Below are 115,343 nucleotides of genomic sequence, written 5' to 3' on the forward strand. Positions count from 1 at the left end.
GGCAGGCGGCGGCCGTCCTTGCCGATCACCAGGCGCTGGCTGATCACCGCCTTGAGGTTCAGCGCCAGGTTCATCAGCACGTTCTTGTGCGCCGACTCGGGGAAGAAGTTGAGGATGCGCTCCAGCGTCTGGTCGGCGTTGTTGGAATGCAGCGTGGCCAGGCACAGGTGGCCGGTCTCGGAGAAGGCGATCGCCGCCTCCATCGTGTCGGTGTCGCGGATCTCGCCGATCATGATCACGTCCGGCGCTTCGCGCATCGCGTTCTTCAGCGCCTCGTGGTAACTGTGCGTGTCCAGCCCCACCTCGCGCTGGTTGACGATCGACTTCTTGTGCCGGTGCAGGTACTCGATCGGGTCCTCGATGGTGAGGATGTGGCCGGAGGAGTTGGAATTGCGGTGGTCGAGCATCGCCGCCAGCGTGGTGGACTTGCCCGAGCCGGTGGCGCCCACCACCAGGATCAGTCCGCGCGGCTCCATGATCAGGTCGCGGAAGATCGACGGCAGCTGCAGCTGGTCGATCGAGGGGATCTCGCTCTTGATCGCGCGGATCACCATGCCCACTTCGCCGCGCTGCTTGAACACGTTGATGCGGAAACGGCCGGCTTCCTTCACCGCCAGCGCCATGTTCAGCTCCAGGTCGCGCTCGAACTGCGGCACCTGGCCCTCGTCCATCAGCGAGTAGGCGATCTTCTTCACCATGCCGCCGGGCAGGCCGGTGTTGCCCAGCGGGTAGAGCTTGCCCTCGACCTTGATGTTCACCGGGGCGCCGGTGGACAGGAACATGTCCGACGCGCCCTTGTCTACCATCAGCTTGAGGAAATAACCGATATCCACCTGTGACCCCTGTCGGATGCGCGCTCCGGCGCGCGTTGCAATCGGCGATTATGCCTGCCCACAATATGCCGCGACACGTCCCGAGGACTGAGTGATGGCCCACAGATTTCCCCCGTTGCCCGGGGCCGGATGCCGCCGGCCCGTCCGGGCGGCGGGAACGCTTACGACGCTGGCCCTGGTGCTGGCCCTGGCCGGTTGCGCCAGCGTGCCGCCGCCCGACGCCTCCATGAACCAGGCGCAGGCGCAGATCCAGTCCGCCCGCGAGGCGGGCGCGGCCGACTACGACCCGGTCGACTTCGGCTTCGCCCAGGACAAGTTCCAGCAGGCGCAGGCGGCGATGTCCAACCGCAAGTACGCCGACGCCGCGAACCTGGCGGAAGAGTCGATGGCCGACGCCTCGCTGGCGCGCACCAAGGCGCTGCTCGGCGCCGCGCGGGCGCAGATCCAGCAGAAGGTGCAGGCGAACGGCGCACTGCGCGCGCAGAACGAGGAAGCCAGGGCCGAGAACGCCCAGCACGAGGCGCAGCAGCGCGCGCAGCTGGCGCAGCAGCAGGCCGCGGCGGCCGCCCCGGCGGAGGGCGGCAGCGCCGCCGCACCCGCGCAACCGGCCTCGGTCGCGCCTGCGCTGCCCGCGCAGGCGCCGATCCAGCAGGACATGCCGGCACCGTCGTCGTCGGTGCTCTCCGCGCCGCAGGACGGCGGCTTCCAGACCGTGCCCGACAACCGCGGCACGCCCGCCTCCGGCGCGTCGACCCAGGGGGGCCAGCCATGAAACGCCACATCCGTCTTCTCGCCGCCGTGCTGCTGGCGCTGGGCGCCGTCGGCGCGGTGCAGGCGCGCAAGGACGACATGGACATCGTGCGGCTGAGCCACAGCCTCGACCAGCTGTCCAGCGATCCCACCCTGGGCGTGTATGCCCAGGCCGAGCAGGCGCTGGCCCGCAACGCCGTGGCGCGGCTGGCCGACGCCAGTTCGCGCGAGCGGCCGCACGCGCTGTACGTGGCCGAGCGCCGCGTGGACCAGGCGCGGGCCGCGGCGCAGCTGGAGGACGCCCGCGCGCGCCTGGCCCAGCTGGCGCGCGAGCACGACCAGCTGCTGCTGCAGCGCAGCCAGATCGACGCCGACGCGGCGCGGCGGGAGCTGGAGTTCCAGCGCATGCAGTACCAGATCGCCCAGGAAGAGGCTGCCCGCCTGCAGCAGCAGGGCGCAGAGGCCGCCAGCCAGGCCGAGGCCGCCAAGGCCGAGGCGGACCGGGCGCGCCGGCTGGCCGCCGCCCAGAGCCGGGTGGCGCGGGCCGCCAAGCACGAGGCCGCGCTGGCCGCCGAGGCGGCGCGCGCGATGCGCTCGCAGCTGCAGCAGGACGATACGTCCGCGCCGGCATCGTCGGACAGCGCCGGCCAGCACACCGGCGGCAAGAAGCACGGCAAGCCTTGAGCGGGGTCTGCGCGCCGTCCACGCTCCGCGGCGGCGCGCGCTCTGCGGCGCACCGCCAGGCCAGCACCGGACGCGTGCTTGGCCGTGTATGCAAGTGTCCGTTTTTACGGGATTTTTACCTCGAATCGCATGCCCTCGCGGGTTGCCGCGGGGCGCTTGCGCAGGGTGCGGACGGGGAGTAGGGTCGAAGTCCCATGGGGCATTCGCGCCGCATGGGTCTACTGACCCGAATCATGCGCCCAGCCGTTCTTCCATGTCGTCACTGCGGTCCGCCAGGACCCCGCGGTGCGTGGCCGTGCGCGCGGTTCATGTGGTTCCGGGGCGCACCGGTCAGGCGCCCGCCGTCCCATCGCGAGGAGGTCGGATCATGTTTGAAAGCCAGCAGCGTGACGATGTCGAGGCATTGATGAAGGCCGATGCGGAGTTCCGCCGGCTCTACCAGCACCACAAGGAACTCGACAGCAAGGTCCACGACGCCGAGATCGGCGTGCTTCCCATCGACGATGTCACCCTGGTGGGCATGAAGAAAGAGAAGCTGCTGGCCAAGGAACGATTGCAGCGCATGTGGAACGACCGGGCGCACCGGGTGAACTGAAACCCAACGCCCGCACCGCGACCCCGGTTTCCGGCCACGGAAACCGGGGTCGCGTCGTCTGGGGGCCCTACCTGCCGGGGTATCATGCGCGTTCCCGCAGGGCGGCGCGCCGCTCCGCGCCACCGGCCCACGGAGCGTCCATGACCGTCAACGCAAGCGTCCTCGAACTGATCGGCAATACCCCGATGGTGCGCGCCCAGCGCCTGGACGCGGGACGCTGCGAGCTGTTCCTCAAGCTGGAGAGCGCCAACCCCGGCGGCTCGATCAAGGACCGCATCGGCCTGTCGATGATCGAGGGCGCGGAAAAGGCCGGCCGGATCCAGCCCGGCGCCACCCTGGTCGAGGGCACCGCCGGCAACACCGGCCTGGGCCTGGCGCTGGTGGCGCAGGCCAAGGGCTACCGCCTGATCCTGGTGGTGCCGGACAAGATGAGCCGGGAGAAGATCTTCAACCTCAAGGCGATGGGCGCCGAGGTGGTGCTGACCCGCTCCGACGTGGCCAAGGGCCACCCCGAGTACTACCAGGACATGGCCGAGCGCATCGCCCGCGAGACGCCCGGCGCCTACTTCATCAACCAGTTCGGCAACCCCGACAACCCCCGCGCGCACTACGAGACCACCGGGCCCGAGATCCTGGAGCAGATGGACGGCCGGGTCGACGCGGTGGTGGTGGGCTGCGGTTCGTCCGGCACCCTGACCGGGCTGTCGCGGTTCTTCGCCGAGCATTCGCCGCAGACCGAGATCGTGCTGGCCGACCCGGTGGGTTCGATCCTGGCGCAGTACATCAACGAGGGCACGCTCTCCACCAAGTCGGCGAGCTGGATGGTGGAGGGCATCGGCGAGGACTTCCTGCCCAGCATCAGCGACTTCTCGCGCGTGAAGAAGGCCTACGCCATCTCCGACAAGGAAAGCTTCCTCGCCGCCCGCGAGCTGCTGGCGAAGGAAGGCGTGCTGGGCGGCTCGTCCACCGGCACGCTGCTGGCGGCGACGCTGAAGTACTGCCGCGAGCAGCCCGCGCCGAAGCGCGTGGTGACCCTGGTATGCGATACCGGTAACAAGTACCTGTCGAAGCTGTACAACGACTACTGGATGCTGGACAACGGCTTCATCGAGCGCGAGCAGCACGGCGACCTGCGCGACCTGCTGCTGCGCCCGTTCGCGCGGCGCGACACCATCGTGGTCGGCCCCAATGAGCTGCTGATGACCGCCTACACGCGCATGAAGCTGTACGACGTGTCGCAGCTGCCGGTGATGGACGGCGCGCGCATCGTCGGCATCCTCGACGAATCCGACGTGCTGATGCACGTGCACGCCGACGAGGCACGCTTCCGCGATCCGGTCTCGGTGGCGATGATCTCGGACCTGCGCATGCTCGACGTGCGCTCGCCGATCGAGTCGCTGCTGCCGGTGTTCGAGCGCGGCCACGTGGCCATCGTGATGGACGGCGAGCAGTTCATGGGCCTGATCACCCGCATCGACCTGCTCAACTACCTGCGTCGCAAGGTGCACTGAGCGGATCGCCCTGTTGAAAGCCGGCTGAAATGGCCGCGCGGCAAAGTCGCCGCCTGGCCGCCTGCCGGCACGGACCTCATCCAAGGAGTTGCAGCCATGTGTGGAATCGTCGCCGCCGTCGCCCAGCGCGACGTCGCCCCCCTGCTGATCGCGGGCCTGAAGGCGCTGGAATACCGCGGTTACGATTCGGCCGGCCTGGCCGTGCTGGAGGACGGGCAGATCCGCCGCGTGCGCGCCAAGGGCAAGGTACGCGAGATGGAATCGCAGTATCTGGCCGACCCGTTCCCCGGCGGCACCGGCATCGCGCATACGCGCTGGGCCACCCACGGCGTGCCGAACGAGGCCAATGCGCACCCGCACGTGGCCGGCCGCGTCGCCATCGTGCACAACGGCATCATCGAGAACTACGCCAGCCTGCGCGAGGAACTGGAAGCGCGCGGCCACGTGTTCGGTTCCGAGACCGACACCGAGGTGATCGCGGCGCTGGTCGACGAGCGCCTGGCCGCGGGCCTGCCGCTGCGCGAGGCGGTGCTGGCCGTGGTGCGCGGGCTGGAAGGCGCCTACGCCATCGCGGTGATCGACTGCGACGCGCCCGAGCGCGTGGTCGGCGCGCGCCGCGGCGCGCCGCTGCTGGTGGGCGTGGGCATCGGCGAGCACTTCCTGGGCTCGGACGCGCAGGCGCTGATCCAGGTCACCAACAAGATGATCTACCTCGACGAGGACGACGTCGTCGAGATCACCCGCGACGGCGTGCGCGTGTACGGCCTGGACGGTGCGCCGGTGGAGCGCGCGCTGCACGAGAGCGAGCTGTCCGCCGACGCGGTGGAGCGCGGCGAGTACCGCCACTACATGCAGAAGGAGATCTTCGAGCAGCCGCGCGCGGTGGCCGACACGCTGGAATCGCGGCTCGGCCCGCACGGCGTGCTGCCCAACGTGTTCGGCGTGGGCGGCGACGAGCTGCTGGCGAAGGTGCGCGGCCTGCACATCATCGCCTGCGGCACCAGCTACCACGCCGGCATGGTGGCGAAGTACTGGATCGAGGACTACGCGCGCCTGCCGGTCAGCGTGGAAGTGGCCAGCGAATACCGCTACCGCGAGGCGGTGGTGCCGGACGGCACGCTGTTCGTGGCCATCTCGCAGTCCGGCGAAACCGCCGACACGCTGGCGGCGATGCGCGAGTCGCGTCGTCGCGGTTACCTGGGCACGCTGGCGATCTGCAACGTGCCGGAATCCTCGGTGGTGCGCGAGGCCGACCTCAAGCTGATGACCCGTGCCGGCCCCGAGATCGGCGTGGCCTCGACCAAGGCCTTCACCACCCAGCTCGCGGCGTTGGCCTTGCTGGCGCTGGGACTGGCGAAGCCGCGCGGCCTGGACGAGAGCCGCTACCTCGAACTGTGCGGCCAGCTGCAGACCCTGCCGCGCATGATCGAGCAGGCGCTGGCGCTGGAACCGGAGATCGTGGAACTGGCCGAGCATTTCATCCCGCGCCATCACGCGCTGTTCCTGGGCCGCGGCGCGCAGTTCCCGGTGGCGCTGGAAGGCTCGCTCAAGCTCAAGGAAATCTCCTACATCCACGCCGAGGCCTACCCGGCCGGCGAGCTGAAGCACGGCCCGCTGGCGCTGGTGGACGAGGACATGCCGGTGGTGGCGGTGGCGCCGAACGGCCCGCTGCTGGACAAGCTGAAGTCCAACCTGCAGGAAGTGCGCGCCCGCGGCGGCGAGCTGATCGTGTTCGCCGACCGCGCCGCGCCGATGGACGGCAACCCGGCCCGCGGCCGCGTGCTGCGCATCGATGCCGGCGGCGAATTCATCGCCCCGGCGGTGTTCACCGTGCCGCTGCAGCTGCTGGCCTACCACGTGGCCGTGCTGCGCGGCACCGACGTGGACCAGCCGCGCAACCTGGCCAAGTCGGTGACGGTGGAGTAGGCCGGTAGCGCACCCTGTTGCGGGAAACGAAAAAGCCGGCCAACGCCGGCTTTTTCGTGAAAAACGCAGCTGCCCGGGCTGTCACTTCGACTGGTACGGGTGCTGCATCGGCATGGGCATCATGTTCGCGTTCTCGTTGTACATCACCCAGATCGACGCGCCCAGCACAATCACCACCAGCACCACGGTGAAGATGAAGGCCATCAGGTTCCAGCCGCCCTCCGAGTGCGCGTCGAGGTGCAGGAAGTAGATGATGTGCACCAGGATCTGCACCACGGCCAGGGCCAGCACGATGGAGATGGTCAGCCAGCGGTTGTCCAGCACGTGCCCCATCACCAGCCAGAACGGGATGATGGTCAGGATCGCCGCCAGCACGAAACCGGTCAGGTAGCCGCGCAGGGTGCCGTGGTGCACGGCGTCGTCGCCGTGGCCCGCCGGGGCGGCGTGGCCGGGTGGGGTGGGATGGCTCATCGCAGCACTCCTGCCAGATAGACGTAGCTGAAGACACCGACCCACACCAGGTCGAGGAAGTGCCAGAACATGCTCAGGCACTGCAGGCGCCGGATGTTGGCCTCGGTGAGGCCGAACTTGCCCAGCTGGACCATCAGCACGACCAGCCAGAGGATGCCGACGCTGACGTGCAGGCCGTGCGTGCCGACCAGGGTGAAGAACGAGGACAGGAAGGCGCTGCGGCCGGGGCCGGCGCCTTCGGCGATCATGCCGGCGAACTCGTGGATTTCCAGCGTCACGAAGCCCACGGCCAGCAGGCCGGCCACGGCCAGCCAGGCCAGCATGGCGCCCTTGTTCCGCCGCGCCATTTCCAGCATGGCGAAGCCGAAGGTCACCGACGACACCAGCAGCAGGGCCGTGTTCACCGCCAGGCCGGGCAGGTCGAGCACCTCGGCGGCCGAGGGGCCGCCGGCGGTACTGGTGCCGAGCACCGCGTAGCAGGCGAACAGCGAGGCGAAGATGAAGCAATCGCTCATCAGGTAGATCCAGAACCCGAGCAGGGTCCCGTTGTGAGCGGGTGGTTCCTCGTGGCAGAGGAAGCGCGAGGGCGCGTTGCCGGCGTTGTCGACAGCCGTGGTGTTCATGCGTTCGCCCCCTGGGCTTCAGGCTGCCAGTTGCCGGTGTGTTCGAACGTCCGTACTTCGTCCGCACCGATGTGGAAATCGCGGCGGTAGTTGAAGGTATGCGTGATGGACGCGGCGACGACACCCACGAACGACGCCACGGCCAGCCACCAGATGTACCAGACCAGGGCGAAGCAGCAGATGAAGGACAGCGCGCCGATGACCGCGCCGGCGGCGGTGTTCTTCGGCATGTGGATCGGGTGGAAGCCTTCCAGCGGGCGCCGGAAGCCGTGCTTCTTCATGTCCGTCCAGGCGTCGCGCTCGTGCACGTTGGGGACGAACGCGTAGTTGTAGGCTGGCGGCGGCGAGGAGGTGGACCACTCCAGGGTGCGGGCGTTCCATGGATCGCCGCCCACGGCGTAGGCCTTGCGCCGCATGATGCTGACGCCGATCTGGATGATGAAGGCGAGGATGCCCAGTGCGATCAGCAGGGCGCCGAACGCGGCGACGATGAAGTACGGCTGCAGTGCCGGGTTGTCGAAGTGGCTGAGGCGGCGGGTCACGCCCATCAGGCCCATGATGTACAGCGGCGTGAACGCCACCCAGAAGCCGACCAGCCAGCACCAGAAGCTGGCCTTGCCCCAGAACTCGTCGAGCCTGAAGCCGAACGCCTTGGGGAACCAGTAGTTGACCGCCGCGAACACGCCGAACACCACGCCGCCGATGATCACGTTGTGGAAGTGCGCGATCAGGAACAGGCTGTTGTGCAGCAGGAAGTCGGCCGGCGCCACCGACAGCATCACGCCGGTCATGCCGCCGATGGTGAAGGTGAACAGGAAGCCCATCGTCCACAGCATCGGCACGGTGAAGCGCACGCGGCCCCGGTACATGGTGAACAGCCAGTTGAAGATCTTCACCCCGGTGGGGATGGAGATCATCATGGTGGTCAGCGAGAAGAACGAGTTGACGTCGGCGCCCGAGCCCATCGTGAAGAAGTGGTGCAGCCACACCAGGTACGACAGGATCATGATCGCGGCGGTGGCGTAGACCATCGACGAGTAGCCGAACAGCGGCTTGCCCGAGAAGGTGGGCACGATCTCCGAGTACACGCCGAAGATCGGCAGGATCAGGATGTACACCTCCGGGTGGCCCCACACCCAGATCAGGTTGATGTACATCATCACGTTGCCGCCGAAGCCGGTGGTGAAGAAGTGGGTGCCCAGGTAGCGGTCAAGCGAGAGCAGGAACAGCGTGGCGGTGAGCACGGGGAAGGTCGCGATGATCAACCCGCTGGTGCACAGCGTGGTCCAGCTGAACACCGGCATCTTCATCATCGACATGCCGGGCGCGCGCATCTTCAGGATGGTAGTGACGAAGTTGACGCCGGTCAGCAGCGTGCCCACGCCGGACAGCTGCAGGCCCCAGATGTAGTAGTCCACACCGGGGCCCTGCTGCAGTTCCGACACGGGCGGGTAGCCCAGCCAGCCGGCGGTCGAGAAGTCGCCCACGAACAGCGACACCATGAACAGGATCGCGCCCCAGAAGGTGAACCAGAAGCTCAGGTTGTTGAGGAACGGGAACGCCACGTCGCGCGCGCCGATCTGCAGCGGCATCACGTAGTTCATCAGCCCCACGATGTAGGCCATGGCGACGAAGAAGATCATGATCGCGCCGTGCGCGGTGAAGATCTGGTCGTAGTGTTCCGGCGGCAGGTAGCCCATGTGCGGGCCGAAGGCGTAGGCCTGCTGGGCGCGCATCATGATCGCGTCGGAGAAGCCGCGCAGCAGCATCACCGTGCCCAGGATCATGTACATGATGCCGAGCTTCTTGTGGTCCACGCTGGTGAACCACTCGCGCCACAGGTAGCCCCACAGGCGCTTCTTCGTGACCAGGCCGAGTATCGCCACGCCGAGCAGCAGCACCACCACCAGGGTGGCGAGGACGATGCGGCCCTCGAGGTCGGGCTTCAGGAAAGGCAGGGAGTCGAGCGTTAGGCGTCCGAACAGGACATCCCAGACGTGGGCGCGGTGAGGCGTGGCTTCGGGCATGGCTTGAATCTCCGCAAGCGGGTCAGTGCGCCGGCGCGGCTTGCGCGGGAACCGGGGTCCGGTCGTCGGCGAGGGCGCCGGTGGCGGCATGCATGCCATGGCCCTGCATGCCCGGCATGGCGTCTCCGGCGTGGGCGTCGGACATCGTCGCGCTCATGCAGGTTTCGCCCGGGTCGACGCAGCGTTCGAGGATGCGCGTGTACAGGCCGGGTTCGAAGCGGGCGAAGTACTGTACCGGCACGTCGCGTTCGGGCTGGCGCAGGCGGTCGTAGACCTTGAGGTCGAGCCCGGTGCCCGCGTCGCGCGCCTTGGCGATCCAGCGGTCGAAGTCCTGCCGGTTCATGCCCTCGAACTTGAAGCGCATGTCGGTGAAGCCGACGCCGCTGTAGTTGGCCGAGAAGCCGGGATAGGTGCCGGGCTTGTTGATGACCGCATGCAGCACCGTCTGCATGCCGGGCATCGTGTAGACCTGTCCCACCAGCGCCGGCACGAAGAACGAGTCCATCATTTCGTCCGAGGTGAGCCGGAAGCGGATCGGCACGTCCACCGGCGCCGCCAACTGGTTCACCGTGGCGATGCCGTACTGTGGATAGAAGAACAGCCACTTCCAGCGCAACGACACCACGTCGACCTCGAGCGGCTTGACGCCTGCCGCCACGGGCTGGCCTGGCGCCACCCGGTCGAGCGGCCGGTAGGGGTCGAGCTGGTGGGTGCCGATCCAGCTGATCGCGCCGACGGCGATGATGATCAGCAGCGGCGCGGCCCATACCACCAGTTCCAGCTGCGGCGAATGGTCCCAGTCGGGATCGTAGGTGGCCTGCTTGTTGGAGGCCCGGTAGCGCCACGCGACCACGCCGATCGCGATCATCACCGGCACGATGATCAGCGCGATGATGATCGTGGTGACGATCATGATGTCGCTCTGCTGGCGCGCCACATCGCCGGGCGGATCGAGCAGCACCAGGTGGCAACCGCCCAGCAGCAGCGCAAGGGGAAGCAGCAGCAAGCCGCGAAGACGTTTCACTGTCATGGGCGCGTGTGCATCGGCAACGAGGTGGTGCTTACACTACTCTCGAAAGGCAGGTCTATACTACTCCCGCAAACGGCATGACCCGATGGGACGGGTTCGTGGGAACCCGCTTCCGGGCTGCGAATGGACGGCGTGAAGGCCACGTGCGTCCGATCGTCGCAGCAAGCGGCCGAAGCCGATTTATCCAGCAACCTCTTGCACGATCGTCGCCAGGGAATTGCCATGTCTACCAGCCACACCCAATCGGTTCCCGGTCCGGTCGTCCATGCGCAAGGCGGAGGCTCCCACCCGGAACAGTTGGCGCCGGGCGACCTCGCCGTCGGCGTGCTGGTGGGGCGCGTCAGCCAGTCGTTCGACTTCTTCGTGTTCGGCATCGGCTGCGTGCTGGCCTTCCCGGCGGTGTTCTTCCCGTTCGCCAGCCAGATCGACGGCGTCTTCTATTCCTTCGCGATCTTCGCGCTGGCGTTTGTCGCGCGCCCGCTGGGCTCGATGTTCTTCCTGGTGCTGCAGCGCCATTTCGGCCTTCCCGCCAAGCTGACCATCGCGCTGTTCCTGCTCGGCATGGCGACGGCCGGCACGGCCTTCCTGCCCGGCTACGGCACGCTGGGGTGGGCCGCGATCCTGGCGCTGGCGGTGCTGCGCTTCGGCCAGGGCTTCGCGATGGGCGGCAGCTGGAACGGGCTGGCTTCGCTGATGGCGCTGAAGGCGCCGAAGGACCGGCGCGGCTGGTACGCCATGCTGCCGCAGCTGAGCGAGCCGATCGGTTTCATCATCGCGGCGGCCCTGTTCGCCTACATCTGGTCGAGCCTTTCCCACCGGGAATTCATCGAGTGGGGCTGGCGCTATCCCTTCTTCGCGGCGTTTGCCATCAACGTGGTGGCCCTGTTCGCCCGGCTGCGCATGGTGGTCGCGCCGCGTTACGCGGAACAGCTCAAGGAGCGCGACCTCGAACCCTCGTCGATGCGCGAGCTGGTGCGCTCGCAGGGCAACAACATCGCGCTGGGCGCCTTCGCGCCGCTGGCCAGCTATGCGATGTTCCACCTGGTGACCATCTTCGCGCTGTCGTGGGCGCTGCTCTTCACGCAGCAGCAGGTGCCTGACTTCCTCATGGTGCAGATCCTCGGCGCCTTCGTGGCCTTGCCCTGCATGCTGCTGTCCGGCGTGGTGGCGGACCGCTTCGGCCGCCGCACCACCCTGGCCATCGGCGGTGCGCTGATCGCGGTCTACAGCGGCTGGACCGCGCTGCTGCTCTCGGGCGGCACGGTGAACAGCTATCTGTTCATCATCTTCGGCTACGCCCTGCTGGGCTTCACGCACGCGCAGGCGGCCGGCGCGGTGAGCTCGAACTTCCGGCCGGAGTTCCGCTTCTGCGGCGCCATGATCACCTCGGACCTGGGCTGGCTGATCGGCGCGGGCTTTGCGCCGCTGGTGGCGCTGGCGCTGGCCCGGTACGCAGGCGTGCCGTACGTGGGCCTGTACCTGCTCTCGGGCGCGGTCGGCACGATCGGCGCCTTGTGGATCAGCCGCCGTTCCGGCGGCCTGCCGGACGACTGACGGCCTGGCGTGGCGCGCACCGCGGCAACACGCCGCGGCGCGCGCTTACTGTGCAGGATGCGATCATGGGCGGCCATGCCTGACATCCCCACCCCAACCGGCGAGAACGAGCGCGACGTGCGTGGGCCGCTCGCGCTGACCCTGCTGGCCCTGTTCGGCCTGGCGCTGTTCGCCGGCTTCGTGGCGCTGGGCACCTGGCAGGTGCACCGGCTGGCGTGGAAGAAGGCGTTGATCGCGCACACCGACGAACGCGTGCATGCCGCGCCGGTGGCGGCGCCGGGGCCGGCGGACTGGGCCGCGCTCACCGCGGCCAACGCCGAATACCGCCATGTGCGGCTCAGCGGCCGCTGGCTCGGCGACCGCCAGACGCGGGTGTGGACCGCCACCGACAAGGGCAGCGGCTACTGGATCCTCACCCCGCTGCGCCGCGACGACGGCAGCATCGTGCTGGTGAACCGCGGCTTCGCGCCGGAAGGCTGGTGCGACCTCGAGGGGCATTGCCCGGCCGCGCCGGCGGGCGAGGTCACGGTGACCGGCCTGCTGCGCATCAGCGAGCCTTCCGGCCTGTTCCGCCGCAACCAGCCGGCCAGCGACACCTGGTACACCCGCGACGTGGCGGCGATCGCCAGGGCGCGCGGCCTGCACGACGTGGCGCCGTACTTCGTCGATGCGGACGCCCACCCCAACGCGGGCGGCAAGCCCTGGCCCGAGGGCGGCATGACGGTGGTGCATTTCCCCAACCACCACCTCAACTACCTCATGACCTGGTACATCCTGGCGCTGATGGTGCTGGGGGCGGCGGGCTACGTGGCGCGCGACGAGTACCGTCTGCGCAGGCGATCGCGTTCGCAGTAGCCGGCCTCTCTTCTTCTGCGTGCAGGGGAATTCTCCTGCGTGCGAGGGCAGGTGATGCGGGCTGGCCGTGGTTTCGCTCCTCCCCCTGCGTGCAGGGGGAGCCCGGGAGAGGGTAGGGGCGGGCTGGCCGCGAGGTTGGTTGACCCGCTTCGGCCCTCCCCTGCACGCAGGGGGAGGGGCATGCCTACGCGCGGCCGTACACGTCGTCGTAGCGCACGATGTCGTCTTCGCCGAGGTAGCTGCCGGACTGCACCTCGATCAGCTCCAGCGGCACCTTGCCGGGGTTGCGCAGGCGGTGCTTGCTGCCGAGCGGGATGTAGGTGCTCTGGTTCTCGCCGAGCAGGAACACCTGGTCGTCGCAGGTGACCTCGGCGGTGCCGGAGACCACGATCCAGTGCTCGGCGCGGTGGTGGTGCTTCTGCAGGCTGAGGCTGGCGCCGGGCTTCACCACGATGCGTTTCACCTGGAAGCGCTCGCCCGCTTCCAGCGAGTCGTAGCTGCCCCAGGGGCGATGCACCACGCGATGGAAGGAATGCTCGCTGCGGCCGGCGGCCTTCAGCTGCTCCACGATCTTCTTCACGTCCTGCGCCGCGTCGCGATGCGCGACGAGCGTGGCGTCGGGCGTGGTCACCACGACCAGGTCGTCCACGCCCACGGTGGCGAGCAGGTGACGGTCGTGCGAGCGCAGCAGCGAATTGCGCGTGGCCACGGCGAGTGTGTCGCCCTCGCGCAGGTTGCCGTCGGCGTCGCGCTCGCCGGCCAGCCACAGGGCCGACCAGGAACCGATGTCGCTCCAGCCGCAGGCGACGGGGATGACGGCCGCGCGCGCGGTTTTCTCCATCACCGCATAGTCGATGGAATCCTCCGGCACCTTGGCGAAGAGTTCCTTGTCCACGCGCACGAAGTCGAGGTCGGCGTGGGCGGCGGCGTGCGCGGCGCGCACCGCAGTCAGCATCGCCGGCGCATGCTGGCCCAGCTCGTCCAGGTAGCGGTCGGCGCGGAACAGGAACATGCCGGAGTTCCAGTCGTAGCCGCCATCGGCGAGGTAGCCCCCGGCGGTGGCGAGGTCGGGCTTCTCCACGAAGCGCTCGACGCGGAACGCGCCGCTGCCCAGCGGCTCGCCGCGGCGGATGTAGCCGAAGCCGGTCTCGGCGCGGTCCGGGCGGATGCCGAAGGTGGCCAGCCAGCCCTCTCGTGCCGCCGGCAGCGCCTGCCCCACGGCGGCGACGAAGGCGGCGGTGTCGCCGATCAGGTGGTCGGCCGGCAGCACCAGCAGCAGCGCCTCGGGATCGCGCTTCAATGCTTCAAGCGCGCCCAGCGCGATCGCCGGGGCGGTGTTGCGCGCCAGCGGCTCCAGCATCACGGCGCCGCCGTCGACGCCGGCCTCGCGCAACTGCTCGGCGGCGAGGAAGCGATGGTCCTCGCTGGCCACCACGATGGGCGCGGCCACGCCGGGCAGCTGGCGCGTGCGCGCCACGGTCTGCTGGAACAGCGTGCCGTGGCCGGCCAGCGAGAGGAACTGCTTGGGCAGGTTCCGGCGCGAGACGGGCCACAGCCGGGTGCCGCTGCCGCCGCTGAGGATCAGGGGAATGAGCATGGTGGATCAGCCTGTGCGGTTTGCCTGCGGTATCCCGGCCCGCCTGCAGGAGCGCATCCTATGCGCTCCTGCAGGCGGTCAGGCGTGCTGGTGCGCGAGCGCGTCCAGCACGCCGTCCAGGCCGGTCTGCCAATCGGGCAAAGCATAGCCGAAGCATTGCCGGAAGCCCGTGTTGTCCAGCACCGACCAGGCCGGGCGCCGCGCGGGCGTGGGGTAGTCGGCGGTGGCGATCGCCGCCACGCGCGGCTTGCGCGCCAGCAGGCCACGAGCGTGGGCCGCGTCGAAGATCGCGTCGGCGAAGCCGTGCCAGCTGGTGTGACCGCTGGCGACCAGGTGGTGGGTGCCCTCCAGCGCGCGGTGTTGCGCGGGGCCGGCGGCCAGCCAGGCATCCAGCGCGGCCAGGGTGCCGGCCACGATCAGCGCGGTGGACGTGGGTGCGCCGACCTGGTCGGCCACCACGCGCAGTTCCTCGCGCTCGGCGCCCAGGCGCAGCATGGTGCGCAGGAAGTTGTGGCCGTGCGGCGCGTATACCCAGGCGGTGCGGAAGATGAAGTGCGCCGCGCCGCTGGCGCGCAGCGCGGCCTCGCCGGCCAGCTTGCTGCGCCCGTAGGCGCCCAGCGGCGCGGTGGGCGCATCGACCGGGTAGGGCGCAGCGGCGACGCCGTCGAACACGTAGTCGGTGGAGTAGTGCACCACCAGCGCGCCGTGCGCGGCGGCCCACCGGCCGATCGCCTCCACGGCTTCGCCGTTGACGCGGGTGGCCAGCGCCTCTTCCTGCTCGGCGCGGTCCACTGCGGTGTAGGCGGCGGTGTTGACGATCACGTCCGGTTGCACGCGGTCGAGCAGGGCGGGCAGGGTATCGGGCGCGGCAAGGTCGACGGCCTCGATGGCGGCGCCGTCGAAGCGCTTCCCGTCGCGACTGGCCGCGACCAGTTCGCCGCGTTTCGCCAGGCCGCCGTCCTCGATGAAGCTGCGGCCGAGTTGGCCGTTGGCGCCGAGCAGCAGGGTCTTCATGCAGCGGTATAGGTCGGCAAACGCTCGGCGGGCACTTCGGCGAGCAGCGGCGCCTTGCCGTCCTTGTCCGACAGCAGCGGTTCCGCCACCGGCCAGTCGATAGCCAATGCAGCGTCGTTCCAGCGGATGCCGGCGTCGGCCCTGGGGTCGTACAGCGCGGTGCACTGGTAGGCGAAGGTGGCGAACTCGGACACCACGCAGAAGCCGTGCGCGAAGCCCTCGGGGATCCAGAAGTGACGGTGGTTCTCCGCGGTGAGCATCGCCGCGGCCCACCGGCCGAAGGTGGGCGAGCCGTGGCGGATGTCCACCGCCACGTCGTACACCTCGCCTTCCAGCACGCTGACCAGCTTGCCCTGCGGGTTCGGCCACTGGTAATGCAGGCCGCGCAGCACGCCGCACGCGGAGCGCGAGACGTTGGACTGCACGAAGCGGCGGTCGATGCCGGCCTCGCAATACTTCGCCTCGTTGTAGCTCTCGTAGAAGAAGCCGCGCGCATCGCCGAACACCTGCGGTTCGATCACCACGACGCCGGGCAGGCGGGTTTCGATCACCTTCATCGCACCGGCCCCTGCGAGACCAGTCGCTGCAAATAGTGGCCGTAGCCGGTCTTGGCCAGCGGCGCGGCCAGGCGCAGCAGCTGCTCGGCGTCGATCCAGCCGTTGAGGTAGGCGATCTCTTCCGGGCAGCACACCTTCAGGCCCTGGCGGTTCTCGATGGTCTGGATGTAGTTGCCTGCCTCCATCAGCGATTCGTGCGTGCCGGTGTCCAGCCAGGCGAAGCCGCGGCCCAGCTGTTCCAGGTGCAGCGAGTGGTCGTCGAGGTAGCAGCGGTTGAGGTCGGTGATCTCCAGCTCGCCGCGCGGCGAGGGTCTCAGCGCGGCGGCATAGTCGCAGGCGCGGTTGTCGTAGAAGTACAGGCCGGTGACCGCGTAGTGCGACTTCGGCTGCGCGGGCTTTTCCTCCAGCCCGACCACCTTGCCGGTGGCGTCGAACTCGGCCACGCCGTAGCGTTCCGGATCGCGTACCCAGTAGCCGAACACGGTGGCGCCGTGGTCGCGGGAGGCGGCCCGTTTCAGCCGTTCGGTGAGGCCGTGGCCGTAGAAGATGTTGTCGCCCAGCACCAGGCAGCTGGGCTGGCCGGCGATGAAGTCGCGGCCGATGGTGAAGGCTTGCGCCAGGCCGTCGGGCGAGGGTTGCACCGCGTAGCGGATGTCCAGGCCCCATTGCGAGCCGTCGCCCAGCAGCCGCTGGAACAGCGCCTGCTCGTGCGGGGTGTTGATCACCAGCACCTCGCGGATGCCGGCCAGCATCAGGGTGGCCAGCGGGTAGAAGATCATCGGCTTGTCGTACACCGGCAGCAGCTGCTTGCTCACCGCCTGGGTGATCGGGTACAGCCGGGTGCCGGAACCGCCGGCGAGGATGAGGCCCTTGCGTGCCGTGGTCATTGGCCGAGCCTCTCCATCCGATAGCTGCCGTCCAGCACGCGCCGTACCCACGGCTGGTGGGCGAGGTACCAGTCCACCGTGGCGGCGATGCCGCTCTCGAAGGTCTGCGAGGGTTTCCAGCCCAGTTCGCGCTGCAGCTTGCCGGAATCGATGGCGTAGCGGCGGTCGTGGCCGGGGCGGTCCCTGACGTAGGTGATCAGCGATTCGCGGGCGCGGCCGTCGGCCAGCGGGCGGCGCTGGTCCAGCAGCGCGCAGATGGTCTTCACCACCGTGATGTTGGTGCGTTCGGCGTTGCCGCCCACGTTGTAGGTCTCGCCCACCCGGCCGGCCTCCAGCACGCGGCGGATGGCCGAGCAGTGGTCGCCCACGAACAGCCAGTCGCGGATGTTCAGGCCGTCGCCGTACACCGGCAGCGCCTCGCCGGCCAGCGCCTTGGCGGTGACCAGGGGGATCAGCTTCTCGGGGAACTGGTACGGTCCGTAGTTGTTCGAGCAGTTGGTGGTGAGCGTGGGCAGGCCGTAGGTGTGGTGGAACGCGCGCACCAGGTGGTCGGAGGCGGCCTTCGAGGCGGAGTACGGCGAGTTCGGCGCGTACGGCGTGGTCTCGGTGAACAGGCCGGTCTCGCCCAGCGAGCCGTAGACCTCGTCGGTGGAGACGTGCAGGAAGCGGAATGCGTCGCGCGCGGGACCTTCCAGGCCGCGCCAGTAATCGCGGGCGCACTCCAGCAGGCCCAGAGTGCCGACCACGTTGGTCTGCACGAACTCGGCGGGGCCATCGATGGAGCGGTCCACGTGCGATTCGGCGGCGAAGTTCACGATCGCGTCGGGCCGGTGCTCGGCCAGCAGCTTCGCCACCAGCGCGCGGTCGCCGATGTCGCCCTGCACGAACACGTGGCGGGGATTGCCGTCCAGCGAGGCCAGGGTGTCGAGGTTACCGGCATAGGTCAGCTTGTCGAGGTTGACCACGGTAAGGCCATCGGCCACGGCCTGCAGCACGAAATTGGCGCCGATGAAGCCGGCGCCGCCAGTGACGAGGAGGGTGGGCATCGTGGGGCACGTTCCGGTGTGGCGATCTTGCCATTGTGGCATGACGTGCCAGGACGACCAATCGGAAATGAAACGGCATTCATGTTCAGAAAGGGTGGGGGTTAAGGCTGGACAAGGTTTCAGGGTTAGAATGGCCGGTCCTCCATGCGGCCGGATTCCTGCCGCACAGCATCGGTATTGCCATGAGCAGAAAGCCCTCCACGCCCCATCTCGGTCTAGGCACCCGCGCCATCCATGCCGGCCAGCATCCCGATCCGGCCACCGGCGCGATCATGACGCCGATCTACGCCACCTCGACGTACGTGCAGGAAAGCCCCGGCAAGCACAAGGGCTACGAATACTCGCGCACGCAAAATCCTACGCGCATGGCCTACGAGCGCTGCGTGGCGGACCTGGAGGGCGGCGTGGCCGGCTTCGCCTTCGCCTCGGGCCTGGCGGCGGCGGCCACGGTGCTGGATCTGCTCGACTCGGGCAGCCACGTGATCGCGATGGACGACCTGTACGGCGGCAGCTATCGCCTGTTCGAACGCGTGCGGCGCCGTTCGGCGGGGCTGGACTTCAGCTTCATCGACCTCAACGACGGCAAGGCGCTGAAAGCCGCGCTGAAGCCGAACACGCGGATGATTTGGGCCGAGACGCCCACCAATCCGATGCTCAAGCTGGTGGACCTGGCCAAGGTCGCCGCCTTCGCGAAGAAGCACGGACTGATCCTGGTGGTGGACAACACCTTCTGCTCGCCGATGGTGCAGCGTCCGCTGGAGTTCGGCGCCGACCTGGTGCTGCACTCGGCCACCAAGTACATCAACGGCCACTCGGACATGGTCGGCGGCATCGTGGTGGCGGGCAGTGCCGAATTGGCCGAGCGCATGGCTTTCCTGCAGAACTCGGTGGGCGCCGTCGCTGGTCCGTTCGACGCCTTCCTCGCCATGCGCGGCCTGAAGACCCTGCACCTGCGCATGCGCCAGCATTGCGCAGGCGCGCTGGAGCTGGCCGGCTGGCTGGAGAAGCACCCCGCGGTCGAGCGGGTGATCTACCCGGGCCTCAGGAGCCATCCGCAGCATGCGTTGGCGAAGCGCCAGATGCATGGCTTCGGAGGTATTGTCACGCTTGAGGTGAAGGGTGGCCTGCGCAAGGCGCGCCGCATGCTGGAACGTTGCGAACTGTTCTCGCTGGCCGAATCGCTCGGCGGCGTGGAAAGCCTGATCGAGCACCCGGCCATCATGACCCATGCCTCGGTGCCGCCGGCCAACCGCAAGCGCTTGGGCATCAGCGATGCCTTGGTCAGGCTGTCGGTGGGCGTGGAGGACATCGAGGATCTGCGTGCGGAATTGGCCGCGGCGCTGGCCTGATAGAAATATGGAACACATGCATGGTTTGCGGGCGTCCGGGCGCCTGCCTGACGTACCGGCGGGAATGCCATGATCACGAAGTATCGCCTGCGTGACCCGCTGTCGCCCTACCGTTCGCTGCTGCGTCACCTGCCGCTCGTCGTGCAGATGGCGAAGCGCGACGTGGTGGGGCGTTATCGCGGATCGTTCATCGGCATGCTCTGGGCGTTCTTCAATCCGCTGCTCATGCTGGGTGTCTACACCTTCGTCTTCGGCGTGCTTTTCAAATCGCGCTGGGGAGGCGTGGCTACCGGGCACTTCGACTATGCCATCGTCCTGTTCGCCGGCCTGAACATCAACACGCTGTTCGCCGAATGCGCCAATCGTGCCCCGTCGCTGATCGTGGACAACGCCAATTTCGTCAAGAAGGTGGTGTTTCCGCTGGACGTGTTGCCCTGGACCCTGCTCGGCTCGGCGCTCTTTCATCTTCTTATCTCGACGATCGTGCTTCTGTTGTTCGTGGTCATTGCGCATGGAGCGGTCCCGTGGACGGCCGTGCTTTTCCCCGTGGTGGTGGCGGCCTTCATGCCCTTCATGGTCGGGCTGTGCTGGCTGCTCGGGTCGTTGGGCGTATTCCTTCGGGACCTGAAGCAGGCCATGATGGTAATTACGCCCATGCTGCTGTTCCTGGCGCCGGTCTTCTATTCCAAGGAGCTGATTCCGGAAGCCTATCGTCGGCTGCTTTACCTGAATCCGCTGACCCTGATCGTCGAAGCGTCGCGCGACGTGCTGATCTGGGGGCGCATGCCGTCGTGGCCGGCGCTGGGGATCTATGTACTGGTGTCCTGCCTGTTTGCATGGGCGGCCTTCGGCTGGTTCGAACGGTCGCGCAGGGGGTTCGCCGATGTCCTCTGACGCGCTGACCATCTCCGTCGAATCGCTCGGCAAGCGTTACGACATCTACGCAAGCCCGGCTGACCGGCTGAAGCAGATGCTGCTGCCCCGCCTGGCCCGCCTGGCGGGGCGTACGGGCGGGATGTACTACGAGGAATTCTGGGCGCTGCGCGACGTGAGTTTCAGCGTGCGCCGCGGCGAGACCGTGGGCATCGTGGGGCGCAACGGTTCGGGGAAGTCGACGCTGCTGCAGATGATTTGCGGAACCTTGCATCCCACCGAGGGAGCGGTGAGCACCCATGGGCGCGTAGCCGCACTCCTGGAACTCGGCGCAGGGTTCAACCCGGAGTTCACGGGCGAAGAGAACGTCTATCTGAGCGGCCTGCTCTACGGCATTCCGGAAAAGGAGTTGCGCAAGCGCTTCGATTCCATCGTGGCCTTCGCGGAGATCGGCGAATTCATCCACCAGCCGGTCAAGACCTATTCGAGCGGCATGTACGTGCGGCTGGCTTTTGCCGTGGCGGCGCACGTGGATGCGGATGTACTGATCATCGACGAGGCACTCAGCGTCGGCGACGTGAGGTTCACGCAAAAATGCATGAGGTTCCTGCGCGATTTCCAGCAGCGCGGCACCTTGCTGTTTGTCAGCCACGACACGAGCGCCGTCACCAACCTGTGCAGCCGTGCCGTCTGGCTGGACGCCGGGCGCCTGGTCATGGATGGCGCGGCGGGCCAGGTGGTCGAGGAGTATCTGGCCGCCCAGCATGCCGCTGATCGCGCGCTGGCGGGCGACGTGGTGCGGTTGCGGCGTTCCGGCGCGACCGATGGGGCCAGTGCGCAGGCAGCCAGCCGCCCGCCGTCGTCCGCGACGCCGCCCGTCGCGCTCGAAGACGTCCGCGACAGCCGGCAGGATCTCCTGAATGGCACGGGTTCGCGGAACCTCGTCGCCATATTCGAATTCGATGCTTCCAGGGTGGACCGGGAATTCGGCGCAGGCGCCGCGCGCATAGTCGATGTCCGCCTGTCGAGTCTGGATCGTGGCGACATCGCCATGGTGCAGGGAGGCGAGATCGTCGAGCTGGTCATCAAGGCGGTGGCCGAGCAGGCGATCGCGTCGCCGATATTCGGCTTTCACGTGAAGGATCGCCTGGGCCAGCAACTGTTCGGCGACAATACTTACCTGAGCTATCACGACAACGTCCTGAAATTCGCTGCCGGCCAGACCATGCGGGCCCGCTTCCGCTTCCGCATGCCCGTATTGCCCAATGGCGACTACTCGGTCGACGTGGCTCTGGCTACGGGATCGCAGGAAGAGCATACCCAGCAGCACTGGATCCACGACGCGCTGCAATTCAAATCCAGCGTGAGCACCATGCGCCACGGCTTGGTGGGAATTCCCATGCATTCGATCGACATAGTCCAGGGGGGGGGCTGAACCATGGAGTTCACGGGCGAGCGTTACCTACCCAGCGAATCCGGCCAGATCAGGCACGAGCACATGCATAGGTATGCGTGGTGCCGTCCCCTGGCGTCGGGGCGTGTCGTTCTGGACATTGCATGCGGCGAGGGTTATGGCAGCGCCATGCTGGCAGCGCATGCGGCCCGGGTAGTCGGTGTCGATATTTCACCCGAGGCGGTGGAACATGCCAGGCGCACCTATGCGCATGGCGACAACCTGGAATACCTGCAGGGCGATGCTGCTGCCATTCCGTTGCCGGATGCCAGCGTGGACATGGTGGTTTCGTTCGAGACGATCGAGCACCACGACCGGCATGAGGAGATGATGTGCGAGATCCGTCGCGTCCTCCGGCCTGATGGGATCCTGGTCATGTCGTCGCCGAACCGCGTGGTGTATTCGGAAAAGGCGGGCTACCACAACGAATTCCACGTCAAGGAGCTCGACTTCCACGAATTCGACGTGCTGTTGCGCAGGCACTTTGGCAGTATCCGCTATTACGGGCAGCGGCTGGCCGTCGGGTCTGCGCTATTTGCCCTGACACCGGGGCCGGAAAGCGCAGCGGTGGTTGCGTTTACCGATACAGGCGCAACGATCGAGGAGCGCACTACGCGCCTGATCGATCCGGTGTACTTCATCGCGGTGGCCACGGCCGAGCATTCCGACCTGCCTTCCACGACCTCCTCCGTGTTGTTCTCAGAAGACGAGGATCTCTACAACCACCACATTGAGGTGGCCGCCTGGGCCCAGCGGCTCAGTTCCGAGCACGCGGTGGCGCTTGATCGGGTCGAGGACCTGACGGCCGACATGCAGGCGCTGGAACAGGCGATCGAGGTCAAGCAAGGCGCATTGGCCTCCCTGGAATCCGATCTGGTCGACTTGCGCGGTGAACTGGCGAAGCGCAACGCGCGCATTCGCACGCTCGAACAGGTCCGCCAGGAGCTGGAACAGATCAAAGCCAGCCGTTCCTGGCGCTGGATGCGCCCGATGCGCTTCGCGATGCGACTGCTGCGCAACGGCGGGCGTCTCGGCGATGCCGATAGGGAGCAGGTGCGGCGGCGGCTCCGGCATGCCAGCGCACCGGCTTGCGTGCCTGATGAGACTGCGGCGCCATCCGTGCCTGCCATGAAGCCGGACGCCAGGCTTGCACCGCCGTCCAGCGATCGCCGGGACGTGTTCGTGTGGGCCGTGATCGACTGGCACTTCCGTATCCAGAGGCCGCAGCACCTGGCGCGGGAGCTGGCTCGTGCCGGCCATCGGGTGTTCTACATTTCCAACGACTTCATTGACCGGGAGGAGCCCGGCTTCGCGGTCGAGCCGCTGCACGACAATGGGCGACTGTTCCGCATCCAGCTGCACCTGAAGGGTAGTCCGGCGATCTACCATGCGGTGCCGACGCCCGACGCACAGCAGCAGCTGCGAGCCGGCGTGGGGCAACTGCTGGCCTGGGTGCGCAGCCGCAGCTGCCTGTCGCTGGTGCAGCACCCGTATTGGCTGGAAACTGCCCGCCTGCTGCCAAACCATCGGCTTGCCTACGATTGCATGGACCACCACGGCGGCTTCGCCGACAACAGTCCTGGTGTGCTGGCGCGCGAAAACGATCTGATGCGCACGGCCGACCTCCTGGTGGTCACCTCAGATTGGCTGCGCGAGGAAGCAGGCAAGCACAACCCGTCGTGCCTCATGGTGCGAAACGCCTGCCAGTACGAGCATTTCGCCGTGCGCCCCGAACGGGTCTTCCGCGACAAGTCAGGGCGCAAGGTGATCGGCTACTACGGGGCCATCGCCGAATGGTTCGATCTCGACCTCGTGGAAAAGATGGCGCGGCGTTTCGCCGATCACCTCGTGCTGCTAGTTGGAGGCGATACTGCGGGTGCACGCCAGCGGCTGGGCGGATTGCCCAATGTCGAGCTTGTCGGTGAGGTGCCATACACCGAATTGCCTTACTACCTGCATGGCTTCGACGTGTGCCTGCTGCCGTTCCAGGTGATTCCACTGACCTTGGCCACCAATCCGGTCAAGGTCTACGAGTATCTGAGTGCGGGGAAGGACGTGGTGTCGGTTGCTTTGCCGGAAATCCGACAGTTCGGGGAACTGGTGCGCACGGGTTCCGATCACGCCTCGTTCCTGTCCGAACTGGAGGCGGCCCTGGCAGCTCCGCCGGACGCCTCGGCGGTGGAGCGGCGGCAGCGCTTTGCCGCGAACCAGACCTGGAGACACCGCGCGCAGGACCTCATGCAGGGCGTATCCCTGCTGCCTGAGCCTCGGGTCAGCGTGATCGTGGTCACCTACAACAATCTCGAGCTTACCAAGGCCTGCCTGCGCAGCGTGGAGCTGTACAGCGACTACGGCAATCTCGAGATCATCGTGGTCGACAATGCATCGGCCGATGGAACGCCCGACTACCTCAGGGAATGGGCTGCGGCTGGCGAGGGCCGTCATCTCATCCTCAATTCCGACAACCGTGGCTTCGCTGCCGCCAACAACCAGGGTCTTGCCGCGGCGAACGGCGATTATCTCGTGCTGCTCAACAACGACACGCACGTGACGCCAGGCTGGATCGCCACGCTGATTGCCCATCTGCGCTACTCGAAATCGCTCGGCATGATCGGGCCGGTGACCAACAACATCGGCAACGAGGCGCGTATCGACATCAGCTATGACGACATGGATGGCATGCTGCATGCGGCGGCGGGCTATACCGCTCGCCACGCAGGGCAGCTGACGCCGTTGCGCACCGCCGCGTTCTTCTGCGTGATGATGCCGCGCGAAGTCTATGCCAAGGTGGGCCCGCTGGACGAGGCGTTCGGGATCGGCTTCTTCGAGGACGATGACTACTGTCGCCGGGTGGAGCAGGCGGGTTGGAGCATCGCTTGTGCCGAGGATGTCTTCGTGCACCATCACTTGTCCGCATCCTTCAACAAGCTGAAGCAGGAAAAGCGGCAGGCGCTGTTCGAGCAGAACAAGGCGATCTACGAGGCGAAGTGGGGAGCCTGGTCGCCGCACAAATACCGGGCGGGCTGAGCGGGCAGAGTTGGGCGCGGCAGATTCGAGGTAAACGGGCGGAGGGTGTTCATGGCCCTCGTCTGGTGGGGATTATGGCCGTTTGATGTCAGGGAGAGCTGGTGTGCTGAGTCGCCCTCGTGTTGCGGGTTGGATCCTGTTCTGGGCCGGTTTTGCGCTCGTGGGAACAGGCTTCGTCGTCGAATCCATGTGGACAGGCATGCCCTGGGGGCCGCTGGCCACGCTGGCCAAGGTGGCCCTTGTGGCATGGATCCTGACGTACGGGCTTCGGCGCCTGTTCCGCTGCCACGTGGCCACGGCGGCAGCGGGCGTCTGGCTGGCGGCACTGGCTTACTACGGGGGGCTTGCCCCGATGCTCGCGGTGCTGCTGGTGGCTGCGGCAGCCATGGCGCTGGGCAGCCTCATAGTGCCGAAGGCGTGGGAAGGACGCGCGCCGTTGTCGGTTCTCGCCGGTCTGGCGCTGATCAGCGGCATCATCGGCTGGTTGCTGCCGTACCAGGTCCATGGGCATGCGGTCTATCTCCTGGCGCTATTGCTCATCTGTGTCGTGCGCTGGCGCGCCATGGCCGATATCTTGCGGCCGCTGCCACGGGCGTGGAGCGATGTGGTAGGCGGGGCGCCACGGATGGCCTTGCTGGCCGTGATGGTGGTCGGGGTCGTTTCGACCTGCGCCTGGGTGCCGACAATCCATTACGACGATCTGGCCTATCACCTCGGGCTGCCCTACCAGCTCGATACGCTCGGCTACTATCGAATGGACGTTGGCTCGCGGCTGTGGGCAGTTTCAGCGTGGGCCGGCGACATCGTTCAGGGGATGGCCTTCGTGACGGCAGGCGCGGACGCGCGCGGTGCGGTCGATGCGTTGTGGCTGGTGCTTGCCGTGGCCGGGATGTGGAAGCTGTGCGAGGTGCTGGAACTCAATCCAGGCATGCGCTGGCTGGCCGTGGCGATCTACGCCAGCATGCCGCTGACGGCAGGCACGCTTACCGGCATGCAGACTGAAGGGCCGACTGCCGCCGTGGCAGTGGGAGCGGCCTTGCTGATTGCGCAGACCAGTGTGCCGGACCGGCGGCGCCTGCTGACGACTGCGCTGCTGTTCGGATTGCTGCTCGGGCTGAAGGTGAGCAACCTGATGACCATCGGCCCGCTCGGACTGTGGATGCTCTTGCGATGGTGGCGCGATCTGCCGTGGCGGTTCGCGCCGGTGGCTGCGGTCTGTGCGCTGGCCATTGCGGGATCGAGCTATTTCTATGCATACATTCTTACCGGCAATCCGACCCTGCCGATATTCAATGGCTATTTCCATTCGACCTACTATGCGTTCGCCAATTTCCATGACGATCGCTGGGATACCGGGTTGCCATGGAACATCCTGTGGAAGCTGGTGTTCGACGCGTCGGATTACGCCGAGGCCAGCAGCGGCGTGGCCGGATTCACCCTGCTTGCGCTCCTCGGCAGCCTGCTGGTGGCGATCACGAATCGCCGGGCCCGTCCCCTGGCCCTGGTCGCTGCGCTCGCATTCGCCTTGCCGTTGACCCAGATCCAGTACCTGCGCTATGCGCACCCGGCCATGGTGCTTCTGGTGCCGGCCATGCTTCGCGGCGTGCCAGCCGGAGCGGGCGAATGGCGTTATCCACGAGCCGCAATGGTGGCGTTGGTGCTCCTGGTGCTCGGCAATCTCGCGTTCGTGCCCAACGGGGACTGGCAGCTGCGCCAGGGTGTGCTCAGGCAACTGACGGACAAGGGCGCCACGTCGGTGATCGATACCTACGCGCCGACCCGGCACCTGGCGGAGATCATCCGCCGGCATTACGGAGACCAGGCGAGGACCCTGCTGGTGGGCGACGATTATCCGTTCGCCGCGGAGCTGGCGGGCAATGCGTTTGTCGTCAACTGGTACGATCAGCAGCTTGCGGTGCAGGTAGACAAGGCGCGCGTCGATGCCAGTGGCAAGACATGGCTGGCGTTGTTCGAGCGGACCGGGGTGAATCTGCTCATCTTGCGCGACACGGATCTCACGCCCGCTCTGGATGCGGCGATCAGGCAGGACCGGGGTGTACGTGTCTACAAGGATGGCGCCTTCGAACTCTGGAAGCTGAACCCTGGAATCGACGGCAATGCAGAGCCTGCTCCTGCGAACGCGGTCATCATCGGGTTCGATATGGCGTCAGCGCCGCCGCACGCCACGCTCGTGCACGCGGACGTGCGATTGCATTGCAAGGTGACGGACATACCCATCGTGATCGGTTGGAACCTGGCGCAAGCGGGCGGCAAGTCCTGGACGCGCTACGAGTGGGCGAAATGCCTGCCCACCGGCATGGCAGAGGCGTCGCTCGATGTGGCGCTTCCCGGCAGGGTGACGGGTTTTGTCGTGAAAGCCGCGCCAGCCAGGCCGGCGGATCTCGGCCTGCAGCTGGCCTCCGCCAAGGCGTCGCTCCGCCGCGACTTTGCCGCCGAGCGTGACCTTGCGAAGCGGTTTGGAAACCCGGTCGACATGGTGAAGGAATGGAATCATGCCCGACTGCTGGCGAGAAGGGCCAAGCGATGAGCCTCGTACGGCAAGGGGCCAGTTTCCTGCTCGTCGGCGGGTGCCTGGTGCTCGTCGATTGGGCCGTGTTCGTGCTGCTGACGGCACTGGGAGTCAATGCCGCGGCCGCGAACGTGGCCGGGCGGGTAGTGGGCGCATTGCTGGGGTTCCTGGCGAACGGCCGCATTACCTTCGGCTCGGCGGAAACCTCGCGCATCAGCCGCCATCATTTCGCCCGATTCGCCGTACTGTGGTCGACGCTGACCTTGCTCAGCACCTATCTGGTCGGCGAGGTCGCCACGCATCTCAGTCTGCGGATGGCTTGGCTGGGCAAGCCGTTGGTCGAAGCCGCGCTTGCCGTGGTCAGCTTCATCGTTTCAAGACATTGGGTCTATCGCTGATATGGCTTCAACATCGAACCCCCGCATCGCTGTCGTCATCCCGTGTTACCGAGTGAGTGCCCACGTGCTCGACCTGATCAGCCGGATCGGTCCCGAAGTGGGCTGGATCATCGCCGTCGATGATGCCTGCCCCGAGCACAGTGGCGAATTGATCAGGCAGCATTGCAAGGATCCGCGGGTAACGGTGCTGCGGCATCCGGAGAACCTCGGTGTGGGCGGCGCCGTGATGACCGGCTACAAGGCGGCACGCGATCTGCCGGCAATGGCGGTGATCAAGCTCGACGGGGACGGCCAGATGGACCCGGCGCTGATTCCCAAGCTCGCAGGGCCGCTGCTGGCCGGGCGCGCCGACTACGCCAAGGGCAACCGGTTCTACCGCGTGGGCGACGTTTCGCACATGCCCAAGGTGCGCCTGTTCGGCAACACGGTGCTTTCGTTCATGACCAAGCTTTCGTCCGGATACTGGCAGCTGTTCGACCCGACCAACGGCTATACGGCCATTCATCGCGCCCTTTTGGACGAATTGGATTTCGACCACATCGCCAGGCGGTATTTCTTCGAATCGGACCTGCTGTACAACCTTAATCAGCTGCGTGCGGTCGTCGTGGAAATGCCGATGAGCGCGGTATATGCGAACGAGTCGTCGAGCCTGCGCCCGATGCGGATGATAGGCCCCTTCCTCCGTGGGCATCTGCGCAATTTCTCGCGTCGGTTGCTTTACAGCTATTTCCTGCGCGGGTTTTCCGCGGCTTCGGTAGAGCTGGTCGTCGGGTTCCCGCTGTTGCTGTTCGGGATCGTATTTGGCATCTGGCGCTGGTGGGCTTCGATGGCCGGCCACATGCCTGCCACGGCCGGCACGGTCATGCTGGCCGCGCTGCCGATCATTCTGGGCACCCAGTTCCTGCTTTCGTGGTTGAACTTCGACGTGGCGGCCGAGCCGAGGCAGCCGATCAGCGTCGTGCTGGGAGGACACGCGCAGGGCGACATGGGTGCCGACCCGGGAGCAACCGAATAGTGGGACAGCAGGCAGGAAATTCGACCATGAGGAATCGCAAGCACGTCTTATGCATTGTCGGCACGCGTCCGGAAGGCATCAAGATGGCGCCGTTGATCAAGGTGCTCAAGCGCGAGCCGTGGGCACGGGTAACGGTGCTGGCCACGGCACAGCACCGCGACCTGCTCGACCAGGTGCTGGCCCTGTTCGACATCGAGCCGGATGTGGACCTGGACATCATGAAGCCCAACCAGTCGTTGCCTGAGCTCACGGCGCGACTGATCACTGCGCTGGATGGGACTTTCGCCGAATTGATGCCCGATATCGTGCTGGCTCAAGGCGATACCACCACCGTGATGACGGCCGCCCTCGTGGCATTCTATCGGAACATCCCGTTCGGACATGTGGAGGCCGGGCTTCGCACGCACGATCTCGGCAATCCTTTTCCGGAAGAAATGAACCGCATGGTGGCGGGCCACCTGTCCCGGTGGCACTTCGTGCCGACTGAACGTTCGCGAGGCAACCTGCTGCGCGAGGGTATTTCCGACAGCGCAATCCACGTCACCGGCAATACGGTGATCGATGCATTGCTGGAAGTCGCAGAGCGCGAGCTGCCGCTGGATGTTCCGCTCGATCCATCGCGCCGGCTCGTGCTGGTGACCGCCCATCGTCGCGAGAACTTTGGCGAGCCGTTTCGTGCGGTGTGCCGCGCGATCCGCCAATTGGCAGATCGCTACGAAGATATCGAGGTGCTCTATCCCGTGCATCCGAATCCGAACGTCCGAGCGACTGCACACGAACTGCTTGGCGATCATCCCCGCATCCGCCTGTGTCGTCCGCTCGACTATGCGCCGTTCGTGGAGGCGCAGAAGCGCGCGTACCTGATCCTCACCGATTCGGGTGGCGTCCAGGAAGAAGCGCCTGCGTTGGGCAAGCCCGTGCTGGTGCTGCGTGCCGAGACCGAACGTCCTGAAGCGGTGGATGAGGGAGTGGTGCGTCTGGTTGGTACTGATGAAGCGCGGATCGTGACCGAGGCTTCGCGCCTGCTCGATGATGCAGCTGCCTATCGTTCGATGGCGCGTGGCGTCTCGCCTTACGGCGATGGGCTGGCGGCACGGCGCATCGTGGCTGTGTTGCGCGATGCCATGCAGCCCGAAGCAAATGCAGGTCTGTCCTGACTCCCGCGGGCGCTACCTGATTCGCGAACACCTGCGTCGGGCCTTATTGTAAGCTCGGCGCAAGCATCGAGTCGGGGAGCAGGATGACATTACGGCATTTCGGCATCGTGAGTGCCCGGCAGGGTGCGGTCGCCGCAATAGCAATAGGCATCATGGCGCTGGCAAGTCTCACCTTGGTGTGGTGGCTGGACCAGGCATTACGTGTGATCCCTCTTGAGATCGGTTTGCTGTGGCGCAATGCGTTTCCGGTCTTCCTGCTCATGCTGCTGGTCTACGGCCTGAGTGGCCGCCCGCTTTTCACCCTGGTACTCACCGGCGGTCTCGTCCGGCTCGTATACGAAGTGAATGCCGTCAAGGAGCTCAATCTCAACGAGCCCCTGATGCCCGGCGACCTGGTGCTGTGGCGTCAGGTCCTGCACAACATGGGCTTCTTCGCGCACTACGCCGGCCATCGCCTCGTGCTTCTGCTGCTCGTGCTGCTCGCGTTCGTCGCGGTGCTTTGGGTGGTCTGGCGGATGGAGCGTCATTGGCCGAGGTTGCGCTGGGCCGGTCGCACGGCATGGGCAGCGTTGTCGCTGATCGTCCTCGTCTTCCTGTTCCAGGGGCGATACCCCTGGGCCTCCGCCTATGCGGACGGGTCGCTGCCCGGCTTCCAGCTGTGGGATCCGATCGACAGCGTGCAGCATGTCGGCTTCATGGCGGGCCTGGTCCGTATGTCGCAAGGGATGCGCATCGTGACCCCCCAGGGCGATGAGGCGCTGGTCGCCCGGTTCGCGGCTCGGCACGCTGACGATCTGAAGTCGCGCATGATGCGTCAGGTGCCGGCCGAATTGCCGGATATCGTGGTGGTGCAGAGCGAGGCGTTCTTCGATCCAGGCGTGATGAAGGGCATCGATTACGGCGAGTTCACACCGAACTTCGAACGACTCGCGGCTACCGGCATCACCGGTAGTCTCACCACGCCGACGTACGGTGGCGGCACTATCCGCACGGAATTCGAAACACTCACCGGTTATCCGATCCAGGCGTTTCCGTCGGTGGTGTATCCCTACTACGGACTGGCTGCCGCCTGGATGCCAAGTGTTCCCCGGCGGTTGGCGGCGCTGGGTTACTCGACTGTCTTATTTCACCCGTTCCGGGGCAGCTTCTGGAACCGCCGCCAGGTAATGCCGGAGCTTGGTTTCCAGCACGCCTACTACTTGCGCTCCTTCGCCGGCGCCGCACATGCCGGCGAGTTTGTCTCCGACCATGCGTTGTTCGATCATGTGCTGGCGCACCTGGATGATGCCGGGCGGGGACCGCACTATGCGATGGTGATCACGATGGAGAACCACGGGCCGTGGGACTCCGACCCCGGCACGCTGGCGAACGTGCTGGGCGCCCACCCGCTGCCGCGCGGCTTATCGGCAGCCGGCACCGAGGAACTGACCTACTACCTCACGCACCTAGTCAATGGCGATGACGCACTGAAGGACTTCGCCGAACGCCTGCTCGCTCGCCCCCGTTGGACGGTGCTTTTGTTCTATGGCGACCATCTGCCGGCATTGCCGCATGCGTTTGCCGATCTCGGCTTCGACGACAATGGCACGAATGTGACGCAACACACCCGTTACCTGCTGGTGTCCAACCGCCCGCTCACTCCGCGCAAGTTAAACCTCAGCGCCTACGAGCTGCCGGCCTTGCTATTCGATACGATCGGTTTTCCGGAGGACGGCTATCTATCACTCGACTCGGTCGTGCGCCAGGTCTGGGCTGAGGATCACTACCGGCACGGCGCTGATTACGGTCAGATACAGTTCAATGCGGCGCAGCTGGAAGTAGCTTGTCGACACAAGCTGGATGCCGCCGGAAAATGCGCGGACAGCCCTGACTGAGGGCGCGCGCTTTTTCGTCATCGCGAGAACTGCCAACAGGCTATTTGAGGCAACTGGCGCTTCCGATGTGCAACTCGGCCAGTTCGCGCTTGCCGCTTTCATCGGTCAGGATGATCGCCGTGCCCGGCACGACCCAGTTTCCGGTCATGGCGGAGCCGGTCGGGCCTTGTTCGGTCCACAGCGTGGTATGGTCCTCGCCCTCGCCAAAGGAATCCGGATTGCGCACCCACAGTTTGATCGGCTTGCCTGCGGTGGCCTTGTAGGCGTCCCACTTCACGGTGACGGTGGCAGGGTGGTTCACGCCGGCACATCGTTGAACCTCGGCAGGCACTGCACTCAGTTCGGCGCGGCCGCAGCCTACAAGTGTCAGCGCGAAGGCGGAAAGGGCAAGCGATCGGTACATGGTCTGGTTCCGGTGCATTCAGTGCAATTCATGCAATTGACCGAAGATCCACGCGTAGTAGGATTCGGTCAGTGTATGGTCCGCGCAATCCTCGTACAGCCCATGGCAGCGGTCACGGAAGCTGGTCAGCGCGGAGAAATAGGGATCCTTGGGCAGACTTGCGGCTTCCAGCACCATGCTCGGCAGATAGGCGATGTCGAGCATGGGATAGCTTGGCAGCGGTGGCGTGGCGAAGTTGGTCTTGACCATGTAGTAGGTGAGGTTGCTCTTGTAAGGCTCCAGGCCTGTGGGCAGGGAGCGCTTCATCTGTCGGATCAGGCCGCTGAATGAAGGCTGGTGGTCGCCGAAATGCAGCAGTACGGTGGGGTCCGGGCGATCCAGGAAGTCGTGCTCCAGCTGCCGCATGCCTTCATCCGAGTCGTGCAGGCGCGAGAGGTAGGTGTCCAGGTTCAGCGCCTGGTCGGCAGGCAAACCATGGATCAGACCCTGGTTGAAGGGCGCGGGCAGTGACGACAGGGGCTTGGTGTCATGCGGGCCGTGCTGTTCAAGGGTCAGTACCATGATGAATACGGGTTGGCCCGGCTTGTGCACTTTGTCATAGACACGCTTTGCCGCGGCAAACAGCTGCGCATCGCTGGTATGCCACATCTGCAGGCCCAGGTCGTGGACGTCGTAGAACTGGTCGAAGCCGTATGACTGGTAGGCGTTGCGCGCATTGATGAAGTTGCCGCCAGTCGGATAGATAACCACCGTGAGATAGCCGAGTCGGCGCAGCAGCATCGGCAGGGTATCGTGCGTGCGCGGAGCCAGCACGTAAGGGGCGTACATGCCGGCAGGCCCGAAAATGTCCTGTGGCATGCCGGTCAGCGCCGCGAATTCGCTGACCCAGGTGCCTCCGCCGAAGGTATGCGTACGCAGGAAGCCATGCCCGCGGGTCCGTGCATCCGGCTCGAACATCGCCACGCGACATTGCGGGATGTCGCACCCGGCGAAGATCGACGGATCGAAGGTGCTTTCTTCCAGCACCTGCACGATGTCGGGGTAAGGCCCCCGCGTCCCGCCGGTCGAGCGCGCGCTGGCGGCCCAGTTCCGTTCGGCGGTGGCGGCATCGCTCATCGGCGGCATATGGATCGCCGAATCACGGATCGTGATGAAGAAATTCGTCAGGTGTGCCTGGTCGGAAAGCTTGTTCCAAAGGCCTTTTTCGTAGATGGCCTTGAACGGGCCGCCTGGCAGCAGGCAGATCCAGAAGGCCAGTGCGCATGCCACGGCGCCGGCCACGCGCAAGCTTGTGCGCGACCAGCCGCGTAGGCGCGGAAACAGGGAATAATCGGCCCGCCAGACGAACACCACCAGCAGCGGCACAAGAATGCACGCCGCCACACCCAGCCGCAGCAGATGGGGGTAATGTTCCAGCGTCTCCATCAGGCTGGTGCGCGCGAAGTAGACGAAGTCGGCCGGCATCAGCGGCGATTCGAGGTAGCGCAACTTGGTGGACGAAATGAACTTCAGCAGCAGGAACGAGCCGCCACCCAGCAGCAGCGCCGTGGCCGGTCGCCCGAGGGCGAACAGCAGCAGCCCGGTGATGCAGGCGAGCAGGGTGAAGACAAAACCCTTTTCCAGGGCTTCCGGTTCTCGCAGTGCGGCGACGGCGACGGCACAAATGAATACAAGGATGGCGCAGGACAACAGGGCAGCACGACCAAGGACGCGATACAGGTGCGATTTCATGGATCCTTCCGGGGTTGCGAACAGCATCGGGGCTCGGGAAGCAGCGTCATGCGGCCCCGATGTGTGCCTTGGCCCTCGTCCGACCCGCCCCCTACAGGCTTGGATCCATCGCGATCCGGTCCGATTTAGACTTGCAGCAGCATGGCGCGGTGGAGTTTATGCCACTATTCCTTGTCGAAAGCCAGATCCACCCACCGCAGAGATATGCCGGAGAATTGATCATGGGTGATATCGAGCTGGGGCAGGCCTTGCCCTCGCAGACGCAATGGTTCACATTCTTCCTGCAATGGTTGAGGCACCCGCGCAGCATGGCGTCGGTGGCACCTTCCGGCCGCCAATTGGGCGAGCTGATGGCGAGGGCGCTACCCGATCGTGCGAGGTATGTCGTCGAGCTGGGAGCCGGTACCGGGGCGATCACCGAAGCATTGATGCGGCATGGCATCTCGCCCCGGCATTTGATGGCCGTGGAGATGAACCCGGTATTGCATGGCTGTCTGGCGCGTCGCTTTCCCGAGTTGCATCTGGTCCGCGGCGACGCGCGCGATCTGGTCGGACTGATTGCGGAAAGCGAGGTGTTTGCCGGTGGGAAGGTGGATGCCGTGCTGAGCAGCCTGGGTTTGTTGACCATGTCGGCGGAACTGCAACAGGATATTCTCGCCGCGGCCTTCGACGTGCTGCACCCGAATGGTGTCTTCGTGCAATACACCTATGGGTGGCGCAATCCCTTGAAAAAGCATGTGCGCCACCAATTGGGCTTGCGCTGCGTATTCGCCGGCATGGCTTGGCGAAACCTGCCGCCAGCGCGGATGTTCGTTTATTGCAGGGGCGGCGGTGACACGCGCGAGATGTAGCCGCCACGGCCCGGCATGAATGGCCATGGCGGCATTTCCCGATGAAACGATTTCGAACATGGTGCGACCGGCCCCGGACGGGTCGGGCTGCATCCGGCGTCAGCCATGGCACGCAGACAAGCGGCGCAATGGCTGCAGTATGCGGCAGGCAACGGAATGGCCAGTCCGGAATGGAGCAATAGCGTGCGTATACTGTTGATCGCCTACGACTATCCGCCGTTGGCCTCGCCGCAATCGATACGCTGGCATTACCTCACGCGCGAACTGGCGCGGCAGGGGGCCGAAGTACATGTGCTCGCGCCAGCGCTGCCGGATTCCGGTACCGCGCTTGCCGTACCAGCAGGGGTATCGGTCCATCGTTGCTCCGCCGGTGGATTGGCCGGCTGGCTGGCACGCCGCAGGCGCGCGCGCTCCATGCTTCGGCCTGACGCGACTGCCACGGGAGCGGTCATGCCGCCCGCTCGGCCGGTGCCCTCGCTGAACTGGAAAGGGCGCCTGCACCAGCGGCTGAACACATTGATCGGGCTGTGGTGCTATCCGGACAGCCGCGGGCAATGGCGCCGGCCGGCCCGGGCCGCGCTGCGGACACTACTGGAACGGCTTCGACCAGACGTGGTGATCGGTTCCCACGAGCCGGCAGTGAGCCTGGAACTGGGGCTTGAAGCATCCGGCGGGGCCGTCTGGTTCGCGGACCTGGGCGATCCGGTGCTTGCGCCCTATACGCCGTGGCGTTGGCGTCGGCGTGCCGGGAAGCTTGAGGCGGAAGTCTGCGCGAGTGCCGCGGCAATCAGCGTGACGACGGCTCAGACACGCGAATTGTTGATCGCACGGCACGGCATTGCCCCGGAGCGCATCTTCGTGCTTCCGCAGGGTTATGACGATCGTGTCACTCATGCTGCGTGGAACCCGGGCCTTCCTGCTCTGGAACTGGGCGGTGAACTGAACCTGCTGTACACGGGACGCTTCTATCCGTTCCGTCGCCCGCTGGCCCTGCTTGAGGCCGTGCTGGCACAACCGCGAGTACGACTTGCAGTGGCCGCTCCCGAAGTGGCGCCTGAATATCTGGCATTCGCCGACCGAAGCGGTGGTCGCATCGTCTTTCTTGGCGAGCAGCCCCATGAATACGTGCTGGAGCTGCAGCGGCGATGCGATGTGCTGGTGAACATCGGGAACGCACTGGCGGCGCAGACCCCGGGCAAGCTGTTCGAATATCTGGGCAGTGGCAAGCCGATCCTGCACTGCTATTCGGAGGAAAGCGATCCGGCGAATGCGCTCGTCCGGACTTGGGGGCGTGGGTGGGTGTGCCGCAACGACCGTGCAGACATCGAGGCGTTTCTGGCCTCATTGCTGGCATCGCCGCGAGAGCGCTGCGCGGAACTGTCGCGTGACGGTGATGCGGCGGCGGAGTATGGCTGGTCGATGCTTGCGTGGCGACTGCTGCAACGGTGCGGTCAATGGGTCGGAGACCGCCATCGCGCCTGACGTCCCGGCACCTGGAATGGTTGCCTGACGACAAGAGGCCGCGCCGTTGAACGGCCCCTTGGTCGTCGTGGCGCAGGCACTCAGTCCAGCGCCTGCTCCAGCTCCGGAATCAGCTTGAACAGGTCGCCCACCAGCCCGAAGTCCGCCACCTCGAAGATCGGCGCTTCACTATCCTTGTTGATCGCGACGATGGTGCCGGCGTCCTTGATGCCGGTGAGGTGCTGGATGGCGCCGGAGATGCCGATGGCCATGTACAGCTCCGGCGCGATGATCTTGCCGGTCTGGCCTACCTGCAGGTCGCTGGGCACGTAGCCGGCGTCCACCGCGGCGCGCGAGGCGCCCACGGCCGCGCCGAGCTTGTCGGCCAGCTTGAAGATGATGTCGAAGTTCTCCTTCGAGCCCACGCCGCGGCCGCCGGAGACCACCTTGCCGGCGCTCTGCAGGTCAGGGCGGTCGCTCTTGCCCGACTGCAGGCCGACGTAGCGGGTATGCGCGGGCAGCGCCACGTCTAGCGAAAGCGCCTCGATCGGCGCGTTGTTGTCGCCGCTGGCGGCGGCCGGCCACGAGGCGGTGCGCACGGTGGCGACCACGGTGTGCGTCGGCTCGGCCTCGACGGTGACGATGGCGTTGCCGGCGTAGATCGGCCGCTTGAAGGTATGCGTGCCTTCCACGCTCATCACGTCGCTGACCTGGGCCACGCCGAGCAGGGCGGCGACGCGCGGCATCACGTCCTTGCCGAAGGTGGTGGAGGGCGCGAACACGTGGCTGTAGCCGGCGGCGGCCCTAGCGACCTGCGGCGCCAGCACGGCGGCCAGCGGATGCGCGTTCTCGGCGCGCTCGACGGTGAGCACGCGGTTCACGCCTTCGATCTTCGCGGCCTCGGTGGCCAGGGCGCCGGTGTAGGCGGCCAGCACCAGCACGTCGATGGATTCCGGCTTGACGGCGGCGGCCGCGCTCACGGCGCGCGCGGTGGAAGGGTTCAGCGTGCCGTCCAGGTGTTCGGCGATGACGAGGATCTTGCTCATGGCATGGTTCCTTGGTGTCCTGCGCTTGCAGGGGCGGCTCCAGTCGCGATGCTCTTGGCGTTGGCCGCGGTTGGAGCCGCTGCTGCGGGAAATGTGGGTTACAACAGGCCCTTCTGCCTGAGGGCGGCGACCAGCTCGGCTGCGTCCTTCACCATCACGCCCTTGCTGCGCTTGGGCGGCGCGGCGTAATGCGTGGTCTTGAGGTGGTCGCCGCTGTCGACGCCCAGCGAGGCGAGCTCGACCACGTCGATCGGCTTGGACTTGGCCTTCATGATGTCCGGCAGCTTGATGAAGCGCGGCTCGTTGAGGCGCAGGTCGGTGGTGACGACCGCGGGCAGCTCCACCTCGATGGTTTCCAGGCCGGCGTCCACCTCGCGCGTCACCGTGGCCTTGCCGTCGGCGATCTCGACCTTGCTGGCGAAGGTGGCCTGCGGGCGGTCCCACAGCGCGGCCAGCATCTGGCCGGTCTGGTTGGCGTCGTCGTCGATCGCCTGCTTGCCCAGGATCACCAGGCCGGGCTGTTCCTTCTCCACCAGCTTCTGCAGCACGCGGGCCGCGGTGAGCGGCTGCACCGCGTCGGCCGTGCTGACGTGGATGGCACGGTTGGCGCCCATCGCCAGGCCGTTGCGCAGGTGCGCGGTGAGGTCGGCGGGGCCGATGCCCACCACCACCACTTCCTCGGCGAGACCTTTCTCGCGCAGGCGCAGGGCCTCTTCCAGCGCGATGTCGTCGAACGGGTTGGCGGAGAGCTTCACGCCGTCGGTCACCACGCCGGTGCCGTCGGGCTTGACCTGGATGCGCACGTTGTAGTCCACGACGCGCTTGTAGCCGACCAGAATCTTCATCAGCGGTTCCTTCGAGTTGCCGGGCGCCGGAGGCGCAGTAGAACCGCGATTCTAACCCGAGACGCCGCTCCATGCGGTTGCGTATGGGGTGACGCCTGCCGCCCCCGCGACCTGGTGGTGCTTATCAGCCGGGGCCTGCGTCCGGTGCGGGTGGCAAAGCCCGGAGCAGGGCCGCCCGTGCGGCCTCGAAGGAAAAGTGCCGCCGCACGTTGTCCAGCCCGGCATCGGAAAGCCGCAGCCAGAGCGCCTCGTCGTCGTAGAGCCCGAGCACGGCATCCGCGAAGCGACGGGCGTCGTCGGCGAGCAGCACGTCGTGCCCGTCTTCCAGCTGCATGCCTTCCGCGGCCAGCGTGGTGGCCACCACGGGCAGGCCGTAGCTCATCGCCATGTTGACCTTGCCCTTCACGCCGGCGCCGAAGCGCAGCGGTGCGAGCGCGATGCGGCAGCCGTCCATCCACGGCTCGAGTCCGGGTACCCGGCCGTGGACATGCACGCCGGGTCCGGCGAGGGCGGCACGTTGCGCGTCGGGAATGTCGCCGACCAGGTGCAGCGGGATGTCCGGGCGCCGCGCCCGGATCAGCGGGTAGATCTCCTCCACCAGCCAGCGCACGGCGTCGACGTTGGGCGGATGGCCGAAGCCGCCGACGAAGATCAGGCCCGAACGCGGGGCGAAGCCCGCGCGCCGGCCGAAGACCTCGTGCACGTTCGAGAGCAGCTCGATGCGGGCATCGGGGACGTCCGCGGCGAGCAGCGAGCATTCGGCCGGACTGACCACGAAGCTGACGTCGCAGGCGCGTATCAGCGCGAGCTCGCGTCGCTTCGACGCCTCGGCCTGGCGCAGCAGGGCGGCGTTGCCGGCGTGCTCGGCAGCGCGTCGCTCGCGCAGGAAGTGCAGGTCCACCGTGTCGAACAGCACCCTGGCCCGCGGCGCCAGCCGCCGCACCAGCTCCAGGTGCGGGTGGGCCACGTAGTGGCGGCACAGCATCACCGCATCGAGCAAGGCGCCTTCGCGCTTCAGCCAGGCCGCCAGCGGGGGCGACCAGGGTTTGCACAGCACCCGCACGCCGAGCGCGCCGAGCAGGGCGATCCCGTGCGCGTCGGCGCGCCGGTTGTCGGCCATGAAGGTGACGCGCCAGCCCAGTTCACGCAGCAGCCGCATGATGTTGACCAGGCGCAGCGAACCGGAGTCGCGCGCCGGGTCCGGCGTCAGTGCGTCGACGATCAGGATGTGGCGGCGACCGTCATGGTGGACGGCCTGGGCCACCGGCGTGCGCGGCGCGGGTTGCCGCTGCAGGGCCGCGTGCCACTTTTCGACGAACTTGGCCCGGTTGATGGCCTGGTACTGCTTGACGCCGGCGAACGGGTCCAGCCCGGAGCTGACACCTTCGCAATGCACCACCAGGCTGGCGGGCTGGTAGATCACACGGCGGCCGGCGGCGCGCACGGCGAAGGCGAGGTCCATGTCCTCGCAGTAGGCGGGCGCGTAGCGCGTGTCGAAGCCGCCGACCTGCCGGAACAATGCCGCCTCGATCATCATCGAGGCGCCGGAGACGTAGTCCGCGTCGCGCCGGTAGAGGAACAGCGGGTCGTCGCGGTCCTCGAAGCGGCCGTAGTTCCAGGCCCCGCCGTCGGCGTAGACGATGCCGCCGGCTTCCTGCAGGCGGCCGTCGGGGTAGGCCAGCCGGCTGCCCGCCAGGCCGCAGCCGGGCTCCTCGGCGAAGCAGTCGAGCAGGCGGTCCAGCCAGCCCGGCATCACCTGGGTGTCGTTGTTGAGGAACAGCAGGAAGTCGCCGCGGGCCGCCGCGGCTCCCGCGTTGCAGCTGCCGACAAAGCCGAGATTGCGTTCGTTGCGCAGCAGGCGCAGGCCGTCGATCCGCGCCAACGCGGTGGCGCTGTCGTCCGGCGAGGCGTCGTCCACCACGATCACCTCGAACGGCGCCTGCGCGCCATGGCGCGCGATCGAGCGGAGGCAGGCCAGGGTGTAGGGCAGCTTGCCGTGGACGGGGATGATCACCGAGACGCGCGGTTGCCCGGCACCGGGCAGGGCGAAGGGCACGAAGGGGGCGTCCAGCGGTTCCAGACGCCATGTGGCGTCGACGGGAGGGCGGGGCCGGAGCTCCTGCGCGACCCGCGAAACCGTGCCGCGCAGGCCGCGCTGGGCCACGCTGCCGGACAGCCGCTGCAGCAGGAAGTGCAGGCGTTTCAGGTGCCAGCGCATCGTCACGGGGAACGTGCTTCGACTTCAGTGGACGCCGCGGCGGGCCATGCCTCCACCGCGGGGAACGGACCGTGCTTCACAGGTTCTGGTAGTTCGGCCCCGAGCCGCCTTCCGGCGTGACCCAGGTGATGATCTCGTACGGGTCCTTGATGTCGCAGGTCTTGCAGTGCACGCAGTTGGCGGCGTTGATCTGCAGGCGCCTGCCGCCCTCGTCCTCGACCATCTCGTACACGTTGGCGGGGCAGAAGCGGGTGCAGGGATTGCCGTATTCCTTCGTGCAGCGGTCGACGCAGATGCTGGTGTCGGCCACGTGCAGGTGGATGGGCTGGTCCTCGTCGTGCTCGGTGGCGGCGAAGTAGACGCCGGCGAGGCGGTCGCGCGGCGGCAGTTCGCGCGGCGCGTAGTCGCGCTTCGGTTCCTCGCATTCGCCCAGCTTGTGCAGGCTGGACCAGTCGGGCTTGTTCTTCAGCGTCCACGGCGAGCGGCCGCCGGTGACGGTTTCCCAGGCGGCGTTGAGCAGGCCGAACCACAGGCCCTTCTTGAAGGCGGGCTTGATGTTGCGCACCTTCTTCAGTTCGGCCATCGCCTCGGAGCCGCGCAGCTTGGCGTCGAAACCGGCGGGATCCAGGCCGGCGGCGGCGAGGTGCTCGGCGGCGAGCATGCCGCTGCGGATCGCCTGGTGCGTGCCCTTGACCTTGGGCACGTTGAGCAGGCCGGCGGTGTCGCCGATCAGGATCGCGCCGGGCATCTCGCACTTCGGCAGCGACTGCCAGCCGCCGGTGACGATGGCGCGCGCGCCGGCGGAGAGGATGTTGCCGCCTTCCAGCAATGGCTTCACGTGCGGGTGGTTCTTCCACTGCTGGAAGGCCTCCCACGGCTGGTAGTTCGGGTCGCTGTAGTCGAGGCCGCTGACGTAGCCGAGCGCGATGCGGTCCTTGTCCAGGTGGTAGAGGAAGCTGCCGCCGTAGGTATGGCTGTCGGCGGGCCAGCCGAAGCTGTGCACGATCCTGCCGGGCACGACGCGGCCGGCGGGCACCTGCCACAGCTCCTTGATGCCGATGGAGTAGCCCTGCGGGTCGGCGTTCTTCGCCAGGTCGAAGCGCTTGATCAGCTGCTTGGTGAGGCTGCCGCGCGCGCCTTCGGCCAGCACGGTGACCTTGGCCTTGATGTCGATGCCCTGGGTGTAGCCCGGCTTGTGCGTGCCGTCCTTCGCCACGCCCATGTCGCCGATGCGCACGCCGGCGACCGATCCGTCCTCGCCGTAGACGACGTCGGCGGCGGCGAAGCCCGGGAACACGTCCACGCCCAGCGCCTCGGCCTGCGGCGCCAGCCAGGCGCACAGCGCGCCCAGCGAGACGATGAAGTTGCCGTGGTTGCGCATGCCCGGCGGCACCGGCAGCCGGCGGCCACCGGTCTTCGACAGCAGCCAGAACTCGTCCTCGCCGGCCGGCACGCAGACCGGCGGCGGGTGGTCGCGCCAGCCGGGCAGCAGCGCGTCCAGCGGGCCGGGTTCGATCACCGCGCCGGAGAGGATCTGCGCCCCGATGGTGGAGGCCTTCTCGATCACGCACACCGTGGTCTCGGGCTGCAGCTGCTTCAGGCGGATCGCGAACGACAGCCCGGCCGGGCCGGCGCCGACCACGACGACGTCGTATTCCATGGTTTCGCGTTCGCTCATCGCGGACTCCCGGTGCGGTGGGCCGGCACGAGGCCGGCACGGCGGTCGATCAGACCGCCCATTGTCCGGGTTCGCGCCCCGCGCGGCAACGCGTGCTGCGACACCGCTTGCAATCGCGCGACGCGCCGTGGCGATAATCGGCGCACGCCACGGGAGCCCGCATGAATGCCTTGCCGCCGATCGCCGACCTCGACCTGCGTCGCGCCACCGTCTGCCAGCTGCTGCACTGGCTGGCCTCCGACCGGGTACAGCCGCGCGTACTGGCCGACGTCTACCAGGAGGCGATCGAGCGCATCAATCCGCAGCTGAACGCCTACGTGGGGCTGAGCCCGGGCCTGCTGCAGGAGCAGGCGCGCACCGCGGGGCACCGCCGCCGCGACGGCGTGATCGGCCGGCTCGACGGCATCCCCATCGCGCTGAAGGACAATTTCGACATCGCCGGTTGGCCCACCCGCGCCGGCCTGCCCGGCCGCGAGCAGCCGGCCGAGCACGACGCGCACGTGGTGGCGCGCCTGCGCGCCGCCGGCGCGGTGCTGGTGGGCAAGACCAACATGGACGAGGGCGCGCTGGGCGCGGCCACCGACAACCCGCACTACGGCCCCACCCACAACCCGTGGAAGCACGGCTACAGCGCCGGCGGCTCGTCGGGCGGCGCCGCGGCGGCCGTGGCGGCGGGCCTGGCCGCGGCGGCGGTGGGGTCGGACAGCCTGGGCTCGATCCGCATCCCGGCCAGCTATTGCGGCCTGTTCGCGCTGAAACCCACGCACGGGGAGATTTCCGCCCGCGGCATGGTGCCGGCGGCGCGGCGGCTCGACGCGGTGGGCCTGCTGGCGCGCAGCGTAGCCGACCTCACCGTGCTGCTGCAGGTGCTGGCCGGCTACGACGCCGACGACGCGCGCTCGCGCCGCCGTCGCGTGGCGCTGGCGCCGCCGGACTGGGAGCCGGGCAAGCTGCGCTGCGGCCTGCTGCCCGACCTGGCCGCGGTGGGCGTGCAGCCCGGGGTGGCCGCGCTGTTCGAGGACGCGCTGGCCCGGCTGCCGCGCGAGCTGGGCGAACGCCGCACCGTGGATTTCGACGACTGGCCGTTCGCGCGTACCCGTCGCGCCGGCCTGCTGCTGATGGAGGCGGAAATGCTCGGCACCTTCGCCGACGACCTGGCCGACACGGCGCACCCGGTGTCCGGCCGCTTCCGCGGCATGCTCGACTACGCCGCGCGCAAGAGCGCCGCCGACTACGCGATGGCCGACCGCGTGCTGGATGCCGCCACCCTGAAGATGCGCCGCCTGTTCGCCCAGGTCGACGTGCTGGTGCTGCCCACCACGCCGCAGGGCGCCTTCCCGCTGGGCGGCCCGGTGCCTGACTCGCAGGCCGACCTGACCAGCTTCGCCAGCCTCGCCGGCTGTCCCGCGGTGAGCATCCCGATGGGGCGCCTGCCCGACGGCCTGCCGGTCGGATTGCAGTTCGTGGGCGCGCGCGGCTCGGACCTGCGCCTGCTGGAGCTGGCCGCCGTGTGCGCCGCCACGCTGGATGCGGAGCCGGCCTACCCGGCGCTGGCCTGAGGCGGCGCCGGGCACGGTCGGACGCGATATGCCAGCGTGTCATCTGCCGATGGCCGCTGGTCGTTTCTGGATGCTGCGACACCTCGCTAGCATGGCTGGACGGCCTGGCGTCAGCGTGGTCGCGCACCACTTCCGGATTCCCGCACCATGAGCCAGCCCGCCAGCCTCCAGCGCAGCCACCTCGACCAGCTCGAGGCCGAGAGCATCCACATCTTCCGCGAGGTGGCGGCCAGCTTCCAGCGGCCGGTGATGCTGTATTCAATCGGCAAGGATTCCTCCGTGCTGCTGCACCTGCTGCGCAAGGCGTTCTACCCGGCGAAGCCGCCGCTGCCGCTGCTGCACGTGGACACCACCTGGAAGTTCCGCGAGATGATCGCCTTCCGCGACCGGGTGGCCGCGGAAGGCGATGTCGAGGTGCTGGTGCACATCAACCAGGACGGCGTGCGCCAGGGCATCTCGCCGCTCACCCATGGCGCCACCGTGCACACCGACGTGATGAAGACCCAGGCGCTGAAGCAGGCGCTGGACAAGTACAAGTTCGATGCGGCCATCGGCGGTGCCCGCCGCGACGAGGAGAAGTCGCGCGCCAAGGAGCGCGTGTTCTCCTTCCGCAACGCGCAGCACCGCTGGGACCCGAAGCAGCAGCGGCCCGAGCTGTGGCAGCTGTACAACACGCACATCCACCAGGGCGAGAGCGTGCGCGCGTTCCCGCTGTCGAACTGGACCGAGATGGACGTCTGGCAGTACATCCGACGGGAGTCGATCCCGGTGGTTCCGCTGTATTTCGCCAAGCCGCGCCCGGTGGTGGCGCGCGACGGTGCGCTGATCATGGTGGACGACGAGCGCTTCGTTTTGCGTGAAGGCGAGCAGGTCGAGACGCGCACGGTGCGCTTCCGCACGCTGGGCTGCTATCCGCTCACCGGCGCGGTGGAGTCCGACGCCGACACGCTGGACAAGGTCATCGCCGAGATGGCGGACTCGCGCAGCTCCGAGCGGCAGGGCCGGGTGATCGACCACGACCCCTCGGCCTCGATGGAGCGCAAGAAGCAGGAGGGCTATTTCTGATGGCCGCCCGGATCGAACCCCGCACCGCCGAGGCCGGACGCGGCCTGCTGCGCTTCATCACCTGCGGCAGCGTGGACGACGGCAAGAGCACCCTGCTGGGGCGCCTGCTGTACGACGCCGGCATGCTGCCGGACGACCAGCGCGAAGCGCTGGAGCGCGACAGCCGTCGCCACCACGGCGACAGCGGCGTGCTCGATTTCTCCCTGCTCACCGACGGCCTCGACGCCGAGCGCCAGCAGGGCATCACCATCGACGTGGCCTACCGCTACTTCCACACCGCGCGGCGCAGCTTCATCGTCGCCGACTGCCCCGGCCACGAGCAGTACACCCGCAACATGGCCACCGGTGCTTCCACCGCCGAACTGGCGGTGGTGCTGGTCGACGCGCGCAAGGGCGTGCTGACGCAGACGCGCCGGCACACCTACATCTGCGCGCTGCTCGGCATCCGCCAGGTGGTGCTGGCGGTGAACAAGATGGACCTGGTCGGCTACGACGAGGACACCTACCGCGCGATCCTCGCCGACTACCGCGCCCTGGCGTCCGGCTTCGGCATCGACGCGGTCGTCGGCCTGCCGGTGTCGGCGCTGCTGGGCGACAACGTGGGGCAGCGCTCCGCGCGCATGCCGTGGCATGCCGGGCCCAGCCTGCTCGAGGCGCTGGAGTCGGCCGAAGCCGCCGCTGTGCCGGCCGCCGAGTTCCGCCTGCCGGTGCAATGGGTGAGCCGGCCCGACCAGTCGTTCCGCGGCTATGCTGGCACCGTCTGCGGCGGCCGCGTGGCACCCGGCGACGAGGTGGTGGTGCAGCCTGGAGGACGGCGTGCGCGCATCGAGCGCGTCGTGACGGCCGGCGGCGACCTGGCCGAGGCCGTCGCTGGCCAGGCGGTGACATTGACCCTGGACCGTGAACTCGACGCCAGCCGCGGCGATGTCATCGCCGCCGCGGCGCACCCCGCGCCGGAAGCCGACCAGTTCGCCGCGCACGTGCTGTGGATGGGCGACGAAGCGCTGCTGCCCAACCGCAGCTACTGGCTGAAGATCGGCACGCGCACGGTGAACGCGCGCATCACCTCGATCAAGCACAAGGTCGACGTGAACACCCAGGCGCGGCTGGCCGCGCACCGGCTGGAACTGAACGAGGTCGGCTACTGCAACGTGGACCTGGACCACGCCATCGCCTTCGAGCCCTATGCGGTCGACCGCGTGCTGGGCGGCTTCATCCTGATCGACCGCCAGACCCACGCCACCGTGGCCTGCGGCATGCTGGACTTCGCGCTGCACCGCGCGTCCAACGTGCACTGGCAGCACACCGACGTCGACAAGCGCGCGCGCGGCCTCAGCAAGGGCCAGCGGCCGCGCTGCCTGTGGTTCACCGGGCTGTCCGGCGCGGGCAAGTCCACCGTCGCCAACCTGCTGGAGCGCCGCCTGCACGCGCAGGGCTACCACACCTACCTGCTCGACGGCGACAACCTGCGCCATGGCCTCAACCGCGACCTGGGCTTCACCGCCGAGGCGCGGGTGGAGAACGTGCGCCGCGTGGCCGAGGTGGCGCACCTGATGGCCGACGCCGGGCTGATCGTGCTGGTGTGCGTGATCTCGCCGTTCCGCGGCGAACGCCGCTTCGCCCGCGAGCTGTTCGACGACGGCGAGTTCGTCGAGGTGTTCGTCGACACGCCGCTGGAGGAATGCGAACGGCGCGACCCCAAGGGCCTGTACCGCAAGGCGCGCGCCGGCGAGATCAGCAACTTCACCGGTATCGACTCGCCGTACGAGGTGCCCGAATCGCCGGAAGTGCATTTGCGGACCTCGGGCTTGCGGGTGGAACAGATGGTCGAGCAGTTGTCGGCCTACCTGCTGGGTGACGCCCCCCAGTCTTGAGGCGCCGCGGGTTTCCGCATGCTCACGGCGGGTAGACGGAAGGGTAGACGGAACGGGTGCAGGAACATCCGTTCGCGTTGAGCGTAGGCCCGCAGGGCCGGAGTCGAAACGCCTGGCCAGGTGGCGGCCTTCGACTCCGCTTGCTATGCAAGCTACGCTCAGCGTGAACGGGTTCGGGCCGGTGCACACCCCTGTCGTCCAGCCCTAGGCGCATGGACGCCGCCGCGCTTTCGTAATAGAACGGGCGCTTTCCACCGACAGGGCCGGGCGCATGCCAGCCGAATCCACCCAGCCGCCCTTCCTGGTCTTCGGCGCGCCGCAGGTCGACGAGGCGGAGATCGACGAGGTGGTGGCCTGCCTGCGTTCGGGCTGGCTGGGCACGGGGCCGCGGGTGGCGCAATTCGAGCGCGATTTCGCCGCATGGCGGCGGGTGCAGCCGGCGCAGGTGGCGGCGGTCAACTCGTGCACCGCCGCGCTGCACGTGAGCATGGTCGCGGCCGGCATCGAGCCGGGCGGCGAGGTGGTCACCACGCCGCTGACCTTCTGCGCCACCGTCAACGCGATCCTGCACGCCGGCCTGACGCCGGTGCTGGCGGACGTCGACCCGCATACCCAGAACATCGACCCCGACGCGATCGAGGCGGCAATCACCCCGCGCACCCGGGCGATCCTGCCGGTGCACTTCGCCGGGCGGCCGTGCGCGATGGACCGCATCATGGCGATCGCCGGGAAGCACGGCCTGGCGGTGATCGAGGACTGCGCCCACGCGGTGGAGACCGAGTTCCGCGGCCGCCCGGCCGGCACCTTCGGCGACTTCGGCTGCTACAGCTTCTACGTCACCAAGAACGTCACCACCGGCGAGGGCGGCATGATCGTGGGCCGCAGCGAGGCGCACGTGGCGCGGGCGAAGGTGCTGGCGCTGCACGGCATGAGCAAGGATGCCTGGCACCGCTTCGGCGACGCCGGCTACCGGCACTACCAGGTGGTCGAGTGCGGCTTCAAGTACAACATGATGGACCTGCAGGCGGCGATCGGCCTGCACCAGCTCGCGCGGGTGGAGGAAAACTGGCGTCGTCGCCGATGGCTGTGGCAGCGCTACGACGAGGCCTTCGCTGATCTGCCGCTCGGCCTGCCCGAGCCGCCGGAGCCGGACACCCGCCACGGCCACCATCTCTATACGGTGATGATCGACGAGGACCGTTGCGGCATCGCCCGCGATGCCTTCCTCGACGCGATGAACGCGGCGCGCATCGGCACCGGCGTGCATTACCTCTCGATCCCCGAGCACCCGTATTACCGCCAGCGCTTCGGCTGGACGCCGGAGCGCTGGCCGCACGCGATGCGCCTGGGCCGGCAGACGGTAAGCCTGCCGCTGTCGCCGGCGCTGTCCGACGCCGACGCGGAGCGGGTGATCGCGGCCGTGCGCGGCCTGGTCGGCGGCTGAGGACGCGCATGCGCGAAGCCGGCTGGCAAGCGGTGGCCTTGCCCGGCGCCGAGGTCGCGCTGGCGCCGGACTGGCTGGACGCCGGCGAGGCCGACGCCTGGATGGCGCGCCTGTACGCCGACATCCCGTGGGAAACGCACCGCCTGCGCCTGTTCGGGCGCGAGCTGGACGCGCCGCGGCTGAGCTGCTGGATCGGCGACCCCGGCGCCGCCTACGCCTACTCGGGCCGCCGCTTCGAGCCGCGGCCGTGGCCGTCGTCGCTGGCCGCGCTGCGCGAGCGCGTGGAGCAGGCCTGCGGCGCGCGCTTCAACAGCGTGCTGGCCAACCTGTACCGCGACGGTGGCGATTCGATGGGCTGGCACAGCGACGACGAGCCGGAACTGGGCGAGCGGCCGCTGATCGCCTCGCTGAGCCTGGGGGCGCGACGCCGCTTCCGCTTCCGTCGCCGCCGCGCGCGCGGCGAACCGGCGCGGCCCGGCGACACGCTGGAACTGGTGCTGCCGCACGGCAGCCTGCTGCGCATGGGCGGCGATACCCAGCGCCTGTACCGGCACGACCTGCCGAAGGCGCGCGCGGTCGCCGGGCCGCGCATCAACCTTACCTTCCGCCTCACCCTGGTGCGTTGAACCCAGGCGGTGCTTGGATTGCGCCGAGGCGGCGGGCGATAATCGCGCTTTCCCCCAGGTGCCCGAGCGATGACCGAGAAGACCGTACTCAACGCCACCCACCGCGCGCTCGGCGCGCGCATGGTCGATTTCGGCGGCTGGGACATGCCGATCAACTACGGCTCGCAGATCGAGGAGCACCACGCGGTGCGCCGCGACGCCGGCATGTTCGACGTCTCGCACATGACCGTGGTGGACCTGCACGGACCGCGCACGCGGGAGTTCCTGCGCCACCTGCTGGCCAACAACGTGGACAAGCTCAAGACCACCGGCAAGGCGCTGTACACCTGCATGCTGAACGAGCAGGGCGGGGTGATCGACGACCTCATCGTGTACTTCTTCGACGAGGCGCACTTCCGCCTGGTGGTGAACGCCGCCACCCGCGCCAAGGACCTGGCCTGGATCGCGAAGCAGGCCGTGCCGTTCGGCATCGAGGTGAACGAGCGTCCCGACTTCGCGATGATCGCGGTGCAGGGTCCGAACGCCCGCGCCAGGGTGATCGGCCTGTTGCACGCGGAAGATCGCCCGCGCATCGAGAAGCTCGGCCGCTTCGCGGCGGCGGCGGCGCAGGGCCCGCACGGCATGCCCCTGTTCATCGCGCGCACCGGCTACACCGGCGAGGACGGCTTCGAGATCGTGGTGCCGAACGAGCATGCGGTGGCGCTGTGGGAAGCGCTGGCCGCCGCTGGCGTGAAGCCGGCCGGCCTCGGCGCGCGCGACACGCTGCGGCTCGAAGCCGGCATGAACCTCTACGGCCAGGACATGGACGAGACCGTCTCGCCGTGGGGGGCCAACCTCGGCTGGACTATCGCGCTGGACGAGGGCCGCGACTTCATCGGCCGCGTCGCGCTGGAAAAGCAGAAGGCCGAGGGCGTGAAGCGCGTGATGGTCGGCCTGGTGCTGGACGAGAAGGGCGTGCTGCGCCACGGCCAGAAGGTGCTCACCGCGAATGGCGAGGGCGAGATCCTCTCCGGCAGCTTCGCCCCCACGCTCGACAAGGCGGTGGCCTTCGCGCGGATCCCCGCCGGCGAACCGGGCGAGGTGCGCGTGGATATCCGCGGCCGCGAGGTGCCGGTGCGCGTGGTGAAGTACCCGTTCGTGCGCGACGGCAAGCCTTGCGAGGGCATCTGAGCGCGTACGTGTTGCGCATTCCGCGAAGCGGCTAGAATCGCCGCGAGCCCCACCCCGACCACATCACCACTGGACCCGATCATGAGCGAGATTCCCGGCGATCTGAAATTCCTCAAGTCCCACGAGTGGGCCCGCGTCGAAGACGGCGGCCTGGTGCGCGTGGGCATTTCCGACCATGCGCAGGGCCAGCTCGGCGACCTGGTCTACGTGGAGCTGCCCGAAGTCGGCGCCAGCGTGCAGGCCGGCCACGGCGCGGCGGTGCTGGAATCGGTGAAGGCCGCTTCGGACATCTATTCGCCGGTGTCCGGCGAGGTGGTCGAGGTGAACGAGGCGCTCGCCGACAAGCCCGAGACGATCAACGAGGATGCCTACGGCGAAGGCTGGATCTTCGTGGTGCGCATGAGCGATCGCGGCGAGCTGGGCGAGCTGCTCGACGCCGACGCGTATGCCGAGCTGGTCGAGAACGAGGACCACTGAGCACACCCCTGGCGTACTGGAACGCCGCCGTCCGCGGGAGCGGCCGGCGGCGTTTTCGTGACGGGCACGCGGGGGCCACAGGCCGGCCCGGATGCTTCCGCGGTCGCCCGCCGGGCTCGGCGAGGCGGCGTTCCGGTCGCGTTCCGTTCATCCGCGCGGCGCCGCTTCCCGGCGCGCCGCATGCGCGCGGGAGCGATGCTGCTCGATGTTCCGCATGGCCATTGCAGACGGGCCTCCCGCGCATCCGGGTGGCGGAAAGCCTTGTGTGGCGCGGCTTCCGGCGTGACGGCGTTTTCAAGGGCTATTTTCGAATGGACGTATGGACGTCCATCTGGAAAATGCCTGGACGACCCCGGCAGGCTTGTGCGACGCGGCTTCGCGGGCCCTCGGAGGGTGGGTGAAAAGGATTGATTTCGTAGCTAAAATCAATTGACAGAAGAAATCTTCAGGAATAGTTTTCGCTTCAGATTACGGGGAACAAAGGCGTCATGGCAGCAAAATTCGTCGAGCCTTATGTCGAGCACGGTGAGAAGGCCGGGTCGGTACGCAAGATCACGGTCTCCATTCCGATGCACGTACTGCGGCTTCTTTCCGATTTGCGCACTTACCGCCAGGTCAACAATCTTCGGCACGCCACCAACAGCGATCTGCTCGTGGAGGCGTTCCTGCATGCTTTTACTGGGCAACCACTGCCAACTGATGAGGAGCTGAGACGAACCATGGCTACTGCCAAGAAAACCACTGCCAAGAAACCGGCCGCCAAGAAGGCTGCCAAGAAGACCACCGTGAAGAAGGCCGCCGTGAAGAAGGTTGCGGCGAAGAAGTCCTCCGCGAAGAAGCCGGTGGCCCGCAAGCCGGCCGCCAAGAAGGCAACGAAGAAGGTCGCCAAGAAGGCGGCCGCCAAGCGTCCCGCCGCCGCCAAGAAGGCCGCGGTCAAGAAAGTCGCCGTGAAGAAGGTCGCCGCCAAGAAGGCGCCGGCCAAGAAGGCTGCCCCGGCCCGCGTGGTGAAGGCCACCCGCGCCGCCAAGCCGAAAGCCGCCAAGAAGAAGTAACCACAACAAGCTCGATCGAACTTCGCTCCCTGCGGTGCCCAGCGCGGGGAGACGTTTCGAAAGCCCTTCGTCCCGGCCCAGGCCGGGACGCTTCGTTTCCGGAGGCACAAATCCGGGGGCGCCGGCTAGAGCAAAATGCGCCGTCGTGCCGTGACCTCCGCCCCGATTTGCCGTGCTGGCGTATTAGCGCTACCTTTCCGCCATCCGCGCTGCGGCAAGCCAGGGGGCTTGCCGCTCCTGGATCCACAGGGGGGAAGCGCGGGTATCTGATGCCACTCAGCGAAGAGACCATGGATACCCGATACATGCTTGGTGCGCGCCGTCGCGCGCGCGGGGCCGCCCGGCCCATCATTCTTGCCGTCGTCGCCGTCATCGTGCTGCTGGCCGCCGCGTCCTGGTTCCTGATCTTCAGGCCCCACCAGGAACTGGTGGCCGCCGACGCCGGCGGCCATCCGTCCACGCCGGTCACGGTCGGCCATGCCGCGGCGCCGCCGGTCAACGTGGAGGCGATGAGCGTCAACCAGCTGCTGGCCGAGGCCAGCAAGGCGATGAAGGAGCAGCGCTACCTCGCGCCGGAGGGCAACAACGCCTTCGAGTTCTACCTGAAGGTGCTGCAGAAGCAGCCGGGCAACCAGGTGGCCAGCGACGCGTTGCGCGAGACTTTCCCGTTCGCGGCCTCGGCCGCGGAGCAGACGATCAACCAGCGCAACTTCGACGAGGCGCAGCGCGAGATCGACCTGCTGTCGAAGGCCGACCCGACCAACTTCACACTGACCATCCTGCGCTCGAAGCTGGACGCCCAGCGCAAGACGCTGGACCAGGAGCAGCAGAAACAGCTCGACCAGCAGCACCAGCAGCAATTGGCGGCGCAGAAGGCGGCGGCCGACAAGGCGGCTGCCGAGAAGTTGGCGCAGCAGCAGGCGGCGGCCGAGGCCGCGAAGCGCCAGCAGGCACTGGCGGCGCAGCAGCAGGCGCAACAGCAGGCGACCGCCGCGCCGGCGCCGGAGAGCGCGGCGCCCGCCAGCGCGGGCGCGACCCGCGACGCGGTGCTGACCCGGCAGGTCAACCCGCGCTATCCGACCTCGGCCCAGCGTGCCGGCATCGAGGGCTGGGTGGAAGTGGACTTCACGGTGGACGTGGAAGGCGACGTGCGCGACGCCAAGGTGGCCGAGGCGCAGCCGCGGCACGTGTTCGACCGCTCCGCGCTGGAAGCAGTGAACCGCTGGAAGTTCGAGCCGGCCATGCGCGACGGCAAGCCGGTGGCCAGCCAGCTGCGCCGCCGCATCCAGTTCAAGCTGCGCCAGTAACGAACGCGGCGGTTGCCGGAAACACGAAGGGCGGGGCATCGTTGCCCCGCCCTTTGCATGTGCGCTTCCGCGTTGGCCGGCTCAGCGCCGGCGGTGGCGCACTCTGCGTCGCGGCGCCGCCCTTTTCGCGGGCGGCGCGTGTTCCACCCCGGCCCAGTCCTCGTGCGGCAGGCCGAGCACGCTGTCGAACAGCATCGGCACCACTTCCGAAGGCGTCAGCCCGGGCGAGTCGCGCAGCATCACCACGCCGAAGCGGTATTTCGGGAAGAAACCGATCAGGGTGCGGTAACCCTCTACCGCGCCGGCGTGGAAGATCAGGGTTTGCCCGGCATAGGTGAACACCCGCCAGCCCAGCGCGTAATGCGCGCTGGTGAGGCGTGCGCGGCGCCACGGCGTGGAGTGCAGTTCCGGCGGCGTGGACACGCCCGGCGCGTGCAGCGTCTGCAGCAGCGCCGGCGGCAGCACGTCGGGACGGCCGCCCATCTGCGCGATCAGCCACTTCTCCATGTCGCGCAGGCTGGCGTTGACGCCGGCGGCGGGTGCCACGCGGTAGTACGCCTCGCGCGGCTCGTACGGCATCCAGCCGGAGCCGCGCTTGCGGTGCGGGCGCGCCCAGTCCTTGTTCATCTCCAGCGCGGCGCGGCCGTAGCTGGCCGAGTGCATGCCGAGCGGGAAGAACAGGCGCTTGTCCACCTGGTGATAGTAGAAGTCGCCGGTCTTGGCGTAGATCACGTCGCCGATCAGGCTGAAGGCCACGTTCTGGTAGCCGTAGCACTGGCCCACGTCGCAGGCCAGGTCCACCTCGTCCAGCTTGCGCACCAGTTCCTCGTAGGGGACGTTGTCCTCGAGCAGGTTGTCGTAGGTATTGCGCGGCAGGCCGATGCGCTGGCCCAGGATGTCGCGCACGGTGGCCTCGGCGGAGGCCTGCGCGTCCTTCAGCTTGAAGAACGGCAGCACGTCGACCAGCCGGGTGTCCCAGCCGAAGCTGCCGTCGTCGACCAGCAGGCCGGCCAGCGCGGTGGCGAAGGCCTTGGACAGCGACGCGAGGCGGAACACGGTATCCGGCGTCACCTTCGCCGCGGTGGCGGCGTCGGCGTAGCCGGTGGTGTGCTCGTAGACCACCTTGCCGTCGTACACCACTGCGGTGGCCAGGCCAGCCACCTCGTTGCGCTGCTGCAGGGTGTCCAGCCAGCGGGTGTAGTCGGCGAGCGCGGATTTCAGGCGGGCGGGCGGCAGGGCTTCGCGGGCATCGGCGCTGGCGACGGTGGTGGCCGGCGCGGTGGAGGGCTGCGCGGCGGCGATACCAGCCAGGCCGAGCAGGCCGGCGATCAACAAGGGCAACGGGCGAAACGGCATGAGGCGTCGTGAGGTCAGGCGGCAGGGGCGCTGGGCGCGTGGCGTGGGATGGGTAGCGCCCGATTGTGGTGCAGCGTGCCGTGCTTCTCAACGGCGCGCGCTCATCCAAGGATCTGGGACAAGCAGCGTCGCCGGATCGTTCGCGCTGCGGAAGGACGCGCATGCTAGTCTTGCCGCGGCCCACGCTGGATCCGCACGGTGAGTCCCTCCCCCCAAGCCGCCGCGAGCGAACGCCCCACCGCCGTGTTGTCCGCGCTCGCGTTCTTCTTCGTGCTCACCTCGTACTACATCGTGCGGCCGGTGCGCGATCAGCTGAGCGGCGCGGTAGGTTCATCGCAGTTGCCGCTGTTCTATGCCGCCACCTTCGTGGCGATGCTGCTGCTGACGCCGGTGTTCGGCGCGATGGTGGCGCGCTTCCCGCGCCGCCGCCTGCTGGGCTGGAGCTATTGTTTCTTCATCGCCTGCCTGCTCGCCTTCGTGCCGGCCTTCCTGGAGCAGGCGCGTATCGGCGCGCGCCTGCTCGGGGTGGTGTTCTTCGTCTGGGTCAGCGTATTCAATTTGTTCGTGGTATCACTGTTCTGGAGCTTCATGGCCGACATCGTGGACAGCGCCCAGGCACGGCGCACGTTTCCGCTGATCGCGCTGGGCGGCATGGCCGGCGCGGTATTCGGGCCGGCGGTGACCAGCCTGCTGGTGGGCGTGCTGGGCGTGGCGCCGCTGCTGGTGGTGTCGGCGCTGATGCTGGGCGCGGCGCTGCTGCTGCTGCTGCAGTTGTCGGTGCGCGCCGGCGCCGGCAGCGCGCACGGCGAAGCGGCCATCGGCGGTTCGCTGTGGGCTGGCGTGCGCGAATTATGGTCGCGACCGTTCCTGCGCTGGATGGCGATCCTGATGGTGCTGGGCGACGGCATCGGCACGCTGGCCTACGCGCTGGTGGCCGACTACGCCAAGGCGCATCTGGCCTCCAGCGCGGCGCGCACCGCGTTCTACGCCCACATGGACCTGGCGGTGAACATACTCGGCGCGCTGCAGCAGCTCACCCTGACCCGCTGGCTGCTGGTGCGCCGCGGCGCCGGCTGGGGGCTGGTGTTGCCGGCGCTGGTGAACGTGGCGCTGCTGTTGATGGTGGTGGGGGGGGGCCACGCCACGTTGTCGATGCTGGGCGTGGCGGTCACGCCGCTGGTGGCGGTGATGATGGTGATGTCACGCAGCTTCGCCTATGGCATGACCAAGCCCGCGGTGGACGCGCTGTATACCCGGGTGCCGCGCGAGGCGCGCTACAAGGGCAAGAACTTCATCGAGACCGCGATCTGGCGCTTCGGCGACCTGCTGGTCACCAGCGGCGTGAGCGGGCTGGGCAAGCTCGGCGTCGGCGTAGCCGGCATGGCGCTGATCGGCGCTATCGCGTCCAGCGTGTCGGTATGGGTGGCGCAGCGAGCCGGCCACTCGCCGGACCTGCTGCCGGAAGGGGAGCCGGAAACACCCGACGGCCGGGCCGCGTCGCGCGTAGGCTGAGTCTCAGCTGGTGATGTAGCGCTGCAGCTGCTCGATCTGCTCGGCCTGTGCCTCGATCACTTCCCTGACCAGGTCGCCGATGGAGATCACGCCCGCCACGCGCCCGCCTTCCACCACCGGCAGGTGGCGGATGCGGCGGTCGGTGCACAGGCGCATGCAGTCGAACACGTCGGTGTCGGGGCCGACGGTGAGCGCGGGGCTGCTCATGATCTCGGACACCGCGGTCTGCGCCGAGGAGCGCCCCTGCAGGATCACCTTGCGCGCGTAGTCGCGCTCGGACACGATGCCGAGCAGGTTCGTTCCTCGCATCACCAGCAGCGCGCCCACGCGGCGCTCGGCCATCAGCTTGATCGCCTCCAGCACCGGCGCCTCGGGCGCGATGGCGAAGATGTCGCTGCCTTTCCGTTCCAGCAGATGCCTGACCTGACGCATGTCCCGATCTCCCGGGCGGCCGCGGGTCGGCCGCGTGGCGTCAGTCTAGCGCGGCCGCGTGGGACGGGCGTGAAGCCGTGCCGGCCGGCCGCCGCTCCTCCACGAAGTACAGCGGACGCTGCTTGCTCTCGGCATAGCTGCGGCCCAGGTATTCGCCGATCACGCCCAGCGCCAGCAGCTGCACGCCGCCGAGGAACAGGATCACTACCATCAGCGAGGGATAGCCGTGCACCGGGTCGCCGTACAGCATCGCCTTGCCCAGCACCCACAGCCCGTAGACGAAGGCCAGCAGCGCGGCGGCCAGGCCGGTCCAGGTGGCCAGCTTCAGCGGCGCGGTGGAGAACGAGGTGATGCCCTCGATCGCGAGCTGGGTGAGTCGCCAGTAGTTCCACTTGCTGCGTCCGGCCTGGCGTGGGGTGCGCTGGTAGTGCACGGCGGTCTGGCGGTAGCCGATCCAGGCGAACAGGCCTTTCATGAAACGCTGGCGTTCGCGCAGCTGACGCAACGCGTCCAGCGCGCGGCGCGAGAGCAGGCGGAAGTCGCCGGTGTCGCGCGGCACCGGGGTATCGGAGAGCCGCTCCATCGTGCGGTAGAACGCCGCCGCGGTGAGGCGCTTCAGGCCGCTCTCGCCGGCGCGCGCGCTGCGCGTGGCGTAGACCACGTCGTGGCCGGCCTGCCATTGCGCCACCAGTTCGGGGATCAGCTCGGGCGGGTCCTGCAGGTCGGCGTCGATCACCACCGCGGCGTCGGCGTCCGCGTGGTCCAGCCCCGCGGTGAGCGCGGCCTCCTTGCCGAAGTTGCGCGACAGCTTCAGCCCGCCGCAGCGCGGGTCGCGCCCGGCCAGCGTGGCGATGACCGCCCAGGTGCCGTCCCGGCTGCCGTCGTCCACGTACAGCACGTCGGCGTCCAGCGGCAGCGTGTCCAGCACGGCGGCCAGGCGCTGGTGGAATGCCTCCAGCACGGCGGCTTCGTTGTAGGCGGGAACGACGACGGTGAGCTGGGGCATGCGCGGTACCCGGGAAGGAAACAGCCGCATGCTAGCGAAGCGCCATGGTTTTTACTCCCTCTCCCCTGCGGGGAGAGGGTCGGGGTGAGGGGTCAACCTCGCGAGGCGGTGGTCAAGGGCAAGTGCGCTTCGCGCGGGTGTCCGCGCGGGCACCCGCCCCATCCCAACCTTCTCCCCATAGGAGAGAAGGAGCGGATGGGCCGGGCGGGTTCGCGTCTCCGTGCGGCAGGGCCAGGATCCACGCCGCGCATCAGCGCGAGACTTGGTTCAAATAGCCCACGCCCAGCTGCCGCATCTGCTGCTCGATCCACGCGGTGCGCCGCTGCACGTAGGCGCTGGGGCGGTCCACGTGCAGCCGCCGCGGGCTGGGCAGCACCGCGGCCAGCCGCGCGGCCTGCGCCGGGCCGAGCCGGGCAGGCGGCTCGTGGTAGTAGGCTTCGCTGGCCGCGCCGACGCCGTAGATGCCGTCGCCCAGCTCGGCGATGTTCATGTACACCTCGAGGATGCGCCGCTTCGGCCAGGTCGCCTCGATCAGCACGGTGAAGTACGCCTCCAGTCCCTTGCGCACGAAGCTGCGGCCGTTCCACAGGAACAGGTTCTTCGCGGTCTGCTGGCTGATCGTGCTGGCGCCGCGCAGGCGCGCGCCGTCGTCGGCGGCGTCGATGGCCTCGTGGATGGAGTCGAAATCGAAGCCGTGGTGGAACGGGAATTTCTGGTCCTCGCCGGCCACCATCGCCAGCGGCACCGACGGCGAGATCCGCACCCACGGCACCCAGTGCTGGCGCAGCTGGAAGTTCTTCTCGCCGTGGATCCAGGCGCCGATGTGGCGCTCCACCATCACCGCCGAGGTGAATGGCGGCACGAAGCGCAGCACCAGCACCGCCAGCCAGGTGAGCGCCAGCCAGGCCAGCGCGAGGAGCGCGAGCCAGCGCAGCAGGCGGCGGAAAGTCGGGCGCAGGGCCATGCGGGACCGGAATGGCTAAGCTCGCGCCAGTATAAGCGGCGTGGCCCATGGCATTGTCATCGCCGATGGCGCCCCCATCTCTGCCCGCCTGACCCTGTCGAGGTGAATGACGTGGAAACCGTGCTGGTCGAAGACGTGCTGCATCGCTTCCTGCTCGAGCGCGCCGGCGTGCGCGGCGTGCTGGTGCGCCTGGGCGCGGCGTGGCGTGAGGTCGCCGGCCGCGACGACTACCCGGCGCCGCTGCGCGCGTTGCTGGGCGAGGCGCTGGCCGCCAGCGCGCTGCTCACCGGCAACATCAAGCTGGACGGCGCGCTGTCGATCGAGCTGAAGAGCGCCGGCCCGCTGCGCCTGCTGTTCGCCGAATGCACCGACCAGGGCCGCCTGCGCGGACTGGCGCGCTGGAACGGCGAGCTGCCCGCGCCATTGGCGCTGTCGGCGCTGCCGCAGGCGGTGATGGCGATCACCATCGGCCATGCCGAGCGCGGCCAGCGCTACCAGGGGCTGGTGGCGCTGGAGCGTCCCGATCTGGCCGGCGCGCTGGAGAACTACTTCCGCCAGTCCGAGCAGTTGCCGGCGAAGCTGGTGCTGGCCGCCGACGGCGGGCACGCGGTGGGCCTGATGCTGCAGAAGCTGCCCGGCGAGGGCGGCCACGACGCGGTGGAGGACGCCGACGCCTGGCCGCGCATCGAGCACCTCACCGACACGCTGGACGCCGCCGAGCTGCTGGCCACCGCGCCGGAACAGCTGTTGTACCGGCTGTACCACGAGGAGTCGGTGCGCCTGTTCGAGCCGCGCCCGCTGGCCTTCGGCTGCAGCTGCTCGCGCGGGCGGGTGGAGGCGATGCTGCGTTCGCTGGGGCGCGAGGAAGTGCAGGCGGCGCTGGACGCGCAGGGCGGCGAGATCGAGGTGACCTGCGAGTTCTGCGCGCGGCAGTACCGCTTCGACCGCATCGATGCCGAGCACCTGCTGGGCGGCGGCGGGGCGGCCGCGTCCACCGTGCAGTGAGGCGCGTCGCCGCGGACGCCCGGACGGGCGCTCAGCCCGCCGCCAGCCGGACGGTGTCCAGCCAGTCTTCCGCGGCGCGCGCGTCGGCGAACAGGAAGCCCTGGCCGTAGCGGCTGCCGATCCGCAGCAGCGCCTGCCGCTGGCGCTCCTCCTCGATGCCCTCGGCGATCACCTGCAGGCCGAGCGAATCGGCCAGCACCTGGATCGCGCGCACCACCGCCACGCCGCCCTCGTGCTCCATCTCCACGATGAAGGAGCGGTCGATCTTCAGCGTCTGCACCGGATACTGGTGCAGGTAGCTGAGCGAGGAATAGCCGGTGCCGAAGTCGTCCAGCGCCACGCCCACGCCGTGCCGGCGCAGGTTGCCGAGGATGCGCTTCACCTGCGCCGGGTTCTCCAGCAGGGTGTGCTCGGTCACCTCGATGCGCAGGCAGTGCGGCGGCACGCGGTGGGCGCGGAACAGGTCGAGCAGGCGCTGGTCGAGGTCGGCCGAGCGGAAGTGCCGGCCGGACACGTTGAAGCTGACGAAGCCGTGCTCGCCGACCAGCGCGCCGGCCTGCGCGCAGACCTGCTCGAAGATCTGCCAGTCGATGCTCTCGGAGCTGCCGTTTTCCTCGGCCACGGCGAGGAAGTCGCCGGGCATCAGCAGGCCGCGTTCGGGATGGCGCCAGCGCAGCAGCGCCTCGTAGCCGACGGTACGGCCGTCCTCCAGCGCCACGATGGGCTGGTAGAACGGCACGAACTCGCGCCGGCCCAGCGCGCGGCGCAGGTCACCCTCCATCTCCAGCAGCGACAGCGCCTCGTAGCGCAGGCGGTCGTCGAACACAGCGGCGCAGTGGCGGCCGGCGTCCTTGGCGCGGTACATCGCCGAGTCGGCGTCGCGCAGCAGCTCCTCCGGGCGCAGGTAGTGCGGGCTGGAGACGGCGATGCCGATCGAGGCGGAGGTGAACACCTCCTTGGCGCCGAGCCGGAACGGCACCTGCAGCTCGCCGATGATGCGCTCGGCCACCTGCACCGCGTGGGGCGCATCGTCCACGTCCTCCAGCAGCACCGCGAACTCGTCGCCGCCCAGCCGCGCCACCACGTCGCGGGTCTTCAGGCAGGCGCGGATGCGGCCGCCGACCTGGAACAGCAGGTCGTCGCCGATCAGATGGCCGACCGAGTCGTTGATGACCTTGAAGCGGTCCAGGTCGATGAACAGCACCGCGAACAGCGTGTCCGGGTTCTGCTGGTGGCGCTGCATCGCGTGCTCCAGCCGCTGCAGCAGCAGGGTACGGTTGGGCAGGCCGGTGAGCGAGTCGTGCAGGGTCTCGTATTTCAGCCGGCGCTCCACCCGCTCGCGCTCGGCGATCTGCTCGCGCAGGTCGCGGTTGGCCAGCGCCAGCGCGCGGGTGCGCTCGGTGACGCGGCGCTCGAGGCTGGCGTAGGCGTGCTTCAGCGATTCGTTGGTGCGCTTGCGCTGCAGCGCGTTGGCCACGTGGTAGCCGACGAAGGTGAGCAAGTCCTGGTCGTGCTCGCCGTAGACGTGCTCGGGCGTGTAGCTCTGGACCACCAGCGCGCCGCGCACCTGGCCGTCCCACACCAGCGGCACGCCCAGCCAGCAGACCGAAGGCGTGCCCGCCTCGTGGCACGTGTCCTGCTCGGAGAGCCGGGCGAAGACCTGCCGGTCGGCCAGCAGCGGCTGGCCGGTGCGCATGACGTATTCGGTGGCGCCCTTGCCGACCGGGCGCGGCTGGCGCTGCGCGTCGGCCTCGTCCACCGAATAGGGGAAGCTGATCCGCTGGCCGTCCTCGTCCAGCAGGGCGATGTAGAAATTGCGCGCGTACAGCAGGCCGCCGATCACGCGATGCATGGCGGCGTAGAAGTCCTCGCCGCCCTCCGGAGCGCTGGCCAGCTCGGCGATGCGGAACAGCGCGGCCTGCAGCTGCTCGCCGCGCTGGCGCTGCAGCACCTGCTGGCGCAGCACCCGGTTGGCCGCGCGCAGCGCCGCGGTGCGGTCGGTCACGCGGCGCTCCAGCTCGGCCTGCGCCTCGCGCCGTTCCAGCGCGGTCTGCACATGCTGCGCCACGTAGCTCAGCAGTTCGCGGTCCTGCCGGGTGTAGTGGGTGTCGGGCCGGTAGCTCTGCATCACGATGCCGCCGACCACGCGGCTGCCGCGCAGCAGCGGCACGCCCAGCCAGTACTCGCAGGCCGGGCCCACCTTCTCGAAACGGCCCTGGAACTGGCGCTCCAGCTCCTGCATCGAGCCCATCAGCGGCTGGCCTTCCTTCAGCAGGTTCCAGGTGAGGCTGTGGCGGATCTCCTGCAGTGGGATGTCCTGGTCCGGCAGCGGCGGCTGGCGGTCCATCGTGTCGACGTAGTAGGGGAAGCGCACGGTACCGGCGGCCGCGTCGTAGAGCACGATGTAGAAATTCTCAGCGTACATCAGGCTGCCGACGATGGCGTGCAGCGAGCGCATCACCTCCACCAGCGGGTGGGTGGCGGCGGCCTGCTCGGCGATGGCGTACAGCGCGCGTTGCAGGCGCTCGGCCAGGGCCAGCCGGGAGATCGCCTCGTACAGCCGGCCGGTTTCCGCCAGCTGGCGCATGCGCGTGGCGGCCAGCCGGCCGAGCCAGGCGAAGCGGGCGCGCCGCGCCTCGTCCAGTTCGCCCGGATCGTCCAGCACCAGCAGGCGCGAGCCCTGCGCGTCACGCGCCAGTTCCAGCACGGGGGCGGTGGCGACCTCGTCCGCCGCGCGCCAGCGCAGGCGCCCGGCCACGCCCAGGCAGCGCAGCGCCGTGCTGCAGATGTCCAGCACGCTGGCCGCGTCCGCGGCGCGGCACAGCCGCTCCACGCTGTCGTGCAGGCTGGCCGTCGCGTCCTCGGTAAGCCGCCAGGACCGGGCTGGACTGCTGTCGGACGATGAACTCATCGGACGGGGTCTGGTCTTATGCAGCGGTTAGTGCGGCGACTATATATCCGGATCGGCGGGCTTTGTCGCCGCGCCGGGCCCCTGTGCGCCGGCACATCCCATGCCGCGCCGCCGGCCGCGGGGGCCGCGTTCCGTGCCCCAAGCCGCACATTCGGGGTGTTAGAAAGACGTAAAAAGAGGTATACTTCCCTACGTGGAACTGCCTGTCACGGCAGGGATTCTTCGATTCCGGGGGTTGTCCAGATCGCCATGCGCCGCCTGCTGCTCACATTGCCGCTGCTGCTGATGCCGCTCGTCGCGGCAGGCCAGGCGCTGGGCGATGGCCAGGCGGCGGACAGCTACCTGCTGCAGCGGCCCTCCGCGACGCCCGCGCAGTCCGTGCCGCTGTGGCGTGGTGCCGACGGGCATACCTTGTCGCTGCAGGCGAATACCGCCGGCGGCGCCGAGGCGCCGCGGAACACGTCGCTGTCGTTCCGCCCGCTGGACGCCAGCACGGTGGCCGCCAGCCAACTGGACTACGGACTGGCGCCGCATCTCACCGCGCATGCCGGCGTCAGCGAACGTTCCTGGGCCAACCGCGCGCCGCGCGTGCTGGGCAGCGAACTGGGCGCCACCTATGACGCCGGCCGCTACAGCCTGGGCGTGAGCGTGGGCGCCAACAGCACGCCGGACAACCATCCGCTGCCGCGGGTGCTGCCCGGTGCCGCGCCCGGCGTGAACGGCCTGTCCGACTTCGACAGCAGCACCCAGTTCAACGCCCGCGGCCGCATGGCGCTGGGCAGCAAGAGCGGCATCGACATCGGCGCCAGCGTGGGCCGCATCCGCCTGCTGCCGGGCAACGCGCTGGGCCTGAACACGCTGGACCAGAAGGCGCTGAGCTTCGGCGTCGACCACGGTCCGATCAGCGGCAACATCGTCGGCCGCGTGATGCAGCCGGAAGCCGGCGTGCCCGGCTCGCTGCCCGCCGACCGCCGCTGGAGCAGCATCGACCTGGGCGTGACCTGGCACCTGCCGTGGCAGGGCTCGCTGAGCTTCGGCGCGCAGAACGTGTGGTCGTCGGGCAACGCGGCGAACACCCCGTCCGGCCCCGAGCCCGACCAGTCGCGCACGCCTTACGTGCAGTACCACCAGGATCTGTAGCGGGCTTCCCGCCGGGCAGGCGCCGATACGGAAAGGCCGTCGCATGCGACGGCCTTTCGCTTTCCCGGCGGCCTTCAGCCTTTCCGGCGGATCCGCAGGTCGCCGCTGAAGGTCTCCACCTCGATCTGCCCGTCGCCGCTGCCGGTCGTGGTTTCCAGCGCGCTGCCGGGGCCGTGGGCGGAAGACCTGGGCGTGCCGAAGTCGCTGCGCAGGTCGCCGCTGAAACTGCTGGCCTTGAGCGTGGCCGACAGCGTGGCGGGCAGGCGCAGGTCGACGTCGCCGCTCATGCTGTCGATGCCGATGTGGCCGCCCGGCGCCAGCGCGCCGTCGACCTGGGCGTCGCCGGACACCGTGCTCAGCTTCAGGCGTCGCCACGGGCCGCCACTGGCCTGCACGTGGCCGGAGATCGTCTGCAGTTCGGCGTCCCCGCCCAGTGCGGGCGCCAGGATGTCGCCGCTGACCGTCTGCAGGTTGGCCCGCGCGGCCTGGCCGGCGAAGGCGATGCCGCCGCTGACGCTGTTCACGTCCAGCGAGGGTGTGCGGGCGTTGATCCGCACCCGGCCGCTGATCGAATTGACCTTGAGCGAACCGCCGTCGATGCCGTCGATGTCCAGCGGCGCGCTGACCACGTTCACCCGCAGGCTGGCGCGGCGCGGCACGCGCACGTCCAGCGTGGTCGGCCCGAGGTGGCTGTTGTCGCTCCAGTCGAACCAGCCCCCGCCGCCCTGCGGCTGCACCTTGATCGCCAGGGCGTCATCGCCGCCGGTGATCACCAGCGGCCTGGCGCCGTCGCCCAGTTCACCCTCCACCTGCACCTCGTTGCGGTCCCAGGCGGTGACGTGCACTTCGCCGCTGGTATTGCTGATGCTGATGTGCGCGGTCGCGGTGGCCGGGTGCTGCAGGTGGATCGGCGTGCCGGCCAGCGCCTGGCCGACGGCCAGGCTGAGCAGCAGGGGAAGCGTGCGGATGGTCTTCATGGGCATTCTCCCGGCCTCAGCCGGCCTGGTGTTCGAGCTGGCGCAGGCTGGCCTGCTGTTGTTGGGTGTGCGAAAGCAGGCGCTGCAGGGCCGGCGAGGCGGGCGCCTGGCGCAGGGCCTGGCGCAGTTCCATCTGCGCCGCGTCCAGCACGATCGCGGCGCCGGCCAGGCGCGGATCGTCCGGCTTCCATGGCGCCACCGGTCCCGGCGCGTGCGCGGCCGGGGTGTGGGTGGCCTGCGTCGCGGATGGCGTGGCCAGGCCCCGGTGCAGTTGCCAGCCGAGGCCGGCGGCCAGCAGCAGCGCGGCGGCCAGGCCGGCGGCCAGCAGCACGCGATGGCGGCGGCGCGGCGCCGGTCCGGCGATCGGCGCGGCGGTGTCCAGCGCGGCGTCGATGCGGGCCCACAGGTCCTGCCGGGGCGCCACCGGCTGCCGCAACGCGCGCATCTGTCGGCGCCATTCGAATTCGTTCATGCGTTTTCTCCGAGTGCCTTGCGCAGCAGGCCGCGCGCACGATGCAGTTGCGCCTTCGACGAGCCTACCGCCATGCCCAGTTCCGCGCCGATCTCCTCGTGCTTCCAGCCTTCCACGTCGTGCAGCACGAGTACGGCACGGGCGCGTGGCGGCAGGCCGCCGATCGCGCGCTCCAATTCCTCGCGCTCGGCGGCGCAGAACGGCGTTTCGCCGTGGTCGGGCAGGTGCTCCTCGTCCGTGAAGCCGACCGGGTCGGCGCCGCGCGCGCGGATGTCCATCAGCGCCACGTTCACCGCCAGGCGGTACAGCCAGGTGCCGAACGCGCTCTGTCCGCGGAAGCTGTCCAGCTTCTGCCAGGCGCGCACGAAGGCCTCCTGGGTGAGGTCCTCGGCGCGCGCGTGGTCGTAGCCGGCCAGCCGATACACCGCGCCGTGCACGCGGTTCACGTGCCGCTGGTAGAGCCGCTGGAACGCGCCGCGATCGCCACGTGCCGCCGCCTGCACGTCGAGCGTGTCGGGGTGTTCCTCGGCAGGCGCTGGCGGCATGCGGTTCCCGGTAGTGGCGCAGGCGGTGATCATCTTGCCAGCTTGGATGCGCGCCTGGGCATGAACGTTTAAGGAGGCAGCACAGTGCCTGGAGTGAGTCCCTCTCCCACTCGTGGAAGAGGGTGCCGGCAGGCGGGAGAGGGCCCGTGCGGAGCGAGGCGTGGCGGTGTACCGCGCCCTCTCCCCAACCCCTCTCCCGCGAAGCAGGCGAGGGGCTCTCGGGCTCGGCTAGGCGGTGGCGGTGCGGGGAGCGACGACGTCGCCGTCCAGTGCATCGGCCACGCGCCGGCGTTCCTGGCGCAGGCGCTCGGGCAGGCGCGGGGCGAAACCTTCCAGGTACTCGCCGATGGCTGCGAGTTCGGCCTGCCAGCCGGCGGTGTCCACGGCGAGCAGTTCGTCGAGCGCGGCGGCATCGATGTCGAGGCCGTCGAGGTTCAGTTCGCCGGGGGCGGGCAGGGTGCCGATGGCGGTCTGCTCGCCGCGCGCCTTGCCTTCCACGCGCGCGATCATCCACTCCAGCACGCGCAGGTTCTGGCCGAAGCCGGGCCACAGGAACTTCCCGTCCTTGCCTTTGCGGAACCAGTTGACGTGGAAGACCTTCGGCAACTTCATGCCGGGCTTGTCGAACGACAGCCAGTGCGCGAAGTAATCGCCGTAGTGGTAGCCGGCGAACGGCTTCATCGCCATCGAGTCGCGGCGCAGCACGCCGACCGCGCCGGTGGCCGCGGCGGTGGTCTCCGAGCCCATCGCGGCGCCCATCAGCACGCCGTGCGTCCAGTCCTGCGCCTCCATCACCAGCGGCAGCAGCGAGGGGCGGCGGCCGCCGAAGACGATCGCGCTGATCGGCACGCCCTGCGCGTCCTCGGCCTTCTCGGACCAGGTGGGGCATTGCTTTGCGCTCACCGTGAAGCGCGAGTTCGGGTGCGCCGCGGGGCCGTTGGCCGGGTCGTACGGACGCCCCTGCCAGTCGGTGACCGGCGTGCCGGGCAGGCCTTCCCACCACGGCTGGTTGTCGGCGGTGACCGCGACGTTGGTGAAGATGGTGTCGCGCGCGACGCTGGCCAGCGCGTTCGGGTTGGTGTCGTTGCTGGTGCCCGGCGCCACGCCGAAGAAGCCGGCCTCGGGGTTGATCGCGTAGAGCCGTCCATCTGCGCCGGGGCGCATCCAGCAGATGTCGTCGCCCACCGTCCACACCTTCCAGCCGTCCCTGCGGTAGCCCTCGGGCGGGATCAGCATGGCGAGGTTGGTCTTGCCGCAGGCGGAGGGGAAGGCGGCGGCGACGTAGTGCGTTTCGCCCCGCGGGTTCTCGATGCCCACGATCAGCATGTGCTCGGCCAGCCAACCCTCGTCGCGGGCCTGGTTGGAGGCGATGCGCAGCGCGTGGCACTTCTTGCCCAGCAGCGCGTTGCCGCCGTAGCCGGAACCGTAGGATTTGATCAGCCGCTCGGCGGGGAAGTGCATGATCCAGCGGCGCTCGGGATCGAGTTCGCCGGTGGAGTGCAGGCCTTTCACGAACGTGCCCTCGCGCTCGATGCGCGCCTGCGCGGCGGCGCCCATGCGGGTCATGATCCGCATGTTGGCGACCACGTAGGGGCTGTCGGTGATCTCCACCCCGCAGCGCGACAGCGGCGAGTCGATCGGGCCCATGCAGTACGGGATCACGTACATCGTGCGACCCCGCATGCAGCCGTCGAACAGCGCGTCCATCTTCGCGTGCGCCTCGGCCGGGTCCATCCAGTGGTTGTTGGGACCGGCGTCCTCGCGCTCCGGGTGGCAGACCAGGGTGAGGTGTTCCACGCGCGCCACGTCGGCGGGGTTGGAGCGGTGCAGGTAGCAGCCCGGGTGGGTCTGCTGGTTCAGCTCGACCAGGGTGCCGTCGGCCAGCATCTGCCGCACCAGCGCCTGATATTCGGCCTCGGATCCGTCGCACCAGTGGATCGCCGCCGGGCGGGTCAGCGCCGCCGCCTCGTCGACCCACCGTTGCAGTGCTTCCAGCTTGCTCGCCATGTTTTCCTCGCCTTGGTCTTCGGCCAAAAGAGAGTCAAAACACTATGTTGCAGAAACTGGCATTGCAAGGTCGCGCGCAGCAAAACGGGCGCCGCAAGGGCGCCCGTGTGCGTAGATCGGCAGTTTCCGCCGGAAGTCAGGCGGGAATCAGGGTGGCGATCATGTGTTCGACGTAGGCGTCGAATTCCTCGTGGCCGAGGCGCGGCAGGCCCAGCGTGAAGTTCAGTTGCAGGAAGCCCACGTAGGCGGCGTAGGTGAGCCGCGCGCGGTTGATCGCCTCGGCGGGTGGCAGGCCGGCCTCGCGGTAGGCCTTGTTGAGGAATTCGGTGCGCCGCTGCGAGACGCGCGCCATCACCGGTACCACCAGCGGGTGGTCCAGCGCCTTCAGCAGGGCGGCGTAGACCCGGTGCGGCTGCAGTTCGTGCGCCACGCGGCGGAACAGCTCCGGCAGGCGCACGCGCGGGTCGGGGATGGCCTCGATCTGCGCGATCACCTCGCGCTCGCCGTACTGCTCCCAGCGTTCCAGCGCGGCCTGCAGCAGCGCCTCGCGGGTGCGGAAATGCCAGTAGAAGCTGCCCTTGGTGACGCCCAGCTGGCGCGCCAGCGCCTCCACCGCGAGGGCGCCCACGCCCTGCTCGGCGATCAGGCCCAGCGCGGCCTCTTCCCAGTCCTCGGCGGAGAGGCGGGTGCGTTCCGGTTTGGTGCTCACATTCATGTCCGTATGGTAGCCCAGACGGGATGCCGATGCGCACGTGGCCGGCGTGGTTGACGACGGTGGGATGGCGATCCATACTCATCCGTATGGAAGATTTCGCAGCCCGGTATTCGACGTTCCGCACGGCCGACGGCCTCGCGCTGGCGGTGGAGACCCGGCATGCCCACGGCGCGCCGGGCGTGCTGTTCGCCCATGGCTTCGGCCAGACCCGTGGCGCCTGGGGCGGCGCGGCCGCCGTGCTGGCGGCGCAGGGCTGCCGCTGCGTGGGTTTCGACGCGCGCGGCCATGGCGGGAGCGATTACCTGCCCGGCGGCGCCTACCACATGCAGCAGTTCGTCGACGACCTGCTGGGACTGGCCCGGGCGCAGCCCGCGCCGCCGGTGCTGGTGGGCGCCTCGATGGGCGGCCTGCTCGGCCTGGTGGCGGCGGGCGAGGCGCGGCCGGCGCCGTTCCGCGCGCTGGTACTGGTGGACATCACCCCGCGCTGGGAGACCCGGGGCGTGGAGCGCATCCTCGCCTTCATGCAGGCGCACCCGGACGGCTTCGCCGACTATGCCGAGGCCGCGGCGCGGATCGCCGCCTACCTGCCGCACCGCGCCGGTCGCAAGAGCGGGGAACAGCTGCGGCCGCTGCTGCGCGAAGGCGCCGACGGCCGCCTGCGCTGGCACTGGGACCCGGCCCTGCTGGCGGGCGACCTGGTGCAGGAAAGCGAGCGCTACCAGCCGCGCCTGCTCGCCGCCGCGGCCCAGGTCGAAGTGCCGGTGCTGCTGCTTTCCGGCGAACGCAGCGACGTGGTCTCGCGCGCCACCATCGACGAGTTCCTGGCGCTGGTGCCGCAGGCGCGGCACGTGGCCGTGGCGGGCGCCACGCACATAGTCGCCGGCGACGCCAACGACGCGTTCACCCGCGAGATCGCACGTTTCACCCAGTCATTGGACGGTGCGGACGCCCTGGACGCGCGCATCGCCTGACCGTCACACGCACGACCGCAACGAGGATGTCGAGATGTCCGTGATACTGACCCTGCTGGCGGCGCTCATCGCGACCGGCGCCTGCGCCTACCACCGCAGCAGCCTGCGCACCTTCGCCATCGCCGCGCCGCTGGCGACGCTGGTCGTCGGCCTGCTTACCGGCGCGTACTGGACGATGGCCGTCCTGCTCGTCGTCGAGCTGGGCGTCGCCGTGCCGCTGCTGATGCCGACGTTCCGCCGCCGGCAGGTCACCGCGCCGCTGCTGAAGATGTTCGCCAGGGTCACGCCGAAACTGTCGGAGACCGAGCAGACCGCGCTGGAAGCCGGCACGGTCGGTTTCGAGGGCGAGCTGTTCTCCGGCAAGCCGGACTGGCACGAGCTGCTGAAGCAGCCGAAGCCCGAGCTGAGCGTGGAGGAGCAGGCCTTCATGGACGGCCCGGTGGAACAGCTGTGCGCGATGGTCGACGACTGGCAGATCACCCACGAGCTGGCCGACCTGCCGCCGGAGGTGTGGGAGTTCGTCAAGAAGAACAAGTTCTTCGGCATGATCATCCCGAAGCAGTACGGCGGCCTGCAGTTCTCGGCGCTGGCGCACTCGGCGGTGCTGCAGAAGCTGTCGACGATGTCGGCCACGCTGGCTTCCACCGTGGCGGTGCCCAATTCGCTGGGCCCGGCCGAGCTGCTGCTGCACTACGGCAGCGAGGAGCAGAAGAACTACTACCTGCCGCGCCTGGCGGTGGGCGAGGAGATCCCCTGCTTCGCGCTCACCGGCCCGTACGCGGGCTCCGACGCCACCTCGATCCCCGATTACGGCATCGTCTGCAGGCAGGTGGTGGACGGCGTCGAGACATTGGGCGTGAAGCTGACGTTCGACAAGCGCTACATCACCCTGGCGCCGATCGCCACCGTGGTCGGCCTGGCCTTCTGCATGTACGACCCGGAGCACCTGCTGGGCGACAGGGAGGACCTCGGCATCACCCTGGCGCTGCTGCCGCGCTCCACGCCGGGGCTCGAGATCGGCCGCCGTCACTTCCCGCTCAACATCCCGTTCCAGAACGGCCCGATCCACGGCAAGGACGTGTTCGCGCCGCTGTCGGTGCTGATCGGCGGCCCCGAGATGGCCGGCCACGGCTGGCGCATGCTGGTGGAATGCCTGTCGGTGGGGCGTGCGATCTCGCTGCCGTCCAACGCCACCGGCGCGATGCGCGGCTCGGCCGCGGCCACCGGCGCCTACGCGCGCATGCGCAAGCAGTTCGGCCTCGCCATCGCCCGCTTCGAAGGCGTGGAGGAAGCGCTGGGCCGCATCGGCGGCCTCACCTACGCCACCACCGCGCTGTCGCGCGCCACCGCCGCCGCGGTGGACCGCGGCGAGAAGCCGGCAGTGCCTTCGGCGATCGCCAAGTACCACGCCACCGAGTGGGCGCGCACGGTGGCCGGCGACACCATGGACGTGCACGGCGGCAAGGCGGTGCAGCTGGGCCCGAAGAACTACGCCGGCCGCGGCTGGTCGTCGGTGCCGATCGCGATCACCGTGGAAGGCGCGAACATCATGACGCGCAGCCTGATGATCTTCGGCCAGGGCGCGATCCGCTGCCATCCCTACGTGCTGAAGGAAATGCAGGCGCTGTCCATCGCCGACTACGGCGAGCGCCTGCGCAGCTTCGACCGGGCGCTGTTCGGCCACATCGGCTTCGGCATCTCCAACGCGGTGCGCAGCTTCGCGATGGGCCTGTCCGGCGGGCGCATGGGCGACAGCGCGGGCGACGCCTATACCCGCCGCTACTATCGCAAGCTCAATCGCTACTCCGCCGCGCTGGCGCTGTGCGCAGACACCTTCATGGGCGTGCTGGGCGGCAAGCTGAAGTTCAAGGAGAAGCTCTCCGCACGGCTGGGCGACGTATTGAGCTACCTCTACATCGCAAGCAGCATGCTCAAGCGCTACGAGGATACCGGCCGGCCCGAGGCCGACCGCCCGTTCCTGGCCTGGGGCTTCCACGAGTGCATGTGGCTGATCCAGAACGCGCTGGACGGCGCCATCCGCAACTTCCCGGTGCGCCCGGTGGCCTGGCTGCTGCGGGTGCTGGTGTTCCCGCTGGGCCGCCGCGAGGTACCGCCATCGGACCGCCTGGGCCGCCGCGTGGCCGCGCTGCTCACCGCGCCGAACGAGGCGCGCGGGCGCCTGCTGGAATGGGTCTACCTCACCCCCACGCCGAACAACACGGTGGGCCGCATGAACGCGCTGCTGCCCGAGGTGATCGCCGCCGAACCGGTGGAGCGCAAGTTCCTGAAAGCGCAGAAGGCCGGCCAGTTCAAGGCGCACGACTACGACGGCCAACTGGCCGAGGCGCTGGCCGCCGGCGTGGTGAGCCAGGCCGAACACGACCTGCTCAAGCGCGTGCGCGACGGTGTGTTCGAGTTCATCTCGGTGGACGACTTCGACCCGTCCGAGCTGCGCGCGGCGGTGACGCGGGCGGACGAACGCAAGAAGAAGCTGGCCGACGCCGCCTGAGCCGCGTCGTCGCATGGGCATGAACGAACGGGGCGCGGGTCGCCCCGTTCCCTTTTCGGGAGCCGCGGGCATGAGCGCAGCGCTGAAACTCTGGAGCAGGCTTTCCCGCTGGCCTGGCGGCGCGTGGCTCTACGGCCGGCTGATCTGCCTCAGGGCGCCGTACTTCGCCACCATTGCACCGCGCTTCGTGAGGCTGGAGCCGGGCCGCTGCGAGATCACCCTCCGCGACCGCCGCCGCGTGCACAACCATATCGGCACCGTGCATGCCATCGCCTTGTGCAATCTCGCCGAGCTGTGCGCCGGCGTGATGAGCGAGGCCACGCTGCCGACCGGCATGCGCTGGATTCCCAAGGGCATGACGGTCGAGTACCTGGCGAAGGCGGTTGGCACCATGCACGCGGTGGCCACGCCGCAAGCGCCTGCCGTGGCATTCGCCGAGGGGCGCGAGTGGCCGGTGCAGGTGGATGTCCGTGACGCCGGCGGCCAGGCGGTGTTCCGCGCCGTGGCCACCATGTGGGTATCGCCGCGCAGGGCCTGAACCGCCTCTGTGCCGGCCGTGCGTTTACGACCGCCGCCAACCGGGCGGCACGAACGCATGCCGCCGCCACGCTACGACCAGCAGCGCCACCGAACAGAGCGAGCAAAGCGCCAGCGCCACCACCGACGCCTCGGCGCCGAACGCGCCGCCGCTCAGCCAATCCGGCCCGGACCGTGTGGACACCAGCCAGCCGTCGGCATGCGTGCCGGACACCGGGATGCCGTAGACGGTGCCCTGCGCGATGTTCCATCCCGCATGCAGGCCAATGCAGGCCCACAGCGAGCGCGTGACGAGGTAGAGCAGGGCGAGCAGCACGCCCGCCTCGATGGCGATGGACGCCGAACTCCACAGCGTGGCGCCCGGGTTGAAGGCGTGCGCGCCGCCGAAGAACGCGGCCGAGATCACCAGCGCCCAGCCGCTGCCCAGGCCTTCCTCGAGGACGCGGAACAGTACGCCGCGCGTGATGATTTCCTCGGCGATGCCGGCACCGACGCCGGCACCGAGCACCTGGGGCAGCCAGTCCGCGTGCGCGTTCGTGCCGAGCACGTGGTAGCTGCCAGCCAACCACAGCACGCCGACCACGGCGCTGAACAGCGCCAGGCCGGCGACAAGGCCGCCCATGCCGAAGCCGGACGCGTCACGCGCCGATAGTTCGCCGAGCCGGCGCCTCTCGATGCCTTTCACCAGGATCACGTAGGCGACCAGCGCCGGCAGCAGTTCCATGGTCAGCAGCGCCAGCACGAAGTGCATGGAGCCGGCGGTCCGGGTGGTCCATCCCAGCGGCGCGACCACGGCATGCGCGGCAAGGCTCAGGATGGCCATGGTGACGGCGAAGAACACGATGCGCGCGCCGGGCGAGAACACCAGCCAGCGCTGCCAGCGCGGTACATCGGGTGGCGTGGCGAAGGCAACAGGGGCGGCGGGCATGGCGGCGCTTCCGTGGAAAACTGCAGACTAGCAGGGAGCGGCAGTGGCTCCTCCCTCCGCGCGCTGTGGCCGTGCGGTGTTTGCGGCTCCTCCCCTGCGTGCAGGGGGAGGCCGGTGGGGGTAGCCGGGGCTTGTCGCGAGCTTGGGTGACCCCTCCCCAACCCTCCCCTGCGAGGCAGGGGAGGGGGCAGGTCGCCGTGGTCGATGCGGTGTTTGCGCTCCTCCCCCTGCGTGCAGGGGGAGGTCGGGAGGGGTAGTCCGGGCTTGCCGTGAAGCAGGTTGATCCCCCTGCGAAGCAGGGAGGGACGCCGCATCAGACCTCGACGGCGGCGGCGTGCTCGCGCGTGGCGGAGAAGCGCACCTGCGGCCAGCGCTCCTGCGCCAGCTGCAGGTTCACCCGCGACGGCGCCAGGTAGACCAATTCGCCGGCGGCGTCGATGGCCAGGTTCAGCGCGTTCTTCTCGCGGAACTCCTCCAGCTTCTTCGCGTCGTCGCAGTGCACCCAGCGCGCGGTGGCCACGCCCACCGGCTCGAACGCGGCGTCCACGCCGTATTCGTCCTTGAGCCGGTAGGCGACCACGTCGAACTGCAGCACGCCGACCGCGCCCAGCACCAGGTCGTTCGACATCAGGGGGCGGAAGAACTGCGTGGCGCCTTCCTCGGACAGCTGCGCCAGGCCCTTCTGCAGCGCCTTCATCTTCAGCGGATCGCGCAGGCGCGCGCGGCGGAACAGTTCCGGTGCGAAGTTCGGGATGCCGGTGAACGAGACCGCCTCGCCCTCGGTGAAGGTATCGCCGATGGAAATGGTGCCGTGGTTGTGCAGACCGATCACGTCGCCGGGATAGGCGGTCTCCACGATCTCGCGGTCGGACGCCATGAAGGTGAGTGCGTTGGCGATGCGCACTTCCTTGTTCGTGCGCGTCTGGATCATCTTCATGCCGGCACTGTAGGTGCCCGAGCACACGCGCATGAAGGCCACGCGGTCGCGGTGCGCCGGGTCCATGTTGGCCTGGATCTTGAACACGAAGCCGGTGAGCTTTTCCTCCTCCGGCAGCACCTCGCGCGAGGTGGTGGCGCGCGGGCGCGGCGAGGGCGCGTGCGCGACGAAGAAGTCCAGCAGCAGCTGCACGCCGAAGTTGTTCACCGCCGAGCCGAAGAACACCGGGGTGAGCTTGCCGGCCAGGTACTGCTCCAGGTCGAACGGGTGCGAGGCGCCCTGCACCAGCTCCAGTTCCTCGCGCAGCTCGGCCAGCGCCTCGGCGCCCACCGCCGCTTCGAGGCCGGGCGCGTCGAGGCCCTTGAAGATGGTGGAATCCTGGCGGGTGAAATTCCGGCCCGGTTCGAACACGTGCACCTCGTCCAGCAGCAGGTGGTACACGCCTTTCAACCGCTTGCCCATGCCGATCGGCCAGGTCAGCGGGGCGCAGGCGATGCCGAGCACGGATTCCACCTCGTCCAGCAGCTCGATCGGCGACTTGCCCTCGCGGTCCAGCTTGTTGACGAAGGTCATGATCGGCGTGTCGCGCAAACGGCACACCTCCATCAGCTTGATCGTGCGCTCCTCCACGCCCTTGGCGCAGTCGATCACCATCAGCGCTGAGTCCACCGCGGTGAGCACGCGGTAGGTGTCCTCGGAGAAGTCGGCGTGGCCGGGGGTGTCGAGCAGGTTGACGATCTTGCCCTCGTAGGGGAACTGCATCACCGACGAGGTCACCGAGATGCCGCGCTCCTTTTCCAGCGCCATCCAGTCCGAGGTGGCGTGACGCGCGGCCTTGCGACCCTTCACGCTGCCGGCCATCTGGATCGCGCCGCCGAACAGCAGCAGCTTTTCGGTCAGCGTGGTCTTGCCCGCGTCGGGGTGGCTGACGATGGCGAAGGTGCGTCGGCGGCGGGTTTCGGCGAGATGGGCGGACATGGAGGTAGGCAGGAACAATCGGTGATCGAACCCGTCATTCTAGCGCGGGTCGTGCGGGTCGCCGGCGGGCCGGGCAAGGTCATCCCGGCTTCCGTGGCGGGATGGGCGGGCTGGGAGGCTCAAGCCCGGGATATTCCGCCAGCCCGGGCCGTTCCGCGTATCGCTTCAGCACCTCCAGGGTGCCGCCCCAGTAGAAGTGCAGGTGCCGGAAGATCGATTCGGTCGGGAAGCCGCTGGCGGACAGGACGAGCGACGTCCGTTCACCCTCGGCGCGCAGGCGGAAACGGAGCGTGGTGTCGCTGTCCGGGTGGTCGGGCAATCGCGACAACGAGCTTCGATGCGTATAGGCAACCCGCTCCATGGGGACGAATTCCAGCACCTTGCCGACGTTCTCGAACGGCACGTGGTGAAAGCCGCGCACCTTGAACGGAGTGCCGGGCGCCCAGGAAGTTTCGACCTCGACGCTGAAATCGTCCCCGCCCATCCATGCCTGCATCGCATCGATCCGGATCAGGGCGTCCCAGGTCGCGGCGATGCCTGCATGGACGAGTACGCGCTGTTCGAACATCCCGGGCACGGCGCGGTCATCGAAGCCGGGCGGGCGGTCAGCGCATGATGCCGGTGTGTCCCAGCGAGTAGCGGCCCGGCTGCGGCCATACGGCCAGGCCGTGCGGCTCGGCGCCGACCTTGATCTTGCGGACCTTGCCGGTGGCGGTGTCGATGGCGTAGACGACGTCGTCGAAGCGGCCGGACAGCCACAGCGTCCGGCCGTCGGCGCTGACGTTGCCCATGTCGGGGCTGCCGCCGCCGGGGATCGGCCAGTTGGCGACCACCTTGCGCGTGGCGAAGTCGATCACCGACACGCTGCCCGGCCCGTGGCGCGGGCCGTGCACCTTGTTGGAGCCGCGGTTGGCGACGTACAGCTTGGTGCCGTCGCGGCTCGGGTATTCGCCGTGGGTGCCGATGCCGGTCCTGATGAAGCCGATCCTGGTAAAGCTGTCGCCGTCGATCAGGTACACGCCGTCGGCCATCATGTCGGCCACGTAGAACACCTTGCCGTCGGGCGAGACGCGGATGTCCTGCGGCATGCCGTGCCTGGCCAGTTCGAGGTAACCCAGCACCTTGTGGTCGACCATGTCGATCTTGACCAGCTTGCCGCCGAACTCGCAGGTGAAGATCGCGTAGCGCCCGTCGATGGAGAAGTCGGCGTGGTTGATGCCCTTGCACTGCGGCGCGTTCACGCTGAACTTCAGCGCCATCGTGTGCGGGTCGCGGAAATCCAGCCGCGCGTGCGCCTCGGCCACCACGATGGCGTACCTGCCGTCGGGCGTGAAGTACATGTTGTACGGGTCGTCCACCGGGACCGACGTGCCGGGCTTGCCGGTCTTCGGGTCGATCGGCGTGAGGCTGCCGGTGCTGCGGCCCTCGGAATTGTTGGTGACCCACAGCGTCTTCAGGTCCCACGAGGGCACCACGTGCTGCGGGCTGCGGCCGACGCGGAAGGTGTCGACCACCTTGTAGGTGGCCGGGTCGATCACCGAGACGCTGTCGCCGCGCAGGTTGGGCACGTAGATGCGCGCCAGCGCACCGGCCACCGCCGGGCTGAAGTGGTTGGCGCCGGCCTCGCTGTACATGTCGTGGGCATTCAGCACCGGCGGCATGCCGGGGACGGTGGCCACCGCATGCGCGGCGGCGGCGGAGGCGGCGCCGGGCCCGGCCAGGGCAAGGCCGGCGAGCAGGGCGATCCGGGGGAGGCGAGGGGCGCGTGGGGTCATGGCGGTCTGTCGGAGGGCAAGGGCGCGCACGGGGCGCGAACGGCGCATTATCGCCCAGCCGTGTCCCTGCGGATGGCCTCGATCGTGCGGGCGACGATCGCGTCCACGCCCAGCTGGCCCAGCGCGGCGCTGGCGCGGCGCGGGTCGCCGCCGTAGACACCGTCCGCGGCGGTGGGTTTCGGGGCGTGGCGCAGGCGGTCCAGGCGCACCATCTGCGGCGCCACCGCCAGCTGCAGCGAAGTGTCGGCCAGGCCCGCGTGGGTGCCGATCTCGTCGTCGCGGATGCCGTGGCGGCGCAGGATCCGGGCGTAGCCGGCCGAGCTGGCCGCGTAGTATTCCGGCGGCGCCAAGGCGCGCGCGCCCGTGCCGGCCCATTGCCGGTTCAGCCGCGCCACCACGTGCTGCAGGTCCTTCTGGTAGCCGCCGTGGTCGCCCAGGAAGACGATGGTGCGGAAGCCGTGCACGGCGAAGCTTTGCGCGGCCGACGCCAGCAACTGCTCGAACGCGCCGTCGGGGAGGGTGATGGTGCCCGGGAAGCGCATGTGCGAGGTCGGCGGCGCGGTGCCGCCCTCGGGGACGTAGGCCACGGTCGGCGCGACCAGCGCGTGGCCGAGCCCGCGCGCGATGCGCTCGGCCAGCACCGTGGCGCGCCGGTTGTGCTTGCCCACCGCGATGTACGGCCCGCTCTGCTCGGTGCCGCCGATGGGGATGATGACCGTGGTCGTGCCGGCTCGCACCTGGTCGCGCAGCTCGGTCCAGGTGAGGTCCTGCAGCTGGACGGTATCAGGCGTCTGGGCGAACGCCGCGTGCGCGGCGGCGAGCAGGACGAGCGCGAGGACGCAGCGCAGGCGGCGGGCGGTCATGACGGTTCCTTGCGACAGCGGCGGAAGCGCCCGCGTGGTCCATGGGGCCGCGCGGGCGTGGCGGAAGCTTACTTCGCTTCCTTCTCCATCAGCTTCTCCACCATGTTCGCCGGCACTTCCTGGTAATGGTCGAATTCCATGGTGAAATTACCGCGGCCGCTGGTGGCCGAGCGCAGGAAGTTGATGTAGCCGAACATCTCCGCCAGCGGCACGAAGCCCTGCACGTAGGCGTTGGTGCCGCGCTGGCCCTGGTCGCTGACCGAGCCGCGGCGGCGGTTGATGTCGCCGATCACGTCGCCCAGGTAATCGGCCTCGGTGACCACCTCCAGCTTCATCACCGGCTCCAGCAGCTTCGGGTTCGACAGTTTCTGCGCCTCGCGGAAGCAGGCGCGGGCGGCGATCTCGAAGGCCAGCGCGGACGAATCCACGTCGTGGTACTTGCCGTCCACCAGGCGCGCCTTGAAGTCCAGCACCTCGTAGCCGGCCACCTGGCCCTGCAGCGCCTCGGTGCGGATCGCGTGCTCCACCGCGGGGATGTATTCGCGCGGCACGCGGCCGCCCACCACCTCGTCGGAGAACACCACGCCCGAGCCGGACTCGCCCGGCTCGAAGATGATCTTCACCTCGGCGAACTGGCCGGAGCCGCCCGACTGCTTCTTGTGCGTGTAGGTGTGCTCCACCGGCTTGCCGAAGGCCTCGCGGAAGCTGACCTTGGGCTTGCCCATGCTGGCGTCCACGCCCAGCTCGGTGCGCATGCGGTCGATGGTGATCTCCAGGTGCAGCTCGCCCATGCCCTTGAGCACGGTCTGCCCGGTTTCCTTGTCCACCTCCAGCTTCAGCGAGGGGTCGGCCTTGACCATCTTGTAGAGCGCTGTGGAGAGCTTGTCGACGTCGGCGCGGCTCTTCGGCTCCACCGACACGCTGATCACCGGGTCGGGGAAGCGCATGCGCTCCAGCAGGGCGGGGTGGGCCGGGTCGCTCAGCGAATCGCCGGTCTCGGTCTCCTTCAGCGAGACGAAGGCGCAGATGTCGCCCGCGCGCACCTCGTCGATCTCCCGGGTGGCGTTGGCCTGCACTTCCACGATGCGGCCGATGCGCTCCTTGCGGTCGCGGGTGACGTTGAGCAGGGTGTCGCCCTTGCGGATCACGCCGGAGTAGACGCGGGTGAAGGTGAGCGTGCCGAACGGGTCGTTGATGACCTTGAACGCCAGCGCGCGCGCCGGCGCGTCGTCGGTGACGGCCTGCTCGCCGATCACCTGGCCGTCCTCGTCCACCATCGGGATGCCGCCGTTCTCGCCGGGGTAGGGCAGGTAGTCGATCACCGCGTCCAGCAACTGCTGCACGCCCTTGTTGCGGTAGGACGAGCCGCAGAACACCGGCACCAGCGTGCCGGCGACGCAGCCCTTGCGGATGCAGCGCTTCAGCGTCTCCAGCGAAGGCGTCTCGCCGGTGGCGAGGTAGTGCTCCATCACCGCGTCATCGGCCTCGACCGCGCTCTCGATGCTCTGCTCGCGCAGCCTGGCCAGGTCGGCCACCCACTGCTTGTCGGCGGCGTTGCCCAGCGCCTGCACGCGCGGGTGCGCGGCGACCTCGTCCAGCGGCACGGTCTCCCACGCGCTGTCCTTGTCGTCGCCGAGCCAGATATAGCCGACGCCGGCGATCAGGTCGGCCATGCCCATGAAATCGTCGTGGCTGCCCAGCGGCACCTGGCACAGCAGGGCGTTGGCGCCCAGCCGGTTGCGGATGCCGTCCACGCAGTGCCTGAAGCTGGCGCCGATGCGGTCCATCTTGTTGACGTAGCACAGGCGCGGCACGTTGTACTGGTCGGCCAGGCGCCAGTTCGTCTCGGTCTGCGGCTCCACGCCGGCCACGCCGTCGAATACCACCACGGCGCCGTCCAGCACGCGCAGGCTGCGATTCACCTCGATGGTGAAGTCCACGTGCCCGGGGGTGTCGATCAGGTTGATCTGGTGCCCCTTCCACTCGGTCGACACCGCGGCCGACTGGATGGTGATGCCGCGCTTGCGCTCCTGCTCCAGGTAGTCGGTGGTGGTGGAGCCCTTGCCTTCCTTGGTGTCGTGCACGTCGACGATCTGGTGCTTCCTGCCGGTGTAGTACAGGATGCGCTCGGTCGTGGTGGTCTTGCCCGCGTCGATGTGGGCGATGATGCCGAGGTTGCGGTACAGGTCGAGCGGTTTGCGACGGGCCATGACGGACTCCGGGAGGGACGGCGGCGGGCGGGAGGGGGAAGCCCGTCAGGTGCCGTCCGGGACGGCACTTTTCAATGGGCGGGCACCGGGATGCGGGATCAGGAAGCGAGCAGCAGCGCCAGCCCGACCGCGGCGGGCAGCGCCTGGATCCACAGCACCCGGCGCGAGCTGGTGAGGCCGCCGTAGAGGCCGGCGACCAGCACGCAGCCGAGGAAGAACAGCTTCACCGTCGTGCCGGCATGGCCGAGCCACAGGCCCCAGGCCAGGCCGGCGGCGAGGAAGCCGTTGTACAGCCCCATGTTCGCGGCCAGCACCTTCGACTGCGTGGCGAACTCCCGCGTGATGCCGAACGCGCGCAGCCCGGCGGGCTTGTCCCACAGGAACATCTCCAGCACCAGGAACCACAGGTGCAGCAGGGCGATGACGGCGATCACGATGTCCGCGGCGAGCGACATGCGGTTCTCCCGGCGGCCGGCGCTCAGGCCAGCGCGTAGCCGAACTGGTCCTGGAACTCGGCCGCGAACTGCGCGTAGTCGAAGCGCTGGTTCTGCGTGCCGGGGTGCTCCACCTTCAGCGCGCCCATCAGCGAGGCCATGCGGCCCACGGTGGGCCAGTCGTAGCCCTTCATGATACCGAAGATCAGGCCGGCGCGGTACGCGTCGCCGCAGCCGGTGGGGTCGACGATGCGGCGCTCGCGGGCGGGCGGGATCTCGTGCACGGTGCCGCCGGCGTGGATCAGCGAGCCGCGCGGGCCCAGCGTCACCACGTAGGCCTCGACGCGGGCGGCGATCTCCTCCGCGCTCCAGCCGGTGCGCGCCTGCAGCAGCTGCGACTCGTAGTCGTTGACGATCACGTAGGTGGATTTGTCGATCATCGCCCGGAACTCGTCGCCGTTGAACAGCGGCATCGCCTGGCCGGGGTCGAAGATGAAGGGCACGCCGCGCGCGGCGAACTCGTCCACGTGCTGCAGCATCGCCTCGCGGCTGTCCGGCGCCACGATGGCGAAGTCCATCGCGGGGATCTCGCGCACGTGGTTCTCGTGCGCGCTGGACATCGCGCCGGGGTGGAAGGCGGTGATCTGGTTGTTGTCCAGGTCGGTGGTGATGAAGCACTGCGGGGTGAACTGGTCCTCGTACACGCGCACCCGCTCCAGCGGGATGCCGCACTTCTCCAGGTGCGCGCGGTAGGGCGCGAAATCCTGGCCCACCGCGGCCACCGGCAGCGGGTCGGCGCCGAGCAGCTTGAGGTTGTAGGCGATGTTGCCGGCGCAGCCGCCGAACTCGCGGCGCATCCGCGGCACCAGGAACGACACGTTCAGGATGTGCATCTGGTCCGGCAGGATGTGGTTCTTGAACTGGTCCTGGAACACCATGATGGTGTCGTAGGCGAGCGATCCGCAGATGACGGCAGGCATGGTAGTGACGTGGCCCCGGTTGGTGTGGCGGCCACGCGCGGCGCAGCCGGACGCTCGCCCCGCAAAGTGCAGGCTACGCCCAAAGACGCCATCGTACCGCCAACGCCCCGCGCTGGCGACTTCCGGGGGCGCCAGGACCTTAAGCCGTTCTCCCTGAGCGTAGTCCCGCAGGGACGGAGTCGAAGGGCGCGGGCGTTTCGACTCCGCCAGCTTCGCCAACTACGCTCAACGCGAACGGATGGGGGCGCCAGCGGAGTTCTCCACGGACCACAGGAAATGCGCTTATCGTCCCGTCCCGCAAGGCTTTCTTAACGTCTGCGTCCTTGCGGATCGGAGCCACGCTGACTAGACTGGCGCGCTTACTTTTTAGCCAGGTCGACGCGCGGCGCACCCCCATGTTCAAGAAGTTTCGCGGCATCTTCTCCAACGACATCTCCATCGACCTCGGCACCGCGAACACGCTGATCTACGTGCGCGGCCAGGGCATCATCCTCAACGAACCCTCGGTGGTGGCGATCCGCCAGGACCGCGGCCCCGGCGGCCCGCGCACGGTGGCGGCGGTGGGCGGCGACGCCAAGCGCATGCTGGGCCGCACCCCCGGCAACATCGCCACGGTGCGGCCGATGAAGGACGGCGTGATCGCCGACTTCACCATGACCGAGGCGATGCTGCAGCACTTCATCAAGCAGGTGCACAAGTCGCGCATGCTGCGCCCCAGCCCGCGCGTGCTGGTCTGCGTGCCGTGCGGCTCGACCCAGGTCGAGCGCCGCGCGATCAAGGAATCGGCCGAGGGCGCCGGCGCCCGCGACGTGTTCCTGATCGAGGAGCCGATGGCCGCCGCGATCGGCGCCGGCATCCCGGTGCACGAGGCGCGCGGCTCGATGGTGCTGGACATCGGCGGCGGCACCTCGGAAGTGGCGGTGATCTCGCTCAACGGCATCGTCTATTCGCAATCGGTGCGGGTGGGCGGCGACCGCTTCGATGAGGCGATCATCAACTACGTGCGCCGCAACCACGGCACCCTGATCGGCGAATCCACCGCCGAGCGGATCAAGCTGGAGATCGGCTGCGCCTTCCCGCAGGCCGACGTGAAGGAGATCGAGATCTCCGGCCGCAACCTCGCCGAGGGCGTGCCGCGGATGTTCACGATCAACTCCAACGAGGTGCTGGAGGCGCTGCACGAGCCGCTGTCCGGCATCGTGGCGGCGGTGAAGTCGGCGCTGGAGCAGACCCCGCCGGAGCTGTGCTCCGACGTGGCCGAGCGCGGCATCGTGCTGACCGGCGGCGGCGCCCTGCTGCGCGACCTGGACCGGCTGATCTCCGAGGAGACCGGCCTGCACGTGCAGGTGGCCGACGACCCGCTCACCTGCGTGGCGCGCGGCGGCGGCAAGGCGCTGGAGCTGATCGACCAGCACGGTAGCGACTTCTTCGCGCCCGAGTGAAGGCCGCCCGCGAGGGCCTGTTTTTCCTCCCTCTCCCCGTCGGGGAGAGGGTCGGGGTGAGGGGCGGGTGCTCGCCATGACATTGATCGAAGCGCGCTTCGTTCTGAAACCGAGGCCAGAGTGCCCCCTCGCCCTTTGCCCCCTTCGGCCGGCTCAGGGCGGAGCTCTCCCCGGCGGGGGGAGGGGAACGCGTGGTGCCATGCGGGCTCGCCCCCTTGCACGCTCAGGTAATCTTGGCCGTCGCCCATTCCTTTTTGAGCCTGTTTAAATGGGTCCGGAGTCCTCCTCGCCCCTGTTCAGCGGTTCGGTCGCGGGCACCCTGCGGCTGATCTTCTACCTTGCGCTGGCGATGGTGCTGATGGTGCTCGACCACCGCAACGGCTGGCTGTGGCGGGTGCGCTACGGCGCGGCCGTGGTGGTGGAGCCGCTGTACCGGCTGGCCGGCCTGCCGGCCGCGGGCATGCACGCGCTGGGCGTGGCGTTCTCCGACCGCCAGCGCCTCACCGAACAGAACCAGCGCCTGCGCGAGGACCTGCTGCTGGCCAACGCCAAGCTCAACCGCATGGCCGCGGTGGCCGAGCAGAACGAGCGCCTCAAGGAACTGCTGGACACCCGCCACAGCCTCAAGCTCAAGGTGCAGCTGGCGCGCGTGGTCGGGGTGGACCTGGGCGCCTACCGTCACCGCCTGTTGCTCGACGTGGGCGCGCGCCAGGGCGTGCAGCCGGGCCAGCCGGTGATCGACGCGCACGGCGTGATGGGCCAGGTCGTGCAGGTGCTGCCCACCACCTCGGTGGTGATGCTGGTGACCGATCCCGACGACGCGGTGCCGGTGGTGGTGGAGCGCACCGGCCTGCGCACCGTGGCCTACGGCTCGCGCGACGGCGGCCAGCTGACCCTGCCCGACATTCCCCGCGCCGCCGACGTGAAGGCCGGCGACCGGCTGATCACCTCCGGCATCGGCGGACGCTACCCGCCGGGCTTCCCGGTCGGCGAGGTGCAGGCGGTCGCGCCGTCGCCCACCGGCATGTTCCTCGAGGCGCACGCCCGGCCCAGCGCCGACCTCGACCGCAGCCAGGACGTGCTGGTGCTGCACGACCTGGCCGCGCCGGCCGGGCCGCCCGAACCGGCCGCGCCGGCGGGGCCGCCGGCGGAGCTGGCGCCTTCGTCCAGCGCACCGGCGCCCGCCCGGCCGGCCGGGCCGCCGCCGGCGAAGCCGGCCCCCGCCGCGGGTACCCCACGATGAACCGCGTGCGCCTGGCCCGCTGGTGGTTCGCCGGCACCCTGCTGGCGTCGCTGCTGCTGATGCTGGTGCCGCTGCCGGCGGTGCTGGAACCGTGCAAGCCGTACTGGCCCGCGCTGGTGCTGCTGTACTGGACGCTGGAATCCGGCGAGGGCGTGACGCTGGGCCTGGCCTTCCTGCTCGGCCTGGGCGCGGACCTGTTCGATGGCGTGCTGCTGGGCGAGCAGGCGCTGCGCCTCACCGCGCTGGTGTTCATCGCGCTGCGCTTCCGCTCGCGGCTGCGCTTCTTCCCGATGTGGCAGCAGACCCTGGCGGTGCTGGCGCTGCTGCTGAATGACCGCATCCTGCTGCTGGTCGTGCGCGCCTTCGCGGGCGAATCGCTGCCGCCGGCGACGTGGTGGATCTCGCCGTTCGTGGGCGCCGCGCTGTGGCCGTTCCTGTTCCTGCTGCTGGACGACCTGCGCGCCCGGCTGCGGCTGTCGTGAGCGCCGCGGACGGGACGTGCCGATGAAGCAGCCACGGCGCCGCTCGATCAAGGACAACCGCAGCGAGAGTGCGCTGTTCCGCCGTCGCGCGCTGACCGGCTTCGCGCTGATCCTGCTGGGCCTGTGTGCGCTGGTCGGGCGCTACGTGTTCCTGCAGGTGGCGCGCCACGACGAGTTCGTCACCCGCTCGGTGAACAACCGGGTCAAGCCGCGCGTGCTGCCGCCGCCGCGCGGGCTGGTCTACGACCGCAACGGCGTGCTGCTGGCGGACAACGTGCCGGCGTTCCGGCTCGAGGTGGTGCCGGAGCAGGTCAAGGACATGAAAGGGCTGCTGCACCAGCTGGGCATGGTGGTGCCGCTCAGCCAGGACGACATCGACACCTTCCTCAAGCAGGTCAAGCAGAGCCGCCGCTTCGACAGCGTGCCGTTGAAGCTGCACCTCACCGAGGACGAGATCGACCGCTTCGCGATCAACCGCTGGCGCTTCCCCGGGGTGGACGTGGTGCCCTACCTCACCCGCAACTACCCGCAGGGCGAGCTGTTCGCCCACGTGGTGGGCTACGTGGGCCGCATCGACGCCGACGACCTGAAGAAGCTCGACGAGGCCAGCTACAAGGGCACCACCCACGTGGGCCGCATCGGCATCGAGCGCTCCTACGAGAGCGTGCTGCACGGCACGCCCGGCTACGAGCTGGACGAGGTGAACGCCAACGGCCGCGTGCAGCGTGTGCTGGAGACGCACGCGCCGGTGCCGGGCAAGAACCTGTACCTGTCGATCGACGCGCGCATCCAGAAGGCGGCGGAAAAGGCCTTCGACGGCCGTCCCGGCGCCGCGGTGGCGATCGACCCGCGCAACGGCCAGGTGCTGGCGATGGTCAGCGTGCCCAGCTTCGACCCCAACCTGTTCATCGACGGCATCAGCCGCGCCGACTACCACGCGTTGCTGTACGCGCCGGACAAGCCGCTGTTCAACCGCGCGGTCAGCGGCGTGTACCCGCCCGGCTCCACGGTGAAGCCGCTGCTCGCCCTGGGCGGGCTGGAGCTCGGCCTGCGCACGCCCGAGGATACGGTGCTTTCCACCGGGACGTTCTGCCTGCCGGGCACCACGTTCTGCCGTCGCGACGACCGCCGCGGCGGCTTCGGCACGGTGAACCTGCGGCAGGCGATCATGTGGTCGGTCAACACCTACTTCTACAAGCTGGCGCTGGACATGGGCATCGACCGCTTCAGCGCGTGGATGGGCCGGTTCGGCTTCGGCAGGCCCACCGGCATCGACCTCGACAACGAGGCGGCCGGCGTGCTGCCTTCCCCCGCGTGGAAAGCCAGGAACTACAAGCAGGCGTGGTATCCCGGCGAGACGATGATCGCCGGCATCGGCCAGGGCTACTGGGCGGTGACGCCGCTGCAGCTGGCGCATGCCGTCGCCACCCTGGCCGGCCACGGCACGCCCTACGCGCCGCGGCTGGTGATGGCCGAGCAGAGCGGCACCGCTGAGCCGGTGCCGCTGTCCAACCCGCCGGATGGTCCCCCGCTGGTCAGCAACCCGGCGCACTGGAAGGCGGTGGAGGAGGGCATGCAGATGGTGGTGAACGACCCGCGCGGCACCGGCTATGGCCTGGGCAAGGGCTTCCCCTACACCATCGCCGGCAAGAGCGGCACCGCCGAGCGCTACTCGCGCACCACCGACGCCTACAACACCAACAAGAACCTGGCCTACCTGGCCAGCCGCCACCGCGCCTGGTTCGAGGCGTTCGCGCCGGCGGAAGACCCGCGCATCGCGGTGGCGGTGGTACTGGAGGCCGGCGCCTGGGGCGCGTCCGACGCCGGCCCGATCGCGCGCCGCATCCTCGACGCCTGGCTGGCCACGCAGAAAGACCCGCCGCCGGACACGCCGCTGCCCGATGTGCGAACCTCGGCGCCGCCACCCGGCGCGCCGCCGCCCGTGGACAACACGCCATGATCGACCAGATCGACGCCCTGAAGGCCCGCCTGCGTCGCCTGCTGGCGCGCGTGCTGACGCGGCCGCGGATCGACCTGCCGCTGGCCGGCGGCCTGCTGCTGTTGGCCTGCGTGGGACTGGCCACGCTGTACAGCGCGGGCGACGGCGGCCTGTCGCTGGTGGGCGGCCAGGCCGGCCGCTTCCTGCTGGGCGGCGCGCTGCTGCTGCTGGTCTCGCGCATCCCGCCGTCCAGCCTGCGCAACTGGACCCCGTGGCTGTACGCCGGCAGCACCTTCCTGCTGCTGGTGGTGGCGGTGCTGGGCGAGGGGCGCGGCGCCGACCGCTGGCTCGACCTGGGCGTGATGCGCTTCCAGCCGTCCGAGCTGCTCAAGCTGACCATGCCGATGATGGTGGCCTGGTACCTGCATGCGCGGCCCTTGCCGCCGAGCTGGAAGGACATGGCGGCGGTGGGCGCGCTGATCGCGCTGCCTGCCGTGCTGATCGCCAAGCAGCCGGACCTGGGCACCGCGCTGCTGGTGGCCGCGGCCGGCGCGTTCGCGCTGTTCCTGGCCGGCATGGGCTGGTGGCGCATCGGCGGCCTGCTGGTGGCCGTCGGCGCGATGGTGCCGGTGGCCTGGCATTTCATGCACCAGTACCAGCGCGACCGCGTGCTGACCCTGATCAACCCCGAGTCCGACCCGCTGGGCAACGGCTGGCACATCATCCAGTCGCAGATCGCGGTGGGCTCGGGCGGCATGTTCGGCAAGGGCTACGGGCACAGCACGCAGGCGCGGCTGGACTTCCTGCCCGAGCACACCACCGACTTCATCTTCGCGGTGTTCTCGGAGGAATTCGGCCTGGTCGGCGTGTGCCTGCTGCTGGCGCTGTACGCCTTCATCATCGGCCGCTGCCTGTGGATCGCGATGCAGGCGCGTGATACCTATTCGCGCCTGCTCGCCGGCGCGATCGGCATGAGCTTCTTCGTCTACGTGTTCGTCAACGGCGGCATGGTCGCCGGCATGCTGCCAGTGGTCGGCGTGCCGATGCCGATGGTCAGCTACGGCGGCACCTCGGCGGTGTCGCTGCTGGTCGGCTTCGGCGTGGTGATGTCGATCCACGCGCATCGCAAGATGCACGACTGAATGCCTGCCATGCGGCGGCCACGGCGACGCCCCGGAAGGCGCCGGGGCGCGTGATAGGCTTGTCGCGATGTCGTCCACGATCGCGAAGCCGACCATGTCCCCGAGACCCGCACGCCGCCTGCCGGCCCTCGTCCTCGCCCTGGCCGCCGCCGCGCCGGCGCTGGCCGGCACCCATCCCGGCCAGGAGGCCCTGGTGCGCGAGGTGGCGCGCGACACCGGCCAGAGCCCGGCGGCGCTGAACGCACTGCTGGATGGTGCGAAGATGCAGCAAAGCATCCTCGACGCGATGAACCGCCCGGCCGAGAGCAAGCCGTGGAGCGCGTACCGGCCGATCTTCCTCACCGCCAAGCGCATCGACGACGGCATCGCGTTCTACCGCGAACACCGCGCGCTGATCGAGCGCACCGCCGCGAAGTACGGCGTGGCGCCGGAAATCATCGTGGCGATCCTGGGCGTGGAGACCTCCTACGGCGGCAACACCGGCAGGTACAAGGTGCTCGACGCGCTAGTCACGCTGGGCTTCTACTACCCGCCGCGGGCGACGTTCTTCCGCAGCGAGCTGAAGACCCTGCTGGAACTGCCGGCGAGCAAGCTGGCCGGACCGCTGGACACGCTCACCGGCTCCTACGCCGGCGCGCAGGGCTGGGGTCAGTTCATGCCCGACAGCATCCGCGACTACGCGGTCGACGCCGACGGCGACGGCCGCATCGACCTGCACGACTCGCTGCCGGACATCCTCGCCAGCGTGGCCAACTACTTCGCCGGGCACGGCTGGGTGACCGGCGGCCCGGTGGCGGCGCGGGCCCAGCCGGACGCGGCGGCGAAGAAGCTCGACTGGCAGGCCGCGCCGCAATGGCCGCTGGAGCAGTTGGAAGCCTGGGGCTACGCCCCGCTGGAGCGGATCAACCCCGGCCAGCCGACCAGCCTGCTCACGCTGGACGGCGAGCGCGGCGCCGAGTACTGGTTCACCTTCGCCAACTTCCAGGTGATCACGCGCTACAACCGCAGCCCGCTGTACGCCATGGCGGTGTACCAGCTGGCCCAGGCGATCGCCGCCGGCGTGCACGGCGATGCGCCGCTGGCGCAGGCCGCCGCCCGATGAGGCAAGCGGTGCGCTGGCCGGGCCTGCTGCTCGCCGTGCTGCTGCTGGCCGCCTGCGGCGGCCGCCATGCCGTGCGCCCCCCGGGCGCCGGCTCCACGGGCGGCCACCACGGCTGGTTCCACCGCGGCGTGGACGACGACACCCGCCTGCCGCAGGATCGCCGCTACCGCGACCGCGACGACAGCACCCCGGACGGCGCGCCGCCGGCCTTCATCGCCACGCTGCCCGAGCCGGTGCCGAAGGCCGAGCCGCGCGCGCTGTACGGCAACAAGTCGCCCTACAGCGTGCGCGGGCAGACCTACCGCGTGCTGCCCAGCGCGGCCGGCTACGACGAGCGCGGCATCGCCTCGTACTACGGCAACAAGTTCGACGGCTACAAGACCTCGAGCCTGGAGAACTACGACATGTACAAGTTCTCCGCCGCCAGCAAGGTGTTGCCGCTGCCCAGCTACGCCCGGGTGACCAACCTGGCCAACGGCAAGAGCGTGGTCGTGCGCGTGAACGACCGCGGCCCGTTCCACGAGAACCGCATCATCGACCTGTCCTACGCCGCCGCGGTGCGCATCGGCATCTGGCCCAAGGGCACCGGGCTGGTGGAGGTGCAGGGCATCGACCCGTCGGGCGGCGTGCGGGAACTGCCGCTGCCGCCCGTGGTCACAGGCGGGGCCGCCCGTCCCGGCATCTACCTGCAGGTGGGCGCGTTCGCCGATCCCGCCAATGCCGAGCGCGTGGCGCAGCAGCTGCGCCAGGCCAACCTGGCCCCGGTGCAGGTGATCGACGCCGACGTGGGCGGTCACCGCGTGCGCCGGGTGCGGCTGGGGCCGCTGGCGGACGCGGAGGCCGCCGACCGCGCCAGTGACCGGATCGAGCGCATGGGGCTGCCGCACCCCGAGGTCGCGGTAGACTGACGTTTTTCACCGATCGCGGCAGCCCGCCGCCGATCCAGCCAAAGACCGGATAGACCATCGTGATGAGCCTGCTTCGCCGTTCCCTCGCCACCCTCGCCGCCGTCGCCCTGACCGCGGGCGTCGCCCTCGCCCAGCAGGCGCCGCCCCGGCCCCAGCCGATACCGAAGCCGGTGGCGCCGCAGATGCCGGTGCCGCCGCCGCCGGACGTGGACGCGCAGAGCTGGGTGCTGATGGATTACGCCACCGGCCAGATCATCGCCTCGAAGAACCCCGACGAGCGCCGCGAACCGGCCTCGCTGACCAAGGTGATGACCGACTACGTGGTCTCCGCCGAGATCGCCGCCGGCCGCGTCCACCCGGACGACATGGTCAGCATCAGCGAGCACGCATGGCGCGCCGGCGGCGCGGGCACCGACGGCTCCACCAGCTTCCTCAAGCTGGGCAGCCAGGTGAAGCTGGGCGACCTGCTCAAGGGCATGATCATCCAGTCCGGCAACGACGCGGCGATCGCGCTGGCCGAGCACACCGCCGGCTCCGAGGACGCCTTCGTGGGCCTGATGAACGCCTACGCCAAGCAGCTCGGCATGACCTCCACGCACTTCTCCAACGCGTCCGGCTACCCGGTGGCGGACCACTACTCCACCGCCCGCGACATCGCGGTGCTGTCGCGCGCCCTGATCCACGACTTCCCCGAGGACTACGCGATCTCCAAGATCAAGGAGTTCGAGTGGAACGGCATCAAGCAGCAGAACCGCAACGAACTGCTGTGGCGCGACCCGGCGGTGGACGGCATCAAGACCGGCCACACCGCCGCCGCCGGCTTCTGCCTGGACGCCTCGGCCAAGCATGGCGACGAGCGCATGATCGCGGTGGTGATGGGCGCCAGCACCAACCGCGCCCGCGCCGACTCGGCGATGGCCCTGCTCAACTACGGCTTCCGCTTCTACGAGACCCACAAGCTGTACGAGGCCGGCAAGCCGCTGGCCACGCCGAAGCTGTGGAAGGGCGAGGCCGACCAGCTGCCGATCGGCGTGGCGCACGACCTGCTGGTGACGGTGAAGACCGGCCAGTACGACAAGCTGAAGGCCTCGATGGACATCCCCGCCACCCTGATCGCCCCGTTCAAGAAGGGCCAGCAGGTGGGCACGCTGCACGTCACCCTGGACGGCCAGCCGCTGCAGGACGTGCCGCTGATCGCGCTGCAGGACGCGCCGCAGGGCGGTTTCTTCAAGCGGCTGTGGGATTCGATCCTGCTGTGGTTCCACCACGACAGGAAGGTCGACGCCGCGGCGCCGGCCGCGGACGCCAAGTGATGCGCGAGATCGACTTCAGCCAGGCGCGGCGCGAGGGCAAGGGCTTCGTCTTCCCGGGCGAGTTCGAGATCACCGCCATGGGCAGCGCCGAAGGCGACCTGAAGGCGCGCGTGCCGCGGATCCTCGAAGGCCTGGGCCTGCACGTGCTGCACGAGACCGTGCGGCACCGCCATTCACGCGAGGGCAATTTTCTGTCCGTTACGGTGAGCTTCCGCTGCGACACGCGCGAGCAGTACGACGCGGCGCATGCCGCGCTGCGGGCCGATCCGGGCATCCGCTACACGATGTAGCGGCCTTCGCCGGCCCGCCGCCTTGCCCGGGCGGTCCGGCGGCCGCATTTCCGCCCCACCGAGTCCATCCGCAGGTTTTGCCATGCCCCTCCCGCTCAAGATCCGCCGCCTCGGCCGCCAACCCTACGAGGCGACCTGGAAGGCGATGAGCGCGTTCACCGACCAGCGCACCGCCGACACCGCGGACGAGTTGTGGCTGCTGGAGCACGACCCGGTGTTCACCCTGGGCCAGGCCGGCAAGATGGAGCACGTGCTGGCGCCGGGCGGGATCCCGGTGATCCCGGTGGACCGCGGCGGCCAGGTCACCTACCACGGCCCCGGCCAGATCGTGGGCTACCCGCTGATCGACCTGCGCCGTGCCGGCGTGGGTGTGCGCGAGCTGGTGAACCGGATCGAGCAGGCGCTGATCGATACGCTGGCGCACTGGGACATCCGCGCCGGGCGGGTGGAGGGCGCCCCGGGCGTCTACGTGGACGGCGCCAAGGTGGCCGCGCTGGGCCTGCGCGTGCGCCGCGGCTGCAGCTTCCACGGCCTGGCCTTCAACGTGGCCATGGACCTGGAGCCGTTCCATCGCATCAATCCCTGCGGCTACAAGGGTTTGGAGGTCACGCAGGTGCTAGACTTGGGCGGCCCGTCACGGTTGGCCGACGTGGAAGACGCGCTGGTGGAGGAGTTCTGCCGCCAGTTCGGGTTCCAGGCCGAGCCCGCCGCCCCCGCCATCCCCGTACTCCCCGCACGCGAATCCGCATGAGCGACGTCGCCGCTTCCCCGAACAAGACCATCCCGATCAGCGTCGTCGCCGGCACCCCGGCGGCGGAGAAGCAGCTCGGCAACGACAAGATCGCCCTCAACCGCGCCGGCTTCGACACCGCCGTGCCGGTGCTGCGCAAACCCTCGTGGATCCGGGTGCGGCTGCCTCAGGGCAACGCCGTGCAGCAGCTCAAGGCGCGGCTGCGCGAGAACGCGCTGGTGACGGTGTGCGAGGAAGCCTCGTGCCCGAACATCCACGAGTGCTTCAGCAAGGGCACCGCCACCTTCATGATCCTCGGCGAGGTGTGCACGCGGCGCTGCTCGTTCTGCGACGTGGCCCACGGCCGCCCGCAGCCGCCCGACCCGCTGGAGCCGGCGCGCCTGGCCGAGACCATCCGCGACATGCGGCTGAAGTACGTGGTGATCACCTCGGTGGACCGCGACGACCTGCGCGACGGCGGCGCCGAGCACTTCGCCAGCTGCATCCGCGCGGTGCGCCATGCCAGCCCGAACATCAAGATCGAGATCCTCACGCCCGACTTCCGCGGCAAGGGCCGCATGGAGCGCGCGCTGGACGTGCTGAAGGATTTCCCGCCGGACGTGTTCAACCACAACCTGGAAACCGTGCCGCACCTCTACCGCGAAGTGCGTCCCGGCGCCGACTACCAGTGGTCGCTGGACCTGCTCAAGCGCTTCAAGGCGCAGCATCCCGACGTGCCGACCAAGTCCGGCATCATGCTGGGTCTGGGCGAGACGCGCGAGCAGGTGCTCGAGACCATGCGCGACCTGCGCGCGCACGACGTCGAGATGATCACCATCGGCCAGTACCTGCAGCCCACACCGCACCACCACCCCGTGGTGCGCTACTGGACCCCCGAGGAATTCGACGACCTGCGCAGGGAGGGCGAGGCGATGGGCTTCCATCACGTCGCCTCCGGCCCGCTGGTGCGTTCGTCCTACCACGCCGACCTGCAGGCCCACGCGGCCGGCGTCACCGAGCAAGCCTGACCCCTCCGAGACCTCCATGACCTTCCGCCCCGCGCTCGCCCTGCTGCTGGCCCTTGTCGTCGCCGCGCCCGTCTGCGCCGCCCAATCCGCGGCCGACCTCGGCGCCACCGCCAAGCCGCGCAAGCAGTCCACGCTGCCGCTCAAGCCCACCGCCGACGAGGCGCAGGCGGCGCAGCTCTCCGCGCGCTTCCTGACCCGCTTCCACTACGACGCGCAGCCGCTCGACGATGCGATGTCGGAGAAGATCTACAAGGCCTACTTCAAGATGCTGGACGGGGAGAAGGTGTTCTTCACCCAGCAGGACATGGCGAAGTTCGCCAGGTACAAGGACCAGTTCGACGACGCGATCTGGAACGAGGACCTGTCCGGGCCGTTCGACATCTTCAACCAGTACATCCTGCGCGCGGTGGACCGCATGAACTACGCGCGCGGCCTGCTGAAGAAAGGCTTCGACTTCGGCACCGACGCCACCTACGACTTCGACCGCAAGCACGCCGACTGGCCGAAGGACCAGGCCGCGCTGGACGAGCTGTGGCGCAAGCGCACCATGAACGACTGGCTGCGCCTGAAGCTGGCCGGCAAGAGCGACGACGAGATCCGCAAGGTGCTCGACAAGCGCTACAGCGGCTACATCGACCGCGTGCGCCAGCTCGACGGCGAGGACGCGTTCCAGACCTTCATGAGCGCCTACGCCGAGTCCACCGACCCGCATACCGACTACCTCGGCCCGCGCGAGGCGCAGAACTTCGACATCGCGATGAAGCTGTCGCTGGAAGGCATCGGCGCGGTGCTGCAGGCGCGAGACGACTACACCCAGATCCGCGAGGTGGTGCCGGCCGGCCCGGCCGCGAAGTCCGGCAAGGTGCACGTCGGCGACCGCATCGTGGCCGTGGGCCAGGGCGACAGCGGGCCGATGGTGGACGTGATCGGCTGGCGCCTGGACGACGTGGTCAACCTGATCCGCGGCAAGAAGGACACCACCGTGCGGCTGGAGATCATCCCCGCCAGCACCGGCCTGGACGGCAAGCACGAGCTGGTGTCGCTGGTGCGCAAGAAGGTCACCATCGCGGAGCAGGCGGCCAAGAAGAAGGTCATCACGGTCACCGACGGCGGCGTCACCCGCAAGATCGGCGTGATCGAGCTGCCCACGTTCTACTCCGACTTCGGCGCCCGCCGCGAAGGCGACAAGGACTTCAAGAGCGCCACCCGCGACGTGGCCCGCCTGCTCGGCGAGCTGAAGGCCGAGGGCGTGCAGGGCGTGGTGATGGACCTGCGCAACAACGGTGGCGGCTCGCTGTACGAGGCCAACGAGCTCACCGGCCTGTTCATCGACAAGGGCCCGGTGGTGCAGGTGCGCGACGCGCGCGGCCAGGTCGACGTGCAGGGCGACGACCAGCCGGGCATGGCCTGGAGCGGCCCGCTGGCGGTGCTGGTGAACCGCGGCACGGCGTCGGCCTCGGAGATCTTCTCCGCCGCGATCCAGGACTACGGCCGCGGCCTGATCATCGGCACGCCCACCTTCGGCAAGGGCACGGTGCAGAACCTGGTCGACCTCGACCGCTTCGCCAGCCAGGACGGCAAGGGCAAGCCGCAGTACGGCGAGCTGAAGATGACCATCGCCGAGTTCTTCCGCATCAATGGCGGCTCCACCCAGCTCAAGGGCGTGACGCCGGACATCGAGTATCCGAAGAACGGCGACGAGAAGGACTTCGGCGAATCCACCTACGACAACGCGCTGGCCTGGACCCACATCGCGCCGGCCGACTACAAGCCGGTGGCCGACATGCAGGCGTGGTTGCCGCAGCTCAGGCAGATGCACGACGCGCGCGTGGCCAAGTCGCCGGCGTGGAAGCTGATGCTGGACGAGCTGGCGCAGTACCGGAAGATGCGCGACCGCACCACGGTGTCGCTGAACTTCGCCGCGCGCGATGCCGAGCGCAAGCAGCTCGACGCGATCCAGGCCGGTTTCCGCGCACGCCACAAGGCGATCGACGGCAACGACGTCGCCGAGGTGGACGCCGACGACGCGCTGGACGACGGCCTCAACCCCGGCGAGCGCAGCCTGAAGCAGGAGCTGAAGGACGAAAAGGCGGCCAAGAAGGCGCCCGACCCGGTGCTGAAGGAGACCGCGCACGTGCTGTTCGACGCGATCGGCCTGATCAAGGCCGATCCGAAGCTGGCCGCGGAAGTGGAGCCCTACGGCGGCAAGCCGCTGGCCACGGCGGTGGCATCGGCGGCCGCGCCGGCCGCGGCGGCGTCCAGCGCGCACTGAGCCGCGCCGGTTCCGGGCCGAACAAAAAGGCGGCGCTTTGGCGCCGCCTTTTTCATGCCTGTCGTCATGGCTCGAGCCCCCTCCCGTCGGGGAGGGGTTGGAGTGAGGGTACGGGCGAGGCCTGGCGTTCCAGCCCGTCCGTGCCTGCCCGGCATCAGTGCTGCTTCGCCTTGCGTTGCGCCCGCTGCTGTCGCATCCACTGCTGGAACCCGGTGACGCGCGGCTCGTCGCGCAGCAGCACCGAGCGCGGGTCGATCGTCACCAGCGCGCCGGCCGGCACCGTGAGGCTGCCGTGGCCGCCGACCATCGGCAGGGTATGCACGGCGCCGTCCACGCGCACATCCACCGGCATCGGGAACGGCAGGTTGCCCGGCGCCTCCCACGCCAGCTCCAGCATGCCGTCGTGGCGCCGCACGTCGAGCTTCGGCAGCGCGGCCTGGTACAGGTAGACCTTGAAGAACCAGTCGTAGTCCTTGCCGGTCACCTGGTTCACGATGCGCATGAAATCGGCGGTGGTGCGGTACTGCAGCCGGAAGTTGCCGGGCTTCGGATCGGGGCGGCCGTAGACCAGCTCGCGGACGCTGGTGTAGAACGCCCGGTCGCCGATCAGGTGATGCAGCGTCTGCAGCATCAGCGCACCCTTGTTGTAGATGTCCTGGCCGGGGCCGCCGCGGCTGTCGTCGTAGACCTGCTCCTCGGTGCGCGGCTGGCCCGACACCACCGGATGGTGGTTCTCGATCAGCATGCGCAGGCGGTTGAGCCAGGCGTAGTACTCGGCGTCGCCGTCCAGCCAGCGCGCGTACAGCGGCTGCATCAGGGTGGCGAAGCCCTCGTGCAGCCACATGTCGTCCCAGTTGGCGTTGGTCATCTGGTTGCCGAACCATTCGTGCGCGAACTCGTGCTGCAGCAGCCAGTCGAAGCCGCTGCCGTCCTGCGCGTAGTCGTTGCCGTAGGCGTTGATGGTCTGGTGTTCCATGCCCTTGTAGGGTGTCTCCACCACGCCCATCTTCTCGTCGCCCCACGGATAGGGGCCGATCTTCGCCTCGAAGAAGTCCAGCAGTTTCGGGAACTCGGCGAACAGCGCCTTCGCCTGCGCGTCCTCGCCGGGCAGGTACCAGTAGTGCAACGGGATCGTGTTGCCGAAGCGGCTGTGGTACTCGCCCTTCAGTTCCTGGTAGGGGCCCACGTTGATCGAGACGGCGTAGGTGGTGGGGTGCTTGGCGCGCCAGTGGTACGTGCGCGTGCCGCCCTGCTCGCTGACGCCGACCAGCACGCCGTTGCCCGGCGCCACCAGCGGCTTCGGCACGGTGACGTACAGGTCGACCAGGTCCGGCTTGCCGTCGGGCTGGTCGATGCACGGCCAGAACAGGTCGCAGCCCTCGCCTTCCACCGCGCTGCCCACCCAGGGCTGGCCGCCCCTGGTGTGGCTCCACACGAAGCCGCCGTCCCATGGCGCCCGCTTCGCCACGTGCGGCTTGCCGCCATAGGCGATGGTGGCGCTGATCGTGTCGCCCTTGGCCACGGCGTGCGGCAGCCGGACGCGCAGGCGGCCGTCCGGGTTGCTCCAGGCGCCCTCGGCCAGCGGCTGGCCGTCCACGCTGACCGCGCTGACCGGCAGGTTGCGGTCCAGGTCCAGCAGCAGCACGTCGGTGGATTCGAGCGCGTTGAAGGTGAGCGTGGCGCTGGCGGCTATGCTCTGCGTGGAAGGCTTCACCGCGATGTGCAGCCCGGCGTGGTCGAAATGCACGCGCTTCTGTTCGGCCGGCATCGGCGTGCCGGAGTCCTTGGTCAGGGCGGTCAGCGGCGGCTGGGACGGGGGCGTGTCGGCGTAGGCGAGGGCCGTGCCGCCCAGGCCGAGGGCGAGGCCGAGCGCGAGCAGGTGGGGGCGCATGGGGGTTCTCCGCAGGGAAGTCCAACCCCGCACCATGCCACGTTGGTGGCCGGGGTGACATCGCCGGAAGTCATGCCTCGGCGCCTTGCCGGCGCCCTCTCCTCGCCCCTCGCCCGCAGGCGGGAGAGCGTCCGGGCCATGGCGTGGGCGCTTCCCCCGCGAGCGGGGGCCGTAGGGTCAGGCCTTGCGATAGCGCCGCTGCAGCATCGCGAACAGCGCGCGCAGGCCCATCGCCTCGCCGCCGCGCGGGCGGCCGGGGCGGTCGGCGTCGTTCCAGGCGTAGGTGTCCAGGTGCAGCCAGGGCAGGCCGGCGGGCACGAAGCGCTCCAGGTACAGCGCGGCGGTGATCGCACCGGCGTGGCGCGAGGGCCCGGCGTTGGCGAAGTCGGCGAGGTAGGAGTCGAGCATCTTGCGGTACGGGCGCCACAGCGGCAGCCGCCACAGCGGGTCGGCCACGTCGCGGCCGGCGGCCAGCGCGGCCTCGGCCAGCGCGTCGTCGTTGCCGAACAGCGCGGGCAGGTCAGGGCCCAGCGCCACGCGCGCCGCGCCGGTCAGGGTGGCGAAGTCGATCATCAGCTCGGGCTGCTGCTCGGCGCCGTAGGCCAGCGCGTCGCACAGGATCAGCCGGCCCTCGGCGTCGGTGTTGTCGATCTCCACGCTGTGGCCGGCGCGGGTGACGACCACCTCGCCGGGGCGCAGCGCGTTGCCGGCCACCGCGTTCTCCACCGCGGGCACCAGCAGGGTCAGGCGCACCGGCAGCTGCGCCTGCATCACCAGGCCGGCCAGCGCGATCGCGTGCGCGGCGCCGCCCATGTCCTTCTTCATCCAGCGCATGCCGTCGGCGGGCTTCAGGTCGAGGCCGCCGGTGTCGAAGCACACGCCCTTGCCCACGATCACCAGCTTCGGGTCGCCGGCCTTGCCCCAGCCCAGCTCGACCAGGCGCGGCGCGCGGTGGCTGGCGCGGCCCACCGCGTGGATGGTGGGGAAGTTGGCCTTCAGCAGCTCGTCGCCGACCCAGTCGCGCACCTTGGCCTTGTGCGCCTTGCCCAGCGCCTTCACCGCGTCGCCGAGTTGCTCGGGCCCCATGTCCTCGGTGGGCGTGTTGACCAGGTCGCGCACCTGCGTGGTGGCCTCGGCCAGCGGCTGTACGGCGGCGAGCGTGGCGGCGTCCACCGCCAGCGTGGCCGGCGCGCGCTTCGCCTTGCGGTAGCGGGTGAACTGGTAGGCGCCCAGCGCCCAGCCCAGCGCAGCCAGCGTGGCGTCCAGCGGCACGCCTTCGCCGGCCAGCTGATAGCAGCCGTCCGGCAGTTGCAGCGGCAACGCGGCCAGCGCGGCCAGCGGCTCGGCGGCGTCCACGCCCGCCAGCACGCGTTCCAGCTTGCCGCTGACGTCGGGCAGCAAGGCCACGCGGCCGGGCGCGGCGTCGAAGCCGGCGACGTCGAGCCAGCGCCGCTGCGCGGCGGTGAGCCGCCTGCGCGCGGCGGCCAGGCGGGCGGCGTCGACGGCTTCGATGGCAGTGCGCTGGCGCGGGGCGGCGGAACGTTCGATCAGGGCGGGCATGGGGATTCCTCGGCGCATCGCGCCATCGTGCAAGGTCGACCGTGCATGATGCGCGCTTTCGGCGGCGCTGCCTATGCCGCACCGGCGTCGTGCAGGTCGAGCCAGTCGGCCAGCGCGCCGAGCTCGCGCAGGTCGAGCTCGGGCGGGGCGCCCAGCGCGTCCGGCCAGGCGGCGCCGGCGCGGTTGATCCAGGCGGTGCGCAGGCCGGCGTCGCGGGCGCCGGCCACGTCCATTGCGGGGTCGTCGCCCACGTGCAGGATCTGTTCCGGCGGCACGCCCAGCTTCGCGGCGGCGGCGAGGAAGATGCGCGGGTCGGGCTTGGCCACGCCGGTGTCGCGGGCGCAGACGTGGTGCGCGAAGTGCGCCTGCAGGCCGATGCGTTCGAGGTCGGCGTTGCCGTTGGTGAGGCTGGCCAGCGGGCGCCGCGCGGCGAGGCGGCGCAGCGCGGGCAGGGCGTCGGGGTACAGCTCCACGCTGTTGCGCGCGTTGAAGTACACCTCCCACAGCGCCTGCAGCGGCGCCTCGGCGATGCCGCAGGCGGCGAACGCGCGCTGCATGGTGAGGTGGCGCTGGGCGGTGAAGTCGTGCGCCAGGTCCAGCCGCTCGGCGGCCACCTGGGCGCGCAGCTCGCGCATGGCGGGGATCGGCCAGCGGTACGCCACGTCGGGATGGTTCGCCTGCAGCCAGGCGTCCAGTTCGCGGTCGGCGCGCTCCAGCGCCGGCAGCACCGGCCAGAGCGTGTCGTCCAGGTCCAGCGTCAGCGCGAGGATGCGCACCGCGGTGCGTGCGTCCTCAGCGCGCGCCGAGGCGCAGCACCTGGCCCGGGTGCACGGTGTTGTCGGCGAGGTGGTTCCAGTTGCGGATCTGCGCCACGTCCAGGTGGTGCTTGCGTGCGATGGAGTACAGCGTCTCGCCGGCCGCCACCTTGTAGGTGGCGACGCCGGCGGTCGCCCTGGTGCGGTCGGCGGTCCTGGTGCGCCCGGGCGCCTTGGCGCGGTCATGGCTCACGTAGCTGTCCGAGCGCACGCGGGCGAAGTCGCCGCCGCGGCTGGCGGCGTCGGCCACGGTGACGGCGTCGCCGCGCACGCCCTTGAGGCTGGCTTCTTCCTGCGGCGCCGGGGCGGCCACCACGCTGCCGCGTGTCGCGGCGAGCGAGGAGGCGGCCACCACGCTGCCATGCGCCGCAGTGAGCGACGGGGTGGCCGGGTTCGCGGCCGCGGTGGTGGCCGTCATGCCGGCGGCCGCCGCGTTGCGGCGGGCCAGCGCCTCGCGCGCCTCCAGCGTGCGAGGCGAGGTCGGCGCGATCGCGGAGCGCGAGGCGTAGGTGGCGCCCGGCGCGGAGATCGGCGGACGGGCCGGCGCGGTGACCGGCGCGCGCGCGCCGACCTCGGCCAGGATGCGCGCGCGGCGCGAGGTGTCCAGCGACGCCAGCACCGCACCGTCGGCGTAGGGCACCAGGTGGTGCTGGCGCAGCACGGCCTTGCCCGCGGCGCTGCCGGTGAAGTCGACGAAGGCCTGCGCCTCCGCGGCCTTCGGGCTGCTGCTGCGGGTGACCAGGTAGATCGGCGTGAACAGCGGATAGCTGCCGCTGGAGACGCTGGCCGTGCTGGGCGTGCTGCCGTCGATCTGCAGCATCTTCAGCCGGCGGTTGCCCGCGGCGCTGGACAGCGTGGTGACGCCCAGCGAGTGCGGGTCGAGCGCGATGCCCTGCTCCAGCGAGGTGGTGCTGAGGTAGAGCCGCGGCGCGGCGACCGGCTGGTTGCCGCGGCCGAACAGCAGGCGGCGCAGGCTGTATTCCACGCCGTCGCCGGGGCTGGCCACCGCGTACACGTCGATCGGCGCGTTCGGGCCGCCGACCTCGCTCCAGTTGTGGATCTTGCCGTAGTAGATGTCGTGCAGCTGCTTCAGGGTCAGTCCGCTCACCGGGTTGGACGGGCTGGTGATGATGACCAGCCCGTCCCACGCCACCGGCGTGAAGGTGAGGCCGTCGTCCTCCGCGCTGCCGGAGCTGCCGCGCACGCTGCCGGCGAGGTCGGCGCTGCCGCCGCTCACCGCGTCGAGGCCGGAGGCGGTGTTGAACGGCTGCACCTCGAGCCTGCCCTTGCCGGCCTTCTGCCAGGCCTTGGCCATGCCGTCCACCACGCTGTGCGCGGTGACGACGTCGCCGCGCCACACCAGGGTCTGGCTGGCCGCGAAGGCGGTGGTGGCGACGCTGGCGCCGATCAGGGCGGCGGGAAGCAGGCGGGCGAGACGGACGGACATGAAAGGACGACCCTGGACAAAAGGAGAGTGACGGAAGCGTGCCGGCGTCGCGGCGCGCATGCAGTGACGCAATCGCGGTATTTCAGCGGTGGGCGCCCGGAACATCAAGCGCGCTCATGCGCTCGCGTTAAGGATCGCACCTGCGTAGCCGAACCGTCGCGTACAGGAAACGCGCTACTGGATCGGCACGTAGCGAAGGCCGTCGCGGCCGGCCACCACCAGCACCAGCCGGCGCGGCTGCACGCCGGCGAGGCGCTGCAGGTCGCGCACGCTGGTGACGCGGTAGTCGCCCACGCCGACCACCACGTCGCCGACCTGCAGGCCGGCCTGCGCCGCGTCGCTGTCGCCGCGCACCGCGGCCACGGCGACGCCGGCCAGGCCCTGGCTGCGCTGGTTCTCGCCCAGTTCGCTGAAGGTCACGCCGGCCAGGCGCGGGTCCAGCGCGCGGCCGGCGACGGTGGCGAGCTTCTCCGGCGTCAGCGTGGCGCTCACCTGGCGCTCGCCGCCGTTGCGGCGCACGGTCATGCGCAGCGTGCTGCCGACCGGCTGCAGGCCTTCGGCGTTGTGCAGCTGCTGGCTGTCGCCGAGCGGCTTGCCGTCCAGCGCGGTGATGACGTCGCCGGCCTGCAGCCCGGCCTTGTCGGCGGAGGAGCCGGGCGCCACGCGCGTCACCACCACGCCGTGGGCGTCGGGCAGGCCCAGCATGCGCGCGATGCGCGGCGTGACGTCCTGGGTCTGCAGGCCCAGCGTGCCGCGGCTGACCTTGCCGTGCGCGACCAGCTGACGCATCACCTCGGCGGCGAGGTTGGAAGGGATCGCGAAGCCGATGCCCACGTTGCCGCCCGAGGGCGAGAAGATCATCGAGTTGATGCCGACCAGCTCGCCGCGCAGGTTCACCAGCGCGCCGCCGGAGTTGCCGGGGTTGATCGAGGCGTCGGTCTGGATGAAGTTCTGGTAGCCCCCCGTGCCTGACGAGTTCTGGCCCAGGCCCGAGCGGCCCAGCGCGGAGACGATGCCGGAGGTGACCGTCTCGCTCAGCCCGAACGGCTCGCCCACCGCCACCACGAAGTCGCCCACGCGCAGCTTCGACGAATCGGCCAGCGGCAGCGCCTGCAGGTGGTCGGCCCGGATCTTCACCACCGCGATGTCGGTGGCCGGGTCGGTACCGACCAGGGTGCCCTTGAAGGTGCGGCCGTCCTGCAGCGTCACGGTGATGTCGTCGGCGCCGCCCACCACGTGGTTGTTGGTGAGGATGTAGCCCTTGGCCGCATCCACCACCACGCCCGAGCCCAGGCTCTGCTCCACGCGTTCGCGCGGCTGGCTGGGCAGGCCGAAGAACTGGCGGAAGATCGGGTCGTCGAAATAGGCATCGCGCACCGCCACCCGGGTCTTGGTGGAGATGTTCACCACCGCCGGCGTCACGTGCGACAGCATCGGCGCCAGCGACGGCAGCGGCTGGCCGTCCACCGCCGGCGGCAGGCCGGCGCGGGCGGGCATGCCGGCGGCGGCGCCGAGCAGCGCGGCGAAGGCGGCGGCGAGCCAGTGCGGATGGCGGGAAGGGCGATGCGACATGGACGTTCTCCTGCGTGCTCGTGGGGGCGGCGGCGCTGGTTCGACTCGCGCGCGCGGCCGCGGTTCCTCGGCGGCGTGCAAGCACTTTACATCGCCCGGTGTCGGGATTACCTTGCGACCTCGACCAGCAACCACAACATCTTGTGTGTTCGTGAGGACGGGGAGCCCAGATGCGGGTGGCGGATGCCGGCTTGCGGGGCTGCGGATTGTGATTCCAGCGGGCGCACCGGCGCCCGGGAGATCGGGAAGAAGATGACTACCATGCGTGCTCCGGCCAACCAGCGCGAGGCCGCGCCCATCCCCCTGCAGCCCGCCTCGCAGGACATCTGGGACAAGAAGTACCGCCTGCGCACCAAGTCCGGCGAGCCGGTGGACGACAGCATCGACGGCACCTGGCAGCGCGTGGCGCGTGCCCTCTCCGAGGTGGAGGCCACGCCGGAACTGCGCGAGCACTGGAACGGGCGCTTCCTGTGGGCGCTGCGCCACGGCGCGATCCCGGCCGGCCGCATCACCTCCAACGCCGGCGCACTGGAACACAAGCCGGCCACCTCGACGATCAACTGCACGGTGTCGGGCACCATCCGCGACTCGATGGACGACATCCTGGAGAAGGTGCACGAGGCGGGCCTCACGCTGAAGGCCGGCTGCGGCATCGGCTACGAGTTCTCCACGCTGCGCCCGCGCGGCGCGTACGTGTCGGGCGCGGGCGCGTACACGTCCGGCCCGCTGTCCTTCATGGACATCTACGACAAGATGTGCTTCACCGTCTCCTCCGCCGGCGGCCGCCGCGGCGCGCAGATGGGCACGTTCGACGTCAGCCACCCGGACGTGAAGGAATTCATCAAGGCCAAGCGCGAGGACGGCCGGCTGCGCCAGTTCAACCTCTCGCTGCTGGTCACCGACGGCTTCATGCAGGCGGTCGAACACGACCAGGACTGGCCGCTGGTGTTCCCGGTGCACGTGAAGGAACAGGACGAGCTGGACCTCGCCGACCCCGCGAAGGTGGTGTGGCGCGAGTGGCCCACCCACGAGAACTACGTGGAGCGCGAGGACGGCCTGGTCGCCTGCAAGATCTACGGCCACATCCGGGCGCGGCACCTGTGGGACATGATCATGGTCTCCACGTACGACTACGCGGAGCCCGGCTTCATCCTGATCGACAAGGTCAACGAGATGAACAACAACTGGTGGTGCGAGCACATCCGCGCCACCAACCCCTGCGGCGAGCAGCCGCTGCCGCCCTACGGCTCCTGCCTGCTCGGCTCGGTGAACCTCACCATGTTCGTGCGCGACCCGTTCGGCCCCAAGGCCCGCTTCGACTGGGACGAGTACCGCGAGGTGGTGAAGGTGTTCACCCGCATGCTCGACAACGTGGTCGAGATCAACGGCCTGCCGCTGCAGCAGCAGCGCGACGAGATCCTGGGCAAGCGCCGCCACGGCATGGGCTTCCTCGGCCTCGGCTCCACCCTGGCCATGCTGAAGATGCGCTACGGCGGCGCCGACGCGGTGGCCTTCACCGAGGACGTCTCGCGCGAGATGGCCGTGGCCGGCTGGGAAGTGGCGCTGGACCTGGCGAAGGAAAAGGGGCCGGCGCCGGTGCTGGCGAAGGACTACACCGTCACCGGGGACATGCTGCGCAAGCGCCCGGAGATGGCGCGGGACGGCTGGAAGGTCGGCGACGCCATTCCCGGCCGCGTGCTGCACGCGAAGTACAGCCGCTACATGCAGCGCATCGCCGGCGTGGCGCCCAACCTGGTCGAGCAGCTCGCCGAGACCGGCGCGCGCTTCACCCACCACAGCTCGATCGCGCCCACCGGCACCATTTCCCTCTCGCTGGCCAACAACGCCAGCAACGGCATCGAGCCCAGCTTCGCCCACCACTACTCGCGCAACGTGATTCGCGAGGGCAAGAAGACCAAGGAGAAGGTCGAGGTGTACAGCTACGAGCTGCTCGCCTACCGCGCCCTCATCAACGCCGACGCGATGCCGCTTTCCGACGACCCCCGGGCCCGGCTGCCCGAGTACTTCGTGGCCGCCGACGACATCGGCCCGAAGGAGCACGTGGACATCCAGGCCGCGGCGCAGAAATGGATCGACTCGTCCATTTCCAAGACCGCCAACGTGCCCACCGATTACCCCTACGAAGACTTCAAGGACATCTACTTCTACGCCTACAAGCAGGGCCTGAAGGGATGCACCACCTTCCGTTTCAACCCGGCCGCCTTCCAGGGCGTGCTGGTGAAGGAAGCAGACCTTGCCAACACCCTCTACCACTTCGAACTGGAAGACGGTAGCGTTATCGAACTGAAGGGCAACGAGGAAGTGGAGTACGACGGCGAAATGCACACCGCCGCCAACCTCTTCGATGCCCTGAAGGAAGGGTACTACGGCAAGTTCTAGATCGAAGTCCCGCAGCAAAACCAAGTCCACTGCCCGAGGGGATCACCCGCATGTCCATCGAAAACGAAACGCAAGACAGCACGGCGCCGGCCGCTCCCGCGGCAGTCGCGACTCCCGCCGCTCCCGCGGCCGCGCCCGCCAGGAAGGCGCCGGCCCGCAAGAAGGCGGCTGCGAAGAAGAAACCTGCCGCAAAGAAGGCCGCCAAGAAGGCGGCGCCTGCGAAGAAGGCCGCCAAGAAGGCTCCGGCGAAGAAGGCCGCCGCCAAGAAGACCGCGAAGAAGGCGGTGAAGAAGGCCGCCGCGAAGAAGACCGCCAAGAAGGCCGCTCCCGCCAAGAAGGCGGCGAAGAAGGCCACCCGGAAAGTCGCCGCCAAGAAGGCGGTCAAGAAAGCGGCGAAGAAAGCCGCCGTGAAGAAGGCGGCCCCGAAGAAGGCCGCCAGCAAGAAAGCCGCCAAGGCGGCGAAGAGGTCCACTGCCAGCAAGAAGGCGACCGTGAAGGCGGCCAAGAAGCCCGCCGCCAGGAAGGCCGCCCGCAAGAAGTAAGTCCCAGCGCACCCGGCCCGGCCGCGCGCCGGGCCGGGTGTCTTTTTTCAGCGCCGCGCGCCGCCATCCGACCAGGAAGAACACGAACCATGGCGATCAAGATCGAAAAGAAGATCACGGGCTACAACGTCGTCAAGCCCGAGGACAAGGCCGCGCCGGCCGCCGCACCCGAAACCAAGGCCAGGGCCGCCGAGCCGCGCCAGGCCGAGGTCATCCAGATGCACGAGAGCCTGGAGCGCCCCGAGCAGCTCATCGGCTCCACCTTCAAGATCAAGTCGCCGCTGTTCGAGCACGCGCTGTACGTCACCATCAACGACATCGTGCTCAACGCCGGCACCAAGTACGAGCAGCGCCGCCCCTTCGAGATCTTCATCAACTCGAAGAACATGGACCACTTCCAGTGGATCGTGGCGCTCACCCGCATCCTCTCGGCCGTGTTCCGCAAGGGCGGCGACGTCACCTTCATCGTGGAGGAGCTGAAGGCCGTGTTCGACCCGCGCGGCGGCTACTTCAAGGCCGGCGGCGTGTACATGCCCAGCATCGTGGCCGAGATCGGCGCGGTGATCGAGCAGCATATGAAGAACATCGGCCTCATCCACGACCCGGAGATGAGCGACAGCCAGCGCGCCCTGATCGCCGAGAAGCGCGCCGCCTACGAGCAGGCGGCCGGCAAGAAGGACGAGCCGGTCGCCGAGGCCGCCAAGGGCGACGGCAACGCCAATGGCTTCCCGCCCGGCGCCACGCTGTGCGCCAAGTGCAACACCCAGGCGCTGGTGCTGATGGATGGTTGCCAGACCTGCCTGAATTGCGGGTACTCGAAGTGCGGCTGAAGCCCCTCCCGGCGTCCCGATGACCATGGAGGCCGGCGGGTAAGGCCGGGCAGGCCTGCGGGGCGGGCGGTACTACCGCGCCGGTGGCGGCATCCCTACACTCCCTGCGAGGGGCTGCCGATGCAGGGCAGGCACGGAGGACATGCGAATGCCTACTTCGCTGGACATCGCCCAACTGGCGGGCGTGTCGCAATCCACGGTGTCGCGCGCGCTGCGCGGCGACCCGATGGTGAACGAGAAGACCCGTGACCGGATCCGGGACATCGCCCGCCGGCTTGACTACACCGTCGACAAGAACGCCTCCAACCTGCGCCTGCAGCAGACCCGCACGCTGGCCCTGCTGTTCTTCGAGGACCCCACTTCCGACGAGTCGAACATCAACCCGTTCTTCCTGTCGATGCAGGGTTCGATCGCCCGCGTCTGCTCCGAGCGCGGCTACGACCTGCTGGTCTCGTTCCAGCAGATGTCGCGCAACTGGCATGCGGAGTACACCGGCAGCCACAAGGCGGACGGGCTGATTCTGCTCGGCTACGGCGATTTCCTCGACTACCGGCACAAGCTCGACGCGCTGGTCCAGTCGGGCACGCGCTTCGTGCGCTGGGGCTCGGCATTGCCGGACCGGCTGGGCGTCTCCATCGGCAGCGACAACCCGCTCGGCGGCCGCATGGTGACCGAGCACCTGGTGGCCCAGGGGCGCCGCCGCATCGCCTTCCTGGGCGCGCCCGAGCATTCGCCGGAGGTGATGGAACGCTACCGCGGCTACGAGGCGGCGTTGCGCACGGCCGGGCTGGAGATCGACCCGGCGTTGCGGATCGACGCGATCACCACCGAACAATCCGGCCACGACGCGGTGCTTTCGCTGCTCGACCGGGGCGTGGCGTTCGACGCCGCCTTCGGCGCCAGCGACCTGATCGCCATCGGCGCAATGCGCGCGCTGGCCGATCGCGGCCTGCGCGTGCCCGACGACGTGGCGGTGGTCGGCTTCGACGACATCGCCATGGCCCGGAGCGTCCACCCGCCGCTGACCACCGTGGTGCAGGACACGCGCCGCGCCGGCCGGCTGCTGGTGGAGGCGCTGATCAATCTGATCGAGGGCAAGCCGGTCCACGCCACCCGCCTGCCGACCCATCTGATCGTGCGGCGTTCCAGCGTCGCAGCCGGTTCCACGGCCGCCTGAGCCAGGACGGCTCTTCGCCTTCCAGGGCCTGGTGGCGAAGCTCGGCAAAAAACAGGAAGGCCGTTCGCGCTGAGCGTAGCTTGCGACAGCGGGCGGAGTCGAAGCGCCCGCAGAGCGCCTCTTCGGCTCCGGCCCTGCGGGCCTGCGCTCAGAGCCTGCCCCGGACCGGATCCGGGGCGAGGTGAGGTATGGCAGGAGCGAGCCGCCAGTGCCTTGAAGTGGCGCGCCGCAGGGCTAGCGCAACTGCACCACCACCAGCCCCTGCGGCGGGATCTCCACGTTGAACCGGCCGTCGTGCACCGCCACGTGCTCGGGCGCCGCCATGCGGGCGGCCTCGCGCAGCGTGCGGATCTGCTCCAGGCTGGGATAGTCGGGGCGGCCCATCGCGTCGAACGCCGGGATCACGTTGCCGTGGCGCGTGTCCAGCCGCCAGACCGTGGCCTCGCCGATGCCGCCGGGATGGTCGATGATGACCTCGAAGCGCTTCGCCTCGCCCTTGGGCGGGCCGGGCACGTAGGTCGTCCCGCTGCTCACCGGCGGGGCGTAGTTCCACAGCGCCAGCACCAGGCTGCCGTCGCCGCGCCGCGTGGCCAGCACCGGGCCGTCGCCGGCCGGCAGGCGGGTGTCGCCCAGCCGGTGCAGCATGGTGAAGGCGTTGAACGAGGGCTTCGGGATGCCGCGCTCGGCGACCAGACCAAAGCCGCCGTAGAACGGCGTCTTCACCACGCCCTGTTCCTCGAACACGTCGGAGAACGCCCAGAAGCTCATCACGTCCACATGACCGTCGCAGTCGTGGATGACCTTGGCCAGGTAGGGGCCCATGTAGGTCGCGTCGGTGATGTCGGGCCGGTTGAAGGCCGCGGCGTTGAACTCGCTGAGGATGAAGGGCAGGTGCGGGTATGGCGACGCGGCGATCTGCCGGTGCACCTTCCTCACGTCGGGACAGACGTCGCCGTAGGCGTGCGTGCTGACGAAGTCCACCGGCACATGCTGTTCGTGCGCGTGCTTGAGGAAGTCCGGTATCCAGGCCACGGCGGAGGTCGCGGGGCCGCCCACGCGCAGCCGCGGGCTGACCGCCTTCAGGTCGCGCGCGGTGTGGTCGTAGAGCTTGAAGTAGCTGGCCTGCGCCGGCGTGCCGTTCCAGAACGCGATGTCGGGCTCGTTCCAGGCCTCGAAATACCAGCTCGACACCTCGTCGATGCCGTAGCGCGCGACCAGGTGCCGCGCGAAGGCCTCGATCAGGCCGTCCCACAACGCGTAGCTCTTCGGCGGCGAGGCGCGCAGCTTGTAGAAGAACGGCTTGGCGGCGTCGGGGTGGCTGTCCAGGTCCGGCGGCATGAAGCTCAGCTCGATGTAGGGCTTCACGCCGAGCGCGAGCAGGCCGTCGTAGATCTGGTCGACGTAGGAAAAGTTGTAGATCGGCCGGTCCTGCTTGTCCAGGGTGAACACCCCGACGTCCTCGTCGAGGATGCCGTGGGCGCGCACGTAGGCGAAGCCGGTGGCCTGCTTCACCATGCGCATGTCGCGCCGGTAGCTGGCGCGCAAGGCCAGCGCCGCGCGGCCGGAGCCGAACATCCGTTCCCAGAAGTGCGGGAAGGGCGCGCCCTTGGCCTGGGCGTCCACGTTCACCCGGATCGCCGGCGGCGGCGCCGGCGTGGTGGTCGTGGCCGGGGCGGCCGCGGCGGCCAGCAGCGAAGCCAGCGCGCAGGGCGCGAGCAGCGCGTTGCGGAAACGGTGGAGCGTGGAAGTCATGGCTTCTCCCGGCAGGATCGGATCGCGTGCCGCGTCAGAACTTCAGGCCGACGCCCGCGTAGAACGTGCGGCCGAAGTACTGGATCGTGCTGGTCTGGGTGGTGTTGCCGAAGTAGGTGCGGGTCGGCTGGTCGGTCAGGTTGAGGACCTGGAACAGGCCGCTCAGGTGGTCGTTGAAGTGGTAGGCCGCCTGGTAGTCGACCACCTTCTCGGAGGCGAAGTAGACGGTCTGGAAGTTGAAAGCCACCTGCGCCGCGGACACGAACGGCGAGCGGTAGTTCGCCGCCAGCCGGGTGGAGAACCTGCCGTGGTCGAAGAACAGCGCGGCGCTGGCCACGTGCTTCGACAGGCCGGGCAGGTTCTGCTTCTGCGGGAAGCCGCCCAGGTCGGAATCCACCTGGGTGCCGCTTTCCGTGTAGGCGTAGTTGAGCGCTACGCCCAGCCCGGACCAGACGCCCGGCAGGAAGTGCGTCTTCAGGAACTGCAGCTCGATGCCGCGCACGTGGCCGCCCTTGGTGTTGTTGTAGGCGGTCTGGAATTCGCCGTTGAGATAGGGCTTGCCGGTCTGCGGATTGACCGGGACGGTATAGCCGTGGGCGGCGAAGTCGTAGTTCTCGTCGGTGATGGTCTGCACGAACGAATCGATGTGCTTGTAGAACACGTCGGCCACGAAGGCGCCGCTGGAATCGGGGAAGTAGTGCTCGAAGCTCAGGTCGTACTGCGTGGCGTACATCGGGTCCAGCAGCGGATTGGTGCCGCTGGTGAGATTGTAGGTGCCGTTGAAGATGAACGAGGCGACGCCGGACTTGAGCAGGTCGATCGGCGGGCGCGACATCACCTTGGCGGCGGCGAAGCGGACCTGGTTGTCGTCGTCCAGGTGCAGGTTGAGGTTCAGCGACGGCAGGTAGTCGGTATAGGTCTGGCCGGGGTTGACGCGGACGTAATCGGTGCTGACCACGCCGCGTCCGTCGGCGATCGGCTCGCCCTTGCCGTCGCCGACCTGCTGCAGGCCGGGGCTGTACTGCGAGGTGTGCACCACGCGCAGGCCCACGTTGCCGGTCAGCTCGCGGCCGAACACGGTGGTGTCGATGTCGCCCTGCAGGAAGGCGTCGCGGATCTTGACGTTCACGCCGCCGCTCTGGGTCTCGGTCCAGTTCTGCGACCAGTCCTTCTGCGGGTTCGGCACGATGCCGTTCGCGGCCAGGATCGCGTTGGCGTCCAGCGCCAGGAAGCAGGGGAAGCTGCCGAACGAGCCGCCCTTCCAGCAGGTCTTCACCGCGTCGGCAGCGTTCAGCGCCAGCGGCGGCTGGTTCGGCGTCGACAGCCAGTACTGGCCCCAGGCGGAGCCGTACAGCCAGACCTGTCGGTCGGCGTCGTAATCGTGGTTGCTGAGGTAGAGGCCGCCCTCGATGGCGTAGAAGACCGGGTTGTCGGCCAGCTCGTACTGCACCGTGGTGCGGAACGCCTTCATGCGGTCGTGGTAGATGGTCGGGTAGACGCTGTAGCTGGACAGCGCCATGCGGCCGAGGTCGGTGTACATGCCCGGGTTGGCGACCGAGAAGTCGCCCACGTTCAGGCCATGCAGCGCGAACGACATCGACTGGTCGGCGATCAGCGGCAACCCCGAGCCCAGGCCGTCGTAGGGGTCGGCGGTCACGTCGGAGCCCACCGTGTGGCTCGTCGCGTGCGAGGCGGAGAAGTCCGCCGTCACCGTCCACGGGCCGTCCTGCCACTTGGCGTTGAGGCCGCCGGAAAACACGTTGGCGTCGTTGGACTGGTCGTTGGCGGTGGTCGCCACGGAGAACGCCTGCAGGCCGGGGATGCCGAAGAAGCCGCCCGGGATGCTGCTGGCCGTGCCGCCGATCAGCGCGCCGCTGGACGACACCACCGGGTCGGTGATGACCGCGCCGCCGTTGGTGAACAGCTGTGCACGCATGCCGCGCTGGAACGAGCCGTCGTGGAACTTCGAGAAGAACCCGGTGCCGGTCAGCGTGAAATGCTCGTCGGGCCGCCAGACCACGGTGCCCATGTAGCCGCGGCGGCGCTCCGAGCCGCCGTCCTGGTTGATCTGCACGCCGGTGTTGAGGTAGACCGGCTTGCCGCCCAGGATCGCCGGCGTGCTCGAGTACGACTCGTTGACGTACTGCTCGGCCACGTGCGGCTGGGACAGCTCGGCGAAGCCCAGGCCGACGCCCAGGGTGTCGTGGAGAAACTTGCCCTGGTAGGCCGCGCTGAAACGGAAGGCGCGCGGGTGGGCGCCGTACACGTCGCTGGCCCGCGAGTTGTAGCTGCCGCGCGCGTCGACGTTGAAGCTCTGGTCCTTGCGGTTCTCCAGCGGGTTGGCCGTCTGCATCGCGATGGTGCCGCCCACGCCGCCCTCGATCAGGTCGGCCTGCGAGGACTTGTACACGGACACCTGGTGGATCAGCTCGGACGGGTAGTCGTCGAACTGGATGTAGTTGCTGCCGCTGGTCGACGGCTGCACGCGGCCGTCCAGGGTGGTCTGGATGAAGTTGCCGGTCAGGCCGCGGATGTTGATCTGCGAGGCCTGCCCCCCGATGCGCTGCGCGGCGACGCCGGGCAGGCGGGTCAGCGCGTCGGCGATGGACTGGTCCGGCAGGCCGCCGATGTCGGCGGCGGTGACCACGTTCTCGATCTTGTCGGAGTAGCGCTGGTAGTCGATCGACGTCTCGACGCTGCGGCTGAACCCCGTCACGGTGATCGTGTTGAGGGTCTGGGCGAGCTTTTCCTGCGGACGGCTCCTGGACTTGTCGTCCTGTTTCGGCTTGCCGGTGTCGTCCGTGGCGGCGGATGGCGCCTGGCCGCCCGCCGGCGCGGCGGCCTTGTTGCCGGTGGCGTCCTGCGGCGCGTGCGACGGCGCGGCCGCGTGGACCTCGCAGCCCATGCCGATGCCGATCGACGCCAAGGCCAGGACAAGCAACTTGCGCTTGAGATTCATGGTTTCGCCCTCCCCCATTGCCATGACACTTCTAATGGTTTTCGAATGCGGACGCGTGCCTTCGATGTAATGCAAGGCGTGTCGCGGCCGGTTTCGCCGGGATACTAGACGGGCATTTTCAAGCGGGACAACTTCCGCATACGTATGCGATCACCGAATACGTATGCGAAAAACCGCGCGAACCGGTTTCCCCGCCGCGACGGCGTCGCCGCAGGCAGGCCCGGGGTGCGGCCGGGTGCGACATCGTGGACGGGCGCATGCCGCATTGCGGCGCGGATGGCGGGGCTTTCCTTGCGGGCGTCAGTGCGCTGCGCTGGCGTTTTTCTGGTGTCCTGCAACATGGCCGCGGCCTCTATCGAGGGACGTGCCGGCCGGCGTCCGCAAAGGCGTTTTGGCGCGTGTATCCGCATTTCTCCATGAATACGATTGCGGGCCCTGTTTTCGGTTTTTGAGTCCACGTACGCTTGCGCCCCCTAGGGCATTTTCAGCGGCATTCCTGCCATTCCTTCCTGTTGAGCGCCGCATGCGCGCCGTGGCCGCGCATGCCTGCATCGGAGACGCACCATGAGCAACGCCCCCTGGTGGCGCGGCGCAGTCATCTACCAGATCTATCCGCGCAGCTTCCAGGACAGCGACGGCGACGGCATCGGCGACCTGCCGGGCATCACCGCGCGCCTGGACTACGTCGCCAGCCTCGGCGTCGACGCCATCTGGATCTCGCCGTTCTTCAAGTCGCCGATGGCCGACTTCGGCTACGACATCGCCGACTTCCGCGACGTCGACCCGGTGTTCGGCACGCTGGCCGATTTCGATGCGCTGTTGGCCAAGGCGCACGCGCTGGGCCTGAAGGTGCTGATCGACCAGGTGCCGAGCCACACGTCGATCGAGCACCCCTGGTTCCAGGAAAGCCGCCAGAGCCGCGACAACCCCAGGGCCGACTGGTACGTGTGGGCCGACCCGCGCGAGGACGGCACGCCGCCCAACAACTGGCTGTCGATCTTCGGCGGCCCGGCCTGGCAGTGGGAGCCGCGCCGGGAGCAGTACTACCTGCACAATTTCCTGGCGGCGCAGCCCGATCTCAACTTCCACCATCCCGACGTGCCTGGGGCCACGCTCGACCACCTGCGCTTCTGGCTCGACCGCGGCGTCGACGGCTTCCGGCTGGACTCGATCAACTTCTGCTACCACGACCGCCTGCTGCGCGACAATCCGGCCAAGCCCGCCGAGCAACGCTTCGGCCGCGGCTTCTCGCCGGACAACCCCTACGCCTACCAGTACCACCACTTCAACAACACCCGGCCGGAAAACCTGGCCTTCCTGGGTCAGCTGCGCCGGCTGCTGGACCATTACCCGGGCGCCACCTCGCTGGGCGAGGTCTCGTCCGAGGACTCGCTGGCCACGATGGCCGAGTACACCGGCGACGAGCGCCTGCACATGAGCTACAGCTTCGAGCTGCTGACCGACGAGTGCTCGGCGCGCTACATCCGCGCAACCGTCGAGAGCCTGGAGCGCCAGATGCCGCGCGGCTGGCCGTGCTGGGCGATCTCCAACCACGACACCATGCGCGTGCGCTCGCGCTGGGCCGGGTCCGACGCGCCGGAACACATCGCCAGCCTGTTCACCGCGCTGGCCTGCACCCTGCGCGGCTCGGTGTGCGTGTACCAGGGCGAGGAACTGGGCCTGCCCGAGGCCGAGGTGCCGTTCCACGCGCTGCGCGATCCCTACGGCATCGCCTTCTGGCCCAACTCCAAGGGCCGCGACGGCTGCCGCACGCCGATCCCGTGGCGCGACGGCGAGCACGGCGCCTTCACCACCGGCACGCCATGGCTGCCCGTCGACAGCCGCCACCGCGGCCTGAGCGTGGCGGCGCAGGAAGGCGACCCGGCCTCGCCGCTGAACCGCTTCCGCCACTTCATGCAGTGGCGCCGGCACAGCCCGGCGCTGCGCTGGGGCGAGATCAGCTTCCTCGACGCGCCGGAGCCGCTGCTGGTCTTCCTGCGCAGCTTCGACGACGAGACGGTGCTGGCGATGTTCAACCTGGGCGGCGAGGCCGCCGCGCTGCCGCTGCCGGCCTGCGTGCTGTGCGTCCACGATGGCCACGGCCTGCCGGGCGGGCGCGTGGAGGACGGCGTGGCCTACCTGCCCGGGCACAGCGTGCTGTTCGCCGACGTCGCCATGCTGCAGGCTGTCGCGGACGCGCCTGCCGCCGCCTGCCGTTGAACCGGAACCCGCCATGCATCGATCCACGAGTGACATACCCATGCCCACCGCCCACCGAAGCCTCGCAACGACCGCCGCCGCGCTGCTGCTCGGCCTGGCCGCCCTGGGCGCCACTGCGCGTTCGCGCGCGGCCGAACCGTCGCCGCCGCAGGTGCCTGCCGGGCGCATCGTGCGGCTGGAGCGGGTGCCCTCGCAGTACGTGGCGCCGCACAATGTGGACGTCTGGCTGCCGCCGGGCTATCCGGAGCAGGCGCCGTACGCCGTGCTGTACATGTTCGACGGCCAGAACCTGTTCGGCCGCCGCTCCGGGCCGGGCCTGCAGAGCTGGCGGGCGGCGGCGACCGCGGCGAAGCTGATGGCCGCCGGCAAGACGCGGCCGTTCATCATCGTCGGCCTCTGGAACGCGCAGTCGCTGCGGATGAGCGAATACTTCCCGCAGAAGCCGTGGGAATCGCTGACGCCGGCGCAGCGGCAGGCGCTGTTCGCCCGGCAGCTGGGGACGTTCCAGATCCTGCCGGTGGCGCCGTATTCCGACGCGCTGCTGAAGTTCGTGACGCAGGAGCTGAAGCCCGCCATCGACCGCCGCTTCGCCGTCGATCCCGCGCCCGGCGCGACCTTCGCGATGGGCTCCAGCATGGGCGGGCTGATGGCCTGGTATGCGATGTCGGAATACCCGGGCGTCTTCGGCGGCGCGGCGTGCCTGTCCACCCACTGGCTGGGTCCGTACCTGGCGCTGGACGATGGTACGCACGACCCGGCCCCGGATGCGTTCGTGGACTACATCGCGCAGCACTTCCCCGCGCCGGCCGGCCACCGCGTCTACTTCGACCATGGCACGAAGACGCTGGACGCCTGGTACGACCCCATCCAGAAGCGCGTCGACCGCCTGCTGCAGTCGAAGGGCTGGAACGGCCGCCACTTCGAGAGCCGGGCATTCCCCGGCGCGGACCACAGCGAGGCATCCTGGGCCGCCCGGCTGGATGCGCCGATGAGCTTCCTGCTGGCGCCTGGTTCCGATTGAGCGTCGGCCGGCGTCAGGCCTCGCGGGGCGGCCGGCGCTGCGCACGGCCGGCGCGGCGGTAGGCGCCGGGCGTCATGCCGAAGCGCTGCAGGAACAGCTCGCCGAAATGCGAGGCGGTGGAAAAGCCCAGCTCGCCCGCGATGGCGGCGATGCTGCGGTCCGTCTCCAGCAGGCGGCGGCTGGCCAGGTGCAGGCGGTGCGCCCGCACGTAGTCGCTCCAGTTCATGCCCACCTGCTGCTTGAAGCGACGGCTGAAATAGGCGGGCGACAGGGCGCATAGCGCCGCCGCCTGCTCCGCGCCGGGCGCGTCCGCGGGGGAACGGCGCAGGCGGTCGATGGCGGGGCGCAGTCGCTGCAGGCCGTGGGCGTCGGTCGCCAGCGGCACGCCTTCCACCGCCGGCGCCAACGCCGCGGCGCGCAGCAGCAGCCGGGCGATCGGCAGCGCCAGCGGGTCGGTCGCGTCCAGGCCGGCCAGCCACTCGGCCAGCAGCATCAGGCGGCGGTGCAGGCCGCGGTTCGGCAGGGCGCAGAAGGGCTGGCGCAGGCGCTCCAGTCCCGGCCGGCGCGCCAGCGGCTCACCGGCGGCGGCCTCGATCTGCACCAGCATCCAGTCGCGCGGGCCGGCCTCGAGGAAGAAATCGTGCTGGCGCATCGAGGGG

93 protein-coding genes (2 of these 93 cut by a window edge) are annotated in these 115,343 nt (G+C 69.1%); 51 read left to right on the top strand and 42 right to left on the bottom strand.

Annotation, left to right across the window (positions count from 1 at the left end):
- Positions 1-833, bottom strand: the 5' portion of a protein-coding gene (locus tag QMK61_RS02115; protein WP_302070095.1) for a PilT/PilU family type 4a pilus ATPase. Its footprint begins 286 nt before the window's first position; the window shows 833 of its 1,119 coding nt (coding positions 1-833); the start codon lies at positions 831-833; its stop codon lies beyond the left edge, outside the window.
- A 178-nt stretch (positions 834-1,011) separates the two neighbouring features.
- Between QMK61_RS02115 and QMK61_RS02120 the strand changes: the two genes are divergently transcribed.
- From QMK61_RS02120 to glmS, 5 genes are all read left to right on the top strand, one after another.
- On the top strand, positions 1,012-1,605 hold the full coding sequence (locus QMK61_RS02120) for a DUF4398 domain-containing protein (RefSeq protein WP_302070097.1): 594 nt from the start codon (positions 1,012-1,014) through the stop codon (positions 1,603-1,605).
- Positions 1,602-2,267 (top strand): hypothetical protein, encoded by a 666-nt coding sequence (locus QMK61_RS02125; protein ID WP_302070098.1) that lies wholly within the window; start codon positions 1,602-1,604, stop codon positions 2,265-2,267. The genes QMK61_RS02120 and QMK61_RS02125 overlap by 4 nt, the downstream gene beginning before the upstream one ends.
- A 367-nt stretch (positions 2,268-2,634) precedes the next feature.
- Entirely contained in the window at positions 2,635-2,862 is a 228-nt protein-coding gene (locus tag QMK61_RS02130; protein WP_302070099.1) for a YdcH family protein, read from the top strand.
- A 140-nt stretch (positions 2,863-3,002) separates the two neighbouring features.
- On the top strand, positions 3,003-4,373 hold the full coding sequence (locus QMK61_RS02135) for a pyridoxal-phosphate dependent enzyme (protein WP_302070100.1): 1,371 nt from the start codon (positions 3,003-3,005) through the stop codon (positions 4,371-4,373).
- Positions 4,374-4,469: 96 nt separating this feature from the next.
- Positions 4,470-6,299 (top strand): glutamine--fructose-6-phosphate transaminase (isomerizing), encoded by a 1,830-nt coding sequence (gene glmS, locus QMK61_RS02140; RefSeq protein WP_302070101.1) that lies wholly within the window; start codon positions 4,470-4,472, stop codon positions 6,297-6,299.
- Between the two features lie 81 nt (positions 6,300-6,380).
- Here glmS and cyoD read toward each other — a convergent pair whose 3' ends face one another.
- The 4 genes from cyoD to cyoA are packed head-to-tail and all read right to left on the bottom strand — an operon-like array spanning position 6,381 to position 10,450.
- The gene (gene cyoD, locus QMK61_RS02145) at positions 6,381-6,770 is read right to left on the bottom strand and encodes a cytochrome o ubiquinol oxidase subunit IV (RefSeq protein WP_302070102.1); all 390 of its coding nucleotides are present in this window, start codon (positions 6,768-6,770) and stop codon (positions 6,381-6,383) included.
- Positions 6,767-7,393 (bottom strand): cytochrome o ubiquinol oxidase subunit III, encoded by a 627-nt coding sequence (cyoC, locus tag QMK61_RS02150; protein WP_302070105.1) that lies wholly within the window; start codon positions 7,391-7,393, stop codon positions 6,767-6,769. Before cyoC ends, cyoD begins: the two co-directional genes overlap by 4 nt.
- A complete protein-coding gene (cyoB, locus tag QMK61_RS02155; RefSeq protein WP_302070106.1) occupies positions 7,390-9,420 on the bottom strand; it encodes a cytochrome o ubiquinol oxidase subunit I in 2,031 nt (676 codons plus the stop codon). Before cyoB ends, cyoC begins: the two co-directional genes overlap by 4 nt.
- Before the next feature lie 22 nt (positions 9,421-9,442).
- Positions 9,443-10,450, bottom strand: a complete 1,008-nt coding sequence (cyoA, locus tag QMK61_RS02160; protein WP_302070108.1) for a ubiquinol oxidase subunit II — start codon at positions 10,448-10,450, stop codon at positions 9,443-9,445.
- A 222-nt stretch (positions 10,451-10,672) separates the two neighbouring features.
- Between cyoA and QMK61_RS02165 the strand changes: the two genes are divergently transcribed.
- Positions 10,673-12,004, top strand: a complete 1,332-nt coding sequence (locus tag QMK61_RS02165) for an MFS transporter (RefSeq protein ID WP_302070109.1) — start codon at positions 10,673-10,675, stop codon at positions 12,002-12,004.
- 75 nt (positions 12,005-12,079) lie between these two features.
- A complete protein-coding gene (locus QMK61_RS02170; RefSeq protein ID WP_302070111.1) occupies positions 12,080-12,859 on the top strand; it encodes an SURF1 family protein in 780 nt (259 codons plus the stop codon).
- Positions 12,860-13,043: 184 nt separating this feature from the next.
- Here the strand turns inward: QMK61_RS02170 and QMK61_RS02175 are convergent, their stop codons facing one another.
- The 5 genes from QMK61_RS02175 to rfbB all read right to left on the bottom strand — a co-directional run bounded on the left by QMK61_RS02175 (position 13,044) and on the right by rfbB (position 17,960).
- Positions 13,044-14,456 carry a mannose-1-phosphate guanylyltransferase/mannose-6-phosphate isomerase gene (locus tag QMK61_RS02175; RefSeq protein ID WP_302070112.1) on the bottom strand — a complete coding sequence of 471 codons (1,413 nt, stop codon included), beginning with the start codon at positions 14,454-14,456 and terminating at the stop codon, positions 13,044-13,046.
- A 78-nt stretch (positions 14,457-14,534) separates the two neighbouring features.
- Positions 14,535-15,470 (bottom strand): dTDP-4-dehydrorhamnose reductase, encoded by a 936-nt coding sequence (rfbD, locus tag QMK61_RS02180; RefSeq protein ID WP_302070114.1) that lies wholly within the window; start codon positions 15,468-15,470, stop codon positions 14,535-14,537.
- On the bottom strand, positions 15,467-16,027 hold the full coding sequence (gene rfbC, locus QMK61_RS02185; RefSeq protein WP_302070116.1) for a dTDP-4-dehydrorhamnose 3,5-epimerase: 561 nt from the start codon (positions 16,025-16,027) through the stop codon (positions 15,467-15,469). The genes rfbD and rfbC overlap by 4 nt, the downstream gene beginning before the upstream one ends.
- Entirely contained in the window at positions 16,024-16,914 is an 891-nt protein-coding gene (rfbA, locus tag QMK61_RS02190; protein WP_302070117.1) for a glucose-1-phosphate thymidylyltransferase RfbA, read from the bottom strand. Before rfbA ends, rfbC begins: the two co-directional genes overlap by 4 nt.
- A complete protein-coding gene (gene rfbB, locus QMK61_RS02195) occupies positions 16,911-17,960 on the bottom strand; it encodes a dTDP-glucose 4,6-dehydratase (protein WP_302070118.1) in 1,050 nt (349 codons plus the stop codon). The genes rfbA and rfbB overlap by 4 nt, the downstream gene beginning before the upstream one ends.
- Before the next feature lie 182 nt (positions 17,961-18,142).
- On the opposite strand from rfbB, the gene QMK61_RS02200 reads away from it, so the two are divergent.
- The 9 genes from QMK61_RS02200 (at position 18,143) to QMK61_RS02240 (ending at position 31,636) form a co-directional block, all read left to right on the top strand.
- Entirely contained in the window at positions 18,143-19,309 is a 1,167-nt protein-coding gene (locus QMK61_RS02200) for a PLP-dependent aspartate aminotransferase family protein (RefSeq protein ID WP_302070120.1), read from the top strand.
- Between the two features lie 69 nt (positions 19,310-19,378).
- Positions 19,379-20,203: an ABC transporter permease gene (locus QMK61_RS02205; protein ID WP_302070121.1), complete on the top strand. Its 825-nt coding sequence runs from the start codon at positions 19,379-19,381 to the stop codon at positions 20,201-20,203.
- Complete coding sequence (locus QMK61_RS02210) at positions 20,193-21,617, top strand: ABC transporter ATP-binding protein (protein ID WP_302070123.1); 1,425 nt, start codon at positions 20,193-20,195, stop codon at positions 21,615-21,617. The genes QMK61_RS02205 and QMK61_RS02210 overlap by 11 nt, the downstream gene beginning before the upstream one ends.
- A gap of 3 nt (positions 21,618-21,620) precedes the next feature.
- Positions 21,621-24,662, top strand: a complete 3,042-nt coding sequence (locus tag QMK61_RS02215; RefSeq protein ID WP_302070125.1) for a glycosyltransferase — start codon at positions 21,621-21,623, stop codon at positions 24,660-24,662.
- Positions 24,663-24,765: 103 nt separating this feature from the next.
- Positions 24,766-27,210 carry a hypothetical protein gene (locus tag QMK61_RS02220; protein WP_302070126.1) on the top strand — a complete coding sequence of 815 codons (2,445 nt, stop codon included), beginning with the start codon at positions 24,766-24,768 and terminating at the stop codon, positions 27,208-27,210.
- Entirely contained in the window at positions 27,207-27,590 is a 384-nt protein-coding gene (locus tag QMK61_RS02225) for a GtrA family protein (protein WP_302070127.1), read from the top strand. Before QMK61_RS02220 ends, QMK61_RS02225 begins: the two co-directional genes overlap by 4 nt.
- A 1-nt stretch (position 27,591) precedes the next feature.
- Entirely contained in the window at positions 27,592-28,605 is a 1,014-nt protein-coding gene (locus QMK61_RS02230; RefSeq protein WP_302070128.1) for a glycosyltransferase, read from the top strand.
- A 26-nt stretch (positions 28,606-28,631) separates the two neighbouring features.
- A complete protein-coding gene (wecB, locus tag QMK61_RS02235; protein WP_302070129.1) occupies positions 28,632-29,762 on the top strand; it encodes a UDP-N-acetylglucosamine 2-epimerase (non-hydrolyzing) in 1,131 nt (376 codons plus the stop codon).
- Between the two features lie 83 nt (positions 29,763-29,845).
- On the top strand, positions 29,846-31,636 hold the full coding sequence (locus QMK61_RS02240) for an LTA synthase family protein (RefSeq protein WP_302070130.1): 1,791 nt from the start codon (positions 29,846-29,848) through the stop codon (positions 31,634-31,636).
- Positions 31,637-31,676: 40 nt separating this feature from the next.
- On the opposite strand, the gene QMK61_RS02245 is transcribed toward QMK61_RS02240, so the two are convergent.
- Together QMK61_RS02245 and QMK61_RS02250 are read right to left on the bottom strand one after the other, a co-directional pair.
- Positions 31,677-32,039: a hypothetical protein gene (locus QMK61_RS02245; protein WP_302070131.1), complete on the bottom strand. Its 363-nt coding sequence runs from the start codon at positions 32,037-32,039 to the stop codon at positions 31,677-31,679.
- An 18-nt stretch (positions 32,040-32,057) separates the two neighbouring features.
- The gene (locus QMK61_RS02250) at positions 32,058-33,770 is read right to left on the bottom strand and encodes an LTA synthase family protein (protein WP_302070133.1); all 1,713 of its coding nucleotides are present in this window, start codon (positions 33,768-33,770) and stop codon (positions 32,058-32,060) included.
- A gap of 221 nt (positions 33,771-33,991) precedes the next feature.
- Between QMK61_RS02250 and QMK61_RS02255 the strand changes: the two genes are divergently transcribed.
- Positions 33,992-34,621, top strand: a complete 630-nt coding sequence (locus tag QMK61_RS02255) for a methyltransferase domain-containing protein (RefSeq protein ID WP_302070134.1) — start codon at positions 33,992-33,994, stop codon at positions 34,619-34,621.
- A gap of 105 nt (positions 34,622-34,726) precedes the next feature.
- Positions 34,727-36,103, top strand: a complete 1,377-nt coding sequence (locus QMK61_RS02260; RefSeq protein WP_302070136.1) for a glycosyltransferase — start codon at positions 34,727-34,729, stop codon at positions 36,101-36,103.
- A gap of 80 nt (positions 36,104-36,183) precedes the next feature.
- Here the strand turns inward: QMK61_RS02260 and QMK61_RS02265 are convergent, their stop codons facing one another.
- The 4 genes from QMK61_RS02265 to QMK61_RS02280 form a co-directional block, all read right to left on the bottom strand.
- A complete protein-coding gene (locus QMK61_RS02265; protein ID WP_302070137.1) occupies positions 36,184-37,128 on the bottom strand; it encodes an FAD-binding protein in 945 nt (314 codons plus the stop codon).
- A 98-nt stretch (positions 37,129-37,226) separates the two neighbouring features.
- Positions 37,227-37,973: an electron transfer flavoprotein subunit beta/FixA family protein gene (locus QMK61_RS02270; protein ID WP_302070139.1), complete on the bottom strand. Its 747-nt coding sequence runs from the start codon at positions 37,971-37,973 to the stop codon at positions 37,227-37,229.
- A 124-nt stretch (positions 37,974-38,097) separates the two neighbouring features.
- Positions 38,098-40,191, bottom strand: a complete 2,094-nt coding sequence (locus QMK61_RS02275) for a glycosyltransferase (protein ID WP_302070320.1) — start codon at positions 40,189-40,191, stop codon at positions 38,098-38,100.
- 76 nt (positions 40,192-40,267) lie between these two features.
- Positions 40,268-41,869 (bottom strand): electron transfer flavoprotein-ubiquinone oxidoreductase, encoded by a 1,602-nt coding sequence (locus QMK61_RS02280; RefSeq protein WP_302070141.1) that lies wholly within the window; start codon positions 41,867-41,869, stop codon positions 40,268-40,270.
- A 161-nt stretch (positions 41,870-42,030) separates the two neighbouring features.
- Here QMK61_RS02280 and QMK61_RS02285 point away from each other — a divergent pair, with 161 nt between their 5' ends.
- From QMK61_RS02285 to QMK61_RS02325, 9 genes are all read left to right on the top strand, one after another.
- Complete coding sequence (locus tag QMK61_RS02285; RefSeq protein WP_302070142.1) at positions 42,031-43,428, top strand: amidase; 1,398 nt, start codon at positions 42,031-42,033, stop codon at positions 43,426-43,428.
- A gap of 147 nt (positions 43,429-43,575) precedes the next feature.
- Positions 43,576-44,493 (top strand): sulfate adenylyltransferase subunit CysD, encoded by a 918-nt coding sequence (gene cysD, locus QMK61_RS02290; protein WP_302070143.1) that lies wholly within the window; start codon positions 43,576-43,578, stop codon positions 44,491-44,493.
- Positions 44,493-46,367, top strand: a complete 1,875-nt coding sequence (cysC, locus tag QMK61_RS02295; protein ID WP_302070144.1) for an adenylyl-sulfate kinase — start codon at positions 44,493-44,495, stop codon at positions 46,365-46,367. The genes cysD and cysC overlap by 1 nt, the downstream gene beginning before the upstream one ends.
- 271 nt (positions 46,368-46,638) lie before the next feature.
- Positions 46,639-47,811: a DegT/DnrJ/EryC1/StrS family aminotransferase gene (locus QMK61_RS02300; RefSeq protein ID WP_302070145.1), complete on the top strand. Its 1,173-nt coding sequence runs from the start codon at positions 46,639-46,641 to the stop codon at positions 47,809-47,811.
- An 8-nt stretch (positions 47,812-47,819) separates the two neighbouring features.
- Positions 47,820-48,437, top strand: a complete 618-nt coding sequence (locus QMK61_RS02305; RefSeq protein ID WP_302070146.1) for an alpha-ketoglutarate-dependent dioxygenase AlkB — start codon at positions 47,820-47,822, stop codon at positions 48,435-48,437.
- A gap of 69 nt (positions 48,438-48,506) precedes the next feature.
- Positions 48,507-49,607: a glycine cleavage system aminomethyltransferase GcvT gene (gene gcvT, locus QMK61_RS02310; protein WP_302070147.1), complete on the top strand. Its 1,101-nt coding sequence runs from the start codon at positions 48,507-48,509 to the stop codon at positions 49,605-49,607.
- Positions 49,608-49,688: 81 nt separating this feature from the next.
- On the top strand, positions 49,689-50,084 hold the full coding sequence (gcvH, locus tag QMK61_RS02315; RefSeq protein WP_302070149.1) for a glycine cleavage system protein GcvH: 396 nt from the start codon (positions 49,689-49,691) through the stop codon (positions 50,082-50,084).
- A 488-nt stretch (positions 50,085-50,572) separates the two neighbouring features.
- A complete protein-coding gene (gene metJ, locus QMK61_RS17615; protein ID WP_345783610.1) occupies positions 50,573-51,136 on the top strand; it encodes a met regulon transcriptional regulator MetJ in 564 nt (187 codons plus the stop codon).
- A gap of 290 nt (positions 51,137-51,426) precedes the next feature.
- A complete protein-coding gene (locus tag QMK61_RS02325) occupies positions 51,427-52,443 on the top strand; it encodes an energy transducer TonB (protein WP_302070150.1) in 1,017 nt (338 codons plus the stop codon).
- 81 nt (positions 52,444-52,524) lie between these two features.
- Here the strand turns inward: QMK61_RS02325 and QMK61_RS02330 are convergent, their stop codons facing one another.
- Complete coding sequence (locus QMK61_RS02330; protein ID WP_302070151.1) at positions 52,525-53,799, bottom strand: serine hydrolase domain-containing protein; 1,275 nt, start codon at positions 53,797-53,799, stop codon at positions 52,525-52,527.
- Positions 53,800-53,997: 198 nt separating this feature from the next.
- On the opposite strand from QMK61_RS02330, the gene QMK61_RS02335 reads away from it, so the two are divergent.
- Entirely contained in the window at positions 53,998-55,311 is a 1,314-nt protein-coding gene (locus QMK61_RS02335; RefSeq protein WP_302070152.1) for an MFS transporter, read from the top strand.
- Between the two features lie 3 nt (positions 55,312-55,314).
- On the opposite strand, the gene QMK61_RS02340 is transcribed toward QMK61_RS02335, so the two are convergent.
- The 3 genes from QMK61_RS02340 to mtgA form a co-directional block, all read right to left on the bottom strand.
- Positions 55,315-55,743 carry a CBS domain-containing protein gene (locus tag QMK61_RS02340; RefSeq protein ID WP_302070153.1) on the bottom strand — a complete coding sequence of 143 codons (429 nt, stop codon included), beginning with the start codon at positions 55,741-55,743 and terminating at the stop codon, positions 55,315-55,317.
- A 40-nt stretch (positions 55,744-55,783) separates the two neighbouring features.
- Entirely contained in the window at positions 55,784-56,749 is a 966-nt protein-coding gene (locus QMK61_RS02345; RefSeq protein ID WP_302070154.1) for a glycosyltransferase family 2 protein, read from the bottom strand.
- Between the two features lie 250 nt (positions 56,750-56,999).
- Positions 57,000-57,713: a monofunctional biosynthetic peptidoglycan transglycosylase gene (gene mtgA, locus QMK61_RS02350; RefSeq protein WP_302070155.1), complete on the bottom strand. Its 714-nt coding sequence runs from the start codon at positions 57,711-57,713 to the stop codon at positions 57,000-57,002.
- A gap of 111 nt (positions 57,714-57,824) precedes the next feature.
- Between mtgA and QMK61_RS02355 the strand changes: the two genes are divergently transcribed.
- A complete protein-coding gene (locus QMK61_RS02355; protein ID WP_302070156.1) occupies positions 57,825-58,718 on the top strand; it encodes an Hsp33 family molecular chaperone HslO in 894 nt (297 codons plus the stop codon).
- Between the two features lie 31 nt (positions 58,719-58,749).
- Here the strand turns inward: QMK61_RS02355 and QMK61_RS02360 are convergent, their stop codons facing one another.
- The gene (locus QMK61_RS02360; protein ID WP_302070157.1) at positions 58,750-61,629 is read right to left on the bottom strand and encodes an EAL domain-containing protein; all 2,880 of its coding nucleotides are present in this window, start codon (positions 61,627-61,629) and stop codon (positions 58,750-58,752) included.
- A gap of 249 nt (positions 61,630-61,878) precedes the next feature.
- Here QMK61_RS02360 and QMK61_RS02365 point away from each other — a divergent pair, with 249 nt between their 5' ends.
- Positions 61,879-62,769, top strand: a complete 891-nt coding sequence (locus QMK61_RS02365) for a hypothetical protein (protein ID WP_302070158.1) — start codon at positions 61,879-61,881, stop codon at positions 62,767-62,769.
- A 74-nt stretch (positions 62,770-62,843) separates the two neighbouring features.
- Here QMK61_RS02365 and QMK61_RS02370 read toward each other — a convergent pair whose 3' ends face one another.
- The 5 genes from QMK61_RS02370 to QMK61_RS02390 form a co-directional block, all read right to left on the bottom strand.
- Positions 62,844-63,746 (bottom strand): DUF4097 family beta strand repeat-containing protein, encoded by a 903-nt coding sequence (locus QMK61_RS02370; RefSeq protein WP_302070160.1) that lies wholly within the window; start codon positions 63,744-63,746, stop codon positions 62,844-62,846.
- Between the two features lie 16 nt (positions 63,747-63,762).
- Positions 63,763-64,218, bottom strand: a complete 456-nt coding sequence (locus QMK61_RS02375; protein WP_302070161.1) for a hypothetical protein — start codon at positions 64,216-64,218, stop codon at positions 63,763-63,765.
- Complete coding sequence (locus tag QMK61_RS02380; RefSeq protein WP_302070162.1) at positions 64,215-64,763, bottom strand: sigma-70 family RNA polymerase sigma factor; 549 nt, start codon at positions 64,761-64,763, stop codon at positions 64,215-64,217. The genes QMK61_RS02375 and QMK61_RS02380 overlap by 4 nt, the downstream gene beginning before the upstream one ends.
- A gap of 228 nt (positions 64,764-64,991) precedes the next feature.
- A complete protein-coding gene (locus QMK61_RS02385; protein WP_302070164.1) occupies positions 64,992-66,797 on the bottom strand; it encodes a phosphoenolpyruvate carboxykinase (GTP) in 1,806 nt (601 codons plus the stop codon).
- Positions 66,798-66,906: 109 nt separating this feature from the next.
- On the bottom strand, positions 66,907-67,485 hold the full coding sequence (locus QMK61_RS02390) for a TetR/AcrR family transcriptional regulator (RefSeq protein WP_302070166.1): 579 nt from the start codon (positions 67,483-67,485) through the stop codon (positions 66,907-66,909).
- An 86-nt stretch (positions 67,486-67,571) separates the two neighbouring features.
- On the opposite strand from QMK61_RS02390, the gene QMK61_RS02395 reads away from it, so the two are divergent.
- The 3 genes from QMK61_RS02395 to QMK61_RS02405 all read left to right on the top strand — a co-directional run bounded on the left by QMK61_RS02395 (position 67,572) and on the right by QMK61_RS02405 (position 71,503).
- Positions 67,572-68,456, top strand: a complete 885-nt coding sequence (locus tag QMK61_RS02395) for an alpha/beta hydrolase (RefSeq protein WP_302070167.1) — start codon at positions 67,572-67,574, stop codon at positions 68,454-68,456.
- Between the two features lie 34 nt (positions 68,457-68,490).
- Positions 68,491-70,965, top strand: coding sequence for an acyl-CoA dehydrogenase (locus tag QMK61_RS02400; RefSeq protein ID WP_302070169.1), 2,475 nt, complete (start codon positions 68,491-68,493; stop codon positions 70,963-70,965).
- Between the two features lie 70 nt (positions 70,966-71,035).
- Positions 71,036-71,503, top strand: a complete 468-nt coding sequence (locus QMK61_RS02405; RefSeq protein ID WP_302070170.1) for a hotdog fold domain-containing protein — start codon at positions 71,036-71,038, stop codon at positions 71,501-71,503.
- Positions 71,504-71,527: 24 nt separating this feature from the next.
- Here the strand turns inward: QMK61_RS02405 and QMK61_RS02410 are convergent, their stop codons facing one another.
- The 8 genes from QMK61_RS02410 to QMK61_RS02445 form a co-directional block, all read right to left on the bottom strand.
- Positions 71,528-72,430 (bottom strand): type II CAAX endopeptidase family protein, encoded by a 903-nt coding sequence (locus QMK61_RS02410; protein WP_302070171.1) that lies wholly within the window; start codon positions 72,428-72,430, stop codon positions 71,528-71,530.
- A 313-nt stretch (positions 72,431-72,743) separates the two neighbouring features.
- Positions 72,744-74,345: a peptide chain release factor 3 gene (locus tag QMK61_RS02415; protein ID WP_302070172.1), complete on the bottom strand. Its 1,602-nt coding sequence runs from the start codon at positions 74,343-74,345 to the stop codon at positions 72,744-72,746.
- Positions 74,346-74,424: 79 nt separating this feature from the next.
- Positions 74,425-74,913, bottom strand: a complete 489-nt coding sequence (locus tag QMK61_RS02420) for an SRPBCC domain-containing protein (protein WP_302070174.1) — start codon at positions 74,911-74,913, stop codon at positions 74,425-74,427.
- A 37-nt stretch (positions 74,914-74,950) separates the two neighbouring features.
- On the bottom strand, positions 74,951-76,120 hold the full coding sequence (locus QMK61_RS02425; protein WP_302070175.1) for a hypothetical protein: 1,170 nt from the start codon (positions 76,118-76,120) through the stop codon (positions 74,951-74,953).
- Positions 76,121-76,167: 47 nt separating this feature from the next.
- Positions 76,168-76,983: a creatininase family protein gene (locus tag QMK61_RS02430; RefSeq protein WP_302070176.1), complete on the bottom strand. Its 816-nt coding sequence runs from the start codon at positions 76,981-76,983 to the stop codon at positions 76,168-76,170.
- A 68-nt stretch (positions 76,984-77,051) separates the two neighbouring features.
- Positions 77,052-79,193 (bottom strand): elongation factor G, encoded by a 2,142-nt coding sequence (fusA, locus tag QMK61_RS02435; RefSeq protein WP_302070177.1) that lies wholly within the window; start codon positions 79,191-79,193, stop codon positions 77,052-77,054.
- A gap of 98 nt (positions 79,194-79,291) precedes the next feature.
- A complete protein-coding gene (locus QMK61_RS02440; RefSeq protein WP_302070178.1) occupies positions 79,292-79,648 on the bottom strand; it encodes a DUF1304 domain-containing protein in 357 nt (118 codons plus the stop codon).
- Between the two features lie 23 nt (positions 79,649-79,671).
- The gene (locus QMK61_RS02445) at positions 79,672-80,607 is read right to left on the bottom strand and encodes a carbohydrate kinase family protein (RefSeq protein WP_302070179.1); all 936 of its coding nucleotides are present in this window, start codon (positions 80,605-80,607) and stop codon (positions 79,672-79,674) included.
- A gap of 395 nt (positions 80,608-81,002) precedes the next feature.
- On the opposite strand from QMK61_RS02445, the gene QMK61_RS02450 reads away from it, so the two are divergent.
- The 12 genes from QMK61_RS02450 (at position 81,003) to QMK61_RS02505 (ending at position 94,498) form a co-directional block, all read left to right on the top strand.
- Positions 81,003-82,049 carry a rod shape-determining protein gene (locus tag QMK61_RS02450; RefSeq protein WP_302070180.1) on the top strand — a complete coding sequence of 349 codons (1,047 nt, stop codon included), beginning with the start codon at positions 81,003-81,005 and terminating at the stop codon, positions 82,047-82,049.
- Positions 82,050-82,317: 268 nt separating this feature from the next.
- The gene (gene mreC / locus QMK61_RS02455; RefSeq protein WP_302070181.1) at positions 82,318-83,292 is read left to right on the top strand and encodes a rod shape-determining protein MreC; all 975 of its coding nucleotides are present in this window, start codon (positions 82,318-82,320) and stop codon (positions 83,290-83,292) included.
- Positions 83,289-83,774 carry a rod shape-determining protein MreD gene (gene mreD / locus QMK61_RS02460; RefSeq protein ID WP_302070182.1) on the top strand — a complete coding sequence of 162 codons (486 nt, stop codon included), beginning with the start codon at positions 83,289-83,291 and terminating at the stop codon, positions 83,772-83,774. Before mreC ends, mreD begins: the two co-directional genes overlap by 4 nt.
- Positions 83,775-83,796: 22 nt before the next feature.
- Positions 83,797-85,734 (top strand): penicillin-binding protein 2, encoded by a 1,938-nt coding sequence (gene mrdA / locus QMK61_RS02465; protein ID WP_302070183.1) that lies wholly within the window; start codon positions 83,797-83,799, stop codon positions 85,732-85,734.
- Positions 85,731-86,855: a rod shape-determining protein RodA gene (gene rodA / locus QMK61_RS02470; RefSeq protein ID WP_302070185.1), complete on the top strand. Its 1,125-nt coding sequence runs from the start codon at positions 85,731-85,733 to the stop codon at positions 86,853-86,855. Before mrdA ends, rodA begins: the two co-directional genes overlap by 4 nt.
- A 94-nt stretch (positions 86,856-86,949) precedes the next feature.
- The gene (mltB, locus tag QMK61_RS02475; RefSeq protein WP_302070186.1) at positions 86,950-87,957 is read left to right on the top strand and encodes a lytic murein transglycosylase B; all 1,008 of its coding nucleotides are present in this window, start codon (positions 86,950-86,952) and stop codon (positions 87,955-87,957) included.
- Positions 87,954-88,865, top strand: coding sequence for a septal ring lytic transglycosylase RlpA family protein (locus QMK61_RS02480; protein ID WP_302070188.1), 912 nt, complete (start codon positions 87,954-87,956; stop codon positions 88,863-88,865). The genes mltB and QMK61_RS02480 overlap by 4 nt, the downstream gene beginning before the upstream one ends.
- Before the next feature lie 62 nt (positions 88,866-88,927).
- Positions 88,928-90,178: a D-alanyl-D-alanine carboxypeptidase family protein gene (locus QMK61_RS02485; protein WP_302070189.1), complete on the top strand. Its 1,251-nt coding sequence runs from the start codon at positions 88,928-88,930 to the stop codon at positions 90,176-90,178.
- On the top strand, positions 90,178-90,468 hold the full coding sequence (locus QMK61_RS02490) for a DUF493 family protein (protein ID WP_302070190.1): 291 nt from the start codon (positions 90,178-90,180) through the stop codon (positions 90,466-90,468). Before QMK61_RS02485 ends, QMK61_RS02490 begins: the two co-directional genes overlap by 1 nt.
- Positions 90,469-90,550: 82 nt before the next feature.
- Positions 90,551-91,219, top strand: a complete 669-nt coding sequence (gene lipB, locus QMK61_RS02495) for a lipoyl(octanoyl) transferase LipB (protein WP_302070191.1) — start codon at positions 90,551-90,553, stop codon at positions 91,217-91,219.
- Entirely contained in the window at positions 91,216-92,226 is a 1,011-nt protein-coding gene (lipA, locus tag QMK61_RS02500; RefSeq protein WP_302070192.1) for a lipoyl synthase, read from the top strand. The genes lipB and lipA overlap by 4 nt, the downstream gene beginning before the upstream one ends.
- 16 nt (positions 92,227-92,242) lie before the next feature.
- Positions 92,243-94,498, top strand: coding sequence for a carboxy terminal-processing peptidase (locus tag QMK61_RS02505; protein WP_302070193.1), 2,256 nt, complete (start codon positions 92,243-92,245; stop codon positions 94,496-94,498).
- 154 nt (positions 94,499-94,652) lie between these two features.
- Here the strand turns inward: QMK61_RS02505 and QMK61_RS02510 are convergent, their stop codons facing one another.
- The 5 genes from QMK61_RS02510 to QMK61_RS02530 all read right to left on the bottom strand — a co-directional run bounded on the left by QMK61_RS02510 (position 94,653) and on the right by QMK61_RS02530 (position 101,783).
- A complete protein-coding gene (locus QMK61_RS02510) occupies positions 94,653-96,389 on the bottom strand; it encodes a M1 family metallopeptidase (protein WP_302070194.1) in 1,737 nt (578 codons plus the stop codon).
- A 177-nt stretch (positions 96,390-96,566) separates the two neighbouring features.
- Complete coding sequence (locus QMK61_RS02515; RefSeq protein ID WP_302070196.1) at positions 96,567-97,949, bottom strand: leucyl aminopeptidase family protein; 1,383 nt, start codon at positions 97,947-97,949, stop codon at positions 96,567-96,569.
- Between the two features lie 71 nt (positions 97,950-98,020).
- Entirely contained in the window at positions 98,021-98,725 is a 705-nt protein-coding gene (locus tag QMK61_RS02520) for an HAD family hydrolase (RefSeq protein ID WP_302070198.1), read from the bottom strand.
- 16 nt (positions 98,726-98,741) lie between these two features.
- Positions 98,742-100,211 carry a substrate-binding domain-containing protein gene (locus QMK61_RS02525; protein WP_302070199.1) on the bottom strand — a complete coding sequence of 490 codons (1,470 nt, stop codon included), beginning with the start codon at positions 100,209-100,211 and terminating at the stop codon, positions 98,742-98,744.
- Positions 100,212-100,385: 174 nt separating this feature from the next.
- Positions 100,386-101,783: a Do family serine endopeptidase gene (locus QMK61_RS02530; protein WP_302070200.1), complete on the bottom strand. Its 1,398-nt coding sequence runs from the start codon at positions 101,781-101,783 to the stop codon at positions 100,386-100,388.
- 252 nt (positions 101,784-102,035) lie between these two features.
- Here QMK61_RS02530 and QMK61_RS02535 point away from each other — a divergent pair, with 252 nt between their 5' ends.
- The 4 genes from QMK61_RS02535 (at position 102,036) to QMK61_RS02550 (ending at position 106,732) form a co-directional block, all read left to right on the top strand.
- Positions 102,036-104,183 carry an adenosylcobalamin-dependent ribonucleoside-diphosphate reductase gene (locus tag QMK61_RS02535; RefSeq protein ID WP_302070201.1) on the top strand — a complete coding sequence of 716 codons (2,148 nt, stop codon included), beginning with the start codon at positions 102,036-102,038 and terminating at the stop codon, positions 104,181-104,183.
- Positions 104,184-104,233: 50 nt separating this feature from the next.
- Positions 104,234-104,725 (top strand): hypothetical protein, encoded by a 492-nt coding sequence (locus QMK61_RS02540; protein WP_302070202.1) that lies wholly within the window; start codon positions 104,234-104,236, stop codon positions 104,723-104,725.
- Positions 104,726-104,814: 89 nt separating this feature from the next.
- Positions 104,815-105,555 carry an NrdJb gene (locus QMK61_RS02545; RefSeq protein ID WP_302070203.1) on the top strand — a complete coding sequence of 247 codons (741 nt, stop codon included), beginning with the start codon at positions 104,815-104,817 and terminating at the stop codon, positions 105,553-105,555.
- A gap of 142 nt (positions 105,556-105,697) precedes the next feature.
- On the top strand, positions 105,698-106,732 hold the full coding sequence (locus QMK61_RS02550) for a LacI family DNA-binding transcriptional regulator (protein WP_302070204.1): 1,035 nt from the start codon (positions 105,698-105,700) through the stop codon (positions 106,730-106,732).
- 234 nt (positions 106,733-106,966) lie between these two features.
- Here QMK61_RS02550 and QMK61_RS02555 read toward each other — a convergent pair whose 3' ends face one another.
- Positions 106,967-108,484 carry a glycosyl hydrolase gene (locus QMK61_RS02555; RefSeq protein ID WP_302070205.1) on the bottom strand — a complete coding sequence of 506 codons (1,518 nt, stop codon included), beginning with the start codon at positions 108,482-108,484 and terminating at the stop codon, positions 106,967-106,969.
- A 34-nt stretch (positions 108,485-108,518) separates the two neighbouring features.
- Complete coding sequence (locus QMK61_RS02560) at positions 108,519-111,443, bottom strand: TonB-dependent receptor (RefSeq protein WP_302070207.1); 2,925 nt, start codon at positions 111,441-111,443, stop codon at positions 108,519-108,521.
- Positions 111,444-112,007: 564 nt separating this feature from the next.
- On the opposite strand from QMK61_RS02560, the gene QMK61_RS02565 reads away from it, so the two are divergent.
- Both QMK61_RS02565 and QMK61_RS02570 read left to right on the top strand, forming a co-directional pair.
- The gene (locus tag QMK61_RS02565; RefSeq protein ID WP_302070208.1) at positions 112,008-113,663 is read left to right on the top strand and encodes an alpha-glucosidase; all 1,656 of its coding nucleotides are present in this window, start codon (positions 112,008-112,010) and stop codon (positions 113,661-113,663) included.
- Between the two features lie 40 nt (positions 113,664-113,703).
- On the top strand, positions 113,704-114,684 hold the full coding sequence (locus tag QMK61_RS02570; RefSeq protein ID WP_302070209.1) for an alpha/beta hydrolase-fold protein: 981 nt from the start codon (positions 113,704-113,706) through the stop codon (positions 114,682-114,684).
- Between the two features lie 13 nt (positions 114,685-114,697).
- On the opposite strand, the gene QMK61_RS02575 is transcribed toward QMK61_RS02570, so the two are convergent.
- A protein-coding gene (locus QMK61_RS02575) for an AraC family transcriptional regulator (protein WP_302070210.1) crosses the window boundary here: on the bottom strand, positions 114,698-115,343 show its 3' portion. Its footprint extends 224 nt past the window's final position; only the last 646 of its 870 coding nucleotides appear in the window; its start codon lies beyond the right edge, outside the window; its stop codon occupies positions 114,698-114,700.

The sequence above is a fragment of the Fulvimonas sp. R45 genome (genome assembly GCF_030504985.1).
Taxonomy (GTDB): domain Bacteria; phylum Pseudomonadota; class Gammaproteobacteria; order Xanthomonadales; family Rhodanobacteraceae; genus Rhodanobacter_A.

Excerpts from the sequence above, each read along its gene's own strand:
- QMK61_RS02130 (WP_302070099.1), top strand. The coding sequence starts at position 2,635 with ATGTTTGAAAGCCAGCAGCGTGACGATGTCGAGGCATTGATGAAGGCC.
- QMK61_RS02200 (WP_302070120.1), top strand. The coding sequence starts at position 18,143 with ATGAGCAGAAAGCCCTCCACGCCCCATCTCGGTCTAGGCACCCGCGCC.
- QMK61_RS02125 (WP_302070098.1), top strand. The coding sequence starts at position 1,602 with ATGAAACGCCACATCCGTCTTCTCGCCGCCGTGCTGCTGGCGCTGGGC.
- QMK61_RS02175 (WP_302070112.1), bottom strand. The coding sequence starts at position 14,456 with ATGCTCATTCCCCTGATCCTCAGCGGCGGCAGCGGCACCCGGCTGTGG.
- mreD (WP_302070182.1), top strand. The coding sequence starts at position 83,289 with ATGAACCGCGTGCGCCTGGCCCGCTGGTGGTTCGCCGGCACCCTGCTG.
- QMK61_RS02395 (WP_302070167.1), top strand. The coding sequence starts at position 67,572 with ATGGAAGATTTCGCAGCCCGGTATTCGACGTTCCGCACGGCCGACGGC.
- QMK61_RS02265 (WP_302070137.1), bottom strand. The coding sequence starts at position 37,128 with ATGAGCAAGATCCTCGTCATCGCCGAACACCTGGACGGCACGCTGAAC.
- QMK61_RS02230 (WP_302070128.1), top strand. The coding sequence starts at position 27,592 with ATGGCTTCAACATCGAACCCCCGCATCGCTGTCGTCATCCCGTGTTAC.
- QMK61_RS02450 (WP_302070180.1), top strand. The coding sequence starts at position 81,003 with ATGTTCAAGAAGTTTCGCGGCATCTTCTCCAACGACATCTCCATCGAC.
- gcvH (WP_302070149.1), top strand. The coding sequence starts at position 49,689 with ATGAGCGAGATTCCCGGCGATCTGAAATTCCTCAAGTCCCACGAGTGG.
- QMK61_RS02485 (WP_302070189.1), top strand. The coding sequence starts at position 88,928 with ATGAGCCTGCTTCGCCGTTCCCTCGCCACCCTCGCCGCCGTCGCCCTG.
- QMK61_RS02240 (WP_302070130.1), top strand. The coding sequence starts at position 29,846 with ATGACATTACGGCATTTCGGCATCGTGAGTGCCCGGCAGGGTGCGGTC.
- QMK61_RS02250 (WP_302070133.1), bottom strand. The coding sequence starts at position 33,770 with ATGAAATCGCACCTGTATCGCGTCCTTGGTCGTGCTGCCCTGTTGTCC.
- rfbD (WP_302070114.1), bottom strand. The coding sequence starts at position 15,470 with ATGAAGACCCTGCTGCTCGGCGCCAACGGCCAACTCGGCCGCAGCTTC.
- QMK61_RS02510 (WP_302070194.1), bottom strand. The coding sequence starts at position 96,389 with ATGCGCCCCCACCTGCTCGCGCTCGGCCTCGCCCTCGGCCTGGGCGGC.
- glmS (WP_302070101.1), top strand. The coding sequence starts at position 4,470 with ATGTGTGGAATCGTCGCCGCCGTCGCCCAGCGCGACGTCGCCCCCCTG.
- QMK61_RS02490 (WP_302070190.1), top strand. The coding sequence starts at position 90,178 with ATGCGCGAGATCGACTTCAGCCAGGCGCGGCGCGAGGGCAAGGGCTTC.
- QMK61_RS02305 (WP_302070146.1), top strand. The coding sequence starts at position 47,820 with ATGCGCGAAGCCGGCTGGCAAGCGGTGGCCTTGCCCGGCGCCGAGGTC.
- lipA (WP_302070192.1), top strand. The coding sequence starts at position 91,216 with ATGAGCGACGTCGCCGCTTCCCCGAACAAGACCATCCCGATCAGCGTC.
- QMK61_RS02215 (WP_302070125.1), top strand. The coding sequence starts at position 21,621 with ATGGAGTTCACGGGCGAGCGTTACCTACCCAGCGAATCCGGCCAGATC.
- QMK61_RS02570 (WP_302070209.1), top strand. The coding sequence starts at position 113,704 with ATGCCCACCGCCCACCGAAGCCTCGCAACGACCGCCGCCGCGCTGCTG.
- QMK61_RS02135 (WP_302070100.1), top strand. The coding sequence starts at position 3,003 with ATGACCGTCAACGCAAGCGTCCTCGAACTGATCGGCAATACCCCGATG.
- QMK61_RS02390 (WP_302070166.1), bottom strand. The coding sequence starts at position 67,485 with ATGAATGTGAGCACCAAACCGGAACGCACCCGCCTCTCCGCCGAGGAC.
- QMK61_RS02505 (WP_302070193.1), top strand. The coding sequence starts at position 92,243 with ATGACCTTCCGCCCCGCGCTCGCCCTGCTGCTGGCCCTTGTCGTCGCC.
- QMK61_RS02400 (WP_302070169.1), top strand. The coding sequence starts at position 68,491 with ATGTCCGTGATACTGACCCTGCTGGCGGCGCTCATCGCGACCGGCGCC.
- wecB (WP_302070129.1), top strand. The coding sequence starts at position 28,632 with ATGAGGAATCGCAAGCACGTCTTATGCATTGTCGGCACGCGTCCGGAA.
- QMK61_RS02370 (WP_302070160.1), bottom strand. The coding sequence starts at position 63,746 with ATGAAGACCATCCGCACGCTTCCCCTGCTGCTCAGCCTGGCCGTCGGC.
- QMK61_RS02360 (WP_302070157.1), bottom strand. The coding sequence starts at position 61,629 with ATGAGTTCATCGTCCGACAGCAGTCCAGCCCGGTCCTGGCGGCTTACC.
- QMK61_RS02300 (WP_302070145.1), top strand. The coding sequence starts at position 46,639 with ATGCCAGCCGAATCCACCCAGCCGCCCTTCCTGGTCTTCGGCGCGCCG.
- mreC (WP_302070181.1), top strand. The coding sequence starts at position 82,318 with ATGGGTCCGGAGTCCTCCTCGCCCCTGTTCAGCGGTTCGGTCGCGGGC.
- cyoD (WP_302070102.1), bottom strand. The coding sequence starts at position 6,770 with ATGAGCCATCCCACCCCACCCGGCCACGCCGCCCCGGCGGGCCACGGC.
- cyoB (WP_302070106.1), bottom strand. The coding sequence starts at position 9,420 with ATGCCCGAAGCCACGCCTCACCGCGCCCACGTCTGGGATGTCCTGTTC.
- QMK61_RS02270 (WP_302070139.1), bottom strand. The coding sequence starts at position 37,973 with ATGAAGATTCTGGTCGGCTACAAGCGCGTCGTGGACTACAACGTGCGC.
- QMK61_RS02530 (WP_302070200.1), bottom strand. The coding sequence starts at position 101,783 with ATGTCGCATCGCCCTTCCCGCCATCCGCACTGGCTCGCCGCCGCCTTC.
- QMK61_RS02170 (WP_302070111.1), top strand. The coding sequence starts at position 12,080 with ATGCCTGACATCCCCACCCCAACCGGCGAGAACGAGCGCGACGTGCGT.
- QMK61_RS02325 (WP_302070150.1), top strand. The coding sequence starts at position 51,427 with ATGGATACCCGATACATGCTTGGTGCGCGCCGTCGCGCGCGCGGGGCC.
- QMK61_RS02415 (WP_302070172.1), bottom strand. The coding sequence starts at position 74,345 with ATGTCCGCCCATCTCGCCGAAACCCGCCGCCGACGCACCTTCGCCATC.
- cysD (WP_302070143.1), top strand. The coding sequence starts at position 43,576 with ATGAGCCAGCCCGCCAGCCTCCAGCGCAGCCACCTCGACCAGCTCGAG.
- cysC (WP_302070144.1), top strand. The coding sequence starts at position 44,493 with ATGGCCGCCCGGATCGAACCCCGCACCGCCGAGGCCGGACGCGGCCTG.
- QMK61_RS02550 (WP_302070204.1), top strand. The coding sequence starts at position 105,698 with ATGCGAATGCCTACTTCGCTGGACATCGCCCAACTGGCGGGCGTGTCG.
- QMK61_RS02525 (WP_302070199.1), bottom strand. The coding sequence starts at position 100,211 with ATGTCCGTCCGTCTCGCCCGCCTGCTTCCCGCCGCCCTGATCGGCGCC.
- QMK61_RS02425 (WP_302070175.1), bottom strand. The coding sequence starts at position 76,120 with ATGACCCCACGCGCCCCTCGCCTCCCCCGGATCGCCCTGCTCGCCGGC.
- rfbC (WP_302070116.1), bottom strand. The coding sequence starts at position 16,027 with ATGAAGGTGATCGAAACCCGCCTGCCCGGCGTCGTGGTGATCGAACCG.
- rodA (WP_302070185.1), top strand. The coding sequence starts at position 85,731 with ATGATCGACCAGATCGACGCCCTGAAGGCCCGCCTGCGTCGCCTGCTG.
- mtgA (WP_302070155.1), bottom strand. The coding sequence starts at position 57,713 with ATGGCCCTGCGCCCGACTTTCCGCCGCCTGCTGCGCTGGCTCGCGCTC.
- QMK61_RS02430 (WP_302070176.1), bottom strand. The coding sequence starts at position 76,983 with ATGACCGCCCGCCGCCTGCGCTGCGTCCTCGCGCTCGTCCTGCTCGCC.
- QMK61_RS02540 (WP_302070202.1), top strand. The coding sequence starts at position 104,234 with ATGTCCATCGAAAACGAAACGCAAGACAGCACGGCGCCGGCCGCTCCC.
- rfbB (WP_302070118.1), bottom strand. The coding sequence starts at position 17,960 with ATGCCCACCCTCCTCGTCACTGGCGGCGCCGGCTTCATCGGCGCCAAT.
- QMK61_RS02340 (WP_302070153.1), bottom strand. The coding sequence starts at position 55,743 with ATGCGTCAGGTCAGGCATCTGCTGGAACGGAAAGGCAGCGACATCTTC.
- QMK61_RS02410 (WP_302070171.1), bottom strand. The coding sequence starts at position 72,430 with ATGCCCGCCGCCCCTGTTGCCTTCGCCACGCCACCCGATGTACCGCGC.
- QMK61_RS02480 (WP_302070188.1), top strand. The coding sequence starts at position 87,954 with ATGAGGCAAGCGGTGCGCTGGCCGGGCCTGCTGCTCGCCGTGCTGCTG.
- QMK61_RS02280 (WP_302070141.1), bottom strand. The coding sequence starts at position 41,869 with ATGAGCGAACGCGAAACCATGGAATACGACGTCGTCGTGGTCGGCGCC.
- QMK61_RS02555 (WP_302070205.1), bottom strand. The coding sequence starts at position 108,484 with ATGACTTCCACGCTCCACCGTTTCCGCAACGCGCTGCTCGCGCCCTGC.
- QMK61_RS02545 (WP_302070203.1), top strand. The coding sequence starts at position 104,815 with ATGGCGATCAAGATCGAAAAGAAGATCACGGGCTACAACGTCGTCAAG.
- QMK61_RS02245 (WP_302070131.1), bottom strand. The coding sequence starts at position 32,039 with ATGTACCGATCGCTTGCCCTTTCCGCCTTCGCGCTGACACTTGTAGGC.
- mltB (WP_302070186.1), top strand. The coding sequence starts at position 86,950 with ATGTCCCCGAGACCCGCACGCCGCCTGCCGGCCCTCGTCCTCGCCCTG.
- QMK61_RS02380 (WP_302070162.1), bottom strand. The coding sequence starts at position 64,763 with ATGCCGCCAGCGCCTGCCGAGGAACACCCCGACACGCTCGACGTGCAG.
- QMK61_RS02275 (WP_302070320.1), bottom strand. The coding sequence starts at position 40,191 with ATGCGCTGGCACCTGAAACGCCTGCACTTCCTGCTGCAGCGGCTGTCC.
- mrdA (WP_302070183.1), top strand. The coding sequence starts at position 83,797 with ATGAAGCAGCCACGGCGCCGCTCGATCAAGGACAACCGCAGCGAGAGT.
- cyoA (WP_302070108.1), bottom strand. The coding sequence starts at position 10,450 with ATGACAGTGAAACGTCTTCGCGGCTTGCTGCTGCTTCCCCTTGCGCTG.
- gcvT (WP_302070147.1), top strand. The coding sequence starts at position 48,507 with ATGACCGAGAAGACCGTACTCAACGCCACCCACCGCGCGCTCGGCGCG.
- QMK61_RS02225 (WP_302070127.1), top strand. The coding sequence starts at position 27,207 with ATGAGCCTCGTACGGCAAGGGGCCAGTTTCCTGCTCGTCGGCGGGTGC.
- lipB (WP_302070191.1), top strand. The coding sequence starts at position 90,551 with ATGCCCCTCCCGCTCAAGATCCGCCGCCTCGGCCGCCAACCCTACGAG.
- fusA (WP_302070177.1), bottom strand. The coding sequence starts at position 79,193 with ATGGCCCGTCGCAAACCGCTCGACCTGTACCGCAACCTCGGCATCATC.
- QMK61_RS02445 (WP_302070179.1), bottom strand. The coding sequence starts at position 80,607 with ATGCCTGCCGTCATCTGCGGATCGCTCGCCTACGACACCATCATGGTG.
- QMK61_RS02515 (WP_302070196.1), bottom strand. The coding sequence starts at position 97,949 with ATGCCCGCCCTGATCGAACGTTCCGCCGCCCCGCGCCAGCGCACTGCC.
- QMK61_RS02405 (WP_302070170.1), top strand. The coding sequence starts at position 71,036 with ATGAGCGCAGCGCTGAAACTCTGGAGCAGGCTTTCCCGCTGGCCTGGC.
- metJ (WP_345783610.1), top strand. The coding sequence starts at position 50,573 with ATGGCAGCAAAATTCGTCGAGCCTTATGTCGAGCACGGTGAGAAGGCC.
- QMK61_RS02285 (WP_302070142.1), top strand. The coding sequence starts at position 42,031 with ATGAATGCCTTGCCGCCGATCGCCGACCTCGACCTGCGTCGCGCCACC.
- QMK61_RS02330 (WP_302070151.1), bottom strand. The coding sequence starts at position 53,799 with ATGCCGTTTCGCCCGTTGCCCTTGTTGATCGCCGGCCTGCTCGGCCTG.
- QMK61_RS02260 (WP_302070136.1), top strand. The coding sequence starts at position 34,727 with ATGGCACGCAGACAAGCGGCGCAATGGCTGCAGTATGCGGCAGGCAAC.
- QMK61_RS02255 (WP_302070134.1), top strand. The coding sequence starts at position 33,992 with ATGGGTGATATCGAGCTGGGGCAGGCCTTGCCCTCGCAGACGCAATGG.
- QMK61_RS02365 (WP_302070158.1), top strand. The coding sequence starts at position 61,879 with ATGCGCCGCCTGCTGCTCACATTGCCGCTGCTGCTGATGCCGCTCGTC.
- QMK61_RS02535 (WP_302070201.1), top strand. The coding sequence starts at position 102,036 with ATGACTACCATGCGTGCTCCGGCCAACCAGCGCGAGGCCGCGCCCATC.
- QMK61_RS02560 (WP_302070207.1), bottom strand. The coding sequence starts at position 111,443 with ATGAATCTCAAGCGCAAGTTGCTTGTCCTGGCCTTGGCGTCGATCGGC.
- cyoC (WP_302070105.1), bottom strand. The coding sequence starts at position 7,393 with ATGAACACCACGGCTGTCGACAACGCCGGCAACGCGCCCTCGCGCTTC.
- QMK61_RS02205 (WP_302070121.1), top strand. The coding sequence starts at position 19,379 with ATGATCACGAAGTATCGCCTGCGTGACCCGCTGTCGCCCTACCGTTCG.
- QMK61_RS02440 (WP_302070178.1), bottom strand. The coding sequence starts at position 79,648 with ATGTCGCTCGCCGCGGACATCGTGATCGCCGTCATCGCCCTGCTGCAC.
- QMK61_RS02420 (WP_302070174.1), bottom strand. The coding sequence starts at position 74,913 with ATGTTCGAACAGCGCGTACTCGTCCATGCAGGCATCGCCGCGACCTGG.
- QMK61_RS02165 (WP_302070109.1), top strand. The coding sequence starts at position 10,673 with ATGTCTACCAGCCACACCCAATCGGTTCCCGGTCCGGTCGTCCATGCG.
- QMK61_RS02565 (WP_302070208.1), top strand. The coding sequence starts at position 112,008 with ATGAGCAACGCCCCCTGGTGGCGCGGCGCAGTCATCTACCAGATCTAT.
- QMK61_RS02210 (WP_302070123.1), top strand. The coding sequence starts at position 20,193 with ATGTCCTCTGACGCGCTGACCATCTCCGTCGAATCGCTCGGCAAGCGT.
- QMK61_RS02375 (WP_302070161.1), bottom strand. The coding sequence starts at position 64,218 with ATGAACGAATTCGAATGGCGCCGACAGATGCGCGCGTTGCGGCAGCCG.
- QMK61_RS02345 (WP_302070154.1), bottom strand. The coding sequence starts at position 56,749 with ATGCCCCAGCTCACCGTCGTCGTTCCCGCCTACAACGAAGCCGCCGTG.
- rfbA (WP_302070117.1), bottom strand. The coding sequence starts at position 16,914 with ATGACCACGGCACGCAAGGGCCTCATCCTCGCCGGCGGTTCCGGCACC.